A 115,343-nucleotide genomic window follows, 5' to 3' on the forward strand; every position below is an offset into this window, starting at 1 on the left:
GAGCGCGGCTATTGGGTGAGCGCCATTCGACCACCCACCGTGCCGGCAGGCAGTGCGCGCCTTCGAATTACGTTCGCCGCGACCCATCGCGAGACGGATATCGACGGTCTCGTCGATGCCCTTGCCGAGTCATTCGCCGAGCCGACGAACGTATGACGACGCCCCTGGTACTGCTGCACGGCTTCGCATTCAACCGTTGTGTTTTCGACAGTTTGTGCGCGGAACTCACGCCCACACGCACCTGCCTTGCACTCGACCTGCCAGGTCATGGCGGGCGCAACGGCGACGCGCTGCCGCGATCGATACACGCACTGCAAGGCGACCTGCAGGAATACCTGCCACCACAGTGCGATTTGCTCGGTTGGTCACTCGGCGGCCAGGCCGCGCTTGCACTTGCTGCCTCGTGCCCGGAGCGAGTTCGCCGTCTGGTGCTGGTCACCACCACGCCTCGATTCATCGCCGGGGACGATTGGGCATGGGGCATGGCCAGCGAGGTATTCGCTGATTTTCGCCGCCGCATGCAATGCGATCCCGAGGCGACTGTGCGTGACTTTCTCGACCTGTCGTTGCGGGGGAGTCGCGCCGCATCCGCCCAGCGCGCCGAGCTGACCCGCGCCTTGCGCGAGGGCGGACAGCCAGGCGCGGAGACTCTTGCGGGCGGGCTCGACTTGCTGGCACGGACAGACCTCGCCGCGCTCTGCCCGCGCATTGCGACGCCAGCGCTCATCATCAGTGGCGAGTACGATCGCATCACGCCCAGCGCGGCCAGCCGATGGCTGGCGCAGAACCTCGGGTCTGCGCGTCATCTCGAGCTCGCGCGTGCTGCACACTGTCCATTTCTTTCGCACGGGCGCGAATTTCTCGGCGCGCTCGAGGCGTTCCTCGGGGAGCGGGATCTTGCTGCTTGAGCGCCAGGCCATCGCCAGGCGCTTTGGCAAGGCCGCGCCGGCCTATGCGGATCATGCGCAATTGCAGCTAAGTGTTGCGAAGGAGCTCCACGCGCGATTGCGCAGTTTCGCGCTCAAGCCTGCGCGTATGCTCGATCTCGGTGCCGGCACGGGCAATGTCGCGCAATTCTTGCGCGATGATTACCGTCGCGCCGAGATCGTCGCGCTCGATCTCGCGCCGGCAATGCTGGCGCAGCTGCGCACCCGCTGGCCGCGTCGGCGAATCGCCAGGGTATGCGCCGACGCCGAGCACCTGCCATTCGCCGATCATAGTTTCGATGTGGTGCAGAGCAACCTGATGCTGCAATGGTGCCTGCCGCCGCAGAATGTAATGAACGAGGTGGCACGCGTGCTGCGCCCTGATGGACTGTTCCTGTTCTCGACCTTCGGCCCGGAGACGCTCGGCGAACTCGCTACGTCCTGGGCCGCGGTCGACGACGGACTGCACGTCCATGCCTTCCCCGACATGGCGGATCTGGCGGCCATGCTCTCGGCCGCGGGTTTTGTCGAACCCGTGCTCGATTGTGACCGCCTGCGTCGCGATGTCCCGAGTGTTGCAGTCCTCCTCGGCGAGTTGCGCGGTCTTGGCGCCGGCAACGCGCTCGCGCAACGCCGTCGCTCACTCACCGGTGCGCGGCGCTATGCCGCCATGGTGAAACATTACGAAGCGCTGCGTCAGGGCGACGGACGGCTGCCGGTCAGCTGGCAGGTCATCTATGGCGCCGCGTTCGCAGGTCCGCCGCGGACATTGGCCGGCGAGACGCGCATCGATGCCAGCCGCATCACCCGGCGCCGGCGGGAGGGCCGATGAAGGGCCTGTTCATTACCGGCACCGACACGGGCGTCGGCAAGACCCTCGTTGCGGTGGCGCTCATTCGCGCCTTGGCCGCCCGGGGTCTGCGTGTCGCCGGCATGAAACCCATTGCCTCCGGCGCCGTCGCCACGCCTGCGGGGCTGCGCAATGACGACGCGCTCGCGCTGATGCACGCCGCATCGGTTGCCCTGCCCTATGAGGACGTGAATCCCTATTGCTTTGCGCCGCCGATTGCCCCGCATGTGGCCGCGCAGGAGGCAGGCGTGGTCATCGAAAGCCGCTTGCTTCTGGAGCGGTTGCAGCGAATGTCCGACAGCTGCGATTGGGTCGTGGTCGAAGGCGCGGGCGGTTGGATGACGCCCCTCGGGCCGGACAGCGATTTCGCCACGCTCGCGAGCGCGCTTCGCCTGCCGGTCGTGCTGGTCGTGGGCATGAGACTGGGTTGCATCAATCATGCGCGCCTGAGTCACGCGGCGATCAAGGCGAGCGGTAATGCCTGGCTCGGCTGGGTCGCGAGTTGCATCGATCCGCAGATGGCCGCGCCCGAGGCAAATCTCGCCACGCTCGAGGCCGCGCTCGGTGCGCCGCCGCTCGGTGTTTTCCCATGGCGTCCGCGCAATGCCGACGCGCATGGGGCCTGCGCTGCGGCGCTGTCGGAGCGGATTCTGGTCACGGTCTAGGTACAAACCCTAAGTCCATGAGTTGTGGGAAAAAATAGCGGTCTGATACCATGCGGGGCTGGTCAGGCTGCAAGTACTGCAACGATCACCTCAATGACATCCGCCGCGTCCGTGCAGATCCGACTGGCACCGCATTGCTCGCTGACGCCGCGGCAGGCCTGGTTTTTCTTCGGCACACTCGGGCTCACGACGTTCGCGTTGGCGGGTTTCGTCGCTGCACAGGGCTTCTGGTTGGTATTGCCCTTCGCCGGATTGGAAATCGGCCTGCTGGCGCTGGCCGTCAGGTGGAGCTTTCAGCGCGCCGCGCAGGTCGAGACGATCACGCTGACCGAAGCCGACATCACGATCGACATAACGGGCGGGCGGGACACCCAGCAGTGCGTATTTCCCCGGCACTGGACGCGGGTTACACTGCGCGCCGGCGTTTCACCGCTGCACCCGCATGAATTGCGCTTCGAGTCCAAGGGACGCAGTCGGGAAGTAGGTCGTTTTCTGACGGAATCCGAAAGGCTGGGGCTTGCCCGCCGTCTCGGGGCCCTGGTCGGGCGCATAGACGAATCGCCGGTACTTTGATGTTTTAAGGAATCAACCTGGTGCTACCGATGCAATCGAACTCAACGCCTCGCCGTGTCCTCACCGTGCTGGTCGCCACCGCGCTGGCATTCACCCTGCCCGCCGCAATGGCGGCCGACTCCGGCTGGCATCTGCTCAACATGCCGGTTGGCGTCACCGAACTCAGCAGCCAGATCTACGGCTTGCACATGACCATCTTCTGGTGGTGCGTCGCCATCGGCATTTTCGTTTTCGGCTGGATGATTCTTGCCCTCGTGCGCTACCGCAAGTCGCAGGGTGCGGTGCCGGACACCAGCATGGTCCATAGCACCAAGGCGGAGATCATCTGGACCGTGATCCCGGTCGTTATCCTCGTCATCATGGCGATCCCGGCGGCCCGGGTGCTGGTCGAGATCGAAGACGCGACCAAGACCGACCTCAACATTCGTGTGACCGGTTATCAGTGGAAGTGGCAATACGAATACGTCGGCGAGGACGTGAGCTTCTTCTCGACACTGCATCGCGACAGCGACGCCGCGCGTCAGCTCCAATCCGGCATCGACCCGAATTCAATCCCGAACTATCTGCTCGACGTCGACAACCACCTGGTCATCCCGGCCGGCCGAAAGGTTCGGCTCCTGCTCACTGCCAAGGATGTCATCCATGCCTGGTGGGTGCCCGCCTTCGGCATGAAGAAGGACGCCATACCGGGCTTCATCAACGAACTGTGGATTCGCGTCGACCCGGCGAAGACCGGTATCTACCGCGGCCAGTGCGCGGAGCTCTGCGGACGCGACCACGGCTTCATGCCCATCGTGGTCGAAGTGAAGAGCCCCGAAGAATTTGATGCCTGGCTCGCGAGCCGCAAACCCGCGCCGGTCCCCGCTGCAGAACCTGCGGCCGAGGCGACCGTCGCAGCCGCGGCAGCGACTGAGCCCTCGCCGCAAAGCTGATCGAAATCGTTGCAACGCCAAACCGTATAAGTTCAAGCGCAGGATCCACCATGTCTCACCACGAACACACCGCCGCGGCCCACGACGACCACGACCACAAACCCCACGGCTGGCGGCGCTGGCTGTTTGCCACCAATCACAAAGACATCGGCACGATGTATCTCATCTTCGCCTGCGCGATGTTCTTCCTGGGCGGCGCCATGGCGATGGTCATACGCGCCGAGTTGTTCCAGCCCGGGTTGCAGTTCGTCGATCCGCAGTTGTTCAATTCCATGACCACCCTGCATGCGCTGATCATGATCTTCGGTGGCGTCATGCCGGCCTGGACGGGTTTCGCGAACTGGATGATCCCCATGCAGGTGGGTGCGCCGGATATGGCGCTGCCCAGGCTCAACAATTTCAGCTTCTGGATACTGCCCTTCGCATTTACGCTGATGATCCTGACCATGTTCGTGCCGGGCGGCGCGCCAGCCGGTGGCTGGACGCTCTACCCGCCACTGTCACTGCAGGCAGGCGACGGCTTTCCGCTCACCATATTCGCCATACACCTGATGGGTGCCTCGTCGATCCTCGGCGCCATCAACGTCATCGTCACCATCATGAACATGCGCGCCCCGCAGATGGGTCTGCTGCGCATGCCGCTGTTCGTGTGGACCTGGCTGATCACCGCCTATCTCCTGATCGCGGTGATGCCGGTGCTTGCGGGCGCCGTCACCATGCTGCTCACCGATCACTTCTTCGGCACCAGCTTCTTCAGCGCTGCCGGCGGCGGCGATCCGGTCATGTTCCAGCATATCTTCTGGTTCTTCGGCCACCCGGAAGTCTACATTCTGATTCTGCCCGCCTTCGGCATCGTCTCCGAAGTGATCCCGACTTTTTCGCGCAAGCCGTTGTTCGGCTACGAGTCGATGGTCTATGCCTCGGCGTCCATCGCCTTCCTGTCGTTCATCGTCTGGGCCCACCACATGTTCACGGTGGGCATGCCACTTGCGGGCCAGCTCTTCTTCATGCTCTCGACCATGCTGATCGCCATACCGACGGGCGTTAAGGTCTTCAACTGGTGCGCAACCATGTGGCGCGGTTCCATAACCTTCGAACCGCCGATGCTGTTTGCACTCGCCTTCCTGTTCCTGTTCACCATCGGCGGTTTCTCCGGCCTGATGCTCGCGATCACGCCAGCGGACTTCCAGTACCACGACACCTATTTCGTGGTCGCGCATTTCCACTATGTGCTGGTGCCCGGCGCGATATTCGCCATCATGGCAGGTACCTATCTGTGGCTGCCGAAGTGGACCGGCCATATGTACAACCAGACGCTCGCCAAATGGCACTTCTGGCTGTCGGCCATTTTCGTGAACGTGCTGTTCTTCCCGCAGCATTTCCTCGGCCTCGCCGGCATGCCGCGGCGCATCCCGGACTATGCCGTGCAGTTCACCGACTGGAACATGGTCTCCTCGATCGGCGCCTTTGGCTTCGGTCTGTCGCAGCTCCTCTTCCCCTACATCATCTGGCGCTGCGTCAAAGGCGGCGAGGCGGTCAAGGCGAAGGTCTGGGAAGGCGCACATGGCCTCGAGTGGGAGCTGCCCTCGCCGCCACCCTACCACTCCTGGGAGACGCCACCCTCTGGTGCGGTGATCGCCCGCGGAGCGGAGCATTGATCGACGTCGATGCACAACGGACCCGGCGCGTTCGTCGCAACGCGATGCTGCTCGGTCTGCTGGCCTTCGCTTTCTATGCCGGCTTCATCCTGCTGATGATGGCGCGCGCGCAACCGTGAGCGAACGAACCAATCCGTCGGTGCGCAAGGCCAACCGCCAGTTGCTGGCGCGGCTCCTGATGATGACGCTCGGCAGCTTCGCCTTTGGTTTCGCACTGGTGCCGCTCTATAGCGTGCTTTGCGACCTCACCGGCTTCGGCGACCAGACGCAACTTGCGCAGGCGGCGAATTCGCCTGTGGCCGGACGCATCGATGAGCGTCGCGATGTGACGGTGGAGTTCATGACCCAGCTGCCGAGCGTCGGCAATTTCGAATTCACGCCGGTGCAGAAGTCGATTGATGTGCACCCCGGCGCGCTCAACGAAGCCGAGTTCATCGTGCGAAACCTCACCGGTCAGGACACTGTCACCCAGGCAGTGCCCAATATCACGCCCGGCCTCGCCGCGGGCTATCTGCGCAAAACCGAGTGTTTCTGTTTCACGCCGCAGCGATTCGCAGCCGGCGAGACCCGCCGCCTCAAGGTGCGATTTTTCATCGATCCGGCACTCCCCGATTATCTGGATCGCCTGACGCTCTCCTACACGCTGTACGACCAGTCGACCCTGATGGGCGCGGCTGGCAGCAATTAGTGCTTTCGTAAAGGGAAATCTACATGGCTGACGCTCACGCACACGACCCCAACAAGTACTACATACCGCACTCGAGTCCCTGGCCGATCTTTGGCTCGGTCACCCTGTTCGTGTTGATGCTGGGCGTAGTCGGATTCCTCAACGAATGGGCGGGTGGTTCGCCGTGGCTGATGCTGCCCGGACTCGCCTTGCTTGCGATGATGTTCTTCGGCTGGTTCTCCACGGTGATCGACGAGAACGAGCGGCACATCTACAACATGAGCGTCGACCGCTCGTTCCGCATGGGCATGATGTGGTTCATCTTCTCCGAGGTCATGTTCTTCGCGGCCTTCTTCGGCGCGCTTTTCTATGCGCGGCAGCTGTCAGTGCCTTGGCTGGGCGGCGAGGGCACGAAGGTTCTGACGAATCCCTTCCTCTGGCCAGGTTTCGAGAACGCCTGGCCGACCAATGGCCCGGCGACGGTCGGCGGTAAGGCGGATGGCTCCTTCGAGGTCATTCCCGCGTTCGGCCTGCCAGCGCTCAACACCCTGATCCTGCTCACCAGCGGTGTAACCGTGACCATTGCGCACCATGCCTTGCGTGCCGGCCACCGCGGCGTACTCAAGATCTTCCTCGCGCTGACCTTTCTGTTGGGTTTCCTGTTCGTCGGACTGCAGGCAAGCGAGTACGGTCATGCCTATCACGAACTCGGTTTGAAACTCTCGACCGGCATCTACGGCTCGACGTTTTTCATGCTGACCGGTTTTCACGGCGCGCATGTCACGATCGGCGCCATCATGCTGCTGGTGATCTGGCTGCGCACCATGAAGGGCCATTTCACGCCGCAGCGCCACTTCGCCTTCGAGGCGGTCGCCTGGTATTGGCACTTCGTCGATGTCGTGTGGTTGGGGTTGTTCGTATTCGTTTACTGGGTCTGACCTCGACCCGGCCGTAGCCCCCGGCGCGCGGCTGCTTGCAACGCAATCCCCGCTCGGACCGGGGCATCTGCGACGCTTGCGGCGCTAGCCGCCAAGTCCATGCGGCTTGATGTACCCCATTGCCCACGCAACCAATAACAGGATAAAAAGCCCCACCGACAGGCTGATGCGCAGCGTGAGTGCGCGCAGCATCTTGCGTGAGTCACCCTTGCCACTTGCCAGGTGGTAGAGCGCGCTGCCGAGGCTCGCCACGATGCCGATCAGCACGGCAATGACAAATAGCTTGATGAGGTCCATGGACCTCTAGTATAGGGGCAGGTAGCGTCGTGCGTATCGATTTGGGCAAGCGGATTTTCTCGCCGTCACTCGCCATGACGGTGCTGACCATTGCCGCTGTTGCGCTGTTCATCGCGCTCGGTCGCTGGCAGTGGCATCGCGGCGAATATCACCGCGCGCTCCGGGATCAGTTCGCGCAGCAAGACAGGCCTGCGGTCGAGATCGGCACGCGCAGCCTCGCGAGCCTGCCGCGTTTCTCGCGTGTGTTGCTCCGCGGGCGGTATGTACCACGCCAATTCGTCCTCGATAACATGAGCCACAACGGCCAGCCAGGCTATGAAGTACTGACGGTCTTTGCGCTGGCCGACGGTCGCGAGGTACTCGTGAATCGCGGCTGGTTGCAGGCGAGCGGCTATCGGGACCGACTGCCCGGGATCGACCTGCCGTTGCAACTGACCACCGCAGCGATCATCACCGGCCGGCTCACCGATCTGCCGGTTGCCGCGCTCGAGTCGGGGCGCGCACCGCCCACGCTCGATGCGCGCTGGCCCAAGCTCACCAGCTTTCCGCGTTGGCTCGAACTCGAGGCCGCGGCGGGCCATGCTCTCGAGCGCCAGCAGGTGCTGCTCGATGCCAGCCAGCCGGGTGGATTTCTGCGAGAATTCCGTCCCCCGGGTATCGACCCCGAGCGCAATTTCTCCTACGCCATCCAGTGGTGGGCGTTTGCACTGCTTGCGATCGTGCTCTACCTGGTCCTCAATCTGCGAAAGGTGACGCGATGACGCAACCCGCCCGGCGCAATTCGCTAGGCACCCTGCTGGCGTTGTTCGGATTGTTCTTCCTGCCTTTGCTGGCAGCGTTCTATCTGTATTACGTCGGCGGCTGGCGACCCGCCGCCGCCACCAATCATGGCGAACTGCTGCGCCCGGCCATTGCGTTGCCTGCCGTCAACGGACTGCTGCGCGAGCGCTGGACGCTGGTCTATGTCGGCGACGGCCGCTGTGATGACGACTGTGAGCGAGCGCTCTGGGTCATGCGCCAGACCCGGCTCTCCCTCAACAATGACATGGCGCGAGTTGCGCGCCTGTTCCTGGCCACCTCGAATTGTTGCCGCGAGCAATTCCTGCAGCGCGAGCACGCGGGTCTTGATGTCGTCGCGGCCGACTCGGGCGATGCGGCAGGGATTGCAGCGCGCTTCCCCGTTGAAGCGCGTGGCAAAAGCATTTTTCTGGTCGATCCACGCGGCAACCTCATGATGCAGACCAACGCCGGCGACGATCCCAAAGGGTTGCTCGAGGACCTGAAGAAATTGCTCAAGCTCTCGCACATCGGCTGACCATGAGTAACGATATGTGGATTCGGCGTTTCACGGTGCTGGCAGCGATGCTGTGCCTCGTCGTCGTGGTGCTCGGTGCCTATGTGCGCCTCAGCAACGCGGGCCTCGGTTGCCCGGACTGGCCGGGCTGCTACGGTCACGTCACGCCGGCCGCGGCGTTGCGCAATGCCGAGCAGGTCGCGCGCGATTATCCGGGGCTCAACATCGAAACGGGCAAGGCCTGGCGCGAGATGATCCACCGTTACGCCGCCAGCACGCTCGGCCTGCTCATCGTCATCATCACTGCACTTGCCTGGCAGGATAGGCGACGGCGCTCGATGGCGTTTCATTTCACGTTGCTCGGCACGGTCGTCGCGCAGGGCGTGCTCGGGATGCTGACCGTCACCTGGTTGCTCAAGCCCCTGATCGTCACGCTGCATCTGCTGGGAGGCCTCTCGACGCTCGGTCTTTTGTTGTGGCTCATGCTCGGCGAACTGGGCGGCGGATCGGTCACGCTGCCGCCTTCAGGTTCCGATCGCATGGCGTTGCGCATGCTCCGGCGCGCGGCAGCCGTCGCGCTCGCGGTGCTCGCGCTGCAGATCGCGCTCGGTGGCTGGACCAGCAGCAATTACGCGGCGATGGCTTGCCCCGATGTGCCTCGCTGCCAGAACGCCTGGTGGCCCCCGATGGATCTGGGCGACGCGTTCGTGCTCTGGCGTGGACTCGACATCAACTACGAGGGCGGCGTGCTCGATCATCCAGCGCGGGTCGCCATTCATTTCATGCATCGTCTCGGCGCGATCCTGGCGACACTGGTTCTCACCGCCACCGCACTGCTCGCCTGGCGGCAACGCCGTCATTCGGCGCGCCTGACGCGCGCGGCCGTCCTGGTCGGCGTGCTGCTCGCAACGCAATTGACCATCGGCATCAGCATGGTTCGCAAGGCCTTTCCACTCGATATTGCGACGCTCCATAACGCCGGTGCCGCGCTACTGCTCGTGGCCACGATCTATCTGCTGCATGCGGCCCGCTACCCGCAGGGCCGCAACCCGTGAGCGAGTGGCGCCAATACCTCGAACTGACAAAGCCACGTGTCGTACTGCTGATCGTGTTCACCGCCATCGTCGGCACACTGCTGTCGGTGCCTGGTGCGCCACCACTTGGCGCATTGTTTTTTGGCAACCTCGGCGTCGGCCTTGCAGCCGCCTGCGCAGCAACCATCAATCATGTGCTCGATCACCGCATCGACGAAAAGATGGCGCGCACTCGGCACCGCCCCCTGCCAACGGGTCGCATCACCCACGGCAAGGCACTCGGCTTCGCCGCCGTGCTCGGCGTGAGCGCAATGCTCATCCTGTGGTGGCTGGTCAATCCGCTGACCGCCGTGCTCACTTTCGCATCGTTGATCGGCTATGCCGTCATCTATACCGTCTGGTTGAAGCGGGCGACCTCGCAGAACATCGTCATCGGCGGAGCGGCGGGTGCCGCGCCCCCTGTGCTCGGGTGGGCGGCCGTGACGAACTCAATCGACCCGAATGCGCTGCTACTGTTTCTGATCATCTTCATCTGGACGCCACCGCATTTCTGGGCGCTGGCGATCGCGCGACGTGACGACTACGCTGCGGCGGGAATTCCGATGCTGCCAGTCACCCACGGCGTCGCCTACACGCGACTGCAGGTGCTGCTGTATACCATCCTTCTGGTGCTGATCACGCTGATGCCGTTCCTGACACGCATGAGCGGTCTGATCTACCTGGCCGCGGTATTGGTGCTGAATGGCATCTTCCTGTACTACTCGCTGGCGCTGAAGTTGACCGAACGCGCAGAACTGCCCATGCGTGTGTTCAAATTCTCGGTCACCTACCTCATGTGGCTGTTCGCGGCGTTACTCGTGGATCATTACCTGCCGACGACGCAGATGCAGGTGATGACGCTCTCGCCGTGATGGCCCTCAGTGGCGAAACATCCGATCGGCAACGAAAGGATTGTGCTGCCGCTCCTCGCCAAAGGTCGACATCGGACCATGCCCCGGCAGGAATCGCACATCGTCCCCCAGAGGAAAGAGCTTGTCGCGTATCGAGCGAATGAGCGTGTCGTGATCGCCGCGGGGAAAATCGCTTCGTCCAATTGACCCGGCGAAAAGCACATCGCCAACGATGGCGAAACGCGACGGCATGTGAAAGAAGACGACATGGCCAGGCGTATGACCGGGGCAGTGCAATACCTCGAGCGTCTCATCGCCCACGGTTACCCGATCGCCATCCTCGAGCCAGCGATCGGGCTCGAAAGTCGATGCGGACGGAAAACCGAATTGCCGGGCATGCTCCGGCATGGCATCGATCCAGAACTTGTCCTCGCGCTGCGGACCCTCGATGGTGAGACTGCGCAGCCGCGCGAGTTCCGCGGTTGCCGCCGCATGGTCGAGGTGGGCGTGGGTCAGCAGGATCTTGCGCAGTTTCAGCGCGTTGTCGTCAACCACTTTCAGCACGCGTTCGAGATCTCCGCCCGGGTCGACGACGGCCGCCTCGAGCGTCACGGGGCAGGCAATGATGGAGCAGTTCTGTTCGAACGGCGTGACTGGCACCACGAAGACTTGCATCGCGCCATTATGCCTCGTCGAGCCGCGAATTGCGGGCAGCGGGCAGGCACATGCTAGGCTGGCATGGCGCCGCCCGCGCCTTGCCGTCTAGCTGGAGAGAAAGCCATGATCGTCGAGCGGATCTGGACCAACAACAATTATCGCAATTACAACTATCTGATCGCCTGTCCCGAAAGCGGCGAGGCGCTCGCCGTCGATCCATTGGCCCATCAGCTGTGCCTGTCACGGGCGAGGGAGCGCGGTTTTACCATCACCCAGATCCTCAATACCCACGAACATGGCGATCACACCGGCGGCAATCGCGCCTTGAAGGCCGTCACCGGCGCGAGGGTGCTGGCCCATGCCGGCGCCGCGGAACGCATAGGCGGTGTCGATCAGGGGCTTGCGCAGGGCGATGTGATTCGCATCGGACGAAGCGTCGAACTCGAGTGTCTCGACACGCCGGGCCATACAATGGCGCACATCTGCGTGCTCGCGCACAGCGAGACGCCGGCGCTATTTTGCGGCGATACGCTTTTCAATGCCGGCGCGGGCAACTGCCACAATGGCGGTCATCCCGTCGAGCTTTACCAGACCTTCGCCAGGCAGCTGAATCGCCTGCCCGAGCAGACGCTGATCTACCCCGGTCACGATTACCTCGCGCGCAACCTCGAGTTCACGCTCGATCGCGAACCGGGCAACCAGGCCGCGGCGGCGCGTGTCGATACAGCGCGCCGGCACGACCCCGCCACTGCGGAGATAACGACGCTCGCCGTCGAGCGGCAGATCAATACGTTCTTTCGCCTGGGTGAGCCGCAGATCATTGCGCGTTTGCGCGAGCAATTCCCCGACCTTGGCGCATCACCCGAGGCGCAGACGGTGTTCCTCAAATTGCGCGAACTGCGCAACCGCTGGTGATCACTCCGGCCGCGCCGTAATCGGCCGATGTCGTGGCTGCGCGGCAACCCGTGCGAGCCAGTTGCGGACGGCTGGATAGGGTGCGAGGTCGAGATTGCCTTCGCCGGCAACATGCGTATAGGCATAGAGTGCGATATCGGCAATGCTGTAGCGTCCGGCGACGAAAAACGGCTGATCGCTCAGGTGATGCTCCATCACCGCAAGTGCCTCGTGGCCCTTCGGCAGGCGCCACTCGAGTTCGGCGCGGCGCGCATGATCCGCAGGCAGGTGCCGCAGGATATAGCGCGGTGTCGCGACAAAGGGCTCGTGGCTGTATTGCTCGAAGAACAGCCACTGCAGGGTAAGTGCACGCTCATAACGGTCCGTTGACAGATAGTCGGAACCATCGGCCAGATAGAACAGTATGGCGTTCGATTCGGCGATGATGCGGCCATCGTCGAGTTCCAGCGCCGGAATACGGCCGTTCAGATTCTTGCGCAGGAATTCGGGGGTTCGCGTCTCACCCGCGACGATGTCGAGTTCCGTCCAGGCGAAGGGCTGTTGTAGCTGCCACAACAGGAGGCGCACCTTGTAGCCATTGCCCGAATCGAGGTAATCGTAGACTCGCAAGGTCACAGTTCCACGATGTCGATGCGCATGCCCGCGGGCGTCGTCACGCTCGCCATGCGGCCCTTGCCGAGTATCGATTCGATTGGTCCATGATCGACGATGCCCCAGTTGCGGCCGCGTTCGAGATAGCCCCCGAGGTTGGCAACGACATAGGTCACGGAAAGCAGGCCGCGTGCCGGCGGGCGGGCGCGCGGATAGAGGTTATCGCCAGGCGCGCCCTGGTAGTTGACGAGCTCCATGCGCCCGTAGGCGCTCTTTGCGTTGCCGACGATGCGCACATCGAGCGCCGCGCCGGAGGGCAGCCCGATGGTCTTCTCGACCTCGGGACCTTCGAAGCGATGGTGCGAGAGCTGTTCCATCCCGAACAGGCCCCGGTAAAAGGCGACCTCTCGTTCGTTGTCCGGCGTGATGGCGACGATCTGCGGCGTCACGCCATAGCCCTGTCGGCTGGTCAGCTGCGGCACGTCCGGTTGCTCGAGGAACACCAGGTTGATGCCTTCCGGACCAGGGGCGTGCACTTCGTAGACCAGTACGCCATCCGATTCGAGCGTACCGATGGCCGAGCGGAATTTCATGCCGGCATCGAGCAGCTCCTGGTGGCGCGCCTTGATGTCGCGCGCCGCGATGTCGATATTCTTCAACACCAGGTCCGTCGAACGCGCCCCTTCACGTATCGCGGCCCCCGGTCGTGCGAATTGCACGAGATGCAACCCGCCGTCGAGACTTCCCGGCGTGTTGAGCAGCGCCTGGTCCTTGATATCGTCCGCGGCAATGTTCCAGAGTTTGGCAAGTCCGGCGTCCGCACCGTGCCGTCGCGTGACGACCTCCATGCCAAAGCGCTGTTGCCACAGCTCGAGTGCCTGATCGAGGTCTGCGACACTCAACACGACGTAAGCGAATGAATAGGCGGAATGTCCGGTCATGGCGGGGCTCGGCTCCGGGGTCTTTGCAATGGCGGGTGCGTCACCATGCGCGGCACAGCCCGCCGCCAGCCACCCGGCGAGAAGACAGGCCGTCAGACGAATCATGGAACGCATCGAATGAGTATCCGTCAAAGCCCGGCATCGCGCAAAGCGGAACACGGGCGGATCGACCGAATCAGGCGTGACAATTTCAGGCGGGCAACAGCGACTTCAGCTCAAACGACTCATCGGCAAGCTGGGCCACTTCCGCCCTGGCGTGGGCGGCGAGCAAGCGCTTGCCTACGGCGAAGTCGCCCGTCCTGTTGACCGTATCGATTGCGATGATCTCGCCGTCGTGCAGATAGAAGGCACTGAAGGACCTGCCATTGATGTCACCGCGGATGGCCAGTTGCTCGTAGCCCTGCGAAATACCCACCATCTGCAATTTCAGGTCGTACTGGTCCGACCAGAACCACGGTGGACCGGATCTCGGCGCCGGCTTCTCGCAGATCGCGGCCGCGCAGATCCGCGCCTGTTCGACCGCGCTCGCCACGGATTCCATGCGCAGGCGCCGGCCAAGAAAGCTGTTTTCGTGATTCGCGCAGTCACCGATGGCGAAGATGTTCTCATCGCTGCTGCGGGTGAGCGCATCGACCACGATGCCGTTGTCGACCAGGAGTCCCGCCGCGGTTGCGAGTTCGACATTCGGAACGAGGCCGATACCGACGACGACGATGTCGGCGGGCACAATTGCGCCACCGCCGAGCCGCACGCCAGTAACGCGTGGATCACCGTCGAATGCCTCGACGCCCGTGTGGGTCAACAGCTTGACCCCTTGCTCGCTGTGGACCCGCTCGTAGAACGCAGAAACCTCCGGCGCCGTGACCCGCGCCAGGACGCGGGGCAGCGACTCGATGACCGTGACACCGAGTCCCTTCTTGATACCGATCGCAGCCACTTCGAGGCCGATGTAGCCACCGCCGACCACCACCAATCGCTTGCCCGGCAGGAATTCCTTCTTGAGCCTTTCGATATCGGTGATGGTGCGCACATAGTGCACGTTGGGATGGTCCGCGCCAGGCAACAGCAGCCGGCGCGCGTGACCGCCGGTTGCCAGTACCAGCCGGTCGTAGGACAGTACTTCGCCGTCGAACAATGTGACGCTACGCGCCGCGCGATCGATCGCCTCGACGCCGAGACCCAGGCGAAGCTCGATATTCTGGCGTGCATAACTGTCGGCCGAGCGCAGGTAGAGGCTTTCGGCACTCACCTCACCGGCAAGGAAAGCCTTCGACAGGGGCGGCCTTCGATAAGGAGGATGTGACTCGTCGCCGATCAGCACGATCGGACGCGAGTAGCCCTGCTGGCGCAGGGAAAATGCCAGGCTGCCGGCCGACTCGCCGGCGCCGACGATGATCACTCCAGTCTCACTCGTCATGAACGACATCGTACTATGCCGGTCATCGCGCCGAGAACGGGATTTGCCGCAATAGGAGCGTTGCAATTGCCCGCGGATGCGGGCGAGTATCGTCTGCAGTAACGCGCCGCAGGCAGAGAGGATCGATCATGCCGACCAGTTTCTATCAACGCAGCTTTGCACTCATCGCCATCGCAATCCTCGCCCTGTTGACCTGGCGCATCCTCGAGCCATTCTTCGGTGCACTGGCCTGGGGAGGTTTTCTCGCCTTCGTGCTGCAACCCCTGCAGCGCTGGCTGGCAAGGCGGCTGCGCGGGCGCGAGGGTCTTGCCGCGGGGATCCTCGTCGTGCTGACTCCCATCGTGCTGCTCGGACCGCTGTCCGTGCTCGGCGTCGCCTTTGCGCGCCAGGCGAGCCACCTCGTGCGCACGTTGCAGCATAGCGATTTTGGCGAACTGCGCGCGCGACTGGCTGGTGTGGAGAATTGGCCCGTGATTCGCCAGGCGCAGGACTGGTTCGGCGGCAACATGGTGATGAGCATCGAGCAACTGCGTCAGTGGTTGATCGACAATGGCCAGGGCATGCTGAAAAGTGCGGCGGCTGCCGGCGGCAATGTGGTGTTGGGCGCGGTCGGCACGGTCGTGGGCTTCTTCCTGATGTTGTTCCTGTTGTTCTTCCTTCTGCGCGACGGCCGGCAGATGCTCGAACGCCTCGTGCATCTGGTGCCGCTGCCGGGCGCGAGGCGCACCGAGCTGACTCAGCTCATCGCCAACACCACACGGGGAGTCATCTATGGCACGGGACTCACTGCCATCGTGCAGGGTCTGCTGGTCGGTATCGGGTTCGCGATCCTCAGCCTGCCATCGCCCGTGGTGTTCGGTGTGCTGGCGGCGATCGCCTCGCTGTTGCCGGCCGGCGGTACAGCGCTCGTCTGGGGCCCCGCGCTCGTGTGGTTGCTCGCGGTGGGGCGATATGGTGCCGCGGTTTTTCTACTTGCCTGGGGCATCGCTGTGTCGCTGTCCGACAATTTCCTGCGCCCGCTGCTCATTTCAAGTCATGCACCCGTGTCAACCCTGGCGGTGTTCGTGGGCGTGGTCGGTGGTATCGCCGCATTCGGCCCGATCGGACTCATCGTCGGCCCCGTATTTTTGACCTTGATCGGCGCATTGCTGCGCTTCGCCGAGGAGTCGCTGCCGCGATCCGGCTGATAAACTAGCGGTCAATGGATGTATCGGAAATTCTAGGGCCGCTCAACGACGCCCAGCGGCAGGCTGTTGCCGCCCCGCCGGGCCCCGTGCTGGTACTGGCCGGCGCGGGCAGCGGCAAGACCAGGGTTCTCACCCATCGTGTGGCCTGGCTGGTAGCCACGCAGGCGGCGACGCCGCACAGCGTCCTCGCGGTGACCTTCACCAACAAGGCGGCGGGCGAGATGCGCGCGCGCATCGAGTCGCTCCTCGGTGTGCCCGGCGGCGCGTTGTGGCTTGGCACATTCCACGGCATCGCACACCGGCTGTTGCGCCTGCATTGGCGCGAAGCGGGGCTCGTGCAGTCCTTCCAGATCCTCGACTCCGAAGACCAGTTGCGCCTGGTGCGCAAAGTCGTACGCGCCCGTGAGCTCGATGAAGCGCGTTTCGTGCCGAAGGAAGTGCAATGGTTCATCAACCACAACAAGGACGAGGGCCTGCGTGCAAAGGCGCTGCGCGACAACAATGATCCTACGCGCCACGAATTGATCCGCCTGTATCTCGACTACGAGGAGGCCTGTGCGCGCAACGGCGTCGTCGACTTCGCGGAACTCTTGCTGCGTGCTTTCGAGCTATGGCGCGACAATCCTTCGTTGCTCGCGCATTATCGCCAGCGCTTTCGCCATATCCTGGTGGATGAGTTCCAGGACACCAATGCCATCCAGTACGCCTGGACGCGTCTGCTCGCGGCCGATGGCAACGCGCCCTTCGTGGTGGGCGATGACGATCAATCCATCTACCGTTGGCGCGGCGCGCGGGTAGAGAACCTGCAGCGCTTCCAGCGCGACTTTCCGACCGCGCAACTGTTTCGCCTCGAACAGAACTATCGCTCCACGGGCACGATACTCTCAGCCGCGAACGCGATCATTGCCAACAACAGCGGGCGGCTCGGCAAGAACCTCTGGACCGAGGGCGAACGTGGCGCGCCGATCCGCCTCTATGCGGCGTTCAACGAACGCGACGAAGCCGACTACATCATCCAGCGCATCAAGACCTGGCTGGCCAATGGCGGTGCGCGCAGCGACGCTGCGCTCCTGTACCGTTCGAACGCCCAGTCCCGTGTTCTCGAGGAGGCGCTGCTCGGTGCGCGCCTGCCGTACCGGGTCTATGGCGGTTTGCGTTTCTTCGAACGCGCCGAAATCAAGGACACGCTCGCCTATCTGCGGCTCATGACCAATCGCGACGACGACACCTCCTTCGAGCGCGTGGTCAATCTGCCGGCCCGCGGCATCGGCGCACGCAGTCTCGAGGTGCTGCGCGACCATGCGCGTGGCGCGGGCTCATCGCTGTGGCGGGCCGCGGGCGCGTGCATCGGCGAGAAGCTCGGCGCTCGCGCGAGCGCGAGTCTCGGTGCTTTCATGCAACTAATCGAAGATCTCGCGCGCGATCTCGGCGGACTGACGCTCGCCGAACAGGTTGACCTCGTGCAGAAGGGCAGTGGTCTCATCGAGCACTACCGCAAGGACAAGGCGGATCGCGGCGAAGCGCGCGTCGAGAACCTGGAGGAGCTGGTGAGCGCCGCACGCGGTTTCGAGGCGAACGAATCCGGCGACCTGCCGCCACTGCAGGCCTTTCTTGCCTACGCGGTACTCGAATCGGGAGAGGGCCAGGCGGAAGCGGGCGAAGATTGCGTGCAGCTGATGACGCTGCACAGTGCCAAGGGGCTCGAGTTCCCGCTGGTATTCATGTGCGGCATGGAAGAAGGCCTGTTCCCGCACCAGCGCAGTATCAGCGACCTGGAGGGCCTTGAGGAAGAGCGCCGGCTTTGCTATGTCGGCGCAACCCGCGCGATGCGCGAGCTCAACATGACCTACGCCGAACAAAGACGCCTGCATGGCATCGACAGCTATGGCCAGGCGTCGCGTTTCCTGCGCGAGATTCCCGACGAGCTGCTGGAGGAAATCCGGCCACGCATCCAGCTGTCACGGCCAGCCATTGCGGTGGCGAATCACAAGCGGTTTCGCGACGATGACAGCACCGGCATGCGCCTCGGCGCGCGGGTGCGCCATGGCAAGTTTGGCGAGGGCGTGGTGCTCAATGTCGAAGGTCAGGGTCCGCATGCGCGCATCCAGATCAACTTCGAGCAGCAGGGCACCAAGTGGCTGATGCTCTCCTACGCCAACCTCGAAACCGTTTGATGCGCGTCTGGCGCGCTTGGCCTAGAATCGCCGCTTCATGAAAATCGTCATTCTCGGTGCCGGACAGGTTGGCCGCACGGCCGCCTATCACCTCTCGCGCGAATCCGGCAACGAGGTCACGGTGGTAGACACCAAAGAGAGCGTGCTGCGCGAGCTGCAGGGCCGGCTCGACATTCGCACCGTGGCCGGCAATGCCGCTTACCCGAGCGTCCTCGCCGCGGCTGGTGCGGCCGATGCCGACATCATCGTCGCGCTGACGAGCTCCGATGAAGTGAACATGATGGCCTGCGAGGTTGCCTACACGCTGTATCGAACGCCGACCAAGATCGCGCGCATTCGTGCGGCCGAGTATACCGATCGGCCGGAGTTGTTCAGCGCCGAGGCGCTCTCGGTCGATGTGTTCATCAGCCCCGAGCAACTGGTCACCGAGCATATCGCCCGCCTGATCCGCAACCCGGGCGCCCTGCAGGTGCTCGATTTCGCCGACGGCCGGGTGCGACTCGTGGGTGTGCGGGCGCGCAAGGGCGGACTGCTGGTCGGGCAGCAGATCCGCGCGCTGCGCGAACACATACCCAATACGGATGCGCGCATCGTGGCCATCTACCGCGCCGGGCGCAGCGTGCAGCCGACGGGCGAGACAACCTTGCAGGAGGACGACGAGGTCTTTTTCCTCGCGGCACGCCAGGACCTGCGCCGGGTGATGAACGAGTTGCGGCGCGAGGAAAAGCCCGCCAGGCGCGTGGTCATCGCCGGCGGCGGCAACATCGGCTATCGCGTTGCCGCGGCTCTCGATGACAGCTACCAGGTCAAGCTCATCGAGCGCGACCGCGACCGGGCACGGGCCATCGCCGAGCGCCTCGACAATACCATCGTGCTCGCGGGCGATGCGGCGGATGAAGACCTGCTGATCGAGGAGAACATCGATTCGGCCGACGTCTTCGCGGCGCTCACCAGTTCTGAGGAAGCCAACATTCTCTCGGCGATGCTGGCCAAGCGGCTGGGTGCAGCCAAGGTGATGGCCATCATCAACAAGCCGTCGTATGCCGAGCTGATGGAAAGCCGCAGCATCGACATCGCAATCTCGCCGCAGACGGTGACCATCGGGTCGCTCCTCGCCCATGTCCGCCGCGGCGATGTCGTGCGCGTGCACTCGCTGCGCCGTGGCGCGGCCGAGGCGCTCGAGGCAATCGTGCATGGTGACCGGTCACGATCGCGCGTTGTCGGGCGGCGCATCGAGGAGATACGGCTCCCCGAAGGCGCCGCCATCGGTGCGATCGCGCGCGGCGAGGAGGTCGTCATGGCCCACCACGACACCGTGGTGCAGGCCGACGATCACGTCATCGTCTTCCTCGCCGACCGGCGCCATATCAGCCAGGTCGAGCGCCTGTTCGTCGGCGACAGCCTGTAGCCGGCCGGAGCCGCACTCGTGCTGGCAATCTTTCATACGCTCGGGCTCACGATGGCGCTGTTCAGCGTCAGCTTCATCGCGCCGGTACTTGCTGCCATCGTCTATCGCGACGGCATGCTCGGCACGTTCGTGGCCGCGGGTCTCGCCACCGCGGCTTTCGGCCTCGCAGTTGCCGCGCTGACACGGCCGTTTCGCCGCGAATTGAAAGCACGCGATGGTTTCGCGCTGGTCGTGCTCACCTGGCTCGGCATGTGCGTCTCCGCCGCATTCGCGCTTTTTTTCGCGTTGCCGCGCCTGGATTTTGCGGGCGCGTTCTTCGAGGCGACCTCCGGGATAACCACGACCGGCGCGACCGTGCTGGTCGGGCTCGACAATCTCGCGCCCTCGATTCATATCTGGAGGCACACGCTGCACCTGCTCGGTGGGCTCGGCATCATCGTGCTGGCGGTGGCCATCCTGCCGCTGCTCGGTGTCGGTGGCATGCAGCTTTACAAGGCCGAAACACCAGGACCGATGAAGGATGAAAAACTCACTCCGCGCATCACCGAGACAGCGAAGCGCCTGTGGGTCACCTACGCCTCGCTGACTGTCATCGCCATCCTGTCGTTGCATCTGGCCGGGATGTCCTGGCTCGATGCGATCTGCAACGCATTCTCGGCGATGTCCACCGGCGGATTTTCCACCCACGATGCCAGCATCGGCTATTACAAATCGCCGCTGATCGAAGCGCTGTTGATCGTGTTCATGATCGCCGCCTGCCTGAATTTCGCGCGGCATTTCCTGGTCGCGCGGCGCATTTCCCTGCAGCCGCATTGGCAGGATCCGGAAACCCGTGCCGTTCTGGTCCTGCTGGCAAGTTCGATCCTGCTGATCACGGTCCTGCTCATCGGCTCGGACACCTACCCGCACCCGCTGGTTGCGCTGCGCCACGCGGCCTTCAGCGTGGTGTCGATCGCGACCACCACGGGTTTCGTCACCGAGGACTACGAGCGCTGGCCGATTTTTGCGCCGGTGTTCATGTTGTTCCTCGGCTGTATCACCGCCGGCACCGGTTCGACGGGCGGCGGCATCAAGATGTTTCGCACCCTGGTGCTGTGGCGCCAGTCGATGCGCGAGCTCAAACTCCTGGTGCACCCGTCCGCCGTCCTGCCCGTGCGCATCGGCGGCCAGGTGATCCAGGAGCGTGTCGCTGCCTCGGTGCTCGCTTTCATCTTTTTGTATTTTGCGACTATTGCAGCTTTCACTTTCGCGCTGCTCCTGACAGGCCTCAGCCTGCCGACCGCGTTCTCGGCCTCGGTCGCCTGCGTCAACAGTATCGGACCGGGGCTCGAAGTCGTCGGGCCCAGCGGCAATTTCGCGCACTTTGACACCGTGCAGCTGCTGCTGTGTTCCTCGGCCATGCTGCTCGGCCGCCTCGAGATCTTCACCGTGTTGTTGTTGTTTACACCAACCTTCTGGCGTCGCTGACGGGTCGTACCCGGACCAGTTCATCCCCGAATCGGACCATTCTGTCCCGTGCAACTGGGCTTGGTCCCGGCCGAGTGGTATAGATGGCTCCTGTGTCTCACATTTGGTCCCCGGGATAGCCGACTTTTTTCAGCCAGCGACGAAACCAAATGCCCCTCCCATGCATCTACTCTTGCAAGGTCGCCGCGTCGACCACGAATAATGGGAGCCGGGCCGCTGGATTCCTCCTGCAAACGGTTGGCCGACTGGGGACTTTTCGCCAATCTTTTGAGCCGGTCCGGCTCCTGTTTTCTCTACGCACCGGACCTGGGCGGGAGGGCCTTCGCGCATGAACGCCAGTGTCCTGTTCTCGGCTGGTCTGCCGCTGATCGGTCGCTCGATCAGTCTCAAGGATCGCAACTACCTGTGGCGACTGGTGCTCGTCGTCACCATCCCCTACTGGATCTACATGACGCTCTCGCGCGTCATCGGCTTTCAGCTGATGACCGCGGGCTATCCGGGCATCATCATCGCGCCGGCCCAGGTACGCGTCCTGCAACATCTGTTGTTGCTGCCGCTGCTGTTGGTGTTCTATCGAATTGCGCTCGCTATCGGTTGGCCGGGCGAAGCGCGCTGGCTCGCCCTCACACGCCATGCCGCCATGGCGCTGTTCTTCGCGGTAGTCGCACGACCGCTGCTGTTGTTGCTGGTCGCGCTCGATCGCGACGACTGGAGCCTGCTCGGGAATCTCTTCGTTACGCCGTGGGGGAGCCTGCTGTCGCTCGATATCTGGTTGCAGACGACTTCGGATTTCCTGATGTCCTACCTGCTCGGCCTCGGTGTGCTCCTGTTCGTCCACAACTATCGTGAGCTGAAGTACCAGGAGCTCAACAGCGCCCGCCTGCAGGCGGAGAACAACCAGGCGCGGCTCACGGCGCTGCGTATGCAGCTCAATCCCCATTTTCTCTTCAACACGCTGAATGCCGCCGTTGCGATGATTCCTGCGAGCCCGCAGACGGCCGAGCAGATGCTGGTGCGCCTGGGTGACCTCTTGCGCCGGAGCCTGCGCGATGGAGACATGGACCTGGTGCCGCTGTCGCGCGAAATCGCCTTCGTGTGCGACTACCTCGAGATCCAGCAGTTGCGGTTCCGTGACCGCCTGCGCTACAGCATCCGCGTCGGCGAGGGACTCGAACGTGCGATGGTGCCGAGCCTCATACTGCAGCCGCTCGCCGAGAATGCCGTGATGCACGGCATCTCCGCGGAGGATGACACCATACAGATTACGGTGGAGGCCCGCGGACGTGGTCGCGATCTCCAGCTCGAAGTGCGCAATACGCATTCGGGTCGCGACAGTCACGCCACCGGCTCGTCGGGTATTGGGCTGGGCAATACCCGCGCGAGGCTTGCGGCGCTCTACGGTGAACATTGCTCGGTAGAGCTGGTTCGCGAGAGCGAGCAGGTGATGAGCGCGCGCATCCGCATTCCGCTGGAAGTGCAGTATTCGGCCCTGGAGCGAAAGTCGGCATGAACATCAGAGCACTGATCGTCGACGATGAGCCCTATGCGCGCGAGCGCCTGCGCGAGCTTTGCCGAAATGAGTCGGATGTCGAAGTCGTGGGGGAGGCGGCCCAGGGGGGCGAGGCGATCGAGAAGATCGAGGAGCTGCGCCCCGACCTGCTGCTGCTCGATGTGCAGATGCGCGGCATCAACGGCTTTGGCGTGCTGAAGCAACTGAAGACACCGCATCCCTGGGTGATCTTCGTGACCGCCTACGAGCAGCACGCCGTAGATGCCTTCAGCGTCGATGCCGTGGATTACCTGTTGAAGCCCTTCGACCGCGAGCGCTTCCGCCTGGCCATCGACAAGGTGCGCAACCGCCTCGCCGATCCGCCGGGCAACCGGCTGGCCGATCAGATCACCACTGCCGTGCGCGACACCGTCATTTCGGTCACCGGCCGCGGCAGCAGCGGCGCCGGCCGGCGCATTGTCGCCGAACGCGACGGGCGGCTGTATTTCCTGGCCCAGGGCGACATCGATCTCATCGAGGCCGATCGCAACTATGTGCGCGTACATTGCGGCAGCGAGGTGTTTCGCATTCGCTGGACCATGCAGGATGCAGAAGCCACGCTCGATGGCAGCCAGTTCCTGAGAGTGCATCGTTCGGCCATCGTCAATGTAAACAAGATCAAGGTCATGGAGCGCTGGTTCCATGGCGAGTACGTGATTTCGCTCGCGAGTGGCCAGCGCCTGACTTCAGGGCGTGCCTATCGCCAGCGCATCCAGGGGTATCTGCGCAACGGTCGCTGACCAGTCGCCAGCCATCGAACCTCGCCCGACCGCGGCGCCCTTGTCGCGCATCGCCTGAGACCGCACACTAGCGCCGCATGACGCAGCGCGACCTTTCATCGCCTGGCATTCGCTGGATCGACCAGACCTGTGCGGCCGTCGGTCGCTTCGCCGCCTGGCTGATGCTCTTCCTGGCGCTCACCACCGCACTGGTCGTCATCATGCGTTACGGATTCTCCTCCGGGCGCATCTGGTTGCAGGAGGCCGGCAACTGGATGCACGCGGCGGGTTTCCTGCTCGCCTCGGCTTATGCGCTCGCGAGCGGCGATCATGTGCGCGTCGATGTGTTCTACAGTCGTTTCAACAGGCGCCAGCGCGCCTGGGTCGATCTGATCGGCACGCTGGTTCTGCTCCTGCCGTTGTGCCTTTTCATCCTGTGGTCGAGTCTCGACTACGTGGCCGATTCCTGGCGCGTGCGCGAGGCCTCGCGTGAGGCTGGCGGGCTGCCGGCGCTGTACCTGCTGAAATCGCTCATCCCGATCAGCGCGGGACTACTCATCCTGCAGGGCCTGTCGCTCGCCTGGCAGCAGCTGCGCGCCTTGCGCGAGCGCGACTGACAAATTGGAATTCGCTGCACTCGCATTGTTCGTGGGTATCGTGCTGGCGCTGCTGGCAGGCTATCCCGTTGCGTTCACGCTGGGCGGCGTGTCGCTGTTGTTCGCGTTGCTCGGCAGCGCCTTCGGCTGGTTCGACCTGAATTATCTGCAGGCTTTCCCGAGCCGCATCTTCGGCACCATGAGCAACGAGACCCTGATCGCCGTGCCGTTGTTCATCTTCATGGGCCTGACGCTCGAGCGTGCGAACATCGCCGAGGAGCTGCTTGGTGCATTGGCCCAGTTGTTCGGCCGCGTCCGCGGCGGTCTCGCCTATGCTGTCCTGGTCGTCGGCACCCTGCTCGCCGCGAGCACCGGCATCGTCGGCGCAACGGTCGTCACCATGGGTCTGTTGTGCCTGCCGGCGATGCTGCGCCGTCGCTACGATGCACGCCTGTCGAGCGGCATAATCGCGGCGTCCGGCACGCTCGGGCAGATCATTCCGCCGTCGATCGTGCTGGTGTTGCTCGGCGATGTGCTGTCGTCCGCATTCGCGCAATCGCAACTGAAGCGCGGCATTTATTCACCCGAGACGGTCTCGGTTGGCGACTTGTTCGCCGGCGCTTTGCTGCCTGGCCTGCTGCTGGTCGGCTTGTACCTCCTCTACCTCTTCTTCATATCGCGAGTGCGGCCCGCCTGGATGCCGCTTGGCGAAACACCGCGGGCAAGCGAGTCGGGCGTCGGGCTTGCGACCCGTCTCGGTGCGGCCCTGTTCGCCCCGCTGCTGCTGATACTCGCCGTGCTCGGCTCGATCATCGCCGGTATCGCCACTCCCTCCGAGGCCGCTGCGGTCGGTGCGGTGGGCGCGCTGCTGCTTGCGGGCCTGCGCCGCGCGCTCACGCTCGCGCGCCTCGCCGACATCATGCGCGGCACGGTACGCATGAGCAGCATGGTGTTCATGATCCTGATCGGTGCGTCGTTGTTCTCACTCGTCTTTCGCGGCCTCGGCGGCGATGAAGTCGTGCACGAGGCACTGGCCAGCCTGCCCGGCGGAGCACTCGGTGCCATGCTGATCGTAATGCTGGCACTTTTCCTGCTCGGATTCGTGCTCGACTTCATCGAGATCACCTATGTCGTCGTACCCATCGTCGGGCCACCGTTGATGGCGCTCGGGCTCGACCCGATCTGGCTCGGCGTGATGATCGCGATGAACCTGCAGACGTCCTTCCTGACACCACCCTTCGGTTTTGCGCTCTTCTACCTGCGCGGCGTCGCACCGCCGGAAGTCGAAACCCGCACCATCTACGCGGGTGCCATCCCCTTCATCATTCTGCAACTGCTGGCATTGCTGGCGGTTGCCTGCTGGCCCCAGCTGGCCCTCTGGTTGCCGCAGACCTTCTACGGCAACTGAGTGGCGGCGGCGGGGTGCGTGCACCTGCCCGTAGCCGTCACTTTCTGCCAACGATTTGCCAATGGCTGTTGCCGCTTCGCGTCAGAGGTCCAAGGCGTGAAGTGCGTCAATGCCGCGCTCCTTCCGGCGGCGCAGGATGGCCCGATTCACGTGGGCCGCCATGACCGAAACGCTGCGCCAAATTGATGTCGAAGCCGATCACTTCGAAGTGGTGAGCGATGACGTCGTGCTCGCTGCCGACCTGGCCAACACCTTCGCGGTTTGTCTTTATGACGCGGTCGAGGAACCCGGCGCCCTGCTGCACTTGCGCTTCATCGCCCGTGGCGATGTCCGCGCGGATGTCACCGATCGCACGCTGGCGTCGGACCTGCTGCTGCTCGATCGCTGCATGGAAACCCTGCGCGCCGCGGCGCCGCGCGCGCAGCACTGGCAGGGCAAGATCGTGAGCCATACCGATGGCTCGGAGCACATGCGTCAGGCCGCGGATGTCGTGCTCGAGATGGTCGACGCCTTTCTCACCGATGCGCTCGTCAAGATCATCAGCTGCGATGTCGCGCCGGATGATCGCCGCCATATTGAATTCCGCCCGATGATGGGACAATTGCGTACATAATGCACCTTATTGTATCATTAGCGAATCTATAGCAGCTTGCAGGCGGGCGGACGTCAACCGGCCCCCGACCCCGGCGTTTTGAACTCCAACGGGCAAGTCCCGCATCGATCGTCAATCCCGAGGAGTTCGACATGTACAAGAAGGTTCTGATTTCCGTCGCCGCCGCGCTGGCCCTGTCCGGCCCGGTCTTTGCCGGTACACCGGCGCTCGATCAGCGCGAAGCCAACCAGGCGCAGCGCATCCGCCAGGGCGTGCGCTCCGGCGAACTGACCCGCGCAGAGACTGCGCGCGTGATCAAGGGTCAGCGCCAGCTGCGTCGCATGGAGCGGCGCGCCAAGTCCGATGGCGTGGTCACGGCGAGCGAGCGAGCGCGCCTGCAGCACAAGGCGAACAAGGAAAGCCGCCGCATTTATCGCAAGAAGCACAACGACCGTTCACGGGGCTGATCGTCTCGTTGCGGAACCGCTCGGGCCGGGCGTCGCGAGGCGTCCGGCCCGTCGTTATTGCAGGGACAGGTCCTTGCTGTAGCAGACGTCCATCACGTTGTCATACCAGCCCCTGACCTCGGGTCGCACCAGGTGCTTGTTGACGTAGAAATACACCGGGATCAACGGATGATCTGCGAGCAGCATGCGCTCGGCCTGCTCGAGAAGCGCGCGACGCCCGGCCGGCTCATTCGCCGCCCGCGCGAGCAGCGCATCGTAGGCGGGATTGCCGTAGCGCGTGAGGTTCACACCGAAGCTGCTGTTGAAATACTGCAGGAATGACCAGGCATCGTTGTAATCGCCGATCCAGGCCAGCCGGAACATGTCCGCGGCGCGTATGTCGACCTCGTTCATGAGCGCCTTGAATTCCATGCCACGCAGGCTCACCTCGGCGCCGAGCGCTTCCTTCCACATCGACGCGGCCGCCACTGCAAGGCGCGCGTGCATGTCGCCGTTGTTGTAGAGGAGCGTAAAACGCAGTGGTCGCGATGGACCGAAGCCGGCCTCACGCAGGAGCCGCCGCGCCTCCGCGAGTCGCCGGCTCGCCGGCCAGTCGCGATAATCGAAACTCTGGCTGTCATAGTCATGCACGCCGGGCGGCACCCAGCCATAGGCCGGCAGCTCGCCGGCGCGTGTGACCGACTCGGTGATGCGCTCGCGATCGAGCGTCATCGACAAGGCGCGGCGTATGCCCGGACGATCGCGAAAGGGTTCGCGATCGAGACTGAAGGCGAGGAAGTAGGTACCGAGCTGGGCATGCTGATGCAGATCATTTGCGTAGTCGCGGCGCACTTCGTCGATGCGATTGCGCGGCAGGCTGCCGGTGATGTGCAGGGCGCCGGCGCGATAGCGATTGAACTCCGCGTTGTCGTCCGTGCCGATGATGTAGCGCACGGCGTCGAGCTGCGTCGCCGCGGCGTTCCAGTAGTTGGCGTTGCGCTCGAGAAGGATATAGGAACCCTGCACCCACTCGCGCAGTACGAAGGCGCCGTTACCGACCGCGACGCCAGGCTTGAATGCGACGTCGCCGTTTTTCGCAAGGGTCGCGCGATGCACGGGGCAGGTCGAGGGGTGTGACAACAGGGCCGTGAGGTAAGCAGCTGGCGTTTCGAGATCGATCTCGACATGTCGTTCATCGAGTGCGCGTACGCCGAGCGCCTGCACCGACTCGCGCCCGGCGACGATGGGCAGCGCATTGCGCACGACCGCAATCACTTCGGCATAGGCCGAGGCGACGGCCGGGTCCACCAGGCGCTGCAGCCCGGCGACGAAATCCGCGGCGAGTACGGCATCGCCGTTAGACCATCGCAGCCGCGGGCGCAGCTCGAAGACATAGGTCTTGCCGTCGTCACTGACCTGCCAGCGCGCCGCGGCGCCAGGCACCGGCGCGCCGCTGGCATCGAGTGTCAATAGTGGTTCGCAGATATCGCGCAGCACGGTGTGGGCCTCGAAGGTGCGCGCGCGCTGGGTATCGAGCGAATCGGGTTCGTTGCCGATACCGCGCAACAGGATCTTCGACGCCCCCGCGCCGCCCGCCGGTGCCGCCTCGGCGCCCGGCTGCGCGGATTGCCCGCCGCCGCTGCAGGCGCTTTGCAGCAGGAGGGCGACGATGGCCAGGCCGCGGCGCATCAGGCGGCGCGGCTCGATTTCTTGAGGTGGATGAGCAGCACCGAAATGGCCGCCGGTGTGACGCCCGCGAGACGCGCAGCCTGTCCCAGGGTCATCGGCCGCGCCTGCTCGAGTTTCTGGCGCGCTTCGTTCGACAGCCCGGCAACGCGTTGATAGTCGAGGTCCGCGGGAAGGCCGCGCATTTCATGCTCACGCTGGCGCGCGATCTCGAGCTGCTGGCGTTCGATGTAACCGTGGTATTTGGCGCGCACCTGCAGCTGCAGCAGGAGTTGCTCGCGCAGCCGCGGATCCGCGGGCAACTCGAAACCATCGGTCAGATCGAGCAGCCGCCCGACTTCGACACCGGGCCGTCGCAACAGCTGCCAGGCGTTGTGCACGCGATCTGCAGACTGTGCACCGCTCGGCTCCAGCCAGTCGGCGGGCAGGCGCGAGCTCGACAACCGGCTGCCGGCCAGGTGCCTGACGCCCGCCTCGATCGCCTCGCGCTTGGCTTCGAAAAAACGCCAACGCGTATCGTCCACCAGGCCGAGTTCGCGACCGCGCGGCGTCAGGCGCAGATCCGCATTGTCCTCGCGCAATAGCAGCCGGTGTTCGGCGCGCGAGGTGAACATGCGATAGGGTTCCCGCACGCCCTGTCCGATGAGATCGTCGATCAGCACGCCGATGTAGCTTTCCTGTCGAGTCGGCCACCAGGCTGCGCGCTCCATTGACGCGAGCGCTGCGTTCACTCCCGCGATCAGCCCCTGCGCCGCCGCTTCCTCATAGCCTGTCGTACCGTTGATCTGGCCGGCGAAATAAAGGCCCGGGATCGCGCGCGTCTCGAGCGTCGGCGCGAGGCCGCGAGGATCGAAGTAGTCGTATTCGATGGCATAGCCCGGTTGCGTCATGACGGCCCGCTCGAGCCCGCGGATGCTGCGCACGAACGCGAGCTGCACATCGGCCGGCAGGCTCGTGGAAATGCCGTTGGGATAGACCTCCTCGCTGTCGAGGCCTTCGGGTTCGAGAAACACCTGGTGTGCGCTGCGATCGGCGAAGCGCTGTACCTTGTCCTCGACCGATGGGCAGTAGCGCGGCCCCACGCCTTCGATACGCCCGGTGAACATCGGCGAGCGATCCGACGCCGCGCGGATGATGTCGTGGGTGCGTTCGTTGGTGTGCGTGATATGGCAGGGCCGCTGCGGCGGATGCTCCTCGCGCATGCCGAGAAAGGAAAACACCGGCCGCGGGTCGTCGGAATGCTGCACGGCGAGCTGACTGAAATCGATGCTCGACGCCGCGAGGCGTGGTGGTGTGCCGGTCTTCAGGCGACCGACTTCGATGGGCAATTCCCGCAATCGCGCGGCCAGACGCAGTGACGGCGGATCGCCCGCGCGACCGCCCGCGTGCTGTTCGAGGCCGACGTGGATCCGTCCCCCGAGGAAGGTCCCCACCGTGAGCACGACGCGCGGTGCACGGTGACGAGCTCCACTTGCCGTGACGACGCCGCGCACACGACCGGATTCGATCATGAGGTCCGCGACCTCATCGGCGGTGAGCGTCAGGTTGGGTTGCGTTTCGCAGTGACTGCGCACCGCTTGCCTGTACAGCTTGCGATCAGCCTGTGCACGGGTTGCGCGCACCGCAGGTCCCTTGGCGGCATTCAAGGTACGAAACTGGATCCCGGCCTGATCGGTGGCCCGCGCCATCAAACCGCCGAGTGCGTCGATCTCGCGCACCAGATGGCCCTTGCCGATGCCGCCAATGGCGGGGTTGCAGCTCATCTGTCCGAGCGCATCGAGACGCTGCGTGATCAGCAGGCATCTCGCGCCGAGGCGCGCCGCCGCGAGCGCGGCCTCGGTGCCGGCATGACCGCCACCCACGACGATGACATCGAATGAGCGCGTGGAGTTCATAGGGCCGCGTATTCTAGAGCCTATCGGATCATCGCGCATAAGCCCCGGGAAGACGCGGGATCGGTTCGCCAAATCACGGTTTCAGCGGACAAATCCGCTATTCTTGCGCTCACCCATGCCGGCCCCTACGCCCGCCCTGTCCCGTTTTACCCGCCTGACCGGCGCACTCATCGCGACGGCGCTTGCCCTGCCTGGCATCTGCGCTGACGCGTCGGCACCGGCGGCGATCGCAGCGCCCATCGCCCTCGCGCCCTGCACGCTCAGCGATCCGCTCGGCCTCGGCAGCATCGCGGCGCAGTGTGGCTGGCTCATCGTGCCAGAGAACCGGGAACAGCGAGGCCGCAGTCTGCGTCTGTACATGGCCCGCGTTCCGGCCATCAGCCATCGCAGTCGTGCGGATCCATTGTTCGTGCTTGCCGGTGGCCCGGGCATGGCCGCCACCGAGTTCTATGCCGCGGTTGCGCCAGCGTTCGAGCGCATCCGCCGCGATCGCGACATCGTGTTGCTGGACCAGCGCGGTACCGGCCAATCGAACCGGCTCGATTGCGCCATCGACGACAACGAACTGCTCTCGACCGCCATCGCCGACGTCGTGCGCATCACAACGCAATGTCGCGATCAACTCGCCGCTCGCGCCGATCTGGCGGCCTACACGACCGCCGAGAGCGCGCGCGATCTCGAAGCCCTGCGCGCCGCTCTCGGTTATGAGCGGATCAATCTGTACGGCGCATCCTACGGGACCCGGCTTGCGCAGCACTACGCGCGTCTCTACCCGCAGCGCGTACGCGCGCTGATACTCGACGGTGTCGCGGCGCCGCAGGTCGCGCTCGGTCCGCAGATCGCACTCGATGCCGAAGCGGCTCTTGAATCCGTACTCGATCGTTGCGCCGCTGCCCGGGACTGCCGGCAGGCCTTCGGTGATGTGCACCGCGATTACCGGCAGGTGCGCGCAAAACTCGAAGTTGCGCCCGTCGAGGTGATCCTGCAGCAACCGCTCGCCGATGCACCCGGGACAATCGCCTTCGGACCCGAGCATCTCGCCATCGTCCTGCGGCTCGCTACCTACGCGGCCACGCGCGCCGCGACCTTGCCCTATGAATTGCATCGCGCAGCGGCGGCGGGCGATTATCGACCATTGGCGGCGCGCTTTGTCTTGACCAGTCAGTCACTGGAGCGCGCCATCGCGGTCGGCCTCAACAACAGCGTCGTCTGCAGCGAAGACCTGCCCTATGTCGATCCGGCCCATGTGGATCGTGCAGCGCTGCAGAAAAGCTTCATGGGGGCGCGAGCGCTCGATGCCATGCAGGCTGTCTGCGAGCACTGGCCGCGTGGCCAGGTGGACGACGGTTTTCGCGAGCCACTGGCAGCGGACACGCCAGCGCTGCTGCTCTCCGGTGCGGCCGACCCGGTGACACCTCCGCGCTATGCCGAGCTCGCCATGGAGAAACTGCCGGCGGCCCGGCATATCGTGCTGCCCGGTCAGGGGCATGGCCAGTTGACCCGCCCCTGCATGGACAAACTGATGGCGGAATTCCTTGACAGCGGCGATGCCTCAGCGCTCGATACCTCCTGTCTCGAGCGCGTCGTCGTGCCGCCGTTCTGGCTGAGCCGCGCGGGCCCGGCGCCCTGACGGAAATGCTCGAAGCGCGCGAACTCTGCAAGCACTTTGGCGCCGTAAGGGCAGCCGACCGGATCAGCTTTGCGGCGGCGGACGGCCGCATCACCGGCCTGCTTGGTCCGAACGGCGCCGGCAAGTCGACGGCGTTGCGCATGCTCTACACCGTCCTCGAGCCCGACAGCGGCCAGGCACTCGTCGATGGTATCGATACCCGCGTCGATGCACTCGCTGCGCGGCGTCGCATCGGCGTGCTCACCCATGTCTCCGGTCTTTACGCACAGCTCACGGCGAGGGAGAACATTCTTTATTACGCCGCACTGCAGGGCATGACGGCTGAAGCCGCAGCCGCCTCCGCGGACAAGCTGATCGAGCGACTCGACATGCGAGGTTTTGCCGACCGGCGCACGAGAGGCTACTCGCAGGGTCAGCGCCTCAAGACGTCGCTGGCACGCGCGCTGGTGCACGGGCCGCGCAATATCCTGCTCGATGAGCCGACCAATGGCCTCGATGTCATGGCACTGCGGCATCTGCGCCGTCTCATCGGGGAGCTGCGCGAGGAAGGCTGTTGCGTACTGTTTTCAAGTCATGTGATGCAGGAGGTGGCGAGCCTCTGCGATGAAGTCATCGTCATCGCAGGCGGGCGCGTGGTGCTGCAGGACAGCCTCGCCGGGGTGCGCGAGCGCACGGGCCGGGACAACCTCGAAGACGCCTTCCTGCAACTCATCGGCTCCGGCGAAGGCATCGCATGAGCGCGCCCGTACTCACCGTGGCCCGCAAGGAATTTCTCGAGAACCTGCGCGATCGGCGGAGCCTCCTCACCGCATTGTTGTTCGGCCCGCTATTCGGCCCCATGATGCTGGCGCTGACACTGTGGATCGCGCTCGAGCGCGGTGATCAGCGCCAGGACAAGCCGATCGATCTGCCAGTGATACACAGCGAACGCGCGCCCAACCTGCTGGCCTACCTCGGGCAGTTCAATGTCCGGCCACGCGCGGTCAGGCTCGGTGAAACTGCGGCGCGGCGTGCCATCGAAGAACGTCGCGAACAGCTCATACTCGAGATTCCGCATGACTATGCCGCGAAGCTCGCCGCGGGCGAACCCGCACCGTTACGTCTCTACAGCGATTCCTCCGAGCCCATGAAGGATGCCGGCGTGCAACGGGTCACGGCGTTGATCACCCGCCACGCGCAGGGCATTGCCCAGACGCGGTTGGAACTCGCGGGCATCGACCCGACGGTCGTGTTGCCGATCGTCGTGCAGGATATCGACGTGGCAACAGCCAAGACGCGCGGCGCACTCGCGCTTGGCATGTTAAGTGCGCTGGTGCTGCTCGCCATGCTCGCCGGCGGCATGTACCTTGCGATCGACACCACCGCCGGCGAGCGCGAACGTGGCAGCCTCGAGCCGCTGCTCGCCTTGCCGGTGCGGCGCGAGCACCTGGTCTACGGAAAGATCGTTGCGACCATTGCCTATATGCTGATATCGCTCGTGGTCACCGTAGCCGCCTGCGCCGTGCTCTTTCAGCTCATCGGACTCGAGCGTTTCGGAATGACCGCAAATCTAGGGCCCTGGACGGCCCTGCGCATCGCGCTGGCCGCAGCGCCACTGGCGCTCACCGGCGCGGCCCTCATGACCGTCGTTGCCTCCTTCACCCGCAGTTACCGCGAAGCGCAGACCTATTTGAGTCTGCTGGTGATGTTGCCCACGCTACCGCTCGCTTTCGCTGGCCTCCTCGGCCTGGCACCCACCCGCGCACTGATGTGGTTGCCCTCGCTCAGCCAGCATTTTCTGATCACTGCGCTGCTGCGCGACGATCCCGTCCCGGCGCTCGACGTGGCGATATCCGCCGGGAGCGCGGCGGCGCTGGGCGGCATGCTCGCCTGGTTGGCCGGGCGACTGTACCGGCGGGAGAACCTCTTCAGTTAGGCGGCGTCAGGTAAACCCCTAGTTGTGGGCCAATCCATGGCCGCACTCCGCAGAACCTTGCAACCGGCCCATTGAAGCGCGAAAGTGCCGGGCAACACATTTGCATGAGCCGAGTCGGCCTAAGGAGTTGGGCATGGCTTCTTCGATTGCGATCCACCCCCGGGTGGATCAGGGCAAGGCGCGGGCGAGCGCCAAATTCTCCGGCGGCACTCTCAGTTGCCACTGCAGCAATGCCAAGGTGCTGGTCTTCGTTGCCAGCCAATGCGCGCACAACCATGTCTGTGGCTGTACGCGCTGTTGGAAACCGGCCGGTGCGATGTTCTCGATGGTGGCCGTCGTGCCCCGCGACAAGCTCAGGGTAGCAGTTCAACGCGAGAAGCTCGCCGTCGTCGATGAAAACGCGGTCATCCGCCGTCACGCCTGCCGCGAGTGCGGCGTGCACATGTATGGCCGCATCGAGGACAGCGGGCATCCGTTCCATGGCCTCGATTTCATACATCCGGAGCTGTTCGCGGAAAAAGGCTGGGCGGCACCGACGTTCGCGGCGTTCGTCTCATCGGTGATCGAGTCGGGTACGCCGCCATCGCAGATGAAATCCGTACGCACGCGGCTCACCAGGCTCGGGCTCGAACCCTACGATTGTCTTTCGCCCGAACTCATGGACCTGATCGCGATCCACAACGCCCGCGCAAGCGGCAAGTTGCGCACCGAATAGCCCGCATCAGGCTTTGTGCCCGCCGTCGAGGCGGCTGGCGTGTCGCGCGAGGAGCGCCCGGCAGCGGTAGTGCTCGTCCGTGGAAAACTCACGTGCCTCGACTTCGAAGCGATTGTCCTCGTAGCCACGTCGGAACGATTCGAGGAGATAGCGCCATACCGTCATGTGTCCGGGGCGCCATTGCCTGACCACGTGGAAGAACTCGTGCAGCACCAGGGGAAGATCGCCGAAGAAGTCCTCGGCACTGCCGCGCAGATAGATCCGCCCGGGTCGGGTCGTTGCCACCATGCGCGGGTGGCAGCGCGCGATGTAGGAATACTCGATGACTTCGACGTCGCTGACGGATTCCCCGAATAGGTGCGCAAGCGTCTCGGCAAGCGCTGGCGGTATCGAAACCTTGCGGCCCATGACGGCTTGAGACTAGCATGGCCGACGAATCGCTGCGGGGCGGATCATGGCGCTCGGCGGGGACGCAAGTAGGGCCCTCAGGGCACGACACGCACGAGCCCGAGCTCCGCAGATACGCCATTGCGTATTTCGCCAGCCGCGATGATCTTGCCATCCGGCTGGATCGCAACTGCCCTGGCATCGTCCAGTCCACCGAAGAAATCGATCGACAGTAGTCCGTCGCTATCAAAGCCATTATCCCGTTGACCCAGCGGGTCGTAGCGCGCGATGGCGAAATCGCTGTTGCCTGTGCCGACCACGACGATATCGCCATCGACCTCTAGGGCCGCGGCGCTGCCGTGCACGCTGCCGTAATAGAGACTGTCATCCAGGACTTCGCCGCTGCCGCTCGTGCCGAACAGGTTGTCGCGGCTGCCGTCGCTGTTGTAGCGGCGCATGACCAGACTCGGGACGCCGATTCCGGCATAGCCCACGGCGACTATACGTCCGTCGGGCTGCGCGAGCAGATCGCGCACTTCATCCCAATAGTTGGTCGAATCGATGAGGATGCCGCTGCCATTGAAGCTCGCATCGAGCTGACCGTTGGCACTATAGCGCACGAGGCCAAAGTCCGGATCGGCGCCGCCGCTGTCGGCGACCCGGCCGCCGACGAGAATGCTGCCATCCGCCTGCAACGCCGCGGCATAGGCAAGATCCGTCTGGCCCGCGATGTCGGTCGAGACCTTGCCACCGTTGCCGAAGCTCGCATCGAGTGCGCCCGTGCTGTCGAAACGCACGGCGGCGAAGTCGTTGCCCTGCGCTGCGAGCACCTGCGCATGGCCGGTGGCGACAATCGCGCCGTCCGGCTGGATCAGTACATCCGTTGCCCGATCCGTCGCGAGCGCGAAATCCGTCAACACGATGCCGGTGCCCTGACCGCCGAAGTTGAGATCCGGTGTGCCGTCAGCATTGAGCCGCAACACGACGAAGTCGTCGGTTGCATTGGCGAGTCGCGCCTTGCTGTAACCCACGACGACAATGGCGCCATCGGCTTGCACGGCAAATGCGGTCATGAAGTCGCGGCCCGGACCATTGATGTTAATCGTGGCGTAGCCACCCGTGCCGAAACCCGTATCGAGAAGGCCGTCGGCACCGTAGCGGGAGACCTTGTTGTCGCTGCTGAGTACGAGAACCTTGCCGTCCCCGAGCAATGCAACATCAACGGCACCTGACAAGGCACTGTCGACTGTCTTGCCGGCGCTGCCAAAAGCCGGATCCAGTCCTGTCGATGCGGACAAGGTGGTGCAGGCGACGGTGATGTTGGCCACGGACGCGGCATTGATGGTGCCCGCGCCATTGGTGACGGTGCAGTTCTGCGCCGGATTGTCGGGCTGCGCCGTTACCTGCACGTTGTAGGGTGAACCGTTGCCGAAGCGGCGGGGATAGGTGAAGGCTCCGCTGGTCGCGATATCGAGCTGCTGGCTGGTGATGCTCTCCCACAAGACGAGCCCTGAGCCCGCAAGGCCTGACACCACACCGCCCACGGTATAAGTCTCTGCCACAGCATCATCATCGACGATGACAACCGTGGCCGTCGCCTGGGGACCGATGATGGCGCAACCACCCGGATTGCCGAGCGTCAGGGTCAGCGTTTCGTCGGGTTCCTCGTCCGGATCATCGATGATCGACAGGTCGACGATGCGCGGCGAGACGCTGAAGTCGCCGAAACGAAGCAGATAATCGCGCGCCACATAGTCGATGTTTTCGGCGGCTGAACCGGGCGTCAATGTGACGTTGGCGCTGACGAGGCCGGCCGGATTGCCGCTGCGCTTCACTTTGATCTGGCGGGTCAACAGTTCGCGCTCGCTGACTCGGTACTCGGCAGTGTCGAATTCGAGAATGCTCTTCTCGGCCGCGTTGTCCTGGCAGCCGCCTATCGGCGAGATGGATCCTTCCCCAGGTGCCTCGACGCCGTCTGGTACGTCGAGCAACGCGAGTCCCTCGGCATCGATCAACGCCATGCCGCCGACGCCGGCGTCAGGATCATTCGGATCGAAAGTCGCGGGGTCGCGAAAATAGGCCATGCTGGCGCCGAATTCCTGAGTGTAGGAGTCCCATGCCTGGGTGATGGCCAATGCGTCGACGATGAACTCCTCGCCCACCGCGAGATCCGTGAGATCGATGTCCACCGGTATGGTCCGGACGAGGTTTACAAAACCCGTGCCGCGGCCGAGTGCGTCCTGGTTGGGGACGAATTCGAAGTCGCTCCGGGTCCATAGATCATCAAGGCCGGTATTGGAGACAAAGGCGTCGTAATCCCAACGCGTGCGCTCTGCAATCGGGTCCGCTCTCGCATCGAGAGCGACTGCGCCGCTGTTGAGGTAGAAGGATTTCTGCTCCGGCGCACCGGTTGCGGGGTCGACCTTGTAGGCTTCGAAGACAACAAACGCGCCCGCAAACAGGCTGCCGAATGACGGCTGCAGCCCGTTCACCGGTCCGACATCATTCTCGGCAAAGAGGTTGACGTGAGTCAGGTGGAAAGTCAGCTTGGTCGCCGGCGCTGCCTTTCTGAAATGCCAGGTGGATCTCAGCCAGGCGCTTCGAGACCCGTACCCGGTGCGCGCAGACTCCACGGCGGTCCAGAAAGTCTCGCCGCTTGCGCTCGAGTGAACGGCCCCGTGCGTGATGTCGTCATTGAAGTAGCGCGCAAATATCGGGTTGATGTTTCCGTAGCGCCCTGCGCGGTTGAAGTCCATGCCGCCATCCAGGGCGTTGTTGAAGTCGAAGATGTCATCGACGACGCCACCGGTCTTCTCGTCCTCCCATAGCACAGACGGCGGACCAATCCGGGACTGATCGTTGCCGTAGTACTTCCACGCGCGCTTCGGCTCCGGGCAGATGACGCGGATGTTGTCGACATCCTGGCCAGCAATGTAGCCCTCCGCGTTTTCGATCCTGCAGATCTCGGTCAGGCCGCGGGCGAAACCCTCCGGGGGATTGGTGGGTTGCCTCTTGATGTTGACCTGGTAATAGGCGCCGTCCGGCAGTTGCAGGTCAAATTGGAAAGGGCCGTTCGCGCTGATGTCGAGCAGTTCGACATCCAGCAGCGGTCTCGGTCCGCCGATGGGAGGTGGGTCGGGATCGGCGCTGATGGCGAGCTGCAATCCCGTGCCGGACAGCCCCACTACCGTACCGCCTATGGCGAAACTGGTGCAATCGATGCGTATGTTGGTGACATTGCTGGCAACGATCGTCCCCCTGCCGTCGAAAACACTGCAGGTCTGCGTCGGATCGCCCGGCTGTTGCAGGACGGTAACCTCGTAGGATTCACCGGCCAGCAGGAAAATCTCGGATTCGAACGTGCCGTTGTCGCGGATGTTCGGCTGGTTCAGCCAACCGGTCGCGGGCGCGACATCGACATTCAGTACGAGGATGTTTGCGCTCGAGGCATTCGATTTGGGCACATTTTCGAGGCCCGTAACGACACCGCTGACGCGGTAGGCGTCTTTGCAGACGATCTGGATGTCATCGACGTTTGCACTGGCGATAACGCCGGTGGTGGCACCCGCGGAATTGGCGCCATCGCAACGTTGTACGGGACTTTGCAACGCCAGTGGATCCGGACCGGCCAGGACCTCGTAGAGCGTGCCGGAGGGCAATGCCTTGGTGAACGAGAACGGACCATTTGCGGTCGCGGTAATGAATTCGTTCGATTGGCTACCGTCCGGAAATTCATAGATGGCCAATAGCTCGAGCGCCGGGTTTTTCAGCCCCGTGATCGTGCCGCCGATGGTGTAGGTCTGCGGGGGCGCGTCCTGACCGCAGCCCGCCAGCAGGCAAACCAGCAGTCCAAGGGAAAGGAACCCTTTCAGTCCTGGCGAATTCGTCATTTCCCGCTACCTCCCCGGGGCACGCGGCTGCGCGCGTTTGTCTCCCCCAGGGGTTAGTACCGAATTCGCCCCCGAAACAGCTCACCACGCGTGATGTCCGCGGCCCCCGGAGTGGAAACGCCGATCGACAGGGACGTCAGCGCAGGTCGAAGCGATCGAGGTTCATCACCTTGACCCAGGCTTTGACGAAATCGGCGATGAACTTCTCCCGGGCGTCGTCGCTGGCATAGACCTCGGCAAGCGCACGCAGCTGGGAGTTCGAGCCGAATACGAGATCGACGCGACTCGCGGTCCATTTCTGCTTGCCGCTCTTGCGCTCGATCAGGGCGTAGCGGTCCTTGCGGGCTGACAGGGGGCGCCATTCGAGGTCCATGTCGAGCAAGGTGACGAAGAAGTCGTTGCTGAGCACGCCCGGTCGCTCCGTGAACACACCGTCCGCAGAGCCGCCGACATTCGCGTTTAGAGCACGCAGGCCGCCCAAGAGTACCGTCATCTCGGGAGCAGTGAGCGTCAGCAGCTGGGCACGGTCGAGTAGCAACTGCTCGGCACGTGCAGCATCATCCCCGCGCGCGTAGTTGCGGAAGGCATCAGCGCGCGGTTCGAGTACGCCCATCGCCTCCACGTCCGTCTCAGCCTGCGATGCATCCATGCGCCCTGGAGAAAAGGGCACGATCAGCTGCGTGCCCGCAAGCCCGGCCGCACGTTCGATACCGGCGCAGCCGGCGAGCACGATCAAATCGGCGAGCGAGATTTTCCGGCCCTGCCGCGGTCTGTTGTTGAAATCGCTGCGGATTCGTTCGAGCTGCGCAAGCACTCTTGCGAGCTCGGCGGGTTGATTCACTGCCCAGTTGCGCTGCGGCGCCAGCGCGAGGCGGGCGCCATTGGCTCCGCCGCGCTTGTCTGAGCCGCGAAACGTCGCGGCAGAAGCCCAGGCGGTGGTGACCAACTCACTCACGGTAAGGCCCGACGCGAGGATCGCCGCTTTCAGGGTCGCGATGTCGCCGGCATCGACCAGCGGATGATCGACCGGCGGTATGGGATCCTGCCAGTTGAATTGCTGCGCCGGCACGTCGGCGCCGAGGTAGCGGGCACGCGGACCCATGTCGCGATGGGTCAATTTGAACCAGGCGCGCGCGAAGGCGTCTGCGAACAGATCCGGGTCCTGGTGGAAGCGGCGTGAAATCTTCTCGTAGATCGGATCAAAACGCAGCGACAGGTCCGTTGTGAGCATCGCCGGCGCGATGCGCCGGGATTTGTCATGGGCATGCGGTACCGTGGCTGCGCCGGCACCGGCCTTGGGTTGCCACTGGTAGGCCCCCGCCGGGCTTTTGGTCAATTCCCATTCGAAGCCGAACAGGTGCTCGAAGAAGTCGTTGCTCCAGCGAGTCGGCGTCGTGGTCCAGGTGACCTCGAGGCCGCTCGTGATCGCATCGCCGCCTTTGCCGCTGCCAAAGCTGTTCTGCCATCCGAGGCCCTGTTGTTCGAGATCGGCCGTCTCCGGATCGGCGCCGACGTGCGTCGCCGCGGCGGCGCCATGCGTCTTGCCGAAAGTATGGCCGCCGGCGATCAGCGCCACCGTTTCCTCGTCGTCCATGGCCATGCGGGCGAAGGTCTCGCGTATGTCCCTGGCAGCCGCGATCGGGTCGGGCTTGCCGTCGGGGCCTTCCGGATTGACGTAGATCAGGCCCATCTGGACGGCGGCCAGTGGATTCTCGAGATCGCGCTCGCCCGAGTAGCGGGCCTTGCCGTCCAGCCAGGCATGTTCCGCACCCCAGTAGATGTCCTGGTCCGGTTCCCACACGTCCTCGCGTCCGCCGGCAAAACCGAGGGTCCTGAAGCCCATGGATTCGAGCGCGACATTGCCGGCGAGTATCATCAGGTCAGCCCAGGAAATCTGATGGCCGTATTTGCGTTTGATCGGCCACAGCAACCGTCGGGCCTTGTCGAGACTGACATTGTCCGGCCAGCTGTTCAGCGGCGCGAAGCGCTGCTGGCCGCGCCCGCCGCCGCCGCGACCATCACCGACGCGGTAGGTGCCGGCGCTGTGCCAGGCCATGCGCACGAAGAGCGGACCATAGTGGCCGAAGTCGGCTGGCCACCAGTCCTGCGAATCGGTCATCAGGGCCGTCAGGTCCTTTTTCACCGCGGCGAGATCGAGTTGGCTGAATGCCTCGGCGTAGTTGAATGCCGTGTCCATGGGATTCGACTTGGCGGAGTGCTGGTGCAGGATGTCGAGCCGCAGCTGGTTGGGCCACCAGTCGCGGTTCGTGGTGCCGCCTCCGGCGTGATGCATGGGACACTGGCTTGGCGTAGTCATGGCTGTCGGTTCCTGTGATCGGTGGATCGTTCCGACAGCCACACTACGCAGATTGGCTCAGGAGGTGAAATCGATTGATTGAATCGTTTCGATAGATAGCGTCTATGAGTTCGCGCTACGCCGCTTCGAAAACCTCCAACACGAACCCTTCCGGATCCTCGAGCAGCATGGAGCGGTGCCGACCCAGGAAGGGGCTGCCGTGTTCGCCGGGCGGCTTCTTGACCCTGGCGCCGGACTTGACCGCGCGCGCATGCACAGCGGCGAGATCGCGCGTGGGAAAACTCCACATGACGATGCCGCGGTTTGGCGGTCCTTCGCTCGGCGCCGCTGTCGGGCGGCTCGCCGACCCATGGTCCATGAGGATGAGGTAGCCCGTCCGGGAGCCGGGCGCAAACGCCTGTATGAAGCGCTCGCGTATGCCCGCCGGCAGATAGATGGCCGAGTTCTCGCCGATGTCGAACATCATGTCGCGGCGAATTTCATAGCCGAGTACGTCGCGCAACATGTCGTTGATGGCGTCGGCCTTGGCGACGCAACGCGCGGAATAGGCCGCGCCTCCCATGCCATCGGCCGGGTCGATGGGGCCAACCGGCAGGAAGATCTCCGGGCGCCGCACGGCCAGCAGGAAAACATTCTCCGGCACCTTGTAGAGAATCTCGGCCGACGTGTAGGTCTCGCCGGCGGGGCTCTTGAACTGCAATTCCCGGATGCCGACGGTCGACTCAACGCCGAGCGCCGTCATGCGCTTCTCGTGCGCGGGCATGTCGACCACAGGAAAACTGATCGTGGCACCGCCACAATAGAGACCCTCGTAGCCCTGGCGCACGAGCGGCGTGCTGGCTTTGAGGTCGAAGACGCGAATCTGCAGGTTGGCGCCGACGCCGGCGCGGGTATAGCAGGCGACCCGCCAGCGATGATCGCGATGAAAACCGAGGTAGTCGTTGACTCGCGGCCAGTCCTGCTCGGCAGGCGTCTGCCAGTCCGAAGCCGTCAGATGGTAGCCATCGCGAAACAGCCGGTCGAAGGTCGCGGCATCATGGGTAACGATGCTGACGGTATGCAGCGGACCGACGAGGGCATCGGCGGGCGTGCTCTTGGGAACGAAAATATCTTCCATGGCGGTTCGATTCTACGGTCGCCGCTGGTGGCGATCTACTTGCCGACGCAGAAACTCGCGAAGATCCGCCCAAGGAGCTCATCGCTCGATATCGCACCGGTGATCTGGCCGAGTGACTCCTGCGCAAGGCGCAGTTCCTCGGCAACGAGCTCGCCCGCGCGCGTCTCGCGCAGCTGCAGCTCCGCTTCCTCGACGTGCTGGCGGCAGATCGCGAGCGCCTCGACATGGCGGCGGCGCGCCGATACCGTGCCTTCGCCAGCCGCGCGATAGCCCATGCTTTGCGCAAGATGCATGCGCAGCACATCGAGCCCCTCGCCGGTGCGTGCCGAGAGCGTCACCCGTGGCGGCCCGCTGATGGTGTCGCCGAGCGGCACGCCGCTTGCGAGATCGCATTTGTTGAACACCAGCGTCACTGGCACATCGCGCGGCAATCGCTCGCGCACTTCGGTGAAGGCGCGGCCATCGGGATCCACCGCGGCATCGATCACGAACAGCAGGCGATCGGCGCGCGCGAATTCGGCATGGGCGCGACGCTGGCCTTCGATCTCGACGACGTCGCTCGAGTCGCGCAGACCCGCCGTGTCGAGCACATGCAACGGCATGCCATCGACATGAATGCGCTCGCGCAGGATGTCGCGGGTGGTGCCCGGCACGTCGGTCACGATGGCGGCGTCGTAGCCGGCGAGCCGATTCAGCAGGCTCGACTTGCCGACGTTCGGCCGCCCGGCAATGACTACCGTCATGCCATCGCGCAGTAGCTGTCCCTGTTGTGCGCTGCGCTCGACACCGCCCAGGTGCTCGCGCACCACGTTCAGGCGCTCGAGGAGTTCCTGGTCAGCAAGAAAATCGATTTCCTCTTCGGGAAAATCGATCGCGGCCTCGACATAGGCGCGAAGATCGGCAAGCGCCTCGGCAAGACCATTGACCATGGCCGAGAACTCGCCCTGCAGCGAGCGCATGGCGGCGCGGGCCGTTTCCACCGAGCCGGCGTCGATGAGGTCGGCAACGGCTTCGGCCTGCGCGAGGTCGATCTTGTCATTGAGAAAGGCGCGCTGGGTGAATTCACCGGGCTCGGCGCGGCGCGCGCCGAGCTCGAGCGCCCTGGCGATCAGTGCCTCGACCACCATCGTGCCGCCATGGCCCTGCAGCTCGAGAACCGCTTCACCCGTATAGGAGCGCGGCGGCGCGAAATACACGGCCATGCCGATGTCGATCGGCTTGCCGGCGGCATCGGCAAAGGCTGCGAGGACCAGGCGCCGCTCCTCGGGGAGCTTCCCGAGCATCGCCCCGGCAATGGCCGCGACGCGCGGCCCGGAGATGCGCACGATGCCTACGCCGCCACGCCCGGGCGGGGTGGCCGCCGCGACGATGGTGTCCGCCTCCTCCATCCCGCCAATGTAACGCCGGGGCGGACCTGGCTGCCAGTGGCGCGGCAGCGACGGCTGCAGGTCAACCGAAAGGCTGGTCCAGGGATGGCGCGAGTGCGGTGAACAGCTTCGGCCCCGCCTCGGTCATGTGCAGGCAATCCTCCAGCCGCACGCCGAATTCACCGAAGATGTAAATACCCGGTTCATCGGAAAAACACATGCCCGGCGCGAGCGGCATTGTCTCGTCGTGGACGAAATTCACCGGCTCGTGCACGTCCATGCCGATGCCGTGCCCGAGGCGATGCGACAACCCGGGCGTGCGATAGCCCGGACCGTAGCCCTTGCTCTCGTAGAACGCACGTACGACATCATCGACGCGGCCCGCGGGCGTGCCGGGCGCGGCCGTCTCGAGGGCCAGTTCCTGGCCGCGCTTCACGGTGTTCCAGACGTCGCGCTGCTTCTTGCTCGGCTCGCCAAACACGAAGGTCCGCGAGATGTCGGACTGGTAGTCGTGCACGGAGCAACCGCAGTCCATCAGCACGATGCCGCCTGCCTTGACGACCTGCGGCTGCGCGCTGCCATGGGGATAGGCGCTCGCTTCGTTCAACAACACCATCGAAAAACCGGGCGCGCCGCCGAGCGCCACCGTGGCCTCGTTCATGGCCGTGGCGATCTGCTGGCTGGTCATGCCCTTGTGGATCTGCTTGTACACATGGCGGTAGGCGGCCAGGGTCACGTCATTCGCCGCCTGCAGCAGGGCAATCTCGGCGGCCGATTTGTACATGCGGCAGCCCCGCGTGACGGCGCTGCCGGAGAGCAGCGTGAATTCGGGCGCGGCCTTTTGCACGCCATCGACGATGAAGTGCCGCACGGTTTCCTCGATGCCAACGCGCCCCGCCGTTAGGCCACGATCGGCGAGAATGCCGGCGACGAGCTCGAACGGATTCTCGTGCTCGTTCCAGGTGCGCACGTCATCGCCGAAACTCAGGCTCTCGCGTACCGAGGGCTCTTCGAAGTAGGGCGTGACGACGGCAATCTCGCCTTCGCGTGGAATGACCGCGCCGGTGAACCGCTCCGACCGCCACCAGTGCACGCCCGTGAAGTAAACGAGCGCCGAACCGGCTTCGAGCAGGAGTGCATCGATGTTCTGCTCGGCCATCAATCGCTGCGCCTTGGCGACACGTGCCTTGCGTTCTGCGACCGAAATGGGCGCCACGCCGCTCGTGAGGCTCTGCAGCGCCGGGGTACGCGCGGCGCGCGCCGTCGGCAGTACCGACATCGCCCCGGCCGCACCGGCCAGCACCAGAAAATCGCGCTTGCTCAGTTTCATCTGCGAATCGCTCCTCGGGTATCAGGTCGCCCGGGCTTTTTCCGACGCCTCGATCCGCCGGTTGATATTCCATTGCTGTGCGATCGACAAAATGGTGTTGGTCACCCAATAGAGCACCAGGCCGGCCGGGAAGAAAGCGAAGGTGATCGACATCACGAAGGGCAGGATGGCGAAGACCTTGGCCTGCACGGGATCGGGCGGCGCAGGATTCAACTTGTACTGCACGAACATCGCGGCCGCCATGATCGCCGGCAGGATGAAGAATGGGTCGCGCGAGGACAGGTCCGTGAGCCAGCCATAGAAGGGTGCCTGGCGCATCTCGACGCTCTCGAGCAGCACCCAGTAGAACGCGAAGAACACCGGCATCTGGACCAGCATCGGCAGGCAGCCGGCGAGCGGATTGATTTTCTCGCGCTGGTACATCTCCATCATGGCGCGGCCGAGCTTTTCGCGATCGTCCTTGTAGGTCTCCTGCAGCGCCTTGATGCGCGGCGCCATGGTGCGCATCCGCGCCATCGATTTGCCCGAGGCTTCGGACAGCGGATAGAACGCGAGCTTCAACAGGAACGTAATGACGATGATGGCAAGGCCCCAGTTGCCAAGCACGGAATGGGCCTTGTTGAGTGCCCAGAACAGGGGCTTGGCGAGCACGGTCAGCATGCCGTAATCGGCAACGCGATCGAGATCCGGACCGGTGGCGTCGAGCTGCTTCTGCAACTTCGGTCCCACGAACAGCGTCTCGTGGAATTGGCCGGTCGCACCCGCGGCGATGGCTTTCGTCGGACCCACCACCGACAACTGGTACTCGATGCCGCCCGCTTTCAGGCGATAGGCGTATTCACCTTGTGCGTCCGGAACGACGGCCGAGACGAAATGATGCTGCATGCCGGCGATCCAGCCGCCCTGGATCTTGCGCTCGAGATTGAGGTCCTCTTCCTTGTTGATCTTGAGCTTCTGGTATTTCTTGCCATCCCAATAGGCCGGCCCCCGAAACGCATAACTCTCGACATTGAACATCGAGCGCTTCACCGGCGGGTCCTGGCGCACGATCTGCGCGTAGGACGCGGCGCTCCAGGCGGCGTTGCTGCGATTGGTGACGGCGTAGTCGAGATCGATGCGGTAGGAACCGCGGCGGAAGGTGAAGGTCTTGGTGACCGTCACGCCGCTCGCGTCGGTCCATCGCAACGGCACGCGCAATTCATCGGAGCCGGTCATCAGTCGATACTCCGGCGCGTCCGCCGTGAATGTAGCGATGTGCGTCGGGTGGGGCACTTGCGTCGGCCCGGTAAGGCCGGTCTGCAGCGTATAGGTCGATCCGGCGCCATGCTGGTTGAAAAGCTCGACCGGCTGATCGCCGCCCTTCACCAGCGGGTAGCGCGGCAACTCGGCATTGATCAGCGCCCCGCCGCGCAGACTGATGGTGAGATCGAGCACGTCGGTGCTGACCCGCACCGTGCCGGCGTTGAGTTCCACCTTGCCCGCGCTTGTCTCATCCGCTGCCGCGGCGGCCGGTGCTGCCGCCTCCGGCGTAGGCGCATCGGCAACGACAGGGACATCCTCGGACAGGCTGGTGGTGGATGCGGGGGCATCGGTGCCCGGGTTCGATGCAGACGCTTGCGCAGCGGCCGGTGTGTCCGTGCCCGTGCTAGCCGAGGCGGACTGGCTCGCGAGCTGATCGCGCTGCCAGGTCTCGAAGTTGAACCACAGCGCCAGGCCGAGCAGCAGCCAAAGGAACATGCGAATATTGTTTCTCATTTGATTCAATCAGCCGCTGAAGTCGGGCTTTTGGGTACAGGATCGAAACCACCGGGGTGCCAGGGATGGCATCGGCCCAGACGACGCAAGGCCAGGACACCGCCACGCAGCAGACCGTGTTCCAGGATGGCGCCGTGGGCGTAGTGCGAGCAGCTCGGATAGAAACGGCAGCGTGGCCCAAGCAGCGGACTCAGTGTCCACTGGTAGATCCGGATCAGACCGAGCGCGATGATTCGCATGTTGCCGCCAGTTTCTTCCAAAGACTCTCGAGGCTCGCGCGCAATTGCGCCCGGTCGGCGCCCTGCGCACGGTGGCGCGCCGAGACCACGACATCGACCGCCGGCAGCTGGTGCTGGTTCAAGCGGAACGATTCACGAATCAGTCGTCGGATCCGGTTGCGGTCGACTGATTTCTTGCCGATCGCGCGTTTGGAAATTGCCAGGCCGATGCGCGCTGCGCCGAGATTATTGCTTGTATAGGCCATGGTAAAGAATCCGTCGCCGATGCGCAGGCCTTTGGCGTGAACGACGGTGAATTCGCGCGCAAGGCGCAGCCGGCGCGACGCCGGCAACGTCAGCGGCGGGGCGATCGTCCGCGATTCAGGCAAGGCGAGCGCGCTGGCGCTCAGGGCACCAGGCGTTTGCGGCCCTTGGCGCGTCGGCGCGCGAGCACCTTGCGACCACCACGGGTGGCGATGCGGGCGCGAAACCCGTGAGTGCGTGCCCGGCGGACCTTACTGGGCTGATATGTGCGCTTCATGATGTGTGGGCCCTAAGGTATGGAGAGGAAACGAAAAAAGGGCGCAGAGGGTAAAGAGCGGGCACACGACTGTCAATATGAAGGCTTTAAGAGGCCCGGGGCAAGGTTTAAACTTGCGCCCCTTTTCCTCGATCAACCCGGAACCATCGTTAAGGAGTCGCGGTTTGGACGCGTCGCTTTGGAGCCACTGTGCCTCTACGCTCGCCGAGGAACTCCCCGAGCAGCATTTCAACACCTGGGTGCGGCCGCTGCAGGCCGTCGAGGCCGATGGCACGCTGAAGCTCCTCGCGCCGAATCGTTTCGTGGTCGACTGGGTCAACGCAAATCTCCTGACCCGCATCGGTGAGCTGCTCACCAGCGCCAGTGCCGGCGCAGTGCCTATCATCACCGTGGAGGTCGGCGCCCGGGCGATTGCAGCGGGTACGCCGCTCGCGCCGCGTTTGCCCGACAGCGCGCCACGCCATGCCGAGGGCCTGGTGCTTGGCGCGAGGCTCAATCCACAATTTACCTTCGATGCCTTCGTGCAGGGCAAGAGCAACCAGCTCGCCAAGGCCGCTGCGCAGCAGATCGCGGAAAATCCGGGCAAAGCCTACAACCCGTTGTTCATCTATGGCGGTGTTGGCCTCGGCAAAACCCATCTGATGCAGGCGATCGGCCACGTCATCCGCCAGCGCAACCCGGCGGCACGCGTTGCCTATGTGCACTCCGAGCGTTTCGTCTCCGATATGGTCAAGGCGCTGCAGCACAATCGCATCAACGAATTCAAGACCGCCTATCGCTCGCTCGATGCGCTGCTCATCGACGACATCCAGTTCTTCGCGGGCAAGGAGCGTTCGCAGGAGGAGTTTTTCCACACCTTCAACGCGCTGCTCGAAGGTCAACAGCAGGTGGTGCTGACGAGCGATCGCTATGCAAAGGAAATCGACGGCCTCGAGGAGCGCCTCAAATCGCGTTGCGGCTGGGGCCTCACGGTGGCGGTCGAGCCGCCGGAGCTCGAGACCTCGGCGGCGATCCTGATAGCCAAGGCCGAATCGGCGGGCGTGCGCCTGCCCGAGGACGTTGCGTTTTTCATTGCCAAGCGCATCCGCTCGAACATCCGCGAGCTCGAGGGCGCGCTGCGCCGCGTCATCGCCAATGCCCGCTTCACCGGTCACGCCATCGATGTCGATTTCACACGCGAAGCGCTGAAAGACCTGTTGTCACTGCAATCGAAGCTGGTCACCATCGAGAACATCCAGAAAACCGTGGCGGACTACTACAAAGTGCGTCTCACCGATCTGCTCTCCAAGCGCCGTTCGCGCTCCATCGCGCGGCCGCGGCAGGTGGCCATGTCACTCGCCAAGGAACTCACGCACCACAGCCTGCCGGAAATCGGCGACGCCTTTGGCGGTCGCGATCACACCACCGTGCTGCATGCCTGCAAGCGCATCCGCGAGTTGCGCGACGGCGATCACCAGGTCAACGACGAGTACAACAACCTGTTGAGAACCCTGGCAGGTTGACTGTGTAGTCGCTGTGGACAAAAGGGGATAAAAAGTTGTTCATGACTCATCCACAGGCTGCGCCCGGCATGCACCAGGGTTTGCGTGCAATCACTTGCTGCGCAGATTCCTGATCGTGCACGGTTTTTCGGGTTATCTGCATCATTCACAGGCTCTAACACTGCAACAAGAACTTCTATGAAGATCACCGCAACCAGAGATCAGTTTCTAAAACCGCTCCAGTCCGTCATCGGCGTTGTCGAGCGGCGGCAGACCATGCCGATCCTGTCGAACATCCTGCTCTCGGCACGCAACGACAGCGTGACCATGACCGGTACGGATCTCGAAGTGGAACTCGTGGCGCGAAGCCCGGCGCGGGTGAGTCAGCCGGGGGACATCACCGTGCCCGGGCGCAAGTTCCTCGATATCTGTCGCGCACTGCCCGAGACGGCGGAGATCACCTTGAGCGCAGACGGCGAGAAGATCCAGATGCGCGCGGGACGCAGCCGTTTCACCTTGGCGGGACTCCCGGCGGCGGATTTTCCTGTCATCGAGGACATCAAATCGCGCGAGACCTTGACGCTCCCTCAGGCGGCCTTCAAGCACCTCATCGACAAAACGCATTTTTCGATGGCGCAACAGGATGTCCGCTACTACCTGAACGGGCTCTTGCTCGAGACCGAGGGCAAGACGCTGCGCACCGTGGCGACCGATGGTCACCGCCTGGCGCTTGCGGAGACGGCGCTCAACGAAAAAGCCAGCCATGCCTTGCAGGTGATCGTGCCGCGCAAAGGCGTGTTGGAGCTGCAACGCATTCTGGCGGGTGAAGACAACCTCGAACTGGCAATAGGCTCCAATCACATTCGCGCCCAGATCGGCGATATTCGCTTCACTTCGAAGCTTATTGACGGCAAATTCCCCGAATATGGCCGCGTCATCCCGGCCACGCCACCGCACACGGTGAAGGCGGATCGCGATGTCATGCGCCAGGCGTTGCAGCGCACGGCCATCCTCTCGAACGAGAAATATCGCGGCGTTCGACTCACGCTGGGACCCAATTCGCTCAGCACCCAGGCCCATAATCCCGAGCAGGAAGAGGCCGAAGACCAGATCGAGGTCGAATACAGCGGCGATGCCATCGAAATCGGCTTCAATGTCACCTATTTGCTGGAGGCACTCGCGGCCGTGGACCAAAGCACGGTGGAGATCGGTCTCACGGATGCCAACAGCAGCTGCCTGATCAGCGGCTCAGGCGAAAAAGGCAGCCGCTACGTCATCATGCCCATGCGGCTCTAGCGCCGGGCCCGCGCCGCTTGCGCGCTGCCGATGAAGGCTGGGCCACGGGGCCATGACGGTCAGCCGCCTTGCCCTGCAGAATATTCGCTGCATCGCCTGGGCTGAGCTGGCGCTGGACCCGGACCTGTCGGTCATCTACGGCCCGAATGGCTCGGGCAAGACCACCCTCCTCGAGTCGCTGTTCCTGGCCGGTCGCGGTCGGTCATTTCGGGCCGCGCGCGCGTACAAAGTCATTCGCGACGGTGAGGCTGCCGCCGCGGTTGCGGCCGACACGGAAGGCGAGCAACCCCATCGGATTCGTATCGATCTGACAGTCGGTGAGCCGACGTCCGCTACCCTGGACGAGCGCAGGACCGCGGCGCTCGCCGATCTGGCGACCGCCTTGCCCGTGCAGCTCATCGACCCCAGCGTGCATCGATTGATCGAAGACAGCGCCCTTTGGCGTCGACGGTTCCTGGACTGGGGAGTGTTCCACGTGGAACCTGGTTTTGTTGCAAGAATGGCGCGTTATGGCCGGATATTGCGTCAAAGAAACGAGCTTCTGAAACAATCGTCTCACGCGACCGCTGACTGGGACGCGGAGTTCGTGGAACTGGGCGAGGCCATCGCTCTCGCCCGCCGCCGCGCCTTCGATGTCATGAAACCCGCACTCGAGCGCTGTCTGGCTGATGTCCTCTGCGAGCCTGTCACGCTGGAACTCAGGCCCGGCTGGTCGGTGGAGCAAGGACTTGCCGAGGCGCTGCGCAGCGCCCATCGGCGCGACCAGGCCATGCGCACGAGTACCGTCGGGCCACATCGCGCGGACCTCGTCATTCGGCATGCTGGACGACCGGCACGCGAGAGTCTGTCGAGAGGCCAACAGAAGCTGGTCGCGGCCGCGCTGATTGTCGGCCAGCTGGAGTGGCTCCAGACCGAGCGGGCCCTGCGGCCGACCCTCCTGATCGACGATCCTGCCGCTGAGCTCGACGAGGGGCACCTCGGGCGATTACTCGGCCGGATCCGCGCGCTAGACGCCCAATTGGTCGTCACCACGCTGCAACCCGAGACGACGCTCTTTGGCCCCGTTCGGCGCGTGTTTCACGTGGAACATGGGGGGGTCCGCAGGGTATAATTCGCCATTGTCCGAAAGAGCGTTTGCATGGCCAACGACGACACCTACGACTCCAGTAAAATCAAAGTCTTAAAAGGCCTCGAAGCCGTCCGCAAACGCCCCGGAATGTACATCGGTGACACCGATGACGGGACCGGCCTGCACCACATGGTTTTCGAGGTCGTCGACAACTCCATCGACGAGGCCCTGGCCGGCCATTGCGACCGGGTCGTCGTCAAAATCCACGCCGATGAATCCGTCACCGTCACGGACAACGGCCGCGGCATTCCGGTCGACATCCACCCCGAGGAAGGCCGCTCAGCGGCGGAAGTCATCATGACCGTCCTCCATGCCGGGGGTAAGTTCGATGACAGCTCCTACAAGGTCTCCGGCGGCCTGCACGGCGTCGGGGTCTCGGTGGTCAATGCCCTGTCGGACCAGCTGCTGCTCACGATTTGCCGCGACGGCAAGCTCTACCGTCAGGAGTACGGCCTGGGCGAGCCCAAGGCGCCACTCGCGGAAGTCGGGATCACCGAAGATCGCGGCACTACGATCCGGTTCAAGCCCAGTTCGCAGATTTTCACGAATATTACCTTCGAGTACGACACCCTTGCGAAGCGGTTGCGGGAGCTTTCCTTCCTCAATTCCGGGGTCCGCATCGAGCTCATCGACGAACGCGAAGATCGCAGCGATATCTTCGAACATCAAGGCGGTTTGCAGGAGTTCGTGAAATATCTCAACCGTTCGCGTACGGCCATCCACCCCAGCACCCTCTGGTTCAAGACCCAGGACGATCTCATCGGCGTCGAGGTCGCGCTGCAGTGGAACGACTCCTATTCGGAGACGATGCTCTGCTACACGAACAACATCCCGCAGAAAGACGGCGGCACGCACCTCGCGGGCTTCCGCAGCGCGCTCACGAGGACGCTCAACGACTACATCGAGAAGGAAGGCATCGCGAAGCGCGAGAAAGTGCCGACCACGGGTGACGATGCGCGCGAAGGGCTCACGGCAATTCTTTCCGTGAAGCTGCCGGATCCGAAGTTTTCCTCGCAGACCAAAGACAAGCTCGTTTCATCCGAAGTGAAGGGCGTGGTCGAGACGGCGGTCGGCACCAAGCTCGGCGAGTTCCTGCTCGAGCGGCCGCAGGAAGCGAAAGCGATCGTCGGCAAGATCGTTGAAGCGGCGAGGGCGCGCGAAGCGGCACGCAAGGCGCGCGAGATGACGCGCCGCAAGGGCGCGCTCGATATCGCGGGCCTGCCCGGGAAGCTCGCGGACTGCCAGGAGAAAGACCCGGCGCTGTCGGAGATTTTCATCGTCGAGGGCGATTCCGCAGGCGGCTCGGCCAAGCAGGGGCGCGATCGGCGCACGCAGGCGATCCTGCCGCTGAAGGGCAAGATCCTGAACGTCGAGAAAGCGCGCTTCGACAAGATGCTGTCGTCCGCTGAAGTCGGCACGCTGATCACCGCGCTCGGCTGCGGCATCGGCCGTGATGATTTCAACATCGAGAAACTGCGCTATCACCGCATCATCATCATGACGGATGCCGACGTCGACGGCTCGCACATCCGCACGCTCCTGCTGACGTTCTTCTATCGCCAGATCCCCGAGCTCATCGAGCGCGGACATATCTACATCGCGCAGCCGCCGCTCTACAAGGTGAAGCGCGGCAAGCAGGAGCTCTACGTGAAGGACGACAATGAGCTGAATGCGATGCTGCTCAACAGCGCGCTCGAGAATGCGGCGCTCTACGTCAACGCCGAAGCGCCGCCGCTCACCGGCTCCGGCCTCGAGATGCTGGCGCGCAAGTACCAGGAGGTGCAGGCCATCATCCGCCGCTGGTCGCGGCGCTATGACGAACGCCTGCTCGATGCGCTCATCTATATGCCCGAAGTGAGCGCCGCGTCGTTCGAGAACGAGGACTGGCTGCGCGGCTGGTCGCGCGATCTGGATGAGCGGCTGAAGAGCGACAGCGACGGCACGCGCGAGTTCGGTGTCGAGGTGCAGCCCGCGACGGCCTCGCATGCGCTGCGCGTGCAGGTGCACAAGAGCGAGCACGGCACCGCAACGAGCAAGTACCTGCTCAAGGAATTCTTCGAGTCCGCCGAATACCGGCGCATCGCCGAGCTCGGCAAGACGCTCGCGGGCCTCATCGGCGAGGGCGCCTACGTCACGCGCGGCAACGAGCGCCACGAGGTTGCGACCTTCCGTGAAGTCATGCGCTGGCTGCTTGACCAGGCCAAGAAGGGCCAGGCCATCCAGCGCTACAAGGGCCTGGGCGAGATGAACCCCGAGCAGCTCTGGGACACCACCATCAACCCCGAGACGCGCCGGCTCATGCAGGTGCGCATCGAAGACGCTGTCGCCGCGGATGAGATCTTCACCACGCTCATGGGCGATCAGGTCGAGCCGCGCCGCGAGTTCATCGAGCGCAATGCACTGTCGGTGGTGAATCTCGATATCTGATGCGCGGCGGCCATCACTGCCGGGCCGGACGGGGACCCGACAGCGCGAGGATGGCCTCGAACACCTGGTCGAACTGCTTGCGCGTCTCGGCATCGAGGGTATCGACGCGGGATTTCAACGCGGCCACTTCCCGCGCCAGCGTTGCGTTCACGAGGAGTGACTCGCGCATCTTCACGAAGGCACGGACCACGAACACGCTCATCTGTACTGCTCGCGGGCTGTTGAGCACGGCGGCGGCCATGATGGCGCCGTGCTCGGTATATCCCATAGGCGCGTACTTCACGTTTCGGCCTCTGCCAGTCTTCAAGGTCACAATCTGTGACCTTGAACGCGTAACCTCCTGATTTGTAAGCGCGAGCAGGAAATCGTCGGGGAACCTGTTGCGGTTGCGTCGGACCGCCTGATTGAGAGCCTTCGTGGCGACCCCATACAGCTCGGCAAGATCTGCATCCAGCAAGACACGCTTGCCGCGCACCACCAAAATACGTGCCGCCACCTCAGCTAGCGGTTCGAGATCCTCTTTGCCCATGTGGACATCGTGGCAGTGCGGGCAGTCCACGTCGCTTTGAGATTCTGGCGAGACCGCCAAGAAACTCCCCGTGTCGCGCGGGCCCAGGCAACACAACCCTGCTCGACTCTATTGTTACGCCAACAGCGGGCCATGGCGCGCTCCCAAGTCCTCGAAAAGTACTGACGTTGCAGACACACCAAGCTGGAAGAATCTGATCGATCCTGTCGAATTCCGGTCCCGCCGTTGGTGTCGAAGTGTGATTCACTGACAGGACCATGGCTCTCCATTTCCAGCGCACGCGCCTACTCGTGCTCTGCAAGACCTACCCCTCTCCCAGTGCCGGGTATGTCGAAACCTCCTGTGTGGCCGCGATGACCGAGGAGGGTCGCCTGATCCGTCTCTACCCCGTGCCATTCCGTTTGCTGGAGGAGACGGCTCAGTTCAGGAAGTGGCAATGGATCGAAGCCGACATTGCGAAGGCGACTGACGACCATCGACCCGAGAGCTACAGACTCCGCGCAGATACGCTTCGATGCACTGATGAACCCATCTCCCCGCGCAACGACTGGTCAGATCGGCGCTTCTGGTTGGAGAGGCTTCCCATCTACAGATCGTTCAAAGATCTCGATCAGGCGCGAGTCGAGAAGAAGGTGACTCTGGGGATGTTGAGTGGACAGCACGTCGAGTCTCTGCAGATCGCGCCGACGAGAAATCCGGAGTGGACGGCAGACGAGCTGGCCAAGCTCTCTCAGGCCCAGCGCGACCTGTTTTCCGACAACGAAGGCCGAGCGTTGAGGGAACTTCGCAAACTTCCCTTCGACTTTCACTATCGATATCGGCCGATCGATGTGCCCAATGCGATCGCAAGCACGCACAAAATTGTCGATTGGGAGGCCGGTGCGCTGTTCTGGAATCTTCAGCGCAGTCATCCCGAGAACTGGGAATCCCCGTTCCGGCAGAAGTTCGAGCAGGAACTACCAACGAGGGATCTTATGTTCCTGATGGGAACCATTCATCGATTCCCGGACCAGTGGCTAATCGTCAGCGTGATCTACCCGCCTAAGCAGCGCGCCCTGAGGCTTCTCTAACCACTCCCTCAGCCGTGATATGGCTGACACCCGCACCCACCTCCGCGGCAACCGCGCGAGCGACGAATGTCCGGTGGCATCGGTTGAAATCCGCTTCGTAGCAGAGCAAGGCCGTGCGTTGCGTCTTTGACACCGCCGCCAGGTCTTGAATGGCCGACTGCTGCTGACCCAGATGCTTCATGAAGGCCCGTGTGTAGCGCACCCAGTCTCCGTCTTCCCGGTAGGCATCGCGAACCGGCTTGGGGCATCCCAAGGCCCGAATATGGCAGTAGGCAATGCCGGCGCGTTCCAGTGCTGCGGAAAGGGCCGATTTAGAGAACCCCGGCTTGCGCGATATGGGAGCTTCTCGGACATCCACTACCAGACGCACATCTCTTGCACGCAGCTCTGCCAGGAACTCGTCCAGCGTGCGGCCTTCGTAGCTGGCGGTAAATACGGTCACGGGCCGAAGTATGCCATCGACTGCGCGCCTGCGGTAAGGCAGCGTTGCCGATTCCGACCTACGATTTGTCTACGCTATAGAGGGCTATTCACCCACCCATCGCCCAATCCGCGCACAGCAACTCAGCCTGCGCCAGCACCGTCTTCACAGCATCTTCCTGTAGATCCGGCGGATATCCATATTTATTCAGAATCCGCTTAACCATCACCTTGATCTTCGCTCGCGCGCTCTCGCGCAGCGTCCAGTCGATGGTTACGCTCTTGCGCACCTGGGTGATGAGCTCCGCAGCGATCACCTTCAGCTTGTCGTCCCCCATCGCTGTCAGGGCAGACTCGTTGGCGGCCAGGGCGTCATAGAACGCCTTCTCATCCTCCGTCAGCCCCATCTCCTGCCCCGCCTTGGTGGCGGCGTCGAGATCCTTGGCGAGCTTGATCAGCTCCTCAATCACCTGCAGCGTAGAGATCGCACGGTTGTGATACCCGTTGAGGGTCTTCTTCAGCTTCTCGCTGAACACCTGGCTCTGCACCAGATTACGCTTCGAGCGGACCTTCAGTTCATCCCTGAGCAGCTTTTCCAGCAGCTCGGCTGCGACATTCTTGTGCTTGAGCCCGCGCACCTCGGACAGGAATTGGTCACTGAGAATGCTGATATCCGGCCTGGCGAGGCCAGCGGCGGTAAAGACGTCGATCACCTCCCCATCGGTGGTAATCGCACTGCTCACCAGCTGTCGAATTGCCGCGTCAATCTGCTCCGGGCTCCGACCACTGGCGCCGCTGCGCTTGTTCAACACCGCCTGCAGCGCCTGGAAGTACGACACGTCATCCCGAATCTTCGTAGCCTCGTCGCTGGAAGCGCACAGGGCGAAGGCGCTGGAAAGCTCCATCACTACCTGCACCCAGCGCTGTTTGCCGTCTTCCTGCGCGAGGATGTGCTCCTGCCCGGCAGGCAGCAACGCGAGGCGTTCCGACGGCTTGCCGGTGGTCCACTTGTCCCAATTAAATCCGTGCAGCATGTCGCAGGCGATGCCGTGCTTCTCCAGCATCACGGCGACGGCCTGGGCTTCATCCAGCGTCGGGCTGCCGTGGCCGCCGCTCTCGGTATAGGTGGCCAGCGCCTGCTTCAGCTGATCGGCGAGGCCGAGGTAATCCACCACCAGGCCGCCGGGTTTGTTCTTGAACACGCGGTTCACGCGGGCGATGGCCTGCATCAGGCCGTGGCCCTGCATGGGCTTGTCGGCATACATGGTGTGCAGGCAGGGGGCGTCGAAGCCGGTCAGCCACATGTCGCGCACGATCACGATGCGGAATGGGTCTTTGGCGTCCTTGAAGCGGTTGGCGAGCTTGCGGCGCTTCTCCTTGTTGCGGATGTGCGGCTGCCAGTCGGGGCCGTCGTCGGCGCTGCCGGTCATCACCACCTTCACCACGCAGGCCTTGCCCTTCTCGGCCTCCGCGTCGTCGTCCTTTGCGCTGGCCCAGTCGGGGCGCAGGGCGATGATGGCGTTGTAGAGATCCACCGCAATGCGGCGGCTCATGCAGACGATCATCGCCTTGCCGTCCATCGCCTCCCAGCGCTTCTCGAAATGCGCCACCATGTCGGCGGCCACCAGCGCGATGCGCTTCGGGTCGCCCACCAGCGCCTCCAGCGCGGCCCACTTGGACTTGAGCTTCTCCTTCTTCGTCAGCTCCTCGCCTTCGGTGATCTCCTCGAACTCCGCGTCGAGCGTCGGCAGCTCGGCGGCGTTCAGGCTGAGCTTGGAGATGCGGCTCTCGTAGTAGATCGGCACCGTGGACTTGTCGGCGACGGCGCGCTGGATGTCGTAGATGGAGATGTAGTCGCCGAACACCGCCCGCGTGTTCGCGTCCGTCTTCTCGATGGGCGTGCCGGTGAAGCCGATATACGAGGCATTCGGCAGGGCATCGCGCAGGTTGCTGGCGAAGCCGTAGGACATCTTGCCGGTCTTCTCGTTGACCTTACCGCCGAACCCGTACTGGCTGCGATGCGCCTCATCGGCGATGACGACGATGTTCGGCCGCGTACTCAACGCGGACATGGTCTCGCCGCTTTCGGGCATGAACTTGTGGATGGTGGTGAACACCACGCCACCACTGGCCCGGTTCAGCAGTTCGCGCAACTGCTCGCGGCTGCTGGCCTGCACGGGAACCTGGCCCAGCATGTCCGCGCAGCGCTGGAACTGGCCGAAGAGCTGATCGTCGAGATCGTTGCGATCGGTCAGTACCACCAGCGTCGGATTCTGCATCGCCGGATGCCGCACCACGCGCGCGGCGTAGAAGAGCATGGAGAAGCTCTTGCCCGAGCCCTGCGTGTGCCAGACCACGCCGGCACGGCGGTCGCCCGGCTTGCCGCCGTGCATCCGGCCCGCCCAGTAGGTGCCCGAGTCTTCGCGCACTGCCATGCCGCTGGCGCGCACCGTCTCCTCCACCGCCGCGTTCACCGCATGGAACTGGTGGTAGCCCGCGATGATCTTGTGCAGCGCGCCCGAGTCCGGGTCTTCCTCGAAGACAATGAAGTGCTGCAGCAGGTCGAGGAAGCGCCGTTGGTCGAAAACGCCGCGTACCAGCACGTCCAGCTCCAGCGCGGTCTTCGGTGCGTCGCCGTCACCATCGATGGTGCGCCAGACCTTGAACCACTCCTGGTTCGCGGTGAGCGAACCCATGCGGGCGTACGTGCCATCGCTCACCACCAGCGCGGCGTTGTAGTGCAGCAGCGAGGGGATCTCTGCCTTGTAGGTCTGCAACTGCCGGTAGGCTGCCCAGATGTCCGCGTCCTCGTCCGCCGCGTTCTTCAGCTCGATCAGGCCCAGCGGCAACCCGTTGAGAAAGACCACGATGTCCGGGCAGCGGTTGTGCTGCCCCTCGATCACCGCGAACTGATTCACTGCGTACCAGTCGTTGGCCTGCACTTCGGTGAAGTCGACCAGTCTTACGTTGTCGCCGGCGATGCCGCCGTCGGGCCGTGGATATTCCACGGACACACCATTGCGCAAGAAGCTGTGGAAGCCTTTATTTGTCTGAGTGAGCGAGGGTGTCGTGACCCTTAGCACCTTTCGCAGCGCGTCCTCCCGGGCCTCCTCGGGAATGGAGCCATTGAGTCGCCGGATCGCGTCTCGCAGACGACCCACCAGAACGACCTCACCAAACGAATCCCGCTCTGCCGTTGGTTCGCCGGGCGCGATGTGCGGGCCGTGGGCAATCGTGTAGCCCAGCTCATTGAACCATTCGAGGGCAGCATCTTCGACAATGGATTCGTTGAGGCTCATGGACTCAGAAACGGAGACCTAGAAGTGAGCCGCTGACTGTCGCATCGGTCAGCGTTGCCCTAACAAACGCCCGAAGATTGAAGTCTTCCGAAAATTCAGCCCAAGGAACCTCGTCGGAATTGAGGGTGCAAATGTATTGGAACCCACGTGACTCCGCCTCTTTCGCCGCAACCTCTAGCGCCAACGCCCGCTGCCGTTCATCAACGCCATCAAAGATCGCGCTGTCGTGAACTAGGATCTTCGGTGAGGGAGATTTCTCCGCCCATAGAGACGCGATAGTCATGTCGTAGCAGAACACTTTCATGTTTCCGACGCCGCTGCTGCCCGACCTCTCGATTTCGACATCAAACTTGAACCCTGTTGCAGCGACATCGATAGCCAATCGCCCCGGCACGTTGTAAAGGCGCTCAGTAAAGGCATTGAATAGCTCGATGGCTTTTTCCCAAATCCCATGGCGTTCGTCATAGTCCCGTCGTGCCTTCTGCTGCAGGACTTCCTGATCAATCTTCAATTGGCTCAAGCCCGTCTCACAGGCTTTCAAGTTGTCGATTGATGAAGTGACTGAGTTGAGTTCGTTGACTGTATCCAGGTGGCGCTTTTGAATTAGATTGTATTCTTCGAGGGCTCCATGGGTTTGCAACACCGCCATCACAGCCGCCCGCTCGTTACTCTTTTCCTTGATTATGTGTTCACGGCTCACCATGTCTCGCTTTAGCCGCGACACTTCTGCCGCGAGAAACCGGCGGCGATTCTCGATGATGTCATGATGGAACGCCTGCACTTCTTCAATTCGGCGCAATGTCACTCCAGGCAGTGACACGCCAGCCTCAGCGTATAGCTTCTCGATGGCGTTCGGTACCGGAACGCTTCCCTCACTGAGTGCCTTCTCGTAAAGGGACAGCATTCGCTGATCCACGGCGTTCTTGTTCGAAGCCTCATGGATCTCGCCCGTCAGATGATTCGCCTGTGTTCGGATCTCAGTGTATTGGGGGTGGACCCTAAAAGAAGTCAAGTCCGCAGCTTCGGCATCGACTTTCTTTTGGAGTCTCACTCGTCTGGCCTCCAGATCTCCAAGGGACCCGACGAAGCCTTTTACCACGCCAGCACTTGCCGCCTTTTTCAGGCTTTCTAGTCCCTTTTTTCGGTCCTTGAACAGTTGAAGCTCCGAAGCATCCGCCCACGCCAGTCCAAGCAGAAAGGCATTGTGGACCTGCTTATCCCACTCAGCTTGCTTCCTGTGGTGCTCGAAAGGCGTCGAGAATGCATCCTTTCCACGCCTGATGCTGTAGGAGATTAGGCTGCGGAAAGTTGGCTGATATTTGCCCTCCGTGTCGAGCGGCAGCCTGTAAAGAAGGTTTCCCAGGAGCGCGTTCCAGTCGCGAAGACCAAAACCGGATTCCCCGTTCTTCTTCTTCGGCTTAATGGGAAAGTCGCTCGTCTCGCCATCGACGAAAACATTGTTTGGATCATCAACGCAACGCGTGACCGAAAGCGTTTGTCCGTCGACTTCGAAGTCCAGCGTAAACTCCCATCCCTTTAACGCATCGACAAGTAACCCCTTGCCTCTTGAGGATTTCGCGCCAAGGCAAAAGTGAATAATCTCGATCAGCGTCGATTTTCCGAGGCCGTTGCGAGAATCGCGCTTTGTGGACTCCTGCATCCGGTCCGCCCAAACGACATTGAACCCTGCGCTGAACTCGACAGTCTTAAACGACGGATGATTTGCTGAAAGCTTTTTAATCATGGGAGTTCACGCTTAACGATAAGGCCATTGAGCGTGTCGATCGCGCCGATGGCATAGAGAAAATCGAGGACGAGAACGAATCGGCCATACGTTCCAATCTCAGGGGCGTGCTTAGCGTGGTCCCAGATGGCCGTGGGGGTTAGCGGTGCTTCCAAAAGTGAGAGAAGCGCTGCCCCGGCTCCAAGCAGCGACCGATCTAGAGGAACGTGCTTGGTGGGCAGAATCATTTCTCGAACACGTCACACTTTTCGAAGAGGTACACAAGCACAGCCAACCCGGCAGACCGTTGAGATTGCCCCTTCAATCCGCGCTGAGAGAACTCGCACATCAGATCGAAAAGCTCGTCTCCACGTTGCCCTTCTCGTCGCAGGCGAAAATACTCCTCGAGGAAGCCTGCTTTCAGTCTTTCGGGGTACTCTGGATCGATCAACGACTCGTTCTGAACGAATTCTCCTACTAGCCGCGCCACGCTGAGGCCCATCGTAATTGTCACCCGGCTTCCGTTAGTCAAGTCATTACGGCCAATCTTCTCTTCGGGAGCGACCAGAGAAAGGTCAGCCGAATCAGCATCAGGCTGATACTTGTTTACCCATACTGTCGCTAGCTGAAGCTCAGGGAATCCAATCTGTGCGAAAGCAGCGTTCAGTCCTTCTCGAACATTTGCCTCATGCTCTACCTTGAGCCGGTGCAGCGCCTCGATGGTGAAGTGGGCTTCTTGTTTGTCGATTTGCGTATGATGATCGCCGCACAAATAGATCAAATTGCTGTAGTGGTTTCTTTGTTCGTCCGTCATTGACGCATCGAATCGAGCGGCTTTGGGTTGCTCACCGGCAATGTGGGCGGCCTCACCAAGGATTACAGGATCCCCACCAGTAGGAGCATCAATAGTAAGTTGACGCGGGCAGCCAGGGAATGCGCACCGATCACCACTACGGAAAGCTAAGAGAAGCTTTGTTGGGTATGACGCGCTCATTTGAATACTTCTGTTGCAACGCCCAACTCACCGCTCAGCAGCTTCGGCAGCAGCGTGTCGCGCAGGGTGGCGAGGGTGCGGGATTGGTGGAGGTTGGCGGTGATTTGGGATGCAAGGGGCCGTGCGGCTCTCTCGAATGCGATTACTAGTTCATGAGGCGGAAGCACGCATTTCACACCTGCCAATAGTTTCGTTGTCAGACTTCCGCGTGAGCTATGGGAATCGGAAAGCTGGCGGAACTCTTCGTAGCGGCGCGCCAAGTCGAAGAAAAGAAAAAGATCTGACGACACCTCCGGATTTGAAGCTAGTGCAACGACCGACTGGTTAATGTAGCTCTCAAATGTCAGAAGCGAGGTCTGTCCGCGTGTGTGCCCTTGTCCGGCTCCCGCGATGACAGTGCAGCCTGCTCGCGCAACCCGTGCGCTAGAATTCTCAACCCCTGCTTTCGTGATCGTCTTCTCGGTATCAATGATGAATGTGCTTCGCGTCTCGCCCGAGGAGAGCCACGGAATATTACCGCCCCAATAGGTAGCTTCCTTTGTGCTGGGCGTGCCCCCACTGAAAATCGCCTGACAGGTTTCGTCGATGGTAGTGACGCGCCAACCCGCTGGAATGTGGCCCAGTTCGGAGTCTTGGAAATATGCAGGAAAGAGCGCGGCGGTGGCAGGATCGAGGGCTGTGGGGTGGCGGCCATCGAGCTTGGCGCGGACGGGGTCGAAGTCAACGAACCAGCTCAGGAACATCGCCCGCGCCATCGCCTCCAACGTCGCGTTCATCCGCTGGTTTAGTTCGATCTTGTCGTCCAGCGCCCCAAGCACCGCTGCGATGGCTTTTTGCTCGACGAGGGGGGGGATTTCGAGATTCCGAACGTAGACGGCCGATCGCGTTGTGGAAGGTATCGGCGAGCCGTCGTCGATCTCTCCGAGCTTGTGATATTTGATGGCGTAGTAGAGCCATCGGATGTCAATCTCAGACTTCGGTACAACGTAATAGGCCGTATCGATAACGAAGAACGGTGCGGGTGAATATTCGACTCCCCGGTAGGCGCCCTTCCGACCAAGGATTACCCCTGGACCCGGAGCGAGTGCGCTGTCTGTCCAACCAATTGGGCCATTGCTGCCGTATACGCGATATCGCCCATTTGTCTCGTCATAGTCGCGTAGAGACTTGCCGTATTCCAGCGAGATTTCTTGGCCCCATGTGCTGATGCGCCAGTCACCCACCTATGCACAGCCTCTCTAGGTTGGCTTTGATGGATTGTTCCAGCGCCGCGGACTCAGCGAACTGGGCGTGCAGTTCGGCGATAAGCCGTGGCATCTTTTTCTCAAACATTTCGCCGTCGTCCTCGACTTGTTCTGCTCCGACGTACCGACCGGGCGTAAGAACGTAGCCGTGCGCGACGATTTCGGTGGTGGACGCGGACTTACAGAAGCCAGGGACATCTTCGTATGGATGCGCGTCTCCTGCTCTCCGCCAGTGATGGTAAGTGTTGGCAATTTTCTGGAGGTCTTCGTCTGTCAGCTCGCGGTGGACGCGATCAATGAGGGTGCCAAGTTTGCGGGCGTCGATAAATAGAGTTTGCTTGCGGCGTTCGCGGAAGCCTCGTTTGGCGTCGGCGGCTTTGTTTTTTGCTAGGAACCATGCACAGACAGGAATCTGCGTGCTGTAAAACAGCTGACCAGGCAATGCGACCATGCAGTCCACTAGATCTGCCTCGATGATCGCGCGACGAATCTCCCCCTCTCCAGACTGATTCGATGACATGCTGCCGTTGGCCAACACGAACCCCGCATACGCATTCGGCGCGAGGTGATGAATAAAGTGCTGCACCCATGCAAAGTTGGCATTGCCCTTGGGCGGAACGCCGAACTGCCAGCGCACGTCGTCGTCCTTTCGGAACCAGTCGGAGTCGTTGAACGGCGGGTTGGCCAGCACATAGTCGGCGCGCAGGTCTGGATGCAGGTCGCGGCGGAAGGTGTCGGCGTGCTCGGGCCCGAAGTCCGCCTCGATGCCGCGCAGCGCGAGGTTCATCACCGCGAGGCGGCGGGTGGTGGCGTTGCTCTCCTGGCCGTAGATGCTGATGTCGCCCAGTTTGCCGCCGTGGGATTCGACGAACTTCTCCGACTGCACGAACATGCCGCCGGAGCCGCAGGCGGGGTCGTAGATGCGGCCCTTGTAGGGGGCGAGCATCTCGACCAGGCAGCGCACCACGCAACTCGGCGTGTAGAACTGCCCGCCGTTCTTGCCCTCGGCACTGGCGAAGCGGGTGAGGAAATACTCGTACACGCGGCCGAGCAGATCGATGGAGCGGTGCCCTTTCTTGTTGGACGAGCTCTCGCCTTCGCTGGCGGCCGTCAGTTCAATGGTGGCGATGACGTCGATGAGTTCGCCGAGGCGCTGCTTGTCGAGGCCGGGGCGGGCGTAGTCCTTGGGCAGCACGCCCTTGAGGCGCGGGTTGTCGCGCTCGATGGCGACCATGGCGTCGTCCACGATCTTGCCGATGGTGGGCTGGCGGGCAGCGGCCTGCAGGTGCGACCAGCGGGCCTCGGCGGGCACCCAGAAGACGTTCTCGGCTTTGTATTCGTCCGGGTCTTCGGGGTTGGCGCCGGCGTAATCGCCCTTAGCCGAGACGAGCTTGGCGCGGTGTTCCTCGAAGGTGTCGGAGATGTACTTGAGGAAGATCAGGCCAAGGACGACGTGCTTGTACTCCGCCGCGTCCATGTTGTTGCGGAGCTTGTCGGCGGTGAGCCAGAGCTTGGCTTCGAAGCCGAGGGAGGCGGTGGATTTGGGTTTGGTTCTGGCGGATTTGCGGGGCATGAGCGCTTAGTGGGTGTTTCCGGGTAAAGGAGATCGATTGTCGACATTTCCGGGGGAGCCCGCGAGCGCAGACTCCGGAACATGACCGACTTGCCGGATGTCGACGCCATCGAGGGCACGATCCACGTGGTCCGCGCCCGGCGGGTGATGCTGGATGCGGATCTGGCCCGGCTGTATGGCGTGAAGACCGAAAGGCTGAATGAGCAGGTACGCAGGAATCAGAATCGCTTTCCCGCGGACTTCATGTTTCAACTCACGGCAGCGGAGTGGCACGGTGGGAACCTGTTGCAAATTGCAACAGGTTTGCAGCGCACCATCGATGCTCCGAACCGCCCGCAATTTGCGGGAGGTTCCCAGCGGCATCGCGATCCTGCGCGCCCTCCGCTTGCCTTCACCGAGCACGGCTGCCTGATGGCAGCCAATGTGCTGCGATCGGGTCGCGCGGTAGAGGTCAGCGTTCTTGTCGTAAGGGCGTTTGTGCGCATGCGCTCGGCCGTTGCGGCGAATACTGCACTTGCCGCTACCGTGGACAAGCTGGCGCGGCAGGTTGAGCAGCATGGCGGCAAGCTGGCCACGCATGACGAGGCCATCCTGAAGCTTCTGGCTGAAATCCGCCGGCTCACCCGGTTTCCCGAAACCCCCCGTCGGGGCATCGGCTTTACGGCCGAGTGGTCCGAGCGCGAGTAGCGATGTGGTGGCGCGAGTCGTCCTGGTCACCCCTGATCCCTGGCAATGGCCTGCCCCTGTATTTTTTGTCGGTGGGGCGCTTGGGACTGTGCGCGAGAACTCGTTGCACATCAAGGCAATAGTGCCAAACCCGGGATGTCGAGGCACTGTGTGCTTGTGGCTGTGGCTGGGTTGTCGCGCTGGATCCGCTCCCGTGTCCGCCGGGAGACACCGCCGTTTGCCAGCGCTGCAGCTTTCGTTAACCTATAAAAATCAGTTAGTTGCGGCTCCCGCCAGGCTACAGCCTGGTATTACCGCCATACCACCAGGTCATACCCTGGCTTTCGAACTCAATCCGTCGCAAACCCGTGGCAGTTGACCCACATGTGCGAAAAAGACCTTCTCAAACTTGAACAATTTGATCGCGCGTCGGCCAACTACCGAGACCACACCCAGATCGTCGCGGTGTTTTGCCAACCACGTTGCCGCGGAAAATTGGCAATACGAAATAGATTTTGACCTATGAACTTGCATGCCTCGACAGCATGATGTCGGCACTCATTCAGCGCTGTATGTCAGGAACGGCATCTGGAAGGAAAGTGGCCTGAATGTGTGCGCAGACGCCGCTGTAGTTACAGATGCGGCGCACCAGGACTAGTCGGACAAGTCGCTCTCATGAGGAGCGAGTTATGCTCGACGGCCTCGCGGCGTCCAGATTCCGGTCAGGTTAGGCAAGCGACTGCGCGCCAGCCAATTTGGCCAACGGGCGCCTCTACTCCAGAGGCTCAGAGAGATTGGTCACGAAGGCATCTGTGACACCATTGGGACCAGGTACCGAACAATCGCCATTAGGGCGTATGCAGACCCTGTACACTTTTTCGGCGACAGCCGTTGGCTTGTAACAACCCCCGGTTGCGCGCATCTCGAACGAAATCTGAAACCCGCCTTGGCTGCCGTCGAACGGTTTGGCCATCTTCGCTGAGCAAGGCGAGAACAGCTGTGCCTCGAGTTCAGCGTCATGCTCTCCGGTCACGGGCAGCGACACCACCCTTTGAAAATTGCGAATCGCCCTGGCGGTGCCCTTACCCATGACACCATCCGCTGCGCCCGCGTCATAGCCCAGCGCATTGAGGCGCGCTTGCACGTCGGCGAGACGTTTGGTTGGCGCTTCGGCGGTCGCGATACTCGCGGAAAGCATGCCTATCAATAGCCAGCCACTCTTTTTCATTGTGGTCCCCCTGGCAAATCTGCAGAAGATGTCGTGACGTGGAGCATACCACGCAGGCCAGCCCGTCACGCCAGACGGATCCTCTGCAGTAAATCAGTGCCGCTTGCGTGCGCCAAATCGGTTGAGCCACGTACGCGTCGCGGCGGCCTCGTCCAGCACCCATTGCTGGAAAGCCCGCAGCTGCGGCCAGGCCATTTTCCGGCGCGGAGTTCGCATCTGGAATGCGAAGCGCGTCCACGCGCCGGTCGCACGTGCGAAGGGCAGGGCCAAACGCCGATTCCCGATCTGTTCGCGCAGCAGGGCAATTCCGCAGAGCAGCACACCTGCATCGGAGTCCACCGCAGCGATCGCCGGCGTCAAGCGCTGGAAACGCATCCCGCGCGCGGGCTCCGTGCGCTTGAGGCGCTGCGTCTCGAACCACGTGGGCCAACGCAGGGCCGCCGGATCATCGCGGTAGACGTCCACATGCAACAACGGAAACCCCTCAAGGCGGATGCGACGCGGCATCTTTGCGATGCGACGCGCATTAGCAGGCGAAGTGACCGGCAATACGAAATCCCGAAACAGCACCGCGCTACCCTCCGCGCCAGTCTCTGGGCCGAAGTAGATTTCGCAATCCGCGCGGTCGCTGCGATAGGGGACATCGCCCTCGCCATTGATGCAGAACGCGAGGTGGGGATGATCGCGTTTGAACCGCGCGAGCCTGGGTGTGAGCCAAAGCTCTGCGAGATCACGATCAGCTGCTACGTGAATCTGGTCCCTTCGCTGCAGATTCAGTTTTTGCGCCGCCAATTCGAGTTCCTGAAAGCCTCTCCGCAGCGGCTCGACGGCGCCCTCGAGCGCTGGTGTGATGTGCAATCCAGCGCGGCCCCGCAGGATGAGATCGATGCCGAGATAATCCTCGAGCGCCTTGATCCGCTGCCCGACGGCCGCGGGCGTGATGGCAAGCGCTGCCGCTGCGCGCTGCAGGGACCCGAGTCGTACCGCCGTTTCCAGGGCCTGCAGCGAGCGCAGATGGGACAGGGCGGTCATTCCACCTATACTAAATATTTTCTTTAACCTCGAAAAGAAGTTTTAGCTTTCCTGTCCGGAACGGTTCGCCAACACTGTTGCCGAGCGAAAGGAGTCTGTGATGAATCAGTTGAAGCGGTATCTGGTCGAGCGGCAGATCACGGGCATCGGGGGCATGTCGATCGTGGAACTCTGCGGCGCCGCGCGCGCTTCGAACCATGCCATCGATCGCATGCATCCGGAAATCCAGTGGCAGCACAGCTATGTGGCGGCTGACCGAACGTTCTGCGTCTACCTTGCCACCAGCGAGGAAGCCATACGTAAGCACGCGGAACTCGCGGGCATCCCGGTCACCCGTATCACCGAGATCCCCCGTGTCATCGACCCGCTAACCGCCAACAACTGATACATCCCGCGCCGTCCTCTCGCTCCTTGCCTACGGGCATTCCATATCTGAATCCCCAAACCTGGAGTACACAACGAGATGAACACAAGGACAGTCAAAACACTACGAGCGCCCCTGGCCGGCACCAGCCTCGTGCTGGCCTACGCCATGTTGCTGTCGAACCCGACCACCGTCGTCGCTGACGGCAGGCATCAGGACCAACCCGGCGTGCTGGTCGAGAAAGTTCGACAGGCGACGGCGGGATACCGCGACATCAACTATGCGACCCAGCAGGAGGGCTGGGTTCAGGCCACGCCTTGCGTCAGCGGCCCGGATCGCGGCGCGATGGGCGTGCATCTTGTGCAACCTGCAAGGCTGGGCGACGGCGCCGTCAATGCCAACGAGCCGGAGGCTCTCATCTACGAGCCTCAACCCGATGGCCGCATGCGCCTCGTGGGTGTCGAATACATCGTATTCGCCGATGCCTGGGCCGCCGCGCATCCCGATGGCTCGACGCCCTCGGTCGACGGGCACCTGATGCACCTTATCGGCGCGCCCAACCGATATGGGTTACCTGCATTCTACGAGTTGCACGTCTGGGCCTGGCGCGGCAATCCGCTCGGGAGCTTCGCCAACTACAACACGCGAGTGACTTGCGACCATCAAGGCTGAGCGCCCGACACATCAGTACGATCCGCGCGATTGCCGGCGCCCGTCCGTAACGGTAACGGCCGGGCGCCGGTCCATGAACCCTCAAGTACACCCCGCCCGCCGCAACATCGCATGCAACAGCGTATTGGCACCCGCCGCGAGGTGTTCCGGCAGGGCACTCTCCGCCTCGTTGTGGCTCAAGCCCCCTTTGCAGGGCACGAAGATCATCGCGGTCGGCGCCACGCGCGCGACATTCATGGCGTCGTGACCGGCGCCGCTCAGCATATCCATGTGCGAATAGCCGCAGCGGTCCGCTGCATGGCGCACGCAGGCGATGATGTCCGGCGCGAAATCGACCGGCGCCTTGTCGATCGTGCGCTCGAATTGCACCGAAAGACCGCCTTGCGCCGCGACGTCACGCATCGCTCGTTGCATTTGCTGGTCCAGGTCGTCGAGCGTCGCCGCGTCGGGATGTCGCAGATCGCAGTTGAACACGACCCGCCCCGGTATCGTCGCGCCCGAGTTCGGTTCAACCTGCAGTTTACCGACAGTCAGGCGCGCAAACTGGTCGCGCGCGCGCGCGATGCGATTGAGCGCGACGATCATTTCCGAAGCGGCAACCAGCGCGTCTTTGCGCAGATGCATGGGCGTCGTGCCCGCGTGTCCGTCCATGCCTTCGACCGTGACCGTGCTCCAGCGTATGCCCTGCACGCGCGTCACGACACCGATCACGCGCTGCTCGGCTTCGAGTATCGGTCCCTGCTCGATATGCGCCTCCACGAAGCAATCGAATCGGCGCTCACCGGGTGCCTCATCGCCGAGGAATCCATGGCGGCGCAGGTCTTCGCCGACCGTCGTGCCATCGGTCGTACGCGCGGCATGTATGGTCGCGACCGGCACCGATCCGGCGAACGCCGATGATCCGCCGAGCGGCGGTCCGAAGCGCACGCCTTCTTCATTGGTCCAAACGACGACATCGATGGGCGCACGCGTTTCGACACCGGCATCGTTGAGTGCGCGCACCACTTCGAGTCCGGCGAGCACGCCATAGATGCCGTCGAATTTGCCGGCATGCGGTTGTGTATCGAGATGGCTGCCGGTTGCGACCGCCGCGCGGGTTGCGTCGCGACCACGCCGGCGTGCAAAAACATTGCCGACCTGATCAAAACTGACATCGCAGCCTGCATCGCGGCACCAGCGTATGAACAATTCGCGGCCGGCCTTGTCCTCCGCGCTGAGTGCAGTGCGACAACAGCCGCCGTTCGGCAGTGCGCCGATGCGCGCCATGTCCATATGCGTCTGCCAAAGCCGCGTTTCGTTGACCCTGACGTCTGTTGTCTTCATGTCTTTCGGCGCCGTTGCGGCGGCGCAATCAGCCGCTGTCCGGAAGCACGCAGCTGCGCGCGAGGCGGGTCCTCGAGAAAAATCGCACGGTACCACATCACGGCAAGTGCATCGGCGAGTTCATCGGGCCGGCCAGCGAGTTGCACGAGATCGGCCGTATGGCGAATCAGCGCCTGGTAGATGACGCCTTCGGTCATCGCGCCCAGCATGAATGCCGCGCGTCGGGCCCGCGCGCGGTCATAGCCGGCATCGCGCGTGAGGAAGCGCGCAACCTCGAGGTTCCAGCGATGGGCATTGCGCTTCCAGATCTCATCGAACTCCTCGTAATCGCCGGCCAGTCCGAACAGGCAGGCGAGCATGCCGGGGTTGGCTGCGAACTTGGTGGTGACGTTGCGCAGGGTCGCGACGATCCAGGCATAAGGGTGCGCGGCTTTGACCGGCTGCGCCGCTGACGCATGCAGTTCCGCGAAGAAGTCCTCCGCGAGCTCGCCGACGATTTCCCTGAGGTCATGGAAGTAGCGATAGAACAAACCGGTCGCAACGCCGGCACGCGCCGCCACATCCTGTACACGCAACGACGGGTAACCCTGTTCGTTCAGGACTTCGCGGGCGGCTTTCTTCAGGAACTCCCGGCTGCGCAGCCCGCGCGCCTTGAGCAATTCGCGCGGTCGTACCGAGAGGCGCTTCTCGGTACGACCCGCGCCGGACTTGCGAGCGGGCATCGAAGGCAGATCAGAACTTGTATTCGAACTCGACGCCCCAGGTGCGCGGTTGCCCGACCACGATTTCCGAGAACCCGAGCGCGAGCGCCAGATCCTGCGCCGCAGAGCGATACTCCTCGCCGGTCAGGTTGCGCACCCAGGCGGCTACCTGCCACGGACCTTCCGGTCGCAGCAACGTGACCCGCGCATTCGCCAGGAAATAGCCATCCTCCTCGAGATACTTGCGATTGTTGGGCTCGAGGAAATGGCGACCGACATGGTTGAAATCGGTCTGCAGCGCGAGTGCCAGCTGATCGCCCACCGGGAACTGGTAACGCAGCCGGCCGTTGAAGGTGAGCTTCGGCGCGTTTGGAATCTCATTGCCCTGAATGGTGGCATCGGGACTGCCGTCGAGCTGCGCCAGTACGACATTGGTCTTGACGATCTCGCTGTCGAGCACGCTGACACCGGCGCCGATGGTGAGCCCACTCACCGGTGCCCAGTCGAGCGTTGCATCGAGACCCTTGATCTCCACATCGCCGGCATTCTGCAGTCGCGCGCTTGCCTCCGTGGCACGCACGAAGGTCGCCTGGAAGCCCTTGTAGTCGTAGAAGAAAGCGCTGGTGTTGAAGCGCAGCCGCGCATCGCTCGACGACAGCTTCGCCCCGATCTCGTAGGCGCGCAGCGTTTCGGCATCATACGGCTCGAGTGCTTCCTGCGAGAAAATCACCGCCGAGGAATAGCCACCGCTACGAAACGCTTCGCTGATGCTGGCATAGAGCATGGCGTCGTCGTTGGCGTGATACTTCAACACCGCCTGGAAATCCGTTTTGCTCTTCGAGACGCTGGTCGGGAAATCGAGTGGGCCGCCCGCACCCGGATCGCCTGCCGGCAGCGGCAGCTGCGATAGCCGCGGCGCACCGCTCGCATAGGCCTCTGCGAGGTTCGCGAAGGTGCCGACGAAGGTGGCGCCCGTCCAGTCGCGCTTCTCATCGGTGAAGCGCAGGCCGCCAGTGAATTCGAATTTCTCAGCGAACGGGATGGTCAATTGCCCGAACACGGCCCAGCTTCGGGTACTCTGCGTCGCACCGTTGCTGGTCGGAATCGCGAGCGCCGACAGATCGATGGTCTGGAACCAGTCGACATCGGTCTTGCCGTAGTTCACGCCGACGATCCACGGCAGCTTGTAGCTATCCTCTGACGCGAGGCGCACTTCCTGGGAATAGCTCTTGACGTCATTGAACGTGAAGTTGTCGGCCGAAACGCTTGGCGAAGCGTCGATGTCCTGCGACTGACGCTTGGAAAAATCAGCATAGCCGCTGATCGAAGTCAGCTTCGCGCTGCCGATGTTCCAGTTGATGGTGAGCGTCGCATCATTCGACTCGAGCTTCAGCATCGGATCGACGTCCGCCGCGCCGTCATAGAAATTGCCATCGGTATCCGAGTAGCCGAGAAAATCGAAGCACTGGGTCGGATCGACCGTGCCGGCGATGACCGGTGCGCACACCGCGCCCGTGGCTGTGCGCGTACCCACCTGCTGCAGCAACGGTTGCTCCGATTCGGAGTCGCCGTAGTTGTACACGAAACGTACGTCCACTGCCTCGCTCGGGTTGTAGCGCAGCTGCGCGCGCAGGGTTTTCGAGTCGACCTTGCCGAGTTCATTTCCGGTGAAACGGTTGAACGAGTAGCCCGAGCTGCTCGACGAATTGACGACATTGGCCGAGAGGCGGCCGGACAGCGTATCCGTCAGTGGTCCGCTGATGGCGCCGGTGAAGGTCGCGGTCTCGTAGCTGCCGTAGCCGATGCGCGCAAAGCCTTCCGGCTCCCGGGTCGGCGCGGCCGTGATGAAGTTGACGGCGCCGCCGGTGCTGTTGCGACCGTAGAGCGTGCCCTGCGGGCCGCGCAGCACTTCGACACGTGCGATGTCGTAGATAGCGAAATTCAGCATGTCGGGCGTTGGCTGGAAAACCTCATCGACATAGACGCCAACCGAGGGGTCGACCGTGCCCGTGAAGTCGTTGATACCAACGCCGCGCATGTAGAAGCCGACGGTGGCGAGACCGTTCGGACCGTACTTGGTCAGCAGGCCCGGTGTCTGGCCCGCGAGATCGCGGGGTTCGTCGATCTTGAGCTCCTGCAGGTCCGAGGCGGAGAAGACCGTGGTCGAACTCGCGACATCCTGCACGCTCTCGGCGCGCCGCGTTGCCGTAACGACGACCTCCTGCAAGCCGCTGCTCTCGTCCGCCCCGTAGCTGACCGGTGCGGCCAGTGCGAGGACCAGCAAACCACAAAGGAATTTCGATGTCATGACTACTCCCCGTTTGGCCAAGCCAACCTGCGATTAATGAGCGCGGCCCGCGCGCGGTAGCGAAATGATGATTGCGCCGCTGTCGTGCACCTGGGCCACGCAGCGCGGCGGTACGACAGTGGTGGAATCGGTCTGCAAGACAATGGCCGGTCCGTCGAAACGGCATCCGGCCGGCAGTTTGTTGCGATCATAGAAAGTGGTGTCGAATTCGCCGAGCACGCCGCCGTCGCGGAAGACCACGGCGGCGCTTCGCAACCGGGCTTCGGCGAGCGAGCCGGCCGCGGGCTTCGCCGGCGCGCCGATCTTCGGCACGCTCGCGATCGCGCTCAGGCGCAGGTTCACCAGCTCGATGGGCGATTGCTCGAAGTGGTGACCATACTCCTGCGTATGCAACCTGTGGAAATCCGCAAGCGCGGCCGCCATCGACGCATCGTCGATCTGTCCGGCCGGCAGCGACAGTCGAAGTTCGTAGCCCTGGCCCACATAGCGTGCATCGGCGGAGCGCTCGTAGTTCGCCTCACCCGGATCGATACCCTCGGAGGCGAGCTGGGCACGCAGACTGGCTTCCATGGAATCGAGGTCGGATGTGAGCTGCGCGGCGTCAATATGGGTCGACACGGCGAACGAAGTGCGCACCATGTCGTATTTGAGATCGGTGGTCAGCAGGCCAATGGCGGAGGTGATGCCGGGGTGGGGCGGCACGATCACTTCGGGAATGCCGAGCATCTGCGCCACTTCGGCGCCGTGCAGGGGCCCCGCGCCGCCGGCGGCGACGAGCGCGTACTCGCGCGGGTCGATGCCCTTCTGCACGGTGCGTGCGCGGATCGCATTGGCCATGTTGGCATTGAGGATGGTGACGATGCCTTCCGCCGCCTCGCGCAGCGGCAGGCCGACGCGTTCTGCGAGCGCCTGCACGGCAGTGCGCGCCGCGCCGGCATCGAGCGCCATGTCGCCACCGAGGAAACTCTTCACATCGAGCCGGCCGAGCACGATGTTGGCGTCGGTCACGGTCGCATCCGTGCCGCCCTGACCATAGGCCGCCGGACCGGGGACCGCGCCCGCGCTTTGCGGACCGACGCGGAAAGCGCCACCGGCATCGAGGTAGGCAATGGAGCCGCCGCCCGCGCCGATGGTATGCAGGTCGATCATCGGCACCAGGATCGGGTAGTCGGCGACATAGGTGTCGCGCGCCGATGCTTCGCCGAAACGACCGTCAGTCACCACACCGATATCGGCGCTCGTGCCGCCAATGTCGAGCGTGATGACATTGCGCCGGCCTGCCAGCTCGCCCACCCAGGCGCCGCCCAGCACGCCCGCCGCGAGCCCCGACATCAGGGTATAGACGGGCAGCTCCACGATGGCTCGCGAGGGTGCAACACCCCCGTTCGAGCGCATGATATGCACCTCACCCTTGAACCCCTCGCCGGCAAGTCCCTTGGCCAGACGGCCCACGTAGTCACGTACCAGCGGACCGATGAAGGCATTCATGGCCGTCGTGGTAAAGCGCTCGAATTCGCGAAACTGCGGCGAGACTTCGTGCGAGCAGGTTACGAAAAGATCCGGGCACTCATCCTGGACGATGGCCTTGGCGCGCTTCTCGTGCGATGGATTCACGAACGAAAACAGGAAACAGATGGCCACTGCCTTGACGCCCGCGTCGCGCAGTTCGCGGGCGGCCTGCCGGACCTGTTCCTCGGCCAGCGGCACGACAACCTCGCCGTTTGGCACGCTGATTCGCTCGTCGACCACCTTGCGATAGCGGCGCTGCACGAGCGGCCGATCCTGCCAGGGAATGCTCTGCTGGATGGAGTAGTGATGTGGCCGCTGATGCCGGCCGATGTGCACGATGTCGCGAAAACCCCTGGTGGTGATCATGCCGGCGCGGCTGCCGCGATGCGTCAGCGCCGCATTGGTGGCGACCGTGGTGCCGTGGTAGATGTGCTGCACGGCGCCCACGGCGACGTCGGCCGAGCCGCAGATCTCCTTGACTCCGCGCATCACGGCACGGGATGGGTCATCCGGCGTGCTCGGCAGCTTGTGGGTGAGCGTGCGGTTGCGCTCCGTGTCCGTGAAGACCACGTCCGTGAAAGTGCCACCGACATCGACGCCTATCAACAACATGCCCTGACCTCAGCCCGTCCGATTCGAGCGAAAGGGTTGACTTTGCTTGTAGCATAACTGAATCTGGCGTCAACTTCATTTTCTTCCTGACGCCGGACGCACCATGAGCACCGAGCCATCGCAATCTGCCGCGACGCAACGCGTCGATCCGGTGACCGCCAGCATCATCCAGGGCGCCCTCGAGAACATCGCGATCGAAATGGGCTACAAGCTCATGCGCATGGCGTACTCGAGCATCATTCGTGAGTCGGAGGACTTCGGCGCCGCGATCTGCGATGCGCGCGGACGGCAATTGTGCGAGTGTTCCAAGAGCACACCATTGCAGTCGGGTCCTATTCCGGGCTATGTGCGCGGGATCCTGCGCGAGATCGCCGCGCGCGGCGAACAGATCCGCCCAGGCGATGTCATTATCCACAACGATTCGTACAACGGCGCATCGCATAGTCCCGACATCGGGTTTTGCGTGCCGATCTTCGTGGGCGAGAAGCTGATCGGATTCTCCGTTACGACGGCGCATCACCTGGACATCGGCTCAAGTCAACCCGGGAGCGTCGGCGTCGTCGTATGCGCAGACAGCTATGCCGAGGGCATACGGCTGCGCGCGCTCAAGGTCTACGACCAGGGCAAGAGGAACGAAATGCTCTGGCAGATGATTCGCGACAACGTCCGGGTCGCGGATCTCGTCATGGGCGACATGGACGCACAGATCGCCGCCTGCCACGTCGGTGCAAAGCGCGTCCTCGACCTCGTCAATCGCTATGGCCTCGATACGCTCGAGAATGCAGCCCTGGACTTGTTCGACTATTCCGAACGCATGATGCGCGCGCAGATTGCCGCGCTGCCGGACGGCACCTATACCGCAACCGGCCACGTCGACGGCTTTCTCGGCAGCGACGATCCGGCGCTGAAGAACCTTCCCGTCGTCATCACAGTGACCGTAGCGGGATCGGATCTGACCATCGACCTCACCGGCACGGCGCCGCAGGTCGCGGGCCACGCCATCAACATGCCGTTCGAAGGCACGGTGGATGTCGCACTCTGGCTAACCCTGCGCTCAATACTTCTTGATACCGAGACCTTCGGCAATGTGCCGCAGAACGACGGCCTTTACCGGCCGGTCAAGATCATCGCCCCGCGCGGCTGCATCGCGAATCCGGTATTTCCCGCGCCAACCATTGCGCGTTTCGCGCCCGGCAATGTCGTGGCCGATACGCTCATGAAGGCACTCGCACCCGCGGTCCCCGAGCGCGTGTCGGCGGGCGTCGCCAACCTCAAGGCAGTAACGTTCTCCGGATTTCGCGGCGACCAGCAATGGGTGCACATCGAGATTTTCGAGGGCAGCTATGGCGGACGCTTTGGCAAGGACGGGCTCGACAGCGTCGACACGCTCTACGCCAATACGCGCAACAACCCCATCGAGGACATCGAGAGCCATGTGCCACTGCGCGTAACCCGCTACGAACTGCGCGAGGACACCGTGGGGGCCGGCCAGTGGCGCGGTGGTCTCAATTCCATCAAGGAGGTCGAATTCCTGACCGACGGCGTGATCAGCGTCGAAGGCGACGGCCATGCCAACGCGCCCTGGGGCTTCAAGGGCGGAGCGCATGGACACACATCCTCGCTCCAGCTCATCAGCGGCACGGCCGCGCCCGTGGAATTGCCCTCGATGCTGGCGTCGGTCAATGTTCGAAAAGGCGATCGCATCCGCGCAGTCGGCGGCATCGGGGGTGGATATGGCGACCCGCATGCGAGGCGCGTCGAGCAGGTACGGGACGACGTGCTCGACGGCTATCTGGGCCCGGCCGCGGCAGCTCGTGATTTTGCTGTTGCGATCAGCGCCGACGGCACGGTCGACACGGCGCGAACTGCTGCCCTACGCGCGGGTCGTTAGCCGATAGAGCAACAGATAGAGAATGAATCCCGCTGGCACGCCCAGGAGCCACGACGTCGACAGAAACCAGATCATGGTGATGATCCCGGGCAGGAAGATCGCAATCACACCGGCGGGATTGAAGCCCCCGCGATACCAGTAAGGGCTCGCCGCGCCCTCGACATAGAGCGTATCGACAGCGAGCCTGCGCTGCCGGATGACGAAATAATCGGCGAGCATCACTCCGAGCACCGGCCCGAACAGGGCGGAGTAATAAAGAATAAACCCGAAGAACGCCTGCTGGTTCGCCATGATCAGCCAGGGCATCGACAACGTGCCGAGAAATCCGGTAACCAATACGCCGCTGTGCCACTTGAGCTTGAAGGTGTTCATGAAAATGAGCGCGGGCGGCAGTACGTTGATCGTGAGGTTGGTCGTGATCTGCGCGAGCAGCACGAACGCAAGCAGCAGGATCATGACCATTGGATTCGGGCTGAGCTTGATCAGCGCCTGCACCGGATCCCAGATGCCAAGCGCGGCGCCCGCGATGATGCCGAGCGAGAGCATGAAGAACCACGGCGGCAGGACGCCGAACAGGTGCCCGAACCAGTTCGCTGCCTGCGACTTCTGCAGATGGCGGGTCATGTCGCTGATGTTGAGCATCACGGTCGCGAGTACGCCGATCGCACCGGCGAGTGCGACCCAGAAAGGCGTGCCCCAGCTGCCGGCCGCGCGCCAGGATTCCTGAATCGTAAATCCATACGTGCCGATGATGTCGGACATCATGTAGATCATGACCGCCGCAATCACCACCGAGGACACGGCGTTGAACCACTTCATTGTGCGTATGCCGCGCCAGGCGAGCGCCGTCTGCAGCGCCTGCAAAGCCAGGAAATAGACATATTTGGCTGCCGGCGCCGTGAAGCCTGTGAGTGCCTGCAGAATTCCATCGAGCGACAGCGCCGCAATCCAGGTGCCGATGCCGTACCACACGATCGCAGGAGCCGCACGCAGGAACTCGACGATGGTCGAGCCCCGCAGGCCGAAGCCCATGCGTGCCTGGATGGAATAGGGGATGCCGTACTTGAGTCCGGCCTGACCGTTCAATGAGAACATGACCACGAACAGCACGACCGCAATCACCATCACGGTGAGCGCCTGTGCAAGATTCAGCTGACCAATCGGCGGCAGGAATCCCTGCCCGAGCGCAAAGGCCTGAATGACGATCAGCGAGGACCACCACATCAATACATAGGACAGTCCGGTGAAAACCCGCGCCTCGCCAGTCGGACGCAGGCTGTCGGCCTGCGATTCATTGGCCGTGGTCACGCTCATGGAACCCCCACGATTCTTATTAGATTGTGACCAGAGCATCGGCGCTCGCCTTGAAAAGGTCAAGCAGTGGTTCGCGGCCGTCCATCACACGCAAGTCGGCGCGCCGGTCTGCATTGCGCATGGCTTTCAAGGCGAACTGCTACAATTCCAAAATGCCCAGGACGACTGAAACGCATCCGTCCGACCAAGCGCACGACGGTTCGCTGATCGAATGGTTCCTGAGTCTCTCTCCAACACAAAGGCTCGCGGAGCTCGAGTCGCGACTCGATTTCTTCACTGCGGCGGCATCGCCGCGGCAATTACGGGCGCTGCTGCCGCGGCGGCTGCGTACCGCGGCCACCCGCTCCCGCGCGGCCACCGCCACGCGCCGGTGCGCCCTCGGCGCCTGCCTTGCGCGCCGCTTCGATGGCGGCCATGCGTTCCTCGGCAGACAGAGTTTTCAGAACGCGCTCCGGCAGCATGTGGCTTCGTTGCACGCCGATGCTGATTCGATGGCCGATGGGCGAGGGCGTTAGCGACGCGCTATAGCCCACCTGGCACCAGCCGCTGGTTGACGGCTTCAGGGGTTCGAATGTGAGCGCGATTGCCGACTGCGCGGGCGAGAAACGACAGCCGCTCGAGTAATACTTGGGGCCGGAAAAGCGCGCGCAAAGCGCTCGGGCCGTATCCACCGGTGAGCTCGTAGCTGCATAGATGTAGCCGATGCCCGATGGCTTGGGGCCGTTTGCGGTGATCAAGCGTGTCACGGTCAAACGGCCGAGCGGGCCGTCCGGATCGGCCTGGGCGGCAAGCATGTCATCGGTCGCGCGATCCTTGTCGAAAATGATCACGTCCTGGTTCCTCGCGGGTGCGAGGCTGCGCGAGAGATCGTGCCAACCGCGCGGGCCAAACACCGCGGCCACCTCCGCGTGGCTACTGGCGATCGTGAGACCTTCGACCTCAAAGCCGCAGAGATCGGCGCCGGCCTTGTCCGCCGCCGCCGAGACCGTCACAGCCAGTGCGCCAAACACCGCCATCCATCTGCTCATCGTCGCTCCTTCAATAGTCTGCCGTCTCACCAATCAGATGACGACCCGAGTCAAGGCTGCGTTGGCGGATCGCTCTCGCGTGCCGCCGTCGGCGCCGTTGATCCTTCCTCCTGCAACGACGGGCGGCCGTTGGCCGCACGAACGAGGTTCTCGCGCAGCTGGGTCAACGACGCGGTTCCACAGGGATGGTTGCGCAGGAACTGCGACAGCATCGAAATGCGCGTGCCCTTGGCGATGGCGTTGATCAGCTGCTCCTTCGAGGCCGTCGCGAAGTTGCCCACCTCCGACGCAATCCCCGCCATCGCCGACGCCACGTAAAACAAGGCGGCGCGGCGATACTCGCCCCACTGTGGTGAGAATCGCGCATCGATCGGCACTTCTTCATAGGCCGTGCGGTAATCGTGCTCCACGTGGCCGTCGAGATACGTCCGGGTGGCGGTGATTTCGCTGTAGGGCACCTGGTAGACGGTGAACTTCGGAATCTCGCTCGTGCACCGGCGCGAATACATGTCACCGAACAGATGGAAGTTCGACTTGTGTGCTGCCGAACCCGCCTGGCCCTTGAAGTCGCCATCGAAAATGCGGCGGACGACGTCGAGCGAGGGATCGTCTTTGTACTGTGCCCAGTAGGCGTCCAGTTTGTAGACAATGCCCGGTTTGCGCCGAGAGGCATAGGCGAAATCCTTCCGGTATTCACCGCGTGCCCGGGCGTCCTCGCGATGATGTGCGGCGAGCGTGGCGCGCGCGCCCGCAAGTGTGAGCAGCGGGTCGTCGAGGCGCACCGCACCCGGCTTGTTGCGGCGCGGATCAAGCTTGAGCACGCCGCCCGTGAGCGTGTAACTGAAGGCGGCGATGGGCTTCTCGAACTTGCGCTCCACATCGACGCCCGCGGGGAAGTGATCGCGATACACATGCGCGACCGTGACGTAATCACGATCGCCGCAGCCCGCGAGAAACGGTGCCAGCGCGCGGTTGAGATTCGCGACATAGGCTTGAGAGGGCAGGCCGCCTTCGAGCGGGATGATCATGGCGTTCGAATCGGCCGGCGCGTGCTGAACGATGAACGGCAGGTAATCACTCGTGGCGGCGCGCTGCGCTTTGTGCTCCGTCTGCAGTTTCGACTGCGCCTCGTACTGGCGCGCGTCCGCCTGCTTGCGCCGCTCGTTGAGCGCCGCGTCGCGCCGCAGCTTCTCATCGAGCGAGATCTGCCGGGTGGTGAAGCTGCGGTAGTTGGCCTTCTTTTCAGCCTCGATGGCGTCGACTTCTTCCTGCCAGCGCTGATGTGCCGCCCGGTTCTGTGCCTCGATGTCCGCGAGCGAGCGACCGCCGGCCTGCGGACGACGGCAGGCGAGCTGACCGCCCTGGGCAACGGCTTCCGGCGTATGGACGGTGAAATCGGCTCCGCGGGCTATCGCAGGGCCGATGATCGCCGCCCTGGCGGCGGGCAGATCCTCTGCTGCAGAAACGGCGCTTGTACGAAATCCAAGAACGCTGAAAGTAACAACGGCCAGGACGCTCTTGAGGGTTCGGCAACAGCAGGCCATCAATTGCTACCGCCCTGTTGTCGCAGGATGGCTTCGCGAAGCTTGCTCCCATAGACGCGGAATGCGTTGTAGGCGCGCTCCGCAAGATTCGCGTCGGTACGGACGACCTTGTAGGCGAACACCTTGCCGGCTGCGTCCAATGACGGCTGCACGATCACCTGCTCGCCGCAAGATTTGTAAAGTGCGAGGTTGGGATTGGGCTTGGATTGCAGCAGTCCTGCGCGGGCGGTGACCTGCCGCGCGTACTCTTCGGCAAAACTGCATTGCGCGCGATCGCTACCCTTGCTGCGCGAAACCCTGCCTGCGCGACGCGCGGCATCGGACAGGAATTGCGCCTCGCTCATCAGACCCTCGTTCCTGCCCTGCGCTCCAGAGCGACCGATCTGCGTTTCCAGTCGATAGATGATCTGGTTGTCAGGATCGTAGACATTGCCAAGCGGATCGCGGGGAAACGCGAGGATAAGAACATAGCCCGGTCCATTGGGTCCGGGCGGATCGGCGATCAGCTGCAACGCATGGCCCCTGAACTCCGGCAGGGCCTCGCTCGAGTGGGAAAATACTTCGAGGTGAATGCCGTCGTAGGGCATGTCGCGAGTGAACTGATAGTCGGTGTTTTCCTTCTTCGGTGCCGGCACCGAAGCGCCATATCGTCGCGCGGCAGCATCCGCCTCGCGCAGCGTCATGCCGGGACGTATGCCGAGCGTGTCGAGCGCCGCAAGGAAATCGCCGCTGATATTGGGAAATCCCTTTGTCGTCGCCGGTGCGGTTCCAAGAGTCGTCCGCGAAACCTTGCTTCGCGGGGTTTGCGCATGGGCTGTGGCGAGGACACATAACGAAACAACGGTAACGATCGAAGAAACGACTCGCTTCAAAAGCGATTCGCATTTCATGACCCGGATTCTCCGTCAGTGAACTTGCGCGACAAACCTGATTCTACAGTCGGCTACTCCAACGCAAGCAGCGCGTGACGCGTCGCGCCCCGCAGCCCATCGATGGCTGCGTCGATCCGCGCATAGGCTTCGTCGTCCTGCCCAAGATGCTCCCAGTTGACCTGCCACACTGCACGCAAATCCGCCGCTTCCGCGCCGACTTCCTGCGGCATCAGCGCCGCCAGATCCGTGATCGTGAGTACGTCCGCCCAGCCCATGCGCGAATCGCCGCGACTGTCGCCAACGGAATAGTGGGCGTAGAAGACAATCTGCTGCAAAGAGCCGAGTTCGCGGATGAGTTCGAAGCCCGCCGTTCGCAAGTTGCGATTGTGCTCCGTCCGCTCGTTGCGCCAGGTGTTGTAGCCGAGAGCGGTCAGCGCCACGACGAGGCTGACCAGCGCAACCGCGTGGCGCTGAATGGCATCTTTCAGGCGGGCCATGACGCATTCTATAGCGAACAGGCGAGTCTCGTGCCTTCGTCGATGGCTCGGGTGGCGTCGAGTTCGGCGGCAAGCCGCGCGCCACCGATCGCCGTGCAGGCGATGCCAGCACGCTTGAGTTCATCGCTGAGCGAATCATCCTTCTCCTGGCCGGCGCAAACGATGATGGTGTCAACCCTTGCGCAATGCGATTCGCCGCCCGCCCGATAGTGCAGCCCCCCCGCGTCGATATGATCGTAGCGACAACCCGTGACGAAGCCGACGTCACGCGCTTTCAAGCGGCTGCGCAGGATCCAGCCCGTGGTCATACCGAGTCGCACACCAGGTCGACCCTCGCCGCGTTGCAATAGCGTGACCTCCCGTCCCACCTGCGGTCGCGATGCGCTACGCAAGCCACCCGCCACCGTAATCGCAGCATCGACGCCCCATTCGTCCATGAACTCGCCTGCAGTTTGGTCCAGGTTTGTTTCCAAAAGGAACTCCGCAACATCGTGCGCGATTCCGCCCGTGCCAATAATGGCAACGCGCCGCCCGGCGACGCGCCGTCCCTCGATGATATCCCGGTAACCTGCAACAAGCGGCAGGTCGATGCCGGCGATGGCGGGTCGGCGCGCAATGGCTCCGGTTGCAACGATGACGTGATCAAATTGCCCTGCCGCGAGTACGGGCGCGTCGGCGCGCTCGCCCAGCCGCAATGTCACGCCCGCGCGGTTCAGGCGCACCCGGAAATAGCGCAGCAATTCGAGGAACTCGCGCTTGCCGGGAATACGCTTGGCGAGGTTGAGTTGGCCACCGATTTCGTTCGCCGACTCGAAGAGCACCACCCGGTGCCCGTGCTCGGCGGCAACGCTCGCGGCCGCAAGTCCTCCGGGCCCGGCACCGACGACCGCGATGCTCTTTTGCTTGCCCGAAGGCATGGCGGCGAATTCCACTTCCCGTCCGGCTCCAGGATTGACGAGGCAAGTCGCCGCACGCTCGGCAAAGATGTAATCAAGGCAGGCCTGATTGCAGGCGATGCACGGAGCGATCGCCACGGCATCGTCCGCAAGCGCCTTGGCCACGAAGGCAGGATCCGCGAGCAGCGGCCGCGCGAGTGCCACGAGATCTGCATCGCCGCGGGCAAGCAGAGCTTCCGCAACCTCGGGCGTGTTGATGCGGTTGGTCGCCACGACGGGAATACCGACAACTCGTTTGAGTCGCGCTGCGGTGAATGACCAGGCCGCTCGCGGCACCTGGTAAGCGATGGTCGGTACGGGCGATTCGTGCCAGCCAATGCCGGTGACCAGCATGTTTGCGCCAGCCGCCTCGATGGCACGCGCGAGGTGGTTGATGTCCTCGCCGACAAGACCGTCCTCGACGAGGTCGAGCGTCGAGATGCGATAGCCGATGATGAAATCATCGCCGAGGCGTGCCCGGATGCGCTTCACGATCTCTACGGCGAAACGGCAACGGTTTTCGAGTGAACCGCCCCAGCAGTCCTGGCGCTGGTTCGACCGTGGCGCAGTAAACTGCGTGATGAGATAACCCTCCGAGCCCATGATCTCGATGCCGGCATAGCCCGCCTCGCGCGCAAGCTCACTCGTTCGCAGGTAATCGCCCAGGGTGCGCTCGATATCGGCTTCTGAAAGTTCCCGCGGCGTGCGCCGGTTGATGGGGGAGCGTAGCGGCGACGGCGCCACCAGCTGGTCGTGCTTGGCATAGCGGCCGGCGTGCAGGATCTGCAACAGCATCGCAGCGCCCGCGTCGCGCACGGCTCGCGTCACCGGGAGATGCTCGGGGATCTGCCCGGCTGACTCGAACACCTGGGCATCTTCCTCGAGCCGCCCTTCCTGGTTCGGCGAATAGCCCGCCGTTACGATCAGGCCGACGCCACCACGCGCGCGCGCCGTGTAGAAGGCGATGCGACGCTCAACCGAATGGTCCAGCGTTTCGAGGCGGGTATGCATCGATGGCATGACAACGCGGTTCGCGAGTTGCAGCGAACCCAGGTCGAGTGCGGAAAGAAGATGTGGATAACGCGTCGTCACGATAATGCGAAGGCCGGGCGACAACCCGGTGAGCGCGACAATCTTAGCGCTTTTCTGGCTATTCGCTCCTAGCTGTCTGTTCGATGACTGTCTCCGCCGACACATACAAGCCATCCGGACGAATACGCAACTCGCCGCCACGCAGTTTCGTGTTCGAACCGATGTCCACGCCGTCCGCCCCCAACTCGATGTTGGCGTGCAGACAGGCGGGGTGCCAGTTGATGATGGCTCCCCTGGAACTCAAACGATTGCCCGTGAGCACACTGGCATTCGATTCGAGCTGCAGCCATAGTGGTTGGTCAGATGCGGTGAGTCCGATCACCGGTTTGACCGTGATGGCCACGAAATGAATCCCGGCCTTGCCGGCATCGAGTAGATAGGCGCCCTCGCTCTGCAGTCCCGGCGCTGGGCCGGCCGCGAGATAGCGTTCCGCATCGAGGGACTCCAGCACGTCCGTTCCCACCGAGAAGCCTTTCAAGACCTCGCGAACGAGCGCGACCGGCATATCGATTACCGCGGACTGCTCTGCGCTCACTTCCACAGCCGCTGCAGCGGGCAAAGGACTGCGCCGCTCACGCCGCATTGTCTCCATGATGATTTTGGCGAATTCAAACTGGTTCTCCTTGACCAGGCCCTTGCCGCCCGGCACAACGCCGGCCGCACCCGACAGGCGTACCAGATCGCAACTTTCCGCTTGCGCGATTGGGCGGAGTTTGCGGAAGCCTTCGCCGACTTCATCGCCGGCAGTCATCGCATCGCCACCAACGAGGATCGCCATCAGGAAAAAGGCAAGCTGCTTCGTGCGCATGATCGCAACCTCGGCGCGTGTCACCGGTACGAGCCTGCGCGCTTTTGCACGGCGAAAAAACCCCGAATCACCCGCCTGGCCGCGATACGGTCACCGCGGCGCGGCGCAACGGCGAGGCGACGACTTGCCAAAAACTTGCGACAATGACGCTACATGGCCGTCGACAATGCATACGGGACGCTGATCGTCACGATCGAGGATCAGGTCGCGACATTGCTGCTCAACCGGCCGCGGGCGCGTAACGCAATCTCGGGCGCCATGCGCGGGGAACTTCGCGACGCGCTCGGGCAACTCATCCGTAACGACGCAGTGCGTGCCATCGTGCTGGGTGGCGCGGGTGGTGCATTCTGTGCGGGCGCCGACCTGGCTGAGGATGCGCCCCCGCCACCCGAGCAGATGCTCATGGAGCACTATCTGCCCATCGTCGAACATATCAGCACCACGGACAAGCCTGTCATCGCTGCCGTCCAGGGCGCTGCAGCGGGCGTCGGCATGTCACTCGCGCTCGCCTGCGATCTGATCGTCATGGGGGAGTCGGCCTTCTTCCTCGCACCCTTTACGCGCATCGGACTCGTGCCCGATGGCGGCCTGTGCTGGCTGCTCGTCCATCAGCTCGGGTATCGCCGCGCCTATGAGGTCGCGGTCAATGCCGAGCGCATCGCGGCCGCGCAGGCACTCGAATGGGGGCTCGCGAACACGGTTGTCGCAGACAAGGAGGTCGTGCCGTCCGCTATCGACTGGGCAAGGCGCCTCGCCACGGGTGCACAACCGAGCCTTGGTCTTGTAAAGCGATTGTTGCGGCTGGCCGTCAGCAGCGATTACGGGACGGTGTACGCAGCGGAAGCGAAAGCACAGGAAATTTGCGGTGCAAGCGAATTTTTTGCCGAGGCTCGAAGCAAGTTCGCGAAGAAATGAATCGCTACTCGAACCTGGCGCCCGTTTTTGCCATCTCGAGCAGCAGTCCTGGCGGCGCAAATCTTGCGCCGAATCGCTTTGCGAGTTCCTCTGCACGCGTGGCGAAGTCCGCCAGCCCGCAAGCGTTGATGTATTGCAGCTGGCCACCGGTGTAGGGCGGGAAGCCAATCCCGAGGATGGAGCCGATGTTGCCATCGGCGACACTGCGCAATACGCCCTCCTCGAGACAGCGCACGGCTTCAATGCACTGGCGATAGAGCACGCGATCCTTGACATCCTGATCGCCGATTGCCTGTGTCGGTTTCGGCTGGACTTCCCGCAGACGCGGCCAGATTTTCTTTTGGCGGCGGCCGTTCGCATCCAGGCCGTACTCATAATAGCCTGCACCGTAGGCTTTGCCCTTGCGATCAAACTCTTCGACCATGCGTTTGATCCAGAGAAATGGAGGCTCGGTGGCAGCCGGATATCCAAGCCCTTGCGCGGCAAAATCCTTTTGCGCCTGGTGTTTGACAAGATAGACGAGCTGCTGCGAGACCGCGTCTATCGATTCCAGCGGCCCTACCGGCATGCCGGCCTGCTGGGCCAGATTCTCGATGCGCGCCGGATCGACGCCGTCTGACAGAAGCCAGGCACCTTCATCGCAACCGCTTGCAAAAACGCGCGACGTAAAGAAATCGCGGCTATCGTTCACCACTATGGGGACTTTCCGCAGCTGTTGAACGAAGTCATATCCGCGTGCCAGCGTCTCGTCGCTGGTCTTCTTGCCACAGATGATTTCAACGAGCTGCATCTTGTCCACCGGCGAGAAGAAATGCAGCCCCAGGAAGTTCTCAGGCCGCCGCGAAGCCTCGGCAAGTCCTGTGATTGGTAACGTTGAGGTGTTGCTCGCAAAGATCGCGTCCGCGCTGAGGACCGCCTCGGTTTCCTTCGTGACGGACGCCTTCAATTCGCGGTTCTCGAACACTGCCTCGACGACGAGGTCGCAGCCAGCAAGAGCCTTCACGTCGGTCGCGGTGACTATGCGGCCGAGGAGTTGCGCCTTGTCCTCCTCGCTCATTTCGCCTTTTTGGATCAGCTTCGTTGCGACAGCGTCCGAATAGGCCTTGCCCTTCTCCGCAGCCTCCTTCGTGACGTCTTTCAAAATCACATCCATGCCGACCCGTGCTGCCGCGAACGCGATGCCGGAGCCCATCATGCCGGCACCGAGGATGCCGAGTCGCGCGACACGCGATTTCTCGACCGTCTTCGGGCGACTCGCTCCACCTTTGAGCTGGTTCATCTGAAAGAAGGTCGTGATCATGTTCTTTGCGACGGACGTCGTCGCAAGATGTGCGAGATAGCGCGCTTCGATGCGATCCGCCGAGTCGAGATCAACCTGCATGCTCTCCACGGCCGCGCTCAAAATGGCTCGCGGCGCCGGATACAAACCCCGATAGCGCGCCTGCATTGCTGCGCAGGACAATGCGACGAAATTCTTGATCTCGCGAGAGTCCATCCCACCGCCCGGAAAGCGGAATGATTTCTCATCCCAGGGCTGGACGGAATTCGGATTGTCACGAATCCATGCTTTCGCCCTGGCCATCAAGTCCTCGCTATTGGCCGCGAGCTCGTGCACCAGACCCATCTGCAGGGCCTTGCGCGCACCGACCTTCTTGCCCTCGAGCAGAAGCGGCAGCGCTTCCTTCAAACCGAGCAATCGCACGAGCCGCACGATGCCGCCACCGCCGGGCAGTAGACCGAGGGTCACCTCCGGCAGACCTACGGCTACCTTTGCATCGTCGATAGCAACACGGTGGTGACACGCGAGACATAGCTCGTAACCGCCACCGAGCGCGGCGCCATTGATCGCGGCCACGGCTGGTCGCCCGAGCTTTTCGATCTTGCGCATCATCGCCTTGGCGCGGCGCACCTCGCTGTAATAGTGATCCACATTCGCCGTCGTCACCGCGACGATCTCATCGAGATCGCCACCGGCAAAAAAAGTATCCTTGCCCGAGGCAAGGACGAGTCCGCGCACGTTGTCGATATCAGCGATGATTTTATCGAGTGCATCACCGAGCACGTCGATGAACTTCGAGTTCATGACATTGACCTTGGATCCCGGCGTGTCGAAAGTCAGTGTTACGATTCCGTCAGCGTCTTTTTCGTACTTCGCATAGCTCATAAAATTCATCCACTCCGGTATCCGTTCACACGCGCTCGATAATGGTGGCAATACCCATGCCGCCACCGACGCATAACGTTACGAGCCCAAAACGCTTCTTGCGGCGCTCGAGTTCATCGAGACAGGTGCCGAGGATCATGGCGCCCGTCGCGCCGAGCGGATGCCCCATGGCAATGGCGCCGCCGTTCACATTCATCTTCTCGTCCGTCACGCCGAGATGTTTCTGGAATCGCATCACCACGGATGCAAACGCCTCATTGAGTTCGAACAAGTCGATGTCATCGATCTTGAGGCCGGCCTTGGCGAGCACCTTTTCTGTCGCCGGCACCGGGCCGGTCAGCATGATGGTCGGCTCGCTCCCCACGACTGCAGTAGCGACGATGCGCGCGCGCGGCTTGAGGCCAAGCTCCTTGCCGACTTGGGAGTTGCCGATCAGCACCAGGGCGGCACCGTCGACGATTCCGGAGGAGTTGCCGGCCGTGTGCACGTAGTTGATCGATTCGACCATGGGGTAGCGCATTTTCACCACGGCTTCGAGTCCAGCATCTCCGAGTGATTTGAAGGCGGGCTTCAGGGTCGCCAAACCAGCCAGGGTCGTGTCGGCGCGGATGTATTCGTCCTGATCGAGTACGGCGAGGCCGTTGATGTCCCTGACGGGCACCAGCGAACGGGAGAAATAGCCGCTTGCCGCCGCGTGTGCGGCCTTCTGTTGCGAGCGCAGCGCGAAGCCGTCGACGTCGTCGCGGCTGAACCCTTCGAGTGTTGCAATGAGATCGGCGCCAACACCCTGCGGAACGAATCCGGTCTTGAAATTGGTCTCGGGATCATCCGACCAGGCGCCGCCATCCGATCCCATCGGCACGCGCGACATGGATTCGACACCGCCGGCGACGACCAGGTCCTCCCAGCCGGAGGCGACTTTCATTGCCGCCATGTTGACCGCTTCGAGTCCAGAGGCGCAGAAGCGATTCAACTGCACGCCTGCCACCGACTGGGACCAATCCGCAGCAAGCACCGCGAAACGGGGCAGCACGGAACCTTGATCGTTGAGTGGACTGACGCAGCCCATCACCACATCATCTACCCTGGACGTATCGAGCGCATTGCGCTCCTTGAGTGCGTTGAGCAGACCCACGACCAGGCTAATGGGTTTGACCTCGTGCAATGCTCCGCTCGCCTTGCCTTTGCCGCGTGGCGTGCGGATCGCGTCGTAAATGAATGCGTCTACGGGCATGGCGGCTCTATCTCCTTGTCGAGCGGTGACCCACACCAGGAACAACGGCCCGTGGCAGGTGCAACAATCGCCATCATACCGGCGTAGAATGCCGCTTTCGCGACTCCGTGAACCGTTCCTCGGGCGCGGAGCGTAAATGTAGCGATGACATATTGAACGATCCTTTCGATCTATCCGGCCGGGTCGCACTGATTACCGGCGGCGGCACGGGCCTCGGGCGCCACGCCGCGCAAGTGCTGGCGAACGCGGGCGCCGCTGTCGTTCTATGCGCGCGGCGGACCGACAAGCTGGAAGCGACTGCCGCAGAAATCCGCGACAGCGGGGCCAGGGCGACCTGCGCAGCGATGGATGTGACCGACGCCGCGCAGATTGCAGCCGCGTTCAACGCAGCGGAGGCTCTTGGAACCGCCTCGATCATCGTCAACAACGCTGGCGCAGTTGCCGATCGGCAGTTGCTCGACGTCGATGAATCGGACTGGGACCGCGTGCTGTCCACCAACCTGAAAGGTCCTTGGTTGGTAGCCCGCGAAGGCGCGCGACGACTGGTGGCCGCAAATCAGCCCGGTACGATCATCAATATCGCTTCCGCTCTTGCATGGGCCGTACAGAAAGGGACCGGTCCCTATTCGGCGTCGAAGGCGGCACTGGTTCATCTGACACGCGTGATGGCCATCGAATGGGCGCGCTACCAGATACGGGTGAACGCCATCGCTCCGGGCTATTTCGCGTCTGATCTCGCGGCGGACTTTCTGGCGACGGAACAGGCGCATGCCATGATCAAGCGCATACCGCAACGGCGTATCGGTGAACTCACGGATCTTACCGGTGCAATTCTGCTGCTGGCATCGAATGCGTCGAATTACATGACGGGCTCGACGATCACAGTCGACGGCGGGCATTCCGTGCCAACGTTTTAACGCCATACCGCTGGTGCATCGGTGGCACCGCCCGCGTCGTCCTACGGCATCTCCTCCCCACCTTCGGCGTCATGCACAGGCACCTGCTCGGCAGGCAGAATCGTGATCGCCTTGAGACGCGCGCGCCGCAATTGACGATTGAGCTCGGGCAATTCCTTCGCTTTTAGGGACTGCCAGGCGGCGACGATGTCCCGCACGCGTGCCGCGCGATCAGCCACCACGGCGCGTTGCGCCGCCGTTGGCGCCCGGTCCGTGCCGCCGACATCCGTGAGAATGCCACCGACCAGCTCGCCGATATCGTTGAGATTGGTCGTTGCTTCGCCATCGCCCTCGACCCAGGCTTCGGTGCGCTCGGTGAGCTCATCGATCATGGCATGCAGCGACTCATTTGCGTTCTGCTGTCCGCGCAGCGAGGCGAGCGATTCGCGGAAAGATTCGATTTCGCGCACCGCGCGCCACGCCTGCTCGAGCACATCGCCTGTCTCCAGCGAGAACTGCAGCGCCGCCTGCAGGTCCTCAGCCACGATGGGCACGCGGGGGTCGGCGATGACCTCGAGCGGTGCCGTGTAGCGTTTGCCGCCGGCGAGCAAGGTGAGCTGGTAGCGGCCCGGTGGGATGAGGGGTCCGCGTGGTTCGATCGGTGTGCCGTGGCTGAGCGAGGTCGAGATGCTGTAGGCATAGACCGGCGCCCGCGGCCGCGGCAGGCGCAGGTCCCAGACAAAGCGATGCGCGCCCGGCTGCGCCGAGAGCTGCGCAGCCGGGCGGATCCACTGCTCCGGGAAATAGCGGGTTTCGGTGACCGGCGCTTCGGGTGGGTCATCGCTCGAGAATCGGCGCAGCAGCCTGCCCGCGCTGTCGTGGATTTCGAGCGCGACGGCTTTCTTCACGCCCGGTCCGATGACGTAATCGATGATCGCGCCATCCGGCGGATTGACGCCGAGCGGTGTCTCGGCCGGTAACGGCGTGTCCTTGTTCTGGTTGCTGCGCACACGCACCGTCCTGCTCGGCGCAAACAGCCGCGTCGAGTCCAGCGCGCCGGGCTCCAACTGCCGAAGCCGCGCAATGTCATCTAGGATCCAGAGCGCGCGCCCTTCGGTTGCTACGACAACATCGTTCTCGTGCACGAGAAGATCGGTGACCCAGGCGGGCGGCAGATTGAGCTGCAAGGCCTGCCAATGGGTGCCATCGTCGAAGGAGACCTGCACACCGATATCGGTACCCGCATACAGCAAGCCCGGCCGCACCGGGTCGGCGCGCACGACACCCACGAACCGACCCGCTGGCAGGCCGGCGGAAATATCCATCCAGGTCTTGCCATAGTCCCGTGTGCGATAGACATGTGGTTCGTAGTCGTTGATACGATGATTATCGACCGCCACATAGGCGACTCCGGCTTCGTGGCGTGACGGCTCGACACGACTGATTTTCGACCACAACGCGAGGCCCGGCGGCGAAATGTCGCTCCAGTGCTTGCCGCCGTCACGGGTCAATTGCACACGACCGTCGTCGGTGCCTATCCAGATTTCGTCATTGCCAAGTGGTGATGGCGCGATGCTGAAAATCACGCCGTAGCCGCAGGCCTTGGCAGCCTCGAGCCCGAGATCACCGTCGCAGTCCGCCATGGAAGGGTCATGGTGCGACAGTTGCGGGCTGATCTGCTCCCAGGTCCTGCCGCGATCGAGCGAGCGAAACAGTACCTGGGTTGCGAAATAGAACGGGTGCGGGGCGAGCTCACCAAAGGCAATGGGCGTGAACCAGGTGTAGTGGTGCTTGAAATCGGTCGGACGGCGGCCATAGCTGCCGACCGGCCAGGGTGTGATGTTCTGTACTTCGCCGGTGCGGCGATCCCATCGCGACAGCCGGCCGCCGAGCCCGGAACCGTAAACGATGTTTGGATCCTCGGGATCGGGGATGTCGTAATCACGCTCGTCGGCGCCAACCGGCCACCAGTCGCGAAAGCTGATGGCGCCGTAGTCGCTGCGACTTGGCACAGAGGCCGTGCCGTTGTCCTGCTGGCCGGAGTAGACGCGGTAGGGGAATGCATTGTCGGTCGCGAGATAATAGAACTGGCCGGTCGGCGAGTTGTACCAGCTGCTCCAGGTTTCACCACCATTCACGGAAATGATCGTGCCCTGGTCGGAGGCGGCGATCATGCGCTCGGGGTGCTTCGGGTTGATCCACAGGTGGTGATAGTCATCGCCCCCGGGCGAGCCGCGGATAATCGTGAAATTGTGGCCGCCGTCGACCGACTTGTGGATCGACTGGCCGGTCAGATAGACGATGTCCGGATCGCGCGGATCGAGCGTTAGTCGGCTGAAGTACGGATTCGCGACCGCCCGCGCCTCGTTCACCTTCGAGAAGTGCGCGCCGGCGTCGTCCGAACGATAAAGTCCGCTGCCACCCTTGGCGATGACACTGGCATAGACGCGGGTGCCTTCGGCAGTGTGGCCAATCGCAAGACCGATGCGGCCCATATCAACCTTCGGCAAACCCGCACCGGCGATTCGCGCCCAGTTGCGGCCGTTGTCCCGCGACTCATATATATAGCTGCCGGGCCCCACGAGCGGCGTGAAGTAGGACAGCCACGGCCAGTGCCGCGCGGTCCAGGTGCTCGCATAGAGATGGTCGGGATCGGCCGGATCGGCTGCAATGTCCACGGCACCGGTCCGGGTATCGACGAACAACGTGCGCGTCCAGGTCTTGCCGCCATCCTCGGACCGGAATACGCCGCGCTCCTCGTTCTCGCCGAACAGCTGGCCGAGTGCCGCAACCATCACAACGTCCGCATTGCGTGGATCGACATGCAGATCGCCGATGTATCGGGTGTCGGCGAGTCCGAGTGAAGTCCAGCTCGCGCCGCCGTCGCTCGAGCGGTAGACACCGTTGCCAGAGCCGATGTCGTAACGCTGCTCCGGCTGGCCGGTACCCACGTAGATGACTTGCGGATTCGATGGCGCGACCGCAATGGCGCCGATCGCCGCCGCCGGCTGACCATCGAACACCGGCCGCCAGGTCCGACCGGAATCGGTGGTCTTCCATACACCGCCGCCGGCATAGCCGGAATAGTAGGTATCGGGCTCGTCGGCGATACCGCCCGCCATGGTGCTCCAGCCCGAGCGGAACGGGCCAATGAGCCGCCACTGCATGCCGTCGAACGCCGTGGGCGCAATCGATTCGCCAGCGGACTGATCAGCCGCAGAAATACCGCCTGAAAGCGCCCCGCAGGCGCTGATGAGGATCGCTGCAATTCGCTTCTGCATGGTCACTTCCCGTGTAGCGTTGTGACAATCATAGCCGCGCGCTGCAATGCGCGGCGCGAAGTTTGGCAGGCCGGTCGGCCAGGCCTAGTCCATGCGGCTCGCGATTTCGAGCGCAGCGCGCTCTCCCGACTCCATGGCTGCTTCCATCCCGATCTCGAGGCGACGGGTGTGTTCGCCCGCGAAGTGCAGCGCGAGGTGGGGCTGACTCATGCTTCGTACCCACGCGGATGCGCGGCCCGGCACCATCTGGAAACTGCAGCCATGCTGGTAGGGTTCCAGTTCCCATGAGTGCGCACCGACGAATTCGAGCAATCCGCGAGTCGATGGCCGGATACGTTCAATCTCGGCGATGGCAAAGCGGCCCCGCTCCGCCGGGCTCATGGCATCGACTCGCAGGGCATTGTCGCTGAAGGCAAGCGCGCTGAGCAGCTCTCTCGTTCCGTCCGGCTCGATCTGCTGGCGAATGAGATTGAATGCGCCGTCCGTCCACATCGACGCATCGATGCCATCCTTTTCCCAGTAGGGTTCGCGGGTGCGAAGCCAGATCTGGCTCTGGGTCCCATAGGGCATGCGCGAAACCGCATCCGCCTGATCTCCCTGAAGCGCAGGGCTGATGGCAATCCTGCGCAGAACCGAAAACGGTACGGCTGCGACTGCGAAGCGCGAGCGCACCCGCGATCGGTCGCTGCAGCGAATCTCGCAATGGTCCTTGCGAAGATCGATGGCGACCACAGGTTTGTTCAGCTGTACTCGCTCACCGAGCGAGGCCGCCATGGCCTCCGTAAGCCGCGACGTGCCGCCCACGACATGCTGCGAAAGGAGCGACGCGCGCTGATAAAAGTCCTTGCCCTCGAGCAGCTTCGGGTCGACGATCGTTGAACCGAGCTTGCCGCGCGTCGCTTCCTGGAACATGCGCAGGACAGAAAGACTCTCGAGCGGCCGTCCCTGCGAGACGCGTATGATCCGGCGTGCATCGGGCGACGCACCCTGGCGAGTCAGCCAATCCGCCAAAGAAAGGTCGTAAGCCGCCGCATTATCATCGAGCCATGCGTCGGATGTTGCAAACGGCGAGCGCCGCTCAACGAAAAATCCGCCGAGTGCATGGGGCGGGACGGATCGTTCTGCTCCTTCGGTACGATTGAGTGGCGAGTCAGGCCATTCGCTTGCCGAAACCAGGCTGTCGTTGACCACGAACGAGTAGCCGGCATTGACATGCGCGCCCGGCCCGAGCGCAACACCGAGCCGACCGGCGACGTCGAGAACGCGTGCGTAGAAAGCACCTATCTGCACGCCGCCGAGGTCTGGCTGCAGATGCCAGCGATCCATGGTCAGGCAGCGCCCGCCGACGCGCCCGGTTGCCTCCAGCACGACGACCTTTGCACCGAGCTCGGAGAGGAGCATGGCCGTATGCAGGCCCGAGAGGCCCGCGCCAATCACTGCAACGTCGTAGGGCGCAGCTCGCGCGGCCTTCGCGACCCGCGCGGCGGCGATGGTCGTTGCCGTCGCGGCCAGGAATTTCCGGCGTGACCAGGGCATCTGTAACTCCAATCTGCGTGAGCTGAATTCCGTGATGACTTGTCGAGATTAGCGCAATCCTGGCGCAACCACCCACTGTTCTGCCTTGTCGAACAGCCACTGGACAATGAGGGCCAGCAACGCGGCGGGAAGCGCGCCCTCGAGGATGAGCGCCGTGTCGTCGAGGCGGATACCGGTCAAGATGGGTTGTCCATAGCCGCCCGCCCCTACCAATGCGCCCAAGGTTGCGCCACCGACATTGATGACCGCAGCGGTCTTGATACCTGCGAGCAGGGTGGGCATGGCCAAGGGCAACTCGATGCGCCGCAGAATCGTCGACGTCGAAAGTCCCAGCACTTCGGCGGATTCGCGCAGCGGCGCCGCAATTCCATTGATGCCGGCGACGGTGTTACGCAGGATGGGTAGCAGGCTGTAAACGAAAAGCGCCACCAGGGCGGGACCCGCGCCGATTCCGAACAGGGGCACCATGACGACGAGCAGCGCGAGCGCCGGAATCGTCTGGCCTATGCCGACCAATGCGAGCGCCGCCTGCCCAAGGCGCGGACGATGGGCGGCGACGATGCCGAGCGGTACCGCCACGAGCACTGCAGCTGCGAGCGATAGCCACACCAGAAACAGGTGCTCACCGGTACGACGCAACAGCCGCGTGCCAAGTTGTGGTGCGTTGCTCGCCGCGCGCTCGCGGAAGCGCTCGCCGAGAAAACCCGCAGCCGCCTGTGTCTCGGTCTTGCCGCCGAGCTTGACGGCCATGTTCATGGCGATCATCTGTTCGCGATCGATCAGACTGACCAGCTGCCGCAGCGCTGCGACCGCCTGCGGCGAGCGCCGCTCGAGATCGGCTCGATAGAGCAAGACCGCGTCGTAGCGCGGGAAGTAGCCCCGATCGTCATCGAGGAGCGCGAGTTCGTAGTAGGCGATTTCCGCATCGGTCGTATACAGGTCGGTGACGTCGGCATCGCCCGAGGCGATTGCGCGATACGCCAGGTCGTGCACCAGTCCGCGGACGTTCCGTTGCGGGAGCTCGTAGATTTCACGCAGCCCCGGCCAGCCGTCACCGCGATCCATGAATTCATCGCTGAAGCGAAGCACCAGCTCGGGATGCTCGCGAAGATCCGAAATCCTGCGCACTCCGAGCGCCGCTGACCGCGCCCGCGGCATGCCGAGTGCATAGTTGTTCTCGAATCCGAGCCGTCCGCCCTGCACAATGCCGCGCGCCGCGAGCAGCTGCCGCAGTGCCTCGTCGGTCTCCGGGTTCTCGTCCGCGAATATCTCGTTTCGCAGAGTACCGCTGTACTCGACATAGGCATCGATGTCGCCGCTGACCAGCGCGTTGAACACAAGACGCGTGCCGCCAAGACCGCGCCTGTGCGTGGCCGCGAGCCCCGCATCCTGCAACAACAGTCGCCCGGCCTCACCGAGAATCACCGCCTCGGTAAAACTCTTGCTGCCGACGACGATGGTCTGGTCGGCGTGGCTGCAAGAAACGCAGAGCGCGGCAATCGCCAGCGAGGCGGCCGCAATCGATACTTTCATGGCTGGGTCTCGTGAAGCTGCGCGCCGCGCTGCGCGCGCACGAAGTGCGCTGCGAATTCGTCCACCGGTGCATCGAGCAGCTGTCTGGCCGTTCCGGCCTGAACGACACGGCCATTGCGCATCAGCACGATGCGATGGGCGAAATGCGCCGCTTCGGCGAGATCGTGAGTCACCATCACCACGGTCTTCGCGAGCTTCGCGAATATCTCGCGTAATTCCTGCTGCAGGTCGTGGCGGATCATGGGATCGAGCGCGCCGAGCGGCTCATCGAGCAACAGCACATCCGGATTCATGAACAAGCCCCGCGCCAACGCGACGCGCTGGTTCTGTCCGCCGGACAGTTCCCCGGGGTAGCGATCGAGCGCAGCAGCAGGCAGGTGGGTAAGCGAACGCAGTTCTTCGGTGCGTGCGTCGATACGCCCGGCCGTCCAATCCAGCTCTTTCGCAACCAGCGTCATGTTTTGCCTGGCTGTCATGTGGGGAAACAAACCACCTTGCTGGATGACGTAGCCGATGCGCCGTCGAAGCGCAGGCAGAGAGCTGCGATCGAGCGGCGTGCCTGCAATGACAATCCGACCCGCGTCGGGAATGACGAGGCCGACCAGGGTTCGCAGCAAGGTCGTTTTGCCGCAGCCCGATGGTCCCAGGAGCACCGTCGTCCGCCCGGTTGCAAAACTCAAGGTGACATCATCGAGGGCGGCCAACTCGCCGAATCGCTTGCTGATGCCAACGAGCTCGATCATGGCGAGGATAGCCGGCGCGCGGAGCCTGGCTAGGAATCGTTGGCTGCGCGAGCGGCGGTGGCGAGCACGACGCCGAAGCGATGTGCGTCATCTGCCCACAAGTGCACAACGTCGTATCCCGCCTCGCTCAGCATGTCGCGCAAAGTCGTCGCGGTCCATTTGTAGGAGTGTTCGGTACGAAGACGCTCGCCCGCCTGGAACCGTCGCTCGCCGTCGCTCCAGCGTACGGTCAGTGCATGGCGGGCCTGCAGGTACATCTCGATGCGAGCCGCTGTCTCGTTGAATACGGCGACGTGAGACCAGTCGCCTGGATCAAAATTGGCGTCGATCAGCGTGTTGACATGACGCAGTGCATTGAGGTTGAAGGCCGCGGTCAGGCCGAGTGCGTCATTGTAGGCAGATTCGAGTTCCGCCTTGTCCTTGACGAAATCAACGCCCAGCAGCAAGGCGGTCGCGGGCGAGCTGGTACGCATCTCGCGGAGCAGCCGTTGTCGTGTCGGCGGTTCGAAGTTGCCAAGACTCGACCCTGGGTAGAACACCAGCGTGGGTTCCCGCGGAATATCATCCGGCAGCTCGAAACGGCGCGAGAAATCCATGCCGACGCCCACCATCTGGATGTCCGCGAAGCGGCGCTGCAATCGCCCGATCTGCGCGGCCAGATACTCGGCAGAAACATCCACCGCGATGAAGCGCTTCGGCCTGAAGACAGGAAACAGGCGCGCGGCCTTTTCGCAGCTTCCTGCACCGGGTTCGAGCATCTGGAAGCACTGCCCGAGAAGCTCGCGAATCTCTCGCGCCATCTGTGACGCGTACTTCCCGAAAATATCAGCCTCGGTGCGCGTCGGGTAATACTCCGGCAGCTCTGTTATCGCATCGAAAAGCTTGGAGCCCAGCACATCGTAGAAATATTTGGGTGAAAGCACTGCGGGCTGGGCGAGCAACCCCGCGCACAAAGCCTGGCGTTGTGCCGATGAGTCGAGCGTACCTGCCTGCCGGAACTGCTTTGTGGCGGTGGTGCGCGGCTGTCCTTGCGACGATGCAGCCCGTTCGCCCGCCGGTGCGCAAGTCCTGCTCGCCGGAACCGGGTCGCGCGCCAGGCGGATTCCGGAGAACTGCCAGCGTGCCTGGGGCGGGAAGAAGTTGCGGTAGGTTGCGCGCACATGATCGCCCGCCGTTGCGCAGGAGCCGCCGCGCAGCACGTATTGACCGCTCATGAACTTGCCGTTGTACTCGCCCACCGCACCCGCGGCCGGCGCGAAGCCTGGGTAGGGCGCGTAGTCGCTGCGCGTCCACTCCCAGACGTCACCGAACATCTGGCTCATGGCGCCTGCAACCGGACCGCGTGATTGCGCAAGCGGATGGAAGGCACCGCTTTCGAGGAAATTTCCCTGCACTGGTATGGTGCGGGCGAGGCTCTCCCACTCGAACTCCGTCGGCAAGCGTGCGCCTGCCCAGCGCGCGAAAGCTTCCGCCTCGTAGAAGCTCACATGACAGACCGGAGCGTGCGGATCGAGACGCGAGTCGCCATGCAAGGTGAAGCATCGCCATTGATCGCCCGCGCGATACCAGTAACCCGGCGCCTGCCAGAGCGCAGCGCGTGCGGCGGCCCAACCGTCTGACAACCAGAGTTCGGGGCGCTCGTAACCGCCATCCTCGATGAAAGCGAGATACTCGGCATTGGTCACCGGCCGGCTTGCAAGTTCGAATGGCTCGAGCCAATGTCGGTGCGCCGGCATTTCGTTGTCAAAAGCGAAACTCCCGGACACGTGACCGATGCTGATGAGCCCGCTGGGTCCGGCAATCCATTGCGAAGGCGCGGGACGAACCGACGCCAACGGCCAACGCGAGCGGTAGGCGGGCTTCTGCGGATTCTGGGCGAGCAGATGCTTGATGTCGGTGAGTATCAGTTCCTGGTGCTGCTGCTCGTGGTTGAGGCCGAGCTCGACAAGCGCCTTTTGATCATCCGGAAGTTCACGCGATGACAGCAGGCTTGTCATACCGGAATCGACATGCCGGCGATAGTGCATGACCTCGGCGAGAGAAGGCCTCGTCAAGAGGCCACGGCTCGCACGTGGGAACTGCTCGCCGATACTGTTGTAGTAGGAATTGAACAGTCGCTCATAGCTTGCATCGAGCGGCTCATACCCCGCGCACGGCTTCAGCAGAAAGGTTTCGAAGAACCAGCTGGTATGCGCCAGGTGCCATTTCGCCGGGCTCGCATCCGGCATGGACTGGCCCTCGCAATCCGCTTCGGACAATGGTTGTGTGAGTGCCTCGCTCTGGGCGCGAACGCGCTTGTAGTCCGCGAGCAGGGGATACGACGCTGCAGTTGCCGAGACCGTGCGTTTGGATTCGCTGTGGCTCATTGAATCAGGACCGGTGCGCCCGTCACTTTATGGCGCTGCGTCGCGAGCGCGACGCTATTGCACCGCCAGCTCGGGAGGCTTGGGCGGCGTGGACGATTGGCGAGTGAGCCAGTCGCCGAGGCCGCCGAGCTGCAAGGCCTGGACGCTATCGACCACCGGCGCGAATTTGCCGAGGTCGTCCGTGCTGTAGCCACCTGCGCGATACCACAGCGTGATACGTGTGCCGCCTTCCGTGCCCGCAATGCGCCATTCGAGCACGCCACCAAGACCCATGCCCTGCAATGGTCCGAGTCCACCGCTCATCCGCAGCAGCTTGCCTGGATCGACAAACACGACCTGCATGTGCTCGGCCTGCTGCGTCGCCGTCGTTTCGCAGAAACAGCCGCCAGCCCGCGCATCGATGGAGAGCTTCGAGGCCGGTCCCCACCAGGTGTGGTCCTTGGGCCACCACGCGTCCACATCGTTGACCAGCGCGCGCCAGGCAGCATTCGCGTCGACTGGAACGGTGATGACATTCTCGATGGTGAATCCGCCGGGCGCCGCATCGAGTACCGCAGCAGTTGCAAACTGCCCGTTCACGAGGGCGATGCAAGCGAGCGCTGGTGTAGCCGCAAATTTTCTGTTCATTAGATGACTACCTGGACCCACCGGGTCGATGACTGCGGGTATAGTCCGGCCGCGGTCCGCGCAGCGTCAAAACTACTTGACATTTTCGTCAATTATTCACGAATATAGCCAATACTTTCCGAAGGAGCGCCATTATGGAGCCCGCAAAAAATTCTCCGGCCGGTTGGCCGCGCATTTCCTCCGGTCTCTACTATCGCGATCCGGCGCGCATGATCGACTGGTTGTGCAACGCCTTCGGCTTTGTCGTCAAGCTCAAGGTCGAGGGTGCCAACGGGCGCATCGAGCATAGCGAGCTGACCTATGGCGACGGCATGATCATGGTCGGTCACGAACGCGTCGGCGCTGACAATCCCTGGGGCGCCGATTTCAAGAGCCCGCTCTCGGTGGGCTCAGCCAATACGCAGGGCCTGCTGGTGCAGGTCGACGATGTCGACAGCCACTGCGCGCGCTCGCGCGCGGCCGGCGCGGTCATCGTCGATGAGCCACGTGTACACGATTACGGCGAGGAGTACTGGGCCGATCGCAGTTACGGCGCGCGCGATCCCGAGGGCCATCTCTGGTGGTTTACGCAGCGCATCCGCGGCTGAAATGGCACGACGCGGCACGAAAGTCGACTCGAGTTTCGCCGCGCTCGCTGACGGCAAGCGTCGCGCGGTCATCGGCCTCTTGCGCAAGCGGCCCTACAAGGCGGGTGAACTCGCCGCCGCGCTCAATCTGGAACCCGCATCACTCAGCCGCCACCTGCGCATCCTGCGCAATGCCGGTCTCATTACCGATGCGCACCCTGACGACGACGCGCGGGTTCGTCTCTATCAACTGAATCCGCGCGCATTTGCGGATCTGCGCAGCTGGCTCGATGAAGTCGAGCATTTCTGGACGCAGCAGCTCGCTGCTTTCCGGGAGCAGGTCGAGCGCGACAATCGCGGCAATGCATGAGCGCAGGTGATGATCATGCCCGCGTATCGATGCGGATCAACGTGCCCGCCGACGTAGCGTTCAAATTCTTCACGCAGAACATCGAACAATGGTGGCGGCGCGGTCCGCGCTACCGTAATTCGAGCGGCGACCAGGGCATGATATGCCTCGAATCTGGCGTCGGCGGACGACTCTTTGAGTCCGTCACCGTGGCGGGCCAGAATTCGATTATCGAAATCGGACGCATAAGCGTATGGGACCCGCCTAGACGGCTGGTTTTCAACTGGCGCAATGTCAACTTCTCCGCAACTGAACACACCGAAGTGGAAGTGCTTTTCGAGGCGAGTGGAACCGCGACGAATGTAATCGTCACGCACAGCGGCTGGAGCGCAATCCGCGCCGATCATCCAGTACGCCATGGTGCGAAGGTGGAGCAATTCCTGCGTGCCCAGGGCGACTGGTGGGCGGAACAACTGCGCTCACTGGATCGAAAGCTCGGAATGAATTTGTGCCAGGGCCGGCCGGACGAGGTTCACTGAAAAGTTGGCCGATTGCCCAGGCCACCCAGGCCGCTCAGGCCGCCTGCAGCCACTGCAGCAAGGTCGCGAGCTCGTTCATTCGCAGCGGCTTGCCTAGGTGCCCATTCATGCCCGCGTCGGTACAGGCCCTTATGTCGGCGGCCAGCACGTTTGCCGTCAAGGCATAAACCGGCAACTCCGGTCGATGCTCGCGTCGTTCGCGCTCACGTATGCGGCGCGTGGCTTCGAGGCCGTCACAGCCGGGCATCTGCACGTCCATCAGTACGAGATCGAATTCGCCCTCGAACCGGGCTGAGATGGCCGACTCGCCGTCCCCGACGATAGCCACCTCGCAACCCTGACGTCGCAACATCTCGCCGGCAACGACCCGGTTGATTTCATTGTCCTCGACCAGCAGCACGCGCAAACCGCGAGGGAGTCGGGTCGCGCCCGGCGGCGCGCCAGGGGAATCGTCCACGGAGTCCGCTGCGGCAACCTCAAGGGTAAGATCGAAGAAAAAGCGCGAGCCTTCGCCCCGGCGGCTTTCGGCGCGCAACTCCCCGCCGAGCAAGGCCACGACGCGCTGGCAAATCGCAAGTCCGAGCCCTGTGCCGCCATGACGGCGATTCATGCCTTCGTCCACCTGGGTGAATGGCTCGAATACCTTTGCAATATCCGCATCATCGATGCCAATGCCGGTGTCGCTCACCTCGAATTGCGCGGTGACACTTGGCCCGTCGCCGCGCACCCGCCGCACATGCAGGGTGATGGCCCCTTGTTCTGTGAACTTGACGGCGTTGCTCAACAGGTTCGCCAACACCTGATGCAGCCGATAGGCATCGCCCACCAGCCGGTCGGGCAGGCTGTCGTCGACATGTGCCTGTAGCGCCACGCCAGCCTTCGCACAGCGCGGTGCGTAGAGCGTCGTCAGATCCGTGACCAGCTCGCGAAGGCGGAAGCAGGTCTCGTCACGAACTTCGTCCGCTCCGTCCTGAAGCTTCGCGAAATCGAGCACCTCATTGACGACTTTCAGCAATTGCTCGCCGGAGCGCTGAATCGCCGCCAGCTCCTTGTGATGCGCATCTGCGACTCCCGGCAGCATCAACAGCTCGACATGCCCGAGTATGCCGTTGAGCGGCGTGCGGATCTCGTGGCTCATGTTGGCGAGAAACTGATCCTTGGCGCGACTCGCCTGCTCGGCGAGCCGTTGCGCTTCGCGTCGCTCGCCTACTTCGTGCTGAAGCTCGCGCGTGCGTTCGCTTATGCGGGTCTCGAGTGTCGCGGCAAACGTTGCGGCGCTCGCGAACAGACGGCGGACTTCCGCGGGACCGCCCGGCTCGAGACTGACCGGGCGATCGATGCGCAATGCTTCGTCCACCGCGTCGGTCAGCCGCTCGATAGGTTGTACCAGGACGCGCCTTACCCACAGCCACATGGCGAATACTGCCAGCGAGAACAGCGCCAGCAGCGCCACTGCCCAGCCGCGCAACCGGTCGCGCGCACGCTCATACGCCAGCCGATTGCGGTCGACTGCGATCTGCAGCTGTTGCTGTACGAGGCCCAGCGCCTCGATTGCGCGCGGTGCCCGGCTGTCCCACTCCGCCATCAGCGCATTCAACGCGTCATGTTCGGCGGGCGTGAGCACAGCGGCCTGGTCCAGCGCCTCGGCATTGCGCGCAATCAAATCGCGCAGGACTGCGAGCCCCGGCGCCGCATCCGCAGTCAACGGCGAGCGTTCCAATTGGGCGATCAGCTCGAGGGCCAACCTGCCCTGTTCGACCGCACCGAGCTGTAGATAGGTCTCATTGCTCCCAAAGACCAGATCCGACAGCAACGTCCATTGCCTGAGCGTATCTTCAAGACGCCGGGAGTCACCGAGGACAAGGGCGTCGCTGCCGAGTTGATCGCGCTTGCTCTCAAGCCGCGTGAAGTTGACCGCGAGCCAGCCACAGAGCAGGACCGCTCCCAGGCTGCTGACTATCGCACTGACGGTGACGATGCGCCCGATCCGCACAGGTCACCGCAGCGCGACGAGTTCTGGGCCCCAAATCAGATCGGTAATGGCAAGCGTCTTGACTGCGGACCTCGCGACGGTCACGGCTAGCCGCTCGCTGGCCGGGTCGTGCCAGGCAAGTGCGGCGCTCAGGTGGTCCGCCGCGGGGGTCAGCAGGGCGCGGGCACCATCGAGGTTGCGATGCTGCAGGAGGGTCTGGAAATCAACGCTCTCGACATCGGGGCAGCCGCGACCGCGGCAGCGCTGGAATGCGAAGCCGGAGATTCGCATGTCGAGACCGATCGACCAGGCGATCTCGACCAGGCCCCAGTCGCTCGGCTCCGAGCGCACGTGTACGAGCCCAAGCGGTACGCCATCGCGCAATGCGAGATACAAGGTGTGCTTGCCGACTTCGCGTGAATGAATCGAGAACGGCAGTTCGGCGGCGAGGCGCGCACGCGCATTGGCATCCACGGAGCGTACGATCGAGCGATAGCTGGTCGCCTGCGGGTACAGGCGGTAGATCTGCGAAGTCGGGTCCCGCAGTGCGCAAAACGCCTGGGCATTGGCCGTCGGCGTCGCGACGATGCCAGCGAGCAGCAGCAACGCGATGGCCGTGTAGTGCCGGCAACTCATGTGCGATACCGCAGTTGCGCGCTCAGCATGGTCGCAAGCGGCATGCCAACTGGCTGGCGCAGATTGCGATCGAGCTGCAGATCAATCGACCAGTGGTTGTCCGGCGCAACTCGAATGCCAAGCCCCAGGCCGAGGCTGTCGTTGTTCGCGCCGGTCCCCGGGTCTTCGCGTCGCAACCAGCGTGTCTGCAGGAATCCGCGCCACATGCCGTCGCGCGCATCGAGGTCGAGCTCGATCAGCGCGGCACGCACCTTGAGGGCTTCATCCTTACCGGCTGAAAGCTCCGCCTGCAGGCCAATCCGCGGCCCGGTCCAGATGGCATCGACACCGACGCGCCGCCGGCGAGTCGTGAAATCACTCTGCGAACGATCGAAAACACGGCCATCGAAAACGGACAGGCCGACAGCGAATGCGGCGTCGCGCGGCGTACCGATCCGCGCAGCAACGATGTAGGGACTGCCGAGGTTTTCCCATTCGTTACCCGAACCGCGGGTGATGGCCGCTTCGTATTCAAAACGCGGCAGATCGCCGTTGACGCCGAGGCCCCAGTCGGCCTTGACGCCGAGATTGGGCCCATGAATATAGTCGTGCAACGTTCCGTTGGTATTGACGACCTGCTCGAGTCCGAACGGGATCTCAAAGTGGCCGATGCGTACGTTGCTGCGCCCACCGCCGTAGCGGGTCAGGTTGAAGTTGAAGATGCGGAAGACGAGTTCGGTGTCATTGGGTCCGTCGAAGAATGGCGGATACATGGGCATGTCCACCAGTCGCGTCAGATAAGGCTGCAGCGTAAGCGTGCCGATGTCGCCGCGCTCGTCGCTGAAGACCCGGTGCACGTCGAGGCCGAGGAAATAGGCTTGCGCATCGCCACCAAGCGTCTCGTTCCAGACGCTGCGCGCCGCGGTATCGACGCTGAAGCGCCAGTCATTCGCAGCGCCGGGTGCGGCGGCGAGCCGATCAGGCATGGCAAGCATCGCGATGATGCTCGCCAGCGCAGGAATCGCAGGACTCGTACGGCGGAGGCGCATGCGCCATTAACGGCAATTTCCGCCGGCTATTCAGTGTCGGTTATCACGACTGTGCGAGTGGGCCGGATAGCCGCGCGCGAGACCTCCGAAATTGCGAGATCCGGCAATCAGGGCTGCAACAGGATATGTGAAATTCGCGCGGGCGCGCGGTGTTACCGCACGATCAGGCTTTGGTGCTTGTGTAGGGCTTTGAAGGCCTTTTCGATATCCACCGAATTGTTGTAGGCATGCATGGCAATGCGGATCGCGCCGCCACGGGACGTGACGGTCACGTTCTCGCTTGCGAGCGCCGCTACCAGTTTGGACGGATCGTGGCTTGCAACGGCGATCATGGCGCCGTGGTCCGCCGCGTCCGAGGGCGTCAGCATGCGGTAGCCGCAACGCCGGGCTTCGTCCTTGACTTCGGCTGTCAGCTCCCGGACGCGCAACTCGATCGCCGCGAGTCCGGCGCCTTGAATGACGTCGAGACCGGCGCGTGCAACGTAGCCGGCCACGACCGGAGGCGTGCCTGCTTCGAATCGCCGTGCATTGGCGGCGGGTCGGTAGGCCGTGACATCCATCGCCATGATGTCCTCCTGCGCGAACCAGCCCGTCTGCGTCGGCACGAGCGCTGCCTGCAGTTCGCGGCGCACGTACAGATAGGCGACGCCGGCTGTGCCGAGCAGATACTTGTACATGCCGCCGACGACGAAGTCGGCTCCCGCCGTGCACGCCGTTTGCCGTAGCGTGCCGAGTGCCTGGAATTCGTCGATGCACACATAGGCGCCGTGCGAGTGCGCAAGCTTCACCAGCTGCGGCAGATCGAGGCGCGCGCCCGTGAGGTAGTTGACGTGTGAAGTGGTCACCAGCAGCGTGCGATCGTCGATGGCCTTCTCGAACTCATCCATCCGGACCGTGCCGTTGGTGGCAGGAAGCCGGACAATTTCGGCGCCACGCAACGCCTGCGCATACCAGATCTGGCCATTGGTCGGAAAATCGAGGTCGGTGACGATGACCTTGCGTCTCTCACCCTTGAAGCTGAGCGCGCTAGCCAGCGCATTGAACCCGGCGGACGCGGTCGCGGTGATGGCTACCTCGTCCGCGTCTGCCTGCAGCAATCCCGCGACGGCCGCGCGCAGCGCCTCGTTGCTTGCAACCCAGGCGTCCCAGTCGGCGCCGACGTCGATTCGGTGCGCGACGTAGTCTTCGAAGGCGCGCGCGCCCGCGAGTGGCAGCGCACCGTAGGAACAACTGTTCAGGTAGGTCCGACGCTCGAGAACAGGAAACTGCTCGCGCCACTTTGCCCAGTCAATTCGTTGCCCACGGGCGGGCGTCCCGGAAGTGTCGCTCGCGATGGCCATCAATTGATCTTTCTATCCACTACGGGGCCACCGGCCAGTCGTAGCTGACTCTCCTTCACTACCTTTCCGTTCTTGATCACCAATGCGATTCTCTTCGTGTTGTTGATGTCCGACGTCGGATCGGCGTCCAACAAGACCGCGTCGGCCATTTTTCCAGCCTCGATGGATCCCAAATCGCTTTCCTTGCCGAGCAAGATGGCTCCGTTCAGCGTAGCCATGCGAATGATGGCGGCAGCAGGAATTCCCGCGGACTGGAGTAACTCGAGCTCACGGTGCACGGCTGGACCGGACGTCTGGTCCGTTCCGACAACGAGTATCGCCCCCGACGCATAGAGCTTGCGAACATTGTCCTGCGCCACCGGCGTCATCAACTTCATCCACCATGTCCAGCGGTTGTCCTGCCACTGCGCGCGGCGCTCCGTCTGCAACATGGCTATTTCCTGCTTGCTGAGTGAAGCACGATAGAGCGGTTGGTCAAGATATTCCGGATGTTCAACCAGGCGACTGTAGTTGTCGCCAATGGTCAGCGTGGTAACCATGGGAATGCGCTTGGCGCCCATCAGCTTGAGAAATTCCTCGCTCACCGGCCCCTGTATGACTGGATGTGCCAAGGCATCGACACCGGCAAAAATGGCCTGACGAGCGCGCAGCTCGCTCGAGACGTGGACTACGGTTCGAATGCCGCGGTCATTCGTGTACTCGACTACTTTTCGCATCACGTCGGGGTCGAGCATGGGGATCATGGGCCGATTGCCCCAACCGCGCTCCTCCAGCGTCAGCTTGAGCAAATCGGGTTTTCGCGCCAAATGGGCGTCGAGCGCCGCCTGCGCTTCGGGCCATGCACGCAGGTCGGTAGATCCCGGGCCGCTGCCGTGGCTGCCCGGATAGGTGGCAATGCCGCCGGTGGCGAATATGCGCGGCGCAAGCAGACGTCCGGACCGCTCCGCGTCGCGCAACTCGAATATGAACTCCGGATTATTGCCGGCATCGAATATGCTGGTTACGCCGCTGTACAGGTAGCTGTGCAGCGCGGCGACTCCTTCGTCGCGATTGATCGCGGCTTTGCGCAGTCCTTCGCGCGACAGCTCGATACCGCCGCGCAGATGGACATGCATGTCCATCAGCCCTGGTATGAGAAAGCGGCCGCGTCCGTCGACGTGTACGGCGTCGGAGGCGCCGACGGTTTTGTCGCGACCGATCTGGCTGAATTTCCCGTCCTTGATGACGACGGTCATGTTCGGTTCCGCCGGACCGCCGCGGCCATCGATCAACGTTACGCCGTCGATTACGATGACATCGGCATAGCCAGGAGAGGCCGCCAACAGCAGGGCCAGGCCTGCAGCGATGGTACGGACAAAAGTCATCGACCTGCTCCTTTGAAAACCACACCGTCGCGCATGACGAAATCCACGCCGAGGACCGCATCGATATTCGCGAGAGGGTTCCCCGGCATGGCGACGATGTCCGCTGCCTTGCCGACGCGCAGCGAACCAACATCATCGAGTCCGCCAGCTGTTGCAGCATCAACCGTACCCGCGACCAGTGCCTGCATGGGCGACATTCCGATGTCTACATATTCAATGAACTCATGTGCGTTCTCGCCGTTCGGCGACACGCCGGAATCGGTCCCGAGCGCAATCCTGACCCCCATTTCCCTTGCCATGCGCGCCATGCTCTTCGGCTGATGACCAAGCGCGAGCAGTTTTTCAAGTACGGCCGGCGGGGAGTCCTTGTATGGGCCGGCCAATAGCTTCTCGCGCGTGTCGCCAACGTAAGTAATCGGGTAGATGGTCGGAATGAGCCAGGCTCCGGTCTTCTTGAACAGCTTCATCGTATCCGCATCCGCCCACATGGCATGTTCGATCGAATCGAATCCGGCTCTCAGAGCCGCTTCAATGCCCGCCTTGGCGTGCGCGTGCGCGGTCACCTTGCGGCCGAGCATATGCGCGGTGTCAGCAATGGCACGAAGTTCTTCGTCGGTAAACTGCTGACCGGTGCCTGCGTTGACATTCGACAGCACGCCTCCGGTGGCAGTCACCTTGATTACGTCCGCGCCACGTCTTACGGCCTCACGCACGGCGCGCCGGCAGTCATCAGCACCGTTGCAGACGCCAGCGGCTGGCAGCGCGGCCATTACCTCGGAACGGTAGCCATGCGTGTCGCCGTGTCCGCCGCTCGGTGTAATCGGCGCGCCGGCGGCAACGATCTTGGGCCCGGCGACGACGCCATCGCGAATGGCATCGCGCAATGACAACACCGAATCGCCGCGAGAGCCAAGGTCACGCACGGTGGTGAATCCTGCCATCAGCGTGCGCAGCGCATTGCTCTGCGCGACCAGCGCCATGTAGGCATCCGGCCGGGTCACCAGCACCAGCTGCCGCTCGCCCCCGCTTGCCGACAGGTGCACATGCAAGTCGATGAATCCGGGCATCACGAATGAGTTCTGCAAGTCGATCATGTCAACGGCCCCGCCATCGAGGTGCAGGTCCGCCGGGCTTGCGAGGCCCGATAGCACCGCAGTGACCTTGCCGTCTTTGACGACTACCGTGCCAGGGCTGACAGGCGGTTCACCGGGAACCGCCAGCAAGGTGCCCGCATGGACGATCGTGTAACGGCCGTCCGTCCCGGCGGTGGCAGGCGCTGCGCTGACAGCCGTGACCAGAAGGAGAAGAATCGCCAGGAGATTCGCCATCTTGAAGCTCCTTGTCAGGATCCCATCGTGCGGTTCGTGATCCTAACGGGTCACGTCCCGCTGGCAAGTTGACAGATAATTCACTTCGTAATATATATGAAAATGCATATTTTAAGTAGCCGATCCTTCGGCACGATGCAGGGCGTCGCCACCCGGCCGAAGTAGCTCACTTCCACAATCTGCACGGGGGAGACGAAAGCCAATGAGCACCAAGACACGCACCACGAGCGGTGCGCCTCCAGCGACCATATTGAGTTTGGCGATAGCCATGGGCGGCGGACTGTCGAATCTCCCGTCGACTGCCAACGCTGCCGATGCAGCGGAGCCGAAAGGCCCGCTGCTGCAGGAAATCATCGTCAGCGCACGCAAGCGGGGCGACGAAAAACTGCAGGACGTGCCGGCAACGATCACCGCGTTGAGTGGCGACCAGCTTGCAGCCATGGGCGCGTTCAACTTTGATGAATTCGCGTATCAGGTTCCTGGCCTCACGTTCTCCGATGAAGGCGCCGGCCAGAAACGCTACGTGCTGCGCGGCGTACGCTCCGCTGGTCAGGAGCAGGTCGCGGTCTACTACGACGAGGTTCCCGTACCGGGCATCCAGGGCGCCAGCGGAGACAGCGGCTCCCAGACCACGGATCTGAAGCTGTTCGATGTCAACCGCGTCGAAGTTCTCAAGGGCCCGCAAGGGACCACATTTGGCGCGAACTCGCAGGCTGGTACGGTTCGTTTCGTTCTCAACAAGCCTGAAATGAATGAACTTTCAAGCCTGGTCCAACTTGGCGCGAATAGTGTCAGTCACGGCGACCAGGGCAGTAACGCATATGGCATGTTGAACGTGCCACTGGTCGAAGACCGGCTGGCATTTCGCGGCGTTGCCTACTACGACCGCGATGCCGGGTACATCGACAATGTGCGGCTCAACCTGAGTGACATCAATTGGAATGAAAGCGTTGGCGCCCGCCTTGCGCTGCGCCTGCAGCCGAGCGACAACCTCACCCTTGATCTCATGGCGTGGGCGGAAAACCGCGACAGCGGTGGTTCGAGTCGCTACAACCCGTACGATTCGTTCTCCGCTGACGCAAGCAATCCCGACTTTCGCGCCAACTCCGGGGCGCCACTGACGGAAATCCGCAACATCGCATTCTTCAACACCGGCGATCTCCAGGTTGGCGATTACGTGCGCAGCAACATGCCCGACGACCAGCGTCTTTACAGCCTGACCATGAACTGGGACTTCGCGCGGGCAGCACTGGTCGCGACCGGATCACTCTACAAGCGTGACTTCGCATTCAAGCGCGATTCCACCTGGGTACTGCTGCGTCTCGGAATTCGGCCGGAACCGGTGCTACCAACGGACCCCGCGGCGGTTCGCCCGGACTTCTTCCCCGCACTCACCGATCAGTCGCAGGACATTACTCAAAAGGCCTTCGAGCTGCGGCTGAATTCCAAAGCGGGACCGCGCCTGCAGTGGCTTGGAGGCGTGTTCTATCGCGACCGCGAATCGGGTTTTCGCAGCTATGTTCCCGCTGTCGACATCGACACCGGATATCCCCTGGCGCCGCTGCAACCCCCGACCGGCTACATCGGGCCGGTGCCAGGCACTGGCATCGAGGACTGCAACCCCTGCGTTACCGCGCGCGTCAATGACAGAAACATCAAGGAAAAGGCGGTCTTCGGCGAGTTGTCGTACGCGCTGTCGGATCAGTTCGAAATCATGGGCGGGTTGCGCTGGTTCGAGGCCGAGCAAACGGACCTGGGCCTGACGCTCTTTCCTTTCGCCCTGTTCACGACAGCCCCGCCGCCAGCTGCCGACCCGCGTCGATTCAAGGAAGACAAGGTAATCAAGAAGATCCAGTTGTCCTATCGACCAACCGCCAATCTGCTGTTCTACGCGCTTGCTTCCCAGGGTTTCCGTCTCGGCGGTACGAATCAACAGGGCATCGTCGCTGTGCCGCCAGGCTATGAATCGGACAGCATCTGGAACTACGAAGTGGCCGCCAAGACGACGCTGCTCGACGGCAGGTTGCTGCTGAATGCTGCGCTGTTCATGATCGACTGGAAGGACATCCAGGTATCGGGTCGAGACCCCACCGGCGCATTCGGCTTCCTCGGCAACGCGGGCGCGGCACAGATTCAAGGTGTCGAACTCGAGTTGCAGGCACGGCCAAGCGACGGGCTCACCCTGAGCGCCGGTGCAAGCTGGTTGCCAAAACATGAATTGACCGAGGACCAGATCACGGACCAGGTCGTGGCACCAGGCCGCAAGGGCGACGAACTGCCGTTCATTCCGGAATTCACCGCAAATGCTGCCGCGCACTACGACTGGGTATTGCCGGCGAGTGGATGGGACGCTTTCGTGCGCGGTGAATTTGCCTATCACGGAGAATCGAATTCAGAACTGCAAACTGCCTCCCGATTCAATCGCAAGCAGAACGCGTATGAAATTCTCAATCTGCGTGCAGGCGTCAACAAGGCCGATTCCGGGTTGAATCTGACCTTTTACATCGAGAATGTTCTCGACGAACGAGGAGACCTGCGTGTGCGCGACGAGGACTCGTTGCTAACGTTCAAGTGGACTAATCAGCCGCGGACGGTGGGCCTGGAGTTGAGCAAGCGGTTCTAGGCAAGGCGCGATTTTGCGCATCTGACGGGGATACTGGTACTGTCGGTCTGCATCTGGATCACAGTCGAGCGTACCTATGCAGGGTGACCACTGGCTGCAGGGCTATGTGCCCTATCTTCTCTACCGAGCAACCAACAAGCTCAATATCCGTCTGCTGGAGCGACTGCGCGAGACGCGTACCAACCCATCTCGCTGGCGCGTGCTGAGTGTGTTGAAGGCGCATGGAACTCTCAATGTCGGAGAGATTGCCGATCACACCCTCACGGAGCAATCAACGGTCAGTCGCGTAATAGCCCAGCTGGAACGCGAAGGACGCGTGATACGCAAGACGTCGCGCAAGGACTCCCGCGTCATCCGCGTCGAACTGACCCCAAAGGGGACTGCTACCTTCGAGGCCATCCTCCCCGCCGCCCTGCAGCATCAGCAGGTGGCGCTGCAGGGCATCAAGCGCGGAGATATCCAGGTACTGGTCAGAGTTCTGGCGCAAATTGAGAAAAATATCGACGAGCCGGCGCGTCGCCGCCGGCGGAAGCCAACTTGAACTTCGTCAGTTTTCAAACGATTGACGACATGGCGGTTCCCGCGGGCGGCCCGCGGATCAGCAGAATAATCCCGTTCTACTACTACGAATCCCTTGATGCTGCTGTCGAGTGGTATTGCGAAGTCATCGGCCTCAGAAAGGCATGGGACGGCGATTGGGTGGTTCTGCTCGAGACGACACCCGGCAATTGCATCGGTCTGGTGGACTCGCAACATGGCGCCGAGCGGGCGATTGGCGGAGTCCACAAAGGCGCGCTGCTGGCAATCGAGACTCCGGCGCTGGAACAATGGCACGAGAAACTCACCCGGGCAGGATGCCCGGACAGCGTCGGGCAGATAGGTATCGCAACTGACGGACTGACCGAACGATTCATCGTACGCGACCCCGGCGGCTACCAAGTGGAGTTCTTTCGATGGCGGCAGGCATGGCCATGACCGATTCGCAGGACAGTGCGTCGCCGGCGTGAACGGTCACGCGAAAACCGCTCAATAGTTGATGCTGGGATTGTCTCCTGGGTGGATGAGACCCACCACGTCCATGCCGTCGGCCGAGAGGCATTGCAACGAGTGCAGCTGCTTTCTCGGCAGGAACATCACATCGCCCGGTCCGACCATGGCGCGCCAGTTTTCGGTCCACAGGCAGCCAGTCCCCCGCAGTAGCAGCAGCGCCTCCTCATACAGATGCCGATGCGGCTCGGCTTTCGATAGCGGTATGTGGCCAATGAACTGCGTGGCGATCGTCGAACCCATCCGCTTGTCGACCAGCAACTGAAAATAGCGACTGCCCATCGCATTGCGCTGATCGGCGTCCATGCGCGCCACCCGGTCGGGAAACCCATGGTCGAAGAATTCAGTGTGCCTGTCGGCCCACCGAAGCGAGCCGGCCTGCGGACAAATGGACAGGTACACGCACAGCTTGCCACCTGGCGATGGCACCAGGCTCAAGGTCTCGCCTGGTCTGACGTAAACGCCCTCGTCCGCCTCTACGTCAACAGCGACTCGTCCGATGCGCGCCACGCCGGCACCGCGGAAAACGAATAGCACGACATGGCAGTCAGGGAAGCATATGACCGGCGACTCATCCCCCTGAACCTCCAGATAGAATTGCGATTGGTGCCGCGCCCCGAGCACCTCGCCGATCAATAGCTGATATCGCAACGAGCCGCGGATCTGCGCGGCTGCTCCAACCGAGCGGAAAACATAACAACCGCCGTCAAGTGGTACCACCGGCGAGTCGGCAGGTTCGCGAAGCGCAATGCGCCTGTTGCTCGCGCTGTCCGGGTCGTCTTCGCGATACGCACCCGGGAGGTTATTGTGGCTGCCATCACAAAAGGGGGGAGTGCGCGTCTGCTTGCAACCGCAGAACAGCAGCTCTTCGCCATCGGCGGCGCTGAGGTAAGGAACGGGCCTGAGACCGCTGCCCTGGTGCGATCCATCGCAGAACGGTTGGCGCTGCGATCGTCCGCAGCTGCACCAGAAGTACTTGTCGCCGCGTTGCGCTTCGACGTAGAACGGCTTTGTGCCCGCCACCCTGGGCGTTTCCGTATCGGCAGCTCGCTCGCTCATGAGCCAGCATCCTAGCAAGTCTGCACCGACCATTTGCATGCAAAATCATGCAAACATTGATGCATTAGAAATACAATACTAGATCAAAATAGCCTTTTGAGTCGGAAATCAGCGGTTCGGCGGCTGATTTCGATCGAGCGCCCTTCCGGGCGGTTGGACGTGGTCATCGCGTCGCATGCCCGGCCGGTTGCAACTTTGGACGCCGCTTCCGGCGCCGCCAGACGCATTCGCCGCTTGCGCTATCATCGATGCGAGCGTGCTATTCGGCGCGCGCCGCGCCGCGAGCGCACCCCGGGAGAATGACAATGAATCTGACCGTGCTGCTCTGGGGCATACCGCAGGCCATGCGGGCCGCTCGGCGCCTGTATCCGGAGTATGCGGCGCGCCTCAAGGAGCGGAATCTGATCGCGCAGTTTCGCCTGCGCGATCAGGCGGCAGGCCGCTGGGTCGAGATCAAGGACGGCAGGATCCGCTCCCGCAAGGGACTGCATGCGCGGCCCGATCTCACCATCCACTTCAAGAACCAGGCGATTGCCGAGGAATTCCTCACGCCACCTTTCGATCTGCTTACCCGAGTCGATGCCGCGAAGAATTTCAAAGTCGGACTCGATGGCCCGGATGAACTCGCCGTGTGGTTCATGGCGACGCTCGCGCGCCTCGAGAGCATCACCTGGTCCGCTGGCACCGACATGGGCGATGGCGTCACGCGCTATACCAACGGCACGAACAGCGGGCCGGTTTTCGTCTACGTGAAGAACGGCAGGATCCTGCGCATCACGCCCATCGACTTCGACGATGACGACGCACCTTCGTGGAGTATCACGGCACGCGGCAAGACCTTCGCGCCGTCACGGCGTACCACGGTCGCCTCGCACGCGATTTGCCTGAAGTCGATGGTCTACTCGAAGAACCGCATCCTGCACCCGATGAAGCGCGTCGACTTCGATCCCGATGGTGAGCGCAATATCCACAATCGGGGCAAATCGAAATTCGTGCGCATCAGCTGGGATGAAGCGCTCGACATCGTCGTCAAGGAGATCAAACGCGCCAAGGCCGTGGGGC

The 115,343-nt window shown here is 63.0% G+C and carries 100 protein-coding genes (2 of these 100 cut by a window edge); 47 read left to right on the forward strand and 53 right to left on the reverse strand.

What is annotated here, in order from left to right:
- From bioF to R3E77_00305, 10 genes are all read left to right on the forward strand, one after another.
- On the forward strand, window positions 1–156 hold the final stretch of the coding sequence (gene bioF, locus R3E77_00260) for an 8-amino-7-oxononanoate synthase (GenBank protein MEZ5497835.1). It extends 1,032 nt beyond the left edge of the window; the window shows 156 of its 1,188 coding nt (coding positions 1,033–1,188); its start codon lies beyond the left edge, outside the window; the stop codon is at window positions 154–156.
- Entirely contained in the window at window positions 153–908 is a 756-nt protein-coding gene (locus tag R3E77_00265; GenBank protein ID MEZ5497836.1) for an alpha/beta fold hydrolase, read from the forward strand. Before bioF ends, R3E77_00265 begins: the two co-directional genes overlap by 4 nt.
- Entirely contained in the window at window positions 898–1,758 is an 861-nt protein-coding gene (gene bioC / locus R3E77_00270; GenBank protein MEZ5497837.1) for a malonyl-ACP O-methyltransferase BioC, read from the forward strand. The genes R3E77_00265 and bioC overlap by 11 nt, the downstream gene beginning before the upstream one ends.
- Window positions 1,755–2,441: a dethiobiotin synthase gene (gene bioD / locus R3E77_00275; protein MEZ5497838.1), complete on the forward strand. Its 687-nt coding sequence runs from the start codon at window positions 1,755–1,757 to the stop codon at window positions 2,439–2,441. The genes bioC and bioD overlap by 4 nt, the downstream gene beginning before the upstream one ends.
- Before the next feature lie 93 nt (window positions 2,442–2,534).
- Window positions 2,535–3,014, forward strand: a complete 480-nt coding sequence (locus R3E77_00280) for a DUF2244 domain-containing protein (GenBank protein ID MEZ5497839.1) — start codon at window positions 2,535–2,537, stop codon at window positions 3,012–3,014.
- A gap of 29 nt (window positions 3,015–3,043) precedes the next feature.
- On the forward strand, window positions 3,044–3,946 hold the full coding sequence (gene coxB, locus R3E77_00285; GenBank protein MEZ5497840.1) for a cytochrome c oxidase subunit II: 903 nt from the start codon (window positions 3,044–3,046) through the stop codon (window positions 3,944–3,946).
- Window positions 3,947–3,996: 50 nt separating this feature from the next.
- Window positions 3,997–5,604, forward strand: coding sequence for a cytochrome c oxidase subunit I (ctaD, locus tag R3E77_00290; protein ID MEZ5497841.1), 1,608 nt, complete (start codon window positions 3,997–3,999; stop codon window positions 5,602–5,604).
- Complete coding sequence (locus R3E77_00295) at window positions 5,601–5,723, forward strand: hypothetical protein (GenBank protein ID MEZ5497842.1); 123 nt, start codon at window positions 5,601–5,603, stop codon at window positions 5,721–5,723. The genes ctaD and R3E77_00295 overlap by 4 nt, the downstream gene beginning before the upstream one ends.
- Window positions 5,720–6,292: a cytochrome c oxidase assembly protein gene (locus tag R3E77_00300; GenBank protein ID MEZ5497843.1), complete on the forward strand. Its 573-nt coding sequence runs from the start codon at window positions 5,720–5,722 to the stop codon at window positions 6,290–6,292. The genes R3E77_00295 and R3E77_00300 overlap by 4 nt, the downstream gene beginning before the upstream one ends.
- Before the next feature lie 23 nt (window positions 6,293–6,315).
- A complete protein-coding gene (locus tag R3E77_00305) occupies window positions 6,316–7,209 on the forward strand; it encodes a cytochrome c oxidase subunit 3 (protein ID MEZ5497844.1) in 894 nt (297 codons plus the stop codon).
- A gap of 84 nt (window positions 7,210–7,293) precedes the next feature.
- Here R3E77_00305 and R3E77_00310 read toward each other — a convergent pair whose 3' ends face one another.
- Window positions 7,294–7,506 carry a twin transmembrane helix small protein gene (locus tag R3E77_00310; protein ID MEZ5497845.1) on the reverse strand — a complete coding sequence of 71 codons (213 nt, stop codon included), beginning with the start codon at window positions 7,504–7,506 and terminating at the stop codon, window positions 7,294–7,296.
- 29 nt (window positions 7,507–7,535) lie between these two features.
- Here R3E77_00310 and R3E77_00315 point away from each other — a divergent pair, with 29 nt between their 5' ends.
- From R3E77_00315 to cyoE, 4 genes are read left to right on the forward strand one after another with little or no spacing between them, the layout of a single operon-like run.
- Window positions 7,536–8,267, forward strand: a complete 732-nt coding sequence (locus R3E77_00315; protein MEZ5497846.1) for an SURF1 family protein — start codon at window positions 7,536–7,538, stop codon at window positions 8,265–8,267.
- Window positions 8,264–8,821: a hypothetical protein gene (locus tag R3E77_00320; protein ID MEZ5497847.1), complete on the forward strand. Its 558-nt coding sequence runs from the start codon at window positions 8,264–8,266 to the stop codon at window positions 8,819–8,821. Before R3E77_00315 ends, R3E77_00320 begins: the two co-directional genes overlap by 4 nt.
- 2 nt (window positions 8,822–8,823) lie before the next feature.
- Entirely contained in the window at window positions 8,824–9,855 is a 1,032-nt protein-coding gene (locus R3E77_00325; GenBank protein MEZ5497848.1) for a COX15/CtaA family protein, read from the forward strand.
- A complete protein-coding gene (gene cyoE, locus R3E77_00330) occupies window positions 9,852–10,745 on the forward strand; it encodes a heme o synthase (GenBank protein ID MEZ5497849.1) in 894 nt (297 codons plus the stop codon). Before R3E77_00325 ends, cyoE begins: the two co-directional genes overlap by 4 nt.
- A gap of 6 nt (window positions 10,746–10,751) precedes the next feature.
- On the opposite strand, the gene R3E77_00335 is transcribed toward cyoE, so the two are convergent.
- The gene (locus R3E77_00335; protein MEZ5497850.1) at window positions 10,752–11,399 is read right to left on the reverse strand and encodes an MBL fold metallo-hydrolase; all 648 of its coding nucleotides are present in this window, start codon (window positions 11,397–11,399) and stop codon (window positions 10,752–10,754) included.
- Between the two features lie 105 nt (window positions 11,400–11,504).
- On the opposite strand from R3E77_00335, the gene R3E77_00340 reads away from it, so the two are divergent.
- Window positions 11,505–12,296, forward strand: coding sequence for a hydroxyacylglutathione hydrolase C-terminal domain-containing protein (locus tag R3E77_00340; GenBank protein ID MEZ5497851.1), 792 nt, complete (start codon window positions 11,505–11,507; stop codon window positions 12,294–12,296).
- Here the strand turns inward: R3E77_00340 and R3E77_00345 are convergent, their stop codons facing one another.
- From R3E77_00345 to R3E77_00355, 3 genes are all read right to left on the reverse strand, one after another.
- Window positions 12,297–12,905: a glutathione S-transferase family protein gene (locus R3E77_00345; protein ID MEZ5497852.1), complete on the reverse strand. Its 609-nt coding sequence runs from the start codon at window positions 12,903–12,905 to the stop codon at window positions 12,297–12,299.
- Window positions 12,906–12,907: 2 nt separating this feature from the next.
- On the reverse strand, window positions 12,908–13,942 hold the full coding sequence (locus tag R3E77_00350; GenBank protein ID MEZ5497853.1) for a VOC family protein: 1,035 nt from the start codon (window positions 13,940–13,942) through the stop codon (window positions 12,908–12,910).
- Window positions 13,943–14,018: 76 nt separating this feature from the next.
- Window positions 14,019–15,245, reverse strand: coding sequence for an FAD-dependent oxidoreductase (locus tag R3E77_00355; protein ID MEZ5497854.1), 1,227 nt, complete (start codon window positions 15,243–15,245; stop codon window positions 14,019–14,021).
- A 128-nt stretch (window positions 15,246–15,373) separates the two neighbouring features.
- Here R3E77_00355 and R3E77_00360 point away from each other — a divergent pair, with 128 nt between their 5' ends.
- The 10 genes from R3E77_00360 (at window position 15,374) to R3E77_00405 (ending at window position 26,812) form a co-directional block, all read left to right on the forward strand.
- The gene (locus R3E77_00360; protein ID MEZ5497855.1) at window positions 15,374–16,432 is read left to right on the forward strand and encodes an AI-2E family transporter; all 1,059 of its coding nucleotides are present in this window, start codon (window positions 15,374–15,376) and stop codon (window positions 16,430–16,432) included.
- Window positions 16,433–16,446: 14 nt separating this feature from the next.
- Window positions 16,447–18,606, forward strand: a complete 2,160-nt coding sequence (gene uvrD, locus R3E77_00365) for a DNA helicase II (GenBank protein ID MEZ5497856.1) — start codon at window positions 16,447–16,449, stop codon at window positions 18,604–18,606.
- Between the two features lie 37 nt (window positions 18,607–18,643).
- On the forward strand, window positions 18,644–20,014 hold the full coding sequence (gene trkA, locus R3E77_00370) for a Trk system potassium transporter TrkA (GenBank protein ID MEZ5497857.1): 1,371 nt from the start codon (window positions 18,644–18,646) through the stop codon (window positions 20,012–20,014).
- 18 nt (window positions 20,015–20,032) lie between these two features.
- Window positions 20,033–21,481, forward strand: coding sequence for a potassium transporter TrkG (locus R3E77_00375; GenBank protein MEZ5497858.1), 1,449 nt, complete (start codon window positions 20,033–20,035; stop codon window positions 21,479–21,481).
- A gap of 328 nt (window positions 21,482–21,809) precedes the next feature.
- Entirely contained in the window at window positions 21,810–22,991 is a 1,182-nt protein-coding gene (locus tag R3E77_00380) for a histidine kinase (protein ID MEZ5497859.1), read from the forward strand.
- Window positions 22,988–23,770: a LytTR family DNA-binding domain-containing protein gene (locus tag R3E77_00385; protein ID MEZ5497860.1), complete on the forward strand. Its 783-nt coding sequence runs from the start codon at window positions 22,988–22,990 to the stop codon at window positions 23,768–23,770. Before R3E77_00380 ends, R3E77_00385 begins: the two co-directional genes overlap by 4 nt.
- A 77-nt stretch (window positions 23,771–23,847) precedes the next feature.
- Entirely contained in the window at window positions 23,848–24,366 is a 519-nt protein-coding gene (locus tag R3E77_00390) for a TRAP transporter small permease subunit (GenBank protein ID MEZ5497861.1), read from the forward strand.
- A gap of 4 nt (window positions 24,367–24,370) precedes the next feature.
- Window positions 24,371–25,753: a TRAP transporter large permease subunit gene (locus R3E77_00395; GenBank protein ID MEZ5497862.1), complete on the forward strand. Its 1,383-nt coding sequence runs from the start codon at window positions 24,371–24,373 to the stop codon at window positions 25,751–25,753.
- 136 nt (window positions 25,754–25,889) lie between these two features.
- Window positions 25,890–26,366, forward strand: a complete 477-nt coding sequence (locus R3E77_00400) for a hypothetical protein (protein ID MEZ5497863.1) — start codon at window positions 25,890–25,892, stop codon at window positions 26,364–26,366.
- Between the two features lie 131 nt (window positions 26,367–26,497).
- The gene (locus R3E77_00405) at window positions 26,498–26,812 is read left to right on the forward strand and encodes a hypothetical protein (GenBank protein MEZ5497864.1); all 315 of its coding nucleotides are present in this window, start codon (window positions 26,498–26,500) and stop codon (window positions 26,810–26,812) included.
- Between the two features lie 54 nt (window positions 26,813–26,866).
- Here the strand turns inward: R3E77_00405 and R3E77_00410 are convergent, their stop codons facing one another.
- Both R3E77_00410 and mnmG read right to left on the reverse strand, forming a co-directional pair.
- Window positions 26,867–28,480 carry a peptide ABC transporter substrate-binding protein gene (locus R3E77_00410; protein MEZ5497865.1) on the reverse strand — a complete coding sequence of 538 codons (1,614 nt, stop codon included), beginning with the start codon at window positions 28,478–28,480 and terminating at the stop codon, window positions 26,867–26,869.
- Window positions 28,480–30,372, reverse strand: coding sequence for a tRNA uridine-5-carboxymethylaminomethyl(34) synthesis enzyme MnmG (gene mnmG, locus R3E77_00415; protein ID MEZ5497866.1), 1,893 nt, complete (start codon window positions 30,370–30,372; stop codon window positions 28,480–28,482). Before mnmG ends, R3E77_00410 begins: the two co-directional genes overlap by 1 nt.
- A 115-nt stretch (window positions 30,373–30,487) precedes the next feature.
- Between mnmG and R3E77_00420 the strand changes: the two genes are divergently transcribed.
- The 4 genes from R3E77_00420 to gfa all read left to right on the forward strand — a co-directional run bounded on the left by R3E77_00420 (window position 30,488) and on the right by gfa (window position 34,632).
- The gene (locus R3E77_00420; protein MEZ5497867.1) at window positions 30,488–32,002 is read left to right on the forward strand and encodes an alpha/beta hydrolase; all 1,515 of its coding nucleotides are present in this window, start codon (window positions 30,488–30,490) and stop codon (window positions 32,000–32,002) included.
- Between the two features lie 5 nt (window positions 32,003–32,007).
- The gene (locus R3E77_00425; GenBank protein MEZ5497868.1) at window positions 32,008–32,739 is read left to right on the forward strand and encodes an ATP-binding cassette domain-containing protein; all 732 of its coding nucleotides are present in this window, start codon (window positions 32,008–32,010) and stop codon (window positions 32,737–32,739) included.
- Window positions 32,736–33,917 (forward strand): ABC transporter permease subunit, encoded by a 1,182-nt coding sequence (locus tag R3E77_00430; GenBank protein MEZ5497869.1) that lies wholly within the window; start codon window positions 32,736–32,738, stop codon window positions 33,915–33,917. The genes R3E77_00425 and R3E77_00430 overlap by 4 nt, the downstream gene beginning before the upstream one ends.
- A 133-nt stretch (window positions 33,918–34,050) precedes the next feature.
- Complete coding sequence (gene gfa / locus R3E77_00435) at window positions 34,051–34,632, forward strand: S-(hydroxymethyl)glutathione synthase (protein MEZ5497870.1); 582 nt, start codon at window positions 34,051–34,053, stop codon at window positions 34,630–34,632.
- A 6-nt stretch (window positions 34,633–34,638) separates the two neighbouring features.
- Here gfa and R3E77_00440 read toward each other — a convergent pair whose 3' ends face one another.
- The 10 genes from R3E77_00440 to rpmH form a co-directional block, all read right to left on the reverse strand.
- The gene (locus R3E77_00440; protein MEZ5497871.1) at window positions 34,639–35,040 is read right to left on the reverse strand and encodes a hypothetical protein; all 402 of its coding nucleotides are present in this window, start codon (window positions 35,038–35,040) and stop codon (window positions 34,639–34,641) included.
- Between the two features lie 77 nt (window positions 35,041–35,117).
- Window positions 35,118–38,909: a hypothetical protein gene (locus R3E77_00445; GenBank protein MEZ5497872.1), complete on the reverse strand. Its 3,792-nt coding sequence runs from the start codon at window positions 38,907–38,909 to the stop codon at window positions 35,118–35,120.
- Between the two features lie 136 nt (window positions 38,910–39,045).
- Entirely contained in the window at window positions 39,046–41,226 is a 2,181-nt protein-coding gene (gene katG / locus R3E77_00450) for a catalase/peroxidase HPI (GenBank protein MEZ5497873.1), read from the reverse strand.
- Between the two features lie 115 nt (window positions 41,227–41,341).
- Window positions 41,342–42,343, reverse strand: coding sequence for a hypothetical protein (locus tag R3E77_00455; GenBank protein ID MEZ5497874.1), 1,002 nt, complete (start codon window positions 42,341–42,343; stop codon window positions 41,342–41,344).
- Window positions 42,344–42,378: 35 nt separating this feature from the next.
- Window positions 42,379–43,731, reverse strand: a complete 1,353-nt coding sequence (mnmE, locus tag R3E77_00460; protein ID MEZ5497875.1) for a tRNA uridine-5-carboxymethylaminomethyl(34) synthesis GTPase MnmE — start codon at window positions 43,729–43,731, stop codon at window positions 42,379–42,381.
- Window positions 43,732–43,792: 61 nt separating this feature from the next.
- Window positions 43,793–45,040: a Xaa-Pro peptidase family protein gene (locus R3E77_00465; protein MEZ5497876.1), complete on the reverse strand. Its 1,248-nt coding sequence runs from the start codon at window positions 45,038–45,040 to the stop codon at window positions 43,793–43,795.
- Window positions 45,041–45,061: 21 nt separating this feature from the next.
- Window positions 45,062–46,795 (reverse strand): membrane protein insertase YidC, encoded by a 1,734-nt coding sequence (gene yidC / locus R3E77_00470; protein ID MEZ5497877.1) that lies wholly within the window; start codon window positions 46,793–46,795, stop codon window positions 45,062–45,064.
- Between the two features lie 5 nt (window positions 46,796–46,800).
- Window positions 46,801–47,034 (reverse strand): membrane protein insertion efficiency factor YidD, encoded by a 234-nt coding sequence (gene yidD / locus R3E77_00475; protein MEZ5497878.1) that lies wholly within the window; start codon window positions 47,032–47,034, stop codon window positions 46,801–46,803.
- Window positions 47,010–47,402 carry a ribonuclease P protein component gene (gene rnpA / locus R3E77_00480; protein ID MEZ5497879.1) on the reverse strand — a complete coding sequence of 131 codons (393 nt, stop codon included), beginning with the start codon at window positions 47,400–47,402 and terminating at the stop codon, window positions 47,010–47,012. The genes yidD and rnpA overlap by 25 nt, the downstream gene beginning before the upstream one ends.
- A gap of 17 nt (window positions 47,403–47,419) precedes the next feature.
- On the reverse strand, window positions 47,420–47,554 hold the full coding sequence (gene rpmH / locus R3E77_00485) for a 50S ribosomal protein L34 (GenBank protein MEZ5497880.1): 135 nt from the start codon (window positions 47,552–47,554) through the stop codon (window positions 47,420–47,422).
- A 164-nt stretch (window positions 47,555–47,718) separates the two neighbouring features.
- Here rpmH and dnaA point away from each other — a divergent pair, with 164 nt between their 5' ends.
- The 4 genes from dnaA to gyrB all read left to right on the forward strand — a co-directional run bounded on the left by dnaA (window position 47,719) and on the right by gyrB (window position 53,887).
- Window positions 47,719–49,056, forward strand: coding sequence for a chromosomal replication initiator protein DnaA (dnaA, locus tag R3E77_00490; GenBank protein MEZ5497881.1), 1,338 nt, complete (start codon window positions 47,719–47,721; stop codon window positions 49,054–49,056).
- Window positions 49,057–49,233: 177 nt separating this feature from the next.
- Window positions 49,234–50,331, forward strand: coding sequence for a DNA polymerase III subunit beta (gene dnaN, locus R3E77_00495; GenBank protein MEZ5497882.1), 1,098 nt, complete (start codon window positions 49,234–49,236; stop codon window positions 50,329–50,331).
- Window positions 50,332–50,383: 52 nt separating this feature from the next.
- Window positions 50,384–51,442: a DNA replication and repair protein RecF gene (recF, locus tag R3E77_00500; GenBank protein MEZ5497883.1), complete on the forward strand. Its 1,059-nt coding sequence runs from the start codon at window positions 50,384–50,386 to the stop codon at window positions 51,440–51,442.
- Window positions 51,443–51,469: 27 nt separating this feature from the next.
- A complete protein-coding gene (gene gyrB / locus R3E77_00505) occupies window positions 51,470–53,887 on the forward strand; it encodes a DNA topoisomerase (ATP-hydrolyzing) subunit B (protein MEZ5497884.1) in 2,418 nt (805 codons plus the stop codon).
- 13 nt (window positions 53,888–53,900) lie between these two features.
- Here gyrB and R3E77_00510 read toward each other — a convergent pair whose 3' ends face one another.
- Entirely contained in the window at window positions 53,901–54,416 is a 516-nt protein-coding gene (locus tag R3E77_00510; GenBank protein MEZ5497885.1) for an ORF6N domain-containing protein, read from the reverse strand.
- Window positions 54,417–54,673: 257 nt separating this feature from the next.
- Between R3E77_00510 and R3E77_00515 the strand changes: the two genes are divergently transcribed.
- Entirely contained in the window at window positions 54,674–55,486 is an 813-nt protein-coding gene (locus R3E77_00515; protein MEZ5497886.1) for a hypothetical protein, read from the forward strand.
- Here the strand turns inward: R3E77_00515 and R3E77_00520 are convergent.
- The 7 genes from R3E77_00520 to R3E77_00550 all read right to left on the reverse strand — a co-directional run bounded on the left by R3E77_00520 (window position 55,458) and on the right by R3E77_00550 (window position 64,739).
- A complete protein-coding gene (locus tag R3E77_00520; protein ID MEZ5497887.1) occupies window positions 55,458–55,928 on the reverse strand; it encodes a DUF488 domain-containing protein in 471 nt (156 codons plus the stop codon). The genes R3E77_00515 and R3E77_00520 overlap by 29 nt on opposite strands.
- An 88-nt stretch (window positions 55,929–56,016) precedes the next feature.
- Window positions 56,017–59,205, reverse strand: a complete 3,189-nt coding sequence (locus R3E77_00525; protein MEZ5497888.1) for a type I restriction endonuclease subunit R — start codon at window positions 59,203–59,205, stop codon at window positions 56,017–56,019.
- A 4-nt stretch (window positions 59,206–59,209) separates the two neighbouring features.
- A complete protein-coding gene (locus tag R3E77_00530) occupies window positions 59,210–60,949 on the reverse strand; it encodes a DUF2326 domain-containing protein (GenBank protein ID MEZ5497889.1) in 1,740 nt (579 codons plus the stop codon).
- Complete coding sequence (locus R3E77_00535) at window positions 60,946–61,176, reverse strand: ABC-three component system middle component 6 (GenBank protein MEZ5497890.1); 231 nt, start codon at window positions 61,174–61,176, stop codon at window positions 60,946–60,948. The genes R3E77_00530 and R3E77_00535 overlap by 4 nt, the downstream gene beginning before the upstream one ends.
- A complete protein-coding gene (locus R3E77_00540) occupies window positions 61,173–61,742 on the reverse strand; it encodes a hypothetical protein (GenBank protein MEZ5497891.1) in 570 nt (189 codons plus the stop codon). Before R3E77_00540 ends, R3E77_00535 begins: the two co-directional genes overlap by 4 nt.
- 176 nt (window positions 61,743–61,918) lie before the next feature.
- A complete protein-coding gene (locus R3E77_00545; protein MEZ5497892.1) occupies window positions 61,919–63,145 on the reverse strand; it encodes a restriction endonuclease subunit S in 1,227 nt (408 codons plus the stop codon).
- Window positions 63,138–64,739: a class I SAM-dependent DNA methyltransferase gene (locus R3E77_00550; GenBank protein ID MEZ5497893.1), complete on the reverse strand. Its 1,602-nt coding sequence runs from the start codon at window positions 64,737–64,739 to the stop codon at window positions 63,138–63,140. Before R3E77_00550 ends, R3E77_00545 begins: the two co-directional genes overlap by 8 nt.
- A gap of 81 nt (window positions 64,740–64,820) precedes the next feature.
- On the opposite strand from R3E77_00550, the gene R3E77_00555 reads away from it, so the two are divergent.
- Complete coding sequence (locus tag R3E77_00555; protein MEZ5497894.1) at window positions 64,821–65,426, forward strand: ORF6N domain-containing protein; 606 nt, start codon at window positions 64,821–64,823, stop codon at window positions 65,424–65,426.
- A gap of 751 nt (window positions 65,427–66,177) precedes the next feature.
- On the opposite strand, the gene R3E77_00560 is transcribed toward R3E77_00555, so the two are convergent.
- Window positions 66,178–66,633, reverse strand: coding sequence for a peptidoglycan-binding domain-containing protein (locus R3E77_00560; GenBank protein ID MEZ5497895.1), 456 nt, complete (start codon window positions 66,631–66,633; stop codon window positions 66,178–66,180).
- Window positions 66,634–66,726: 93 nt separating this feature from the next.
- A complete protein-coding gene (locus R3E77_00565; protein ID MEZ5497896.1) occupies window positions 66,727–67,665 on the reverse strand; it encodes a LysR family transcriptional regulator in 939 nt (312 codons plus the stop codon).
- A 100-nt stretch (window positions 67,666–67,765) separates the two neighbouring features.
- Here R3E77_00565 and R3E77_00570 point away from each other — a divergent pair, with 100 nt between their 5' ends.
- Together R3E77_00570 and R3E77_00575 are read left to right on the forward strand one after the other, a co-directional pair.
- Window positions 67,766–68,050 (forward strand): DUF4242 domain-containing protein, encoded by a 285-nt coding sequence (locus R3E77_00570; GenBank protein ID MEZ5497897.1) that lies wholly within the window; start codon window positions 67,766–67,768, stop codon window positions 68,048–68,050.
- 78 nt (window positions 68,051–68,128) lie between these two features.
- The gene (locus R3E77_00575) at window positions 68,129–68,701 is read left to right on the forward strand and encodes a hypothetical protein (GenBank protein MEZ5497898.1); all 573 of its coding nucleotides are present in this window, start codon (window positions 68,129–68,131) and stop codon (window positions 68,699–68,701) included.
- An 81-nt stretch (window positions 68,702–68,782) separates the two neighbouring features.
- Here the strand turns inward: R3E77_00575 and R3E77_00580 are convergent, their stop codons facing one another.
- Genes R3E77_00580 through R3E77_00595 form a run of 4 tightly spaced genes read right to left on the reverse strand, consistent with a single transcriptional unit; the run spans window position 68,783 to window position 75,154 of the window.
- Window positions 68,783–70,024 (reverse strand): M20 family metallo-hydrolase, encoded by a 1,242-nt coding sequence (locus R3E77_00580; protein MEZ5497899.1) that lies wholly within the window; start codon window positions 70,022–70,024, stop codon window positions 68,783–68,785.
- The gene (locus tag R3E77_00585; protein MEZ5497900.1) at window positions 70,021–70,746 is read right to left on the reverse strand and encodes a TetR/AcrR family transcriptional regulator; all 726 of its coding nucleotides are present in this window, start codon (window positions 70,744–70,746) and stop codon (window positions 70,021–70,023) included. The genes R3E77_00580 and R3E77_00585 overlap by 4 nt, the downstream gene beginning before the upstream one ends.
- Window positions 70,747–70,756: 10 nt before the next feature.
- The gene (locus R3E77_00590) at window positions 70,757–73,033 is read right to left on the reverse strand and encodes a TonB-dependent receptor (protein ID MEZ5497901.1); all 2,277 of its coding nucleotides are present in this window, start codon (window positions 73,031–73,033) and stop codon (window positions 70,757–70,759) included.
- A gap of 33 nt (window positions 73,034–73,066) precedes the next feature.
- Window positions 73,067–75,154, reverse strand: a complete 2,088-nt coding sequence (locus R3E77_00595) for a hydantoinase/oxoprolinase family protein (protein ID MEZ5497902.1) — start codon at window positions 75,152–75,154, stop codon at window positions 73,067–73,069.
- 103 nt (window positions 75,155–75,257) lie between these two features.
- Between R3E77_00595 and R3E77_00600 the strand changes: the two genes are divergently transcribed.
- Window positions 75,258–77,045, forward strand: a complete 1,788-nt coding sequence (locus R3E77_00600; GenBank protein ID MEZ5497903.1) for a hydantoinase B/oxoprolinase family protein — start codon at window positions 75,258–75,260, stop codon at window positions 77,043–77,045.
- Here R3E77_00600 and R3E77_00605 read toward each other — a convergent pair.
- From R3E77_00605 to R3E77_00635, 7 genes are all read right to left on the reverse strand, one after another.
- On the reverse strand, window positions 77,028–78,359 hold the full coding sequence (locus R3E77_00605; protein ID MEZ5497904.1) for a cytosine permease: 1,332 nt from the start codon (window positions 78,357–78,359) through the stop codon (window positions 77,028–77,030). The genes R3E77_00600 and R3E77_00605 overlap by 18 nt on opposite strands.
- A 299-nt stretch (window positions 78,360–78,658) precedes the next feature.
- Window positions 78,659–79,387 (reverse strand): hypothetical protein, encoded by a 729-nt coding sequence (locus tag R3E77_00610; protein ID MEZ5497905.1) that lies wholly within the window; start codon window positions 79,385–79,387, stop codon window positions 78,659–78,661.
- A 50-nt stretch (window positions 79,388–79,437) separates the two neighbouring features.
- On the reverse strand, window positions 79,438–80,931 hold the full coding sequence (locus R3E77_00615) for a hypothetical protein (GenBank protein MEZ5497906.1): 1,494 nt from the start codon (window positions 80,929–80,931) through the stop codon (window positions 79,438–79,440).
- Window positions 80,931–81,821 (reverse strand): hypothetical protein, encoded by an 891-nt coding sequence (locus R3E77_00620; GenBank protein ID MEZ5497907.1) that lies wholly within the window; start codon window positions 81,819–81,821, stop codon window positions 80,931–80,933. The genes R3E77_00615 and R3E77_00620 overlap by 1 nt, the downstream gene beginning before the upstream one ends.
- Before the next feature lie 53 nt (window positions 81,822–81,874).
- Window positions 81,875–82,300, reverse strand: a complete 426-nt coding sequence (locus R3E77_00625) for a hypothetical protein (protein MEZ5497908.1) — start codon at window positions 82,298–82,300, stop codon at window positions 81,875–81,877.
- A gap of 8 nt (window positions 82,301–82,308) precedes the next feature.
- Entirely contained in the window at window positions 82,309–84,327 is a 2,019-nt protein-coding gene (locus R3E77_00630) for an NADPH-dependent 2,4-dienoyl-CoA reductase (GenBank protein MEZ5497909.1), read from the reverse strand.
- A gap of 58 nt (window positions 84,328–84,385) precedes the next feature.
- Window positions 84,386–85,135 carry a hypothetical protein gene (locus tag R3E77_00635; GenBank protein ID MEZ5497910.1) on the reverse strand — a complete coding sequence of 250 codons (750 nt, stop codon included), beginning with the start codon at window positions 85,133–85,135 and terminating at the stop codon, window positions 84,386–84,388.
- A gap of 153 nt (window positions 85,136–85,288) precedes the next feature.
- On the opposite strand from R3E77_00635, the gene R3E77_00640 reads away from it, so the two are divergent.
- Window positions 85,289–86,050 carry an enoyl-CoA hydratase-related protein gene (locus R3E77_00640; protein MEZ5497911.1) on the forward strand — a complete coding sequence of 254 codons (762 nt, stop codon included), beginning with the start codon at window positions 85,289–85,291 and terminating at the stop codon, window positions 86,048–86,050.
- A gap of 4 nt (window positions 86,051–86,054) precedes the next feature.
- On the opposite strand, the gene R3E77_00645 is transcribed toward R3E77_00640, so the two are convergent.
- Both R3E77_00645 and R3E77_00650 read right to left on the reverse strand, forming a co-directional pair.
- Window positions 86,055–88,214, reverse strand: a complete 2,160-nt coding sequence (locus tag R3E77_00645) for a 3-hydroxyacyl-CoA dehydrogenase NAD-binding domain-containing protein (GenBank protein ID MEZ5497912.1) — start codon at window positions 88,212–88,214, stop codon at window positions 86,055–86,057.
- A 25-nt stretch (window positions 88,215–88,239) separates the two neighbouring features.
- Window positions 88,240–89,448, reverse strand: a complete 1,209-nt coding sequence (locus tag R3E77_00650; protein MEZ5497913.1) for an acetyl-CoA C-acetyltransferase — start codon at window positions 89,446–89,448, stop codon at window positions 88,240–88,242.
- 152 nt (window positions 89,449–89,600) lie between these two features.
- On the opposite strand from R3E77_00650, the gene R3E77_00655 reads away from it, so the two are divergent.
- Window positions 89,601–90,365 carry an SDR family oxidoreductase gene (locus tag R3E77_00655; protein MEZ5497914.1) on the forward strand — a complete coding sequence of 255 codons (765 nt, stop codon included), beginning with the start codon at window positions 89,601–89,603 and terminating at the stop codon, window positions 90,363–90,365.
- Between the two features lie 41 nt (window positions 90,366–90,406).
- Here R3E77_00655 and R3E77_00660 read toward each other — a convergent pair whose 3' ends face one another.
- From R3E77_00660 to R3E77_00685, 6 genes are all read right to left on the reverse strand, one after another.
- Window positions 90,407–93,625, reverse strand: coding sequence for a hypothetical protein (locus R3E77_00660; GenBank protein MEZ5497915.1), 3,219 nt, complete (start codon window positions 93,623–93,625; stop codon window positions 90,407–90,409).
- An 84-nt stretch (window positions 93,626–93,709) separates the two neighbouring features.
- A complete protein-coding gene (locus R3E77_00665; protein MEZ5497916.1) occupies window positions 93,710–95,161 on the reverse strand; it encodes an FAD-dependent oxidoreductase in 1,452 nt (483 codons plus the stop codon).
- Window positions 95,162–95,209: 48 nt separating this feature from the next.
- The gene (locus tag R3E77_00670; protein MEZ5497917.1) at window positions 95,210–96,694 is read right to left on the reverse strand and encodes a glycine betaine ABC transporter substrate-binding protein; all 1,485 of its coding nucleotides are present in this window, start codon (window positions 96,692–96,694) and stop codon (window positions 95,210–95,212) included.
- A complete protein-coding gene (locus R3E77_00675; protein ID MEZ5497918.1) occupies window positions 96,691–97,437 on the reverse strand; it encodes an ATP-binding cassette domain-containing protein in 747 nt (248 codons plus the stop codon). Before R3E77_00675 ends, R3E77_00670 begins: the two co-directional genes overlap by 4 nt.
- Window positions 97,438–97,466: 29 nt before the next feature.
- On the reverse strand, window positions 97,467–99,803 hold the full coding sequence (egtB, locus tag R3E77_00680; GenBank protein MEZ5497919.1) for an ergothioneine biosynthesis protein EgtB: 2,337 nt from the start codon (window positions 99,801–99,803) through the stop codon (window positions 97,467–97,469).
- Window positions 99,804–99,857: 54 nt separating this feature from the next.
- A complete protein-coding gene (locus R3E77_00685) occupies window positions 99,858–100,430 on the reverse strand; it encodes an SRPBCC domain-containing protein (protein MEZ5497920.1) in 573 nt (190 codons plus the stop codon).
- 134 nt (window positions 100,431–100,564) lie between these two features.
- Here R3E77_00685 and R3E77_00690 point away from each other — a divergent pair, with 134 nt between their 5' ends.
- The 3 genes from R3E77_00690 to R3E77_00700 are packed head-to-tail and all read left to right on the forward strand — an operon-like array spanning window position 100,565 to window position 101,884.
- Entirely contained in the window at window positions 100,565–101,017 is a 453-nt protein-coding gene (locus tag R3E77_00690; GenBank protein ID MEZ5497921.1) for a VOC family protein, read from the forward strand.
- A 1-nt stretch (window position 101,018) separates the two neighbouring features.
- The gene (locus R3E77_00695) at window positions 101,019–101,366 is read left to right on the forward strand and encodes a metalloregulator ArsR/SmtB family transcription factor (GenBank protein ID MEZ5497922.1); all 348 of its coding nucleotides are present in this window, start codon (window positions 101,019–101,021) and stop codon (window positions 101,364–101,366) included.
- Window positions 101,363–101,884 carry an SRPBCC domain-containing protein gene (locus R3E77_00700; protein MEZ5497923.1) on the forward strand — a complete coding sequence of 174 codons (522 nt, stop codon included), beginning with the start codon at window positions 101,363–101,365 and terminating at the stop codon, window positions 101,882–101,884. The genes R3E77_00695 and R3E77_00700 overlap by 4 nt, the downstream gene beginning before the upstream one ends.
- A gap of 34 nt (window positions 101,885–101,918) precedes the next feature.
- Here the strand turns inward: R3E77_00700 and R3E77_00705 are convergent, their stop codons facing one another.
- The 6 genes from R3E77_00705 to R3E77_00730 all read right to left on the reverse strand — a co-directional run bounded on the left by R3E77_00705 (window position 101,919) and on the right by R3E77_00730 (window position 109,552).
- Window positions 101,919–103,877 (reverse strand): ATP-binding protein, encoded by a 1,959-nt coding sequence (locus R3E77_00705; protein MEZ5497924.1) that lies wholly within the window; start codon window positions 103,875–103,877, stop codon window positions 101,919–101,921.
- Window positions 103,878–103,880: 3 nt separating this feature from the next.
- Window positions 103,881–104,492, reverse strand: coding sequence for a hypothetical protein (locus R3E77_00710; GenBank protein ID MEZ5497925.1), 612 nt, complete (start codon window positions 104,490–104,492; stop codon window positions 103,881–103,883).
- Window positions 104,489–105,520, reverse strand: coding sequence for a hypothetical protein (locus R3E77_00715; protein ID MEZ5497926.1), 1,032 nt, complete (start codon window positions 105,518–105,520; stop codon window positions 104,489–104,491). The genes R3E77_00710 and R3E77_00715 overlap by 4 nt, the downstream gene beginning before the upstream one ends.
- 152 nt (window positions 105,521–105,672) lie before the next feature.
- Complete coding sequence (locus tag R3E77_00720) at window positions 105,673–106,860, reverse strand: aminotransferase class V-fold PLP-dependent enzyme (protein MEZ5497927.1); 1,188 nt, start codon at window positions 106,858–106,860, stop codon at window positions 105,673–105,675.
- Window positions 106,860–108,224 (reverse strand): amidohydrolase family protein, encoded by a 1,365-nt coding sequence (locus tag R3E77_00725; protein ID MEZ5497928.1) that lies wholly within the window; start codon window positions 108,222–108,224, stop codon window positions 106,860–106,862. The genes R3E77_00720 and R3E77_00725 overlap by 1 nt, the downstream gene beginning before the upstream one ends.
- Entirely contained in the window at window positions 108,221–109,552 is a 1,332-nt protein-coding gene (locus tag R3E77_00730) for an amidohydrolase family protein (GenBank protein ID MEZ5497929.1), read from the reverse strand. Before R3E77_00730 ends, R3E77_00725 begins: the two co-directional genes overlap by 4 nt.
- Window positions 109,553–109,754: 202 nt before the next feature.
- On the opposite strand from R3E77_00730, the gene R3E77_00735 reads away from it, so the two are divergent.
- The 3 genes from R3E77_00735 (at window position 109,755) to R3E77_00745 (ending at window position 113,150) form a co-directional block, all read left to right on the forward strand.
- On the forward strand, window positions 109,755–112,175 hold the full coding sequence (locus tag R3E77_00735) for a TonB-dependent receptor (GenBank protein MEZ5497930.1): 2,421 nt from the start codon (window positions 109,755–109,757) through the stop codon (window positions 112,173–112,175).
- A 76-nt stretch (window positions 112,176–112,251) separates the two neighbouring features.
- Window positions 112,252–112,716: a MarR family transcriptional regulator gene (locus R3E77_00740; GenBank protein ID MEZ5497931.1), complete on the forward strand. Its 465-nt coding sequence runs from the start codon at window positions 112,252–112,254 to the stop codon at window positions 112,714–112,716.
- Window positions 112,717–112,745: 29 nt separating this feature from the next.
- Window positions 112,746–113,150 (forward strand): VOC family protein, encoded by a 405-nt coding sequence (locus R3E77_00745; GenBank protein MEZ5497932.1) that lies wholly within the window; start codon window positions 112,746–112,748, stop codon window positions 113,148–113,150.
- 51 nt (window positions 113,151–113,201) lie between these two features.
- Here R3E77_00745 and R3E77_00750 read toward each other — a convergent pair whose 3' ends face one another.
- Window positions 113,202–114,281 (reverse strand): CDGSH iron-sulfur domain-containing protein, encoded by a 1,080-nt coding sequence (locus R3E77_00750; GenBank protein MEZ5497933.1) that lies wholly within the window; start codon window positions 114,279–114,281, stop codon window positions 113,202–113,204.
- A 305-nt stretch (window positions 114,282–114,586) separates the two neighbouring features.
- Between R3E77_00750 and R3E77_00755 the strand changes: the two genes are divergently transcribed.
- Window positions 114,587–115,343, forward strand: partial view of a molybdopterin-dependent oxidoreductase gene (locus R3E77_00755; GenBank protein MEZ5497934.1) — the beginning only. 2,201 nt of this gene lie beyond the right edge of the window; the window shows 757 of its 2,958 coding nt (coding positions 1–757); its start codon is at window positions 114,587–114,589; its stop codon lies beyond the right edge, outside the window.

Source organism: Steroidobacteraceae bacterium (assembly GCA_041395505.1).
GTDB lineage: Bacteria > Pseudomonadota > Gammaproteobacteria > Steroidobacterales > Steroidobacteraceae > JAWLAG01.

What these genes read in the sequence shown, in the direction of transcription:
- R3E77_00265 (MEZ5497836.1), top strand. Translation starts at nt 153, where the DNA reads ATGACGACGCCCCTGGTACTGCTGCACGGCTTCGCATTCAACCGTTGT.
- bioD (MEZ5497838.1), top strand. Translation starts at nt 1,755, where the DNA reads ATGAAGGGCCTGTTCATTACCGGCACCGACACGGGCGTCGGCAAGACC.
- R3E77_00280 (MEZ5497839.1), top strand. Translation starts at nt 2,535, where the DNA reads ATGACATCCGCCGCGTCCGTGCAGATCCGACTGGCACCGCATTGCTCG.
- coxB (MEZ5497840.1), top strand. Translation starts at nt 3,044, where the DNA reads ATGCAATCGAACTCAACGCCTCGCCGTGTCCTCACCGTGCTGGTCGCC.
- ctaD (MEZ5497841.1), top strand. Translation starts at nt 3,997, where the DNA reads ATGTCTCACCACGAACACACCGCCGCGGCCCACGACGACCACGACCAC.
- R3E77_00305 (MEZ5497844.1), top strand. Translation starts at nt 6,316, where the DNA reads ATGGCTGACGCTCACGCACACGACCCCAACAAGTACTACATACCGCAC.
- R3E77_00310 (MEZ5497845.1), bottom strand. Translation starts at nt 7,506, where the DNA reads ATGGACCTCATCAAGCTATTTGTCATTGCCGTGCTGATCGGCATCGTG.
- R3E77_00320 (MEZ5497847.1), top strand. Translation starts at nt 8,264, where the DNA reads ATGACGCAACCCGCCCGGCGCAATTCGCTAGGCACCCTGCTGGCGTTG.
- R3E77_00325 (MEZ5497848.1), top strand. Translation starts at nt 8,824, where the DNA reads ATGAGTAACGATATGTGGATTCGGCGTTTCACGGTGCTGGCAGCGATG.
- R3E77_00335 (MEZ5497850.1), bottom strand. Translation starts at nt 11,399, where the DNA reads ATGCAAGTCTTCGTGGTGCCAGTCACGCCGTTCGAACAGAACTGCTCC.
- R3E77_00340 (MEZ5497851.1), top strand. Translation starts at nt 11,505, where the DNA reads ATGATCGTCGAGCGGATCTGGACCAACAACAATTATCGCAATTACAAC.
- R3E77_00350 (MEZ5497853.1), bottom strand. Translation starts at nt 13,942, where the DNA reads ATGCGTTCCATGATTCGTCTGACGGCCTGTCTTCTCGCCGGGTGGCTG.
- R3E77_00355 (MEZ5497854.1), bottom strand. Translation starts at nt 15,245, where the DNA reads ATGACGAGTGAGACTGGAGTGATCATCGTCGGCGCCGGCGAGTCGGCC.
- R3E77_00360 (MEZ5497855.1), top strand. Translation starts at nt 15,374, where the DNA reads ATGCCGACCAGTTTCTATCAACGCAGCTTTGCACTCATCGCCATCGCA.
- uvrD (MEZ5497856.1), top strand. Translation starts at nt 16,447, where the DNA reads ATGGATGTATCGGAAATTCTAGGGCCGCTCAACGACGCCCAGCGGCAG.
- trkA (MEZ5497857.1), top strand. Translation starts at nt 18,644, where the DNA reads ATGAAAATCGTCATTCTCGGTGCCGGACAGGTTGGCCGCACGGCCGCC.
- R3E77_00380 (MEZ5497859.1), top strand. Translation starts at nt 21,810, where the DNA reads ATGAACGCCAGTGTCCTGTTCTCGGCTGGTCTGCCGCTGATCGGTCGC.
- R3E77_00385 (MEZ5497860.1), top strand. Translation starts at nt 22,988, where the DNA reads ATGAACATCAGAGCACTGATCGTCGACGATGAGCCCTATGCGCGCGAG.
- R3E77_00390 (MEZ5497861.1), top strand. Translation starts at nt 23,848, where the DNA reads ATGACGCAGCGCGACCTTTCATCGCCTGGCATTCGCTGGATCGACCAG.
- R3E77_00400 (MEZ5497863.1), top strand. Translation starts at nt 25,890, where the DNA reads ATGGCCCGATTCACGTGGGCCGCCATGACCGAAACGCTGCGCCAAATT.
- R3E77_00405 (MEZ5497864.1), top strand. Translation starts at nt 26,498, where the DNA reads ATGTACAAGAAGGTTCTGATTTCCGTCGCCGCCGCGCTGGCCCTGTCC.
- R3E77_00410 (MEZ5497865.1), bottom strand. Translation starts at nt 28,480, where the DNA reads ATGCGCCGCGGCCTGGCCATCGTCGCCCTCCTGCTGCAAAGCGCCTGC.
- mnmG (MEZ5497866.1), bottom strand. Translation starts at nt 30,372, where the DNA reads ATGAACTCCACGCGCTCATTCGATGTCATCGTCGTGGGTGGCGGTCAT.
- R3E77_00420 (MEZ5497867.1), top strand. Translation starts at nt 30,488, where the DNA reads ATGCCGGCCCCTACGCCCGCCCTGTCCCGTTTTACCCGCCTGACCGGC.
- R3E77_00425 (MEZ5497868.1), top strand. Translation starts at nt 32,008, where the DNA reads ATGCTCGAAGCGCGCGAACTCTGCAAGCACTTTGGCGCCGTAAGGGCA.
- R3E77_00430 (MEZ5497869.1), top strand. Translation starts at nt 32,736, where the DNA reads ATGAGCGCGCCCGTACTCACCGTGGCCCGCAAGGAATTTCTCGAGAAC.
- gfa (MEZ5497870.1), top strand. Translation starts at nt 34,051, where the DNA reads ATGGCTTCTTCGATTGCGATCCACCCCCGGGTGGATCAGGGCAAGGCG.
- R3E77_00440 (MEZ5497871.1), bottom strand. Translation starts at nt 35,040, where the DNA reads ATGGGCCGCAAGGTTTCGATACCGCCAGCGCTTGCCGAGACGCTTGCG.
- R3E77_00445 (MEZ5497872.1), bottom strand. Translation starts at nt 38,909, where the DNA reads ATGACGAATTCGCCAGGACTGAAAGGGTTCCTTTCCCTTGGACTGCTG.
- katG (MEZ5497873.1), bottom strand. Translation starts at nt 41,226, where the DNA reads ATGACTACGCCAAGCCAGTGTCCCATGCATCACGCCGGAGGCGGCACC.
- R3E77_00455 (MEZ5497874.1), bottom strand. Translation starts at nt 42,343, where the DNA reads ATGGAAGATATTTTCGTTCCCAAGAGCACGCCCGCCGATGCCCTCGTC.
- mnmE (MEZ5497875.1), bottom strand. Translation starts at nt 43,731, where the DNA reads ATGGAGGAGGCGGACACCATCGTCGCGGCGGCCACCCCGCCCGGGCGT.
- R3E77_00465 (MEZ5497876.1), bottom strand. Translation starts at nt 45,040, where the DNA reads ATGAAACTGAGCAAGCGCGATTTTCTGGTGCTGGCCGGTGCGGCCGGG.
- yidC (MEZ5497877.1), bottom strand. Translation starts at nt 46,795, where the DNA reads ATGAGAAACAATATTCGCATGTTCCTTTGGCTGCTGCTCGGCCTGGCG.
- yidD (MEZ5497878.1), bottom strand. Translation starts at nt 47,034, where the DNA reads ATGCGAATCATCGCGCTCGGTCTGATCCGGATCTACCAGTGGACACTG.
- rpmH (MEZ5497880.1), bottom strand. Translation starts at nt 47,554, where the DNA reads ATGAAGCGCACATATCAGCCCAGTAAGGTCCGCCGGGCACGCACTCAC.
- dnaN (MEZ5497882.1), top strand. Translation starts at nt 49,234, where the DNA reads ATGAAGATCACCGCAACCAGAGATCAGTTTCTAAAACCGCTCCAGTCC.
- recF (MEZ5497883.1), top strand. Translation starts at nt 50,384, where the DNA reads ATGACGGTCAGCCGCCTTGCCCTGCAGAATATTCGCTGCATCGCCTGG.
- gyrB (MEZ5497884.1), top strand. Translation starts at nt 51,470, where the DNA reads ATGGCCAACGACGACACCTACGACTCCAGTAAAATCAAAGTCTTAAAA.
- R3E77_00510 (MEZ5497885.1), bottom strand. Translation starts at nt 54,416, where the DNA reads ATGGGCAAAGAGGATCTCGAACCGCTAGCTGAGGTGGCGGCACGTATT.
- R3E77_00515 (MEZ5497886.1), top strand. Translation starts at nt 54,674, where the DNA reads ATGGCTCTCCATTTCCAGCGCACGCGCCTACTCGTGCTCTGCAAGACC.
- R3E77_00525 (MEZ5497888.1), bottom strand. Translation starts at nt 59,205, where the DNA reads ATGAGCCTCAACGAATCCATTGTCGAAGATGCTGCCCTCGAATGGTTC.
- R3E77_00530 (MEZ5497889.1), bottom strand. Translation starts at nt 60,949, where the DNA reads ATGATTAAAAAGCTTTCAGCAAATCATCCGTCGTTTAAGACTGTCGAG.
- R3E77_00535 (MEZ5497890.1), bottom strand. Translation starts at nt 61,176, where the DNA reads ATGATTCTGCCCACCAAGCACGTTCCTCTAGATCGGTCGCTGCTTGGA.
- R3E77_00540 (MEZ5497891.1), bottom strand. Translation starts at nt 61,742, where the DNA reads ATGACGGACGAACAAAGAAACCACTACAGCAATTTGATCTATTTGTGC.
- R3E77_00550 (MEZ5497893.1), bottom strand. Translation starts at nt 64,739, where the DNA reads ATGCCCCGCAAATCCGCCAGAACCAAACCCAAATCCACCGCCTCCCTC.
- R3E77_00555 (MEZ5497894.1), top strand. Translation starts at nt 64,821, where the DNA reads ATGACCGACTTGCCGGATGTCGACGCCATCGAGGGCACGATCCACGTG.
- R3E77_00560 (MEZ5497895.1), bottom strand. Translation starts at nt 66,633, where the DNA reads ATGAAAAAGAGTGGCTGGCTATTGATAGGCATGCTTTCCGCGAGTATC.
- R3E77_00565 (MEZ5497896.1), bottom strand. Translation starts at nt 67,665, where the DNA reads ATGACCGCCCTGTCCCATCTGCGCTCGCTGCAGGCCCTGGAAACGGCG.
- R3E77_00570 (MEZ5497897.1), top strand. Translation starts at nt 67,766, where the DNA reads ATGAATCAGTTGAAGCGGTATCTGGTCGAGCGGCAGATCACGGGCATC.
- R3E77_00575 (MEZ5497898.1), top strand. Translation starts at nt 68,129, where the DNA reads ATGAACACAAGGACAGTCAAAACACTACGAGCGCCCCTGGCCGGCACC.
- R3E77_00580 (MEZ5497899.1), bottom strand. Translation starts at nt 70,024, where the DNA reads ATGAAGACAACAGACGTCAGGGTCAACGAAACGCGGCTTTGGCAGACG.
- R3E77_00585 (MEZ5497900.1), bottom strand. Translation starts at nt 70,746, where the DNA reads ATGCCCGCTCGCAAGTCCGGCGCGGGTCGTACCGAGAAGCGCCTCTCG.
- R3E77_00590 (MEZ5497901.1), bottom strand. Translation starts at nt 73,033, where the DNA reads ATGACATCGAAATTCCTTTGTGGTTTGCTGGTCCTCGCACTGGCCGCA.
- R3E77_00595 (MEZ5497902.1), bottom strand. Translation starts at nt 75,154, where the DNA reads ATGTTGTTGATAGGCGTCGATGTCGGTGGCACTTTCACGGACGTGGTC.
- R3E77_00600 (MEZ5497903.1), top strand. Translation starts at nt 75,258, where the DNA reads ATGAGCACCGAGCCATCGCAATCTGCCGCGACGCAACGCGTCGATCCG.
- R3E77_00605 (MEZ5497904.1), bottom strand. Translation starts at nt 78,359, where the DNA reads ATGAGCGTGACCACGGCCAATGAATCGCAGGCCGACAGCCTGCGTCCG.
- R3E77_00610 (MEZ5497905.1), bottom strand. Translation starts at nt 79,387, where the DNA reads ATGAGCAGATGGATGGCGGTGTTTGGCGCACTGGCTGTGACGGTCTCG.
- R3E77_00615 (MEZ5497906.1), bottom strand. Translation starts at nt 80,931, where the DNA reads ATGGCCTGCTGTTGCCGAACCCTCAAGAGCGTCCTGGCCGTTGTTACT.
- R3E77_00620 (MEZ5497907.1), bottom strand. Translation starts at nt 81,821, where the DNA reads ATGAAATGCGAATCGCTTTTGAAGCGAGTCGTTTCTTCGATCGTTACC.
- R3E77_00625 (MEZ5497908.1), bottom strand. Translation starts at nt 82,300, where the DNA reads ATGGCCCGCCTGAAAGATGCCATTCAGCGCCACGCGGTTGCGCTGGTC.
- R3E77_00635 (MEZ5497910.1), bottom strand. Translation starts at nt 85,135, where the DNA reads ATGCGCACGAAGCAGCTTGCCTTTTTCCTGATGGCGATCCTCGTTGGT.
- R3E77_00640 (MEZ5497911.1), top strand. Translation starts at nt 85,289, where the DNA reads ATGGCCGTCGACAATGCATACGGGACGCTGATCGTCACGATCGAGGAT.
- R3E77_00645 (MEZ5497912.1), bottom strand. Translation starts at nt 88,214, where the DNA reads ATGAGCTATGCGAAGTACGAAAAAGACGCTGACGGAATCGTAACACTG.
- R3E77_00650 (MEZ5497913.1), bottom strand. Translation starts at nt 89,448, where the DNA reads ATGCCCGTAGACGCATTCATTTACGACGCGATCCGCACGCCACGCGGC.
- R3E77_00660 (MEZ5497915.1), bottom strand. Translation starts at nt 93,625, where the DNA reads ATGCAGAAGCGAATTGCAGCGATCCTCATCAGCGCCTGCGGGGCGCTT.
- R3E77_00665 (MEZ5497916.1), bottom strand. Translation starts at nt 95,161, where the DNA reads ATGCCCTGGTCACGCCGGAAATTCCTGGCCGCGACGGCAACGACCATC.
- R3E77_00670 (MEZ5497917.1), bottom strand. Translation starts at nt 96,694, where the DNA reads ATGAAAGTATCGATTGCGGCCGCCTCGCTGGCGATTGCCGCGCTCTGC.
- R3E77_00675 (MEZ5497918.1), bottom strand. Translation starts at nt 97,437, where the DNA reads ATGATCGAGCTCGTTGGCATCAGCAAGCGATTCGGCGAGTTGGCCGCC.
- egtB (MEZ5497919.1), bottom strand. Translation starts at nt 99,803, where the DNA reads ATGAGCCACAGCGAATCCAAACGCACGGTCTCGGCAACTGCAGCGTCG.
- R3E77_00685 (MEZ5497920.1), bottom strand. Translation starts at nt 100,430, where the DNA reads ATGAACAGAAAATTTGCGGCTACACCAGCGCTCGCTTGCATCGCCCTC.
- R3E77_00690 (MEZ5497921.1), top strand. Translation starts at nt 100,565, where the DNA reads ATGGAGCCCGCAAAAAATTCTCCGGCCGGTTGGCCGCGCATTTCCTCC.
- R3E77_00695 (MEZ5497922.1), top strand. Translation starts at nt 101,019, where the DNA reads ATGGCACGACGCGGCACGAAAGTCGACTCGAGTTTCGCCGCGCTCGCT.
- R3E77_00700 (MEZ5497923.1), top strand. Translation starts at nt 101,363, where the DNA reads ATGAGCGCAGGTGATGATCATGCCCGCGTATCGATGCGGATCAACGTG.
- R3E77_00710 (MEZ5497925.1), bottom strand. Translation starts at nt 104,492, where the DNA reads ATGAGTTGCCGGCACTACACGGCCATCGCGTTGCTGCTGCTCGCTGGC.
- R3E77_00715 (MEZ5497926.1), bottom strand. Translation starts at nt 105,520, where the DNA reads ATGCGCCTCCGCCGTACGAGTCCTGCGATTCCTGCGCTGGCGAGCATC.
- R3E77_00720 (MEZ5497927.1), bottom strand. Translation starts at nt 106,860, where the DNA reads ATGGCCATCGCGAGCGACACTTCCGGGACGCCCGCCCGTGGGCAACGA.
- R3E77_00725 (MEZ5497928.1), bottom strand. Translation starts at nt 108,224, where the DNA reads ATGACTTTTGTCCGTACCATCGCTGCAGGCCTGGCCCTGCTGTTGGCG.
- R3E77_00730 (MEZ5497929.1), bottom strand. Translation starts at nt 109,552, where the DNA reads ATGGCGAATCTCCTGGCGATTCTTCTCCTTCTGGTCACGGCTGTCAGC.
- R3E77_00735 (MEZ5497930.1), top strand. Translation starts at nt 109,755, where the DNA reads ATGAGCACCAAGACACGCACCACGAGCGGTGCGCCTCCAGCGACCATA.
- R3E77_00740 (MEZ5497931.1), top strand. Translation starts at nt 112,252, where the DNA reads ATGCAGGGTGACCACTGGCTGCAGGGCTATGTGCCCTATCTTCTCTAC.
- R3E77_00745 (MEZ5497932.1), top strand. Translation starts at nt 112,746, where the DNA reads ATGGCGGTTCCCGCGGGCGGCCCGCGGATCAGCAGAATAATCCCGTTC.
- R3E77_00750 (MEZ5497933.1), bottom strand. Translation starts at nt 114,281, where the DNA reads ATGAGCGAGCGAGCTGCCGATACGGAAACGCCCAGGGTGGCGGGCACA.